At 65.8% G+C, this 114,902-nt stretch carries 101 protein-coding genes, 2 tRNA genes and 1 riboswitch (2 of these 104 only partly in view); of the genes, 31 read left to right on the top strand and 72 right to left on the bottom strand.

From position 1 onward, the window contains the following. A protein-coding gene (locus ACP150_RS07020; protein ID WP_424965856.1) for an ABC transporter ATP-binding protein crosses the window boundary here: on the bottom strand, positions 1–321 show its beginning. It extends 759 nt beyond the left edge of the window; the window shows 321 of its 1,080 coding nt (coding positions 1–321); the start codon lies at positions 319–321; its stop codon lies off the left edge, out of view. A gap of 246 nt (positions 322–567) precedes the next feature. Here ACP150_RS07020 and ACP150_RS07015 point away from each other — a divergent pair, with 246 nt between their 5' ends. Next, complete coding sequence (locus ACP150_RS07015) at positions 568–759, top strand: hypothetical protein (RefSeq protein ID WP_424965855.1); 192 nt, start codon at positions 568–570, stop codon at positions 757–759. A gap of 615 nt (positions 760–1,374) precedes the next feature. Here ACP150_RS07015 and ACP150_RS07010 read toward each other — a convergent pair. Continuing rightward, complete coding sequence (locus ACP150_RS07010; protein WP_424965854.1) at positions 1,375–2,331, bottom strand: ABC transporter permease; 957 nt, start codon at positions 2,329–2,331, stop codon at positions 1,375–1,377. A 1-nt stretch (position 2,332) separates the two neighbouring features. Next, positions 2,333–3,319 (bottom strand): ABC transporter permease, encoded by a 987-nt coding sequence (locus tag ACP150_RS07005; protein WP_424965853.1) that lies wholly within the window; start codon positions 3,317–3,319, stop codon positions 2,333–2,335. 239 nt (positions 3,320–3,558) lie between these two features. Between ACP150_RS07005 and ACP150_RS07000 the strand changes: the two genes are divergently transcribed. Next, entirely contained in the window at positions 3,559–4,407 is an 849-nt protein-coding gene (locus ACP150_RS07000; RefSeq protein WP_424965852.1) for a 2-keto-4-pentenoate hydratase, read from the top strand. A 90-nt stretch (positions 4,408–4,497) separates the two neighbouring features. After that, complete coding sequence (locus tag ACP150_RS06995; protein ID WP_424965851.1) at positions 4,498–4,878, top strand: DUF4870 family protein; 381 nt, start codon at positions 4,498–4,500, stop codon at positions 4,876–4,878. 61 nt (positions 4,879–4,939) lie between these two features. Here ACP150_RS06995 and ACP150_RS06990 read toward each other — a convergent pair whose 3' ends face one another. The 6 genes from ACP150_RS06990 to ACP150_RS06965 form a co-directional block, all read right to left on the bottom strand. Further along, the gene (locus ACP150_RS06990) at positions 4,940–5,362 is read right to left on the bottom strand and encodes a DUF4345 domain-containing protein (RefSeq protein ID WP_424965850.1); all 423 of its coding nucleotides are present in this window, start codon (positions 5,360–5,362) and stop codon (positions 4,940–4,942) included. Positions 5,363–5,607: 245 nt separating this feature from the next. Beyond that, entirely contained in the window at positions 5,608–7,173 is a 1,566-nt protein-coding gene (locus tag ACP150_RS06985; RefSeq protein ID WP_424965849.1) for an ABC transporter substrate-binding protein, read from the bottom strand. A gap of 136 nt (positions 7,174–7,309) precedes the next feature. After that, the gene (locus ACP150_RS06980) at positions 7,310–7,798 is read right to left on the bottom strand and encodes a cupin domain-containing protein (RefSeq protein ID WP_424965848.1); all 489 of its coding nucleotides are present in this window, start codon (positions 7,796–7,798) and stop codon (positions 7,310–7,312) included. Continuing rightward, positions 7,791–8,609, bottom strand: a complete 819-nt coding sequence (locus ACP150_RS06975; protein WP_424965847.1) for a helix-turn-helix transcriptional regulator — start codon at positions 8,607–8,609, stop codon at positions 7,791–7,793. The genes ACP150_RS06980 and ACP150_RS06975 overlap by 8 nt, the downstream gene beginning before the upstream one ends. A 177-nt stretch (positions 8,610–8,786) precedes the next feature. Beyond that, complete coding sequence (locus ACP150_RS06970) at positions 8,787–10,370, bottom strand: ABC transporter substrate-binding protein (RefSeq protein ID WP_424965846.1); 1,584 nt, start codon at positions 10,368–10,370, stop codon at positions 8,787–8,789. Positions 10,371–10,575: 205 nt separating this feature from the next. Further along, positions 10,576–12,186 carry a glutamate synthase-related protein gene (locus tag ACP150_RS06965; RefSeq protein ID WP_424965845.1) on the bottom strand — a complete coding sequence of 537 codons (1,611 nt, stop codon included), beginning with the start codon at positions 12,184–12,186 and terminating at the stop codon, positions 10,576–10,578. A gap of 478 nt (positions 12,187–12,664) precedes the next feature. Between ACP150_RS06965 and ACP150_RS06960 the strand changes: the two genes are divergently transcribed. Genes ACP150_RS06960 through ACP150_RS06950 form a run of 3 tightly spaced genes read left to right on the top strand, consistent with a single transcriptional unit; the run spans position 12,665 to position 16,742 of the window. Then, positions 12,665–14,431, top strand: coding sequence for a transcriptional regulator (locus tag ACP150_RS06960; protein WP_424965844.1), 1,767 nt, complete (start codon positions 12,665–12,667; stop codon positions 14,429–14,431). Between the two features lie 12 nt (positions 14,432–14,443). Then, positions 14,444–15,352: a phosphatase PAP2 family protein gene (locus ACP150_RS06955; protein WP_424965843.1), complete on the top strand. Its 909-nt coding sequence runs from the start codon at positions 14,444–14,446 to the stop codon at positions 15,350–15,352. A gap of 13 nt (positions 15,353–15,365) precedes the next feature. After that, positions 15,366–16,742 (top strand): S8/S53 family peptidase, encoded by a 1,377-nt coding sequence (locus ACP150_RS06950; protein ID WP_424965842.1) that lies wholly within the window; start codon positions 15,366–15,368, stop codon positions 16,740–16,742. 11 nt (positions 16,743–16,753) lie between these two features. Here the strand turns inward: ACP150_RS06950 and ACP150_RS06945 are convergent, their stop codons facing one another. The 4 genes from ACP150_RS06945 to ACP150_RS06930 all read right to left on the bottom strand — a co-directional run bounded on the left by ACP150_RS06945 (position 16,754) and on the right by ACP150_RS06930 (position 21,432). Then, entirely contained in the window at positions 16,754–17,635 is an 882-nt protein-coding gene (locus tag ACP150_RS06945; RefSeq protein WP_424965841.1) for an amidohydrolase family protein, read from the bottom strand. Positions 17,636–17,713: 78 nt separating this feature from the next. Then, the gene (locus ACP150_RS06940; RefSeq protein ID WP_424965840.1) at positions 17,714–18,397 is read right to left on the bottom strand and encodes an alpha/beta fold hydrolase; all 684 of its coding nucleotides are present in this window, start codon (positions 18,395–18,397) and stop codon (positions 17,714–17,716) included. 391 nt (positions 18,398–18,788) lie between these two features. Then, positions 18,789–20,972: a molybdopterin cofactor-binding domain-containing protein gene (locus ACP150_RS06935; protein WP_424965839.1), complete on the bottom strand. Its 2,184-nt coding sequence runs from the start codon at positions 20,970–20,972 to the stop codon at positions 18,789–18,791. A gap of 1 nt (position 20,973) precedes the next feature. Further along, positions 20,974–21,432 carry a (2Fe-2S)-binding protein gene (locus ACP150_RS06930; protein WP_424965838.1) on the bottom strand — a complete coding sequence of 153 codons (459 nt, stop codon included), beginning with the start codon at positions 21,430–21,432 and terminating at the stop codon, positions 20,974–20,976. 235 nt (positions 21,433–21,667) lie between these two features. Here ACP150_RS06930 and ACP150_RS06925 point away from each other — a divergent pair, with 235 nt between their 5' ends. From ACP150_RS06925 to ACP150_RS06900, 6 genes are read left to right on the top strand one after another with little or no spacing between them, the layout of a single operon-like run. Beyond that, positions 21,668–21,904 carry an Lrp/AsnC ligand binding domain-containing protein gene (locus tag ACP150_RS06925; RefSeq protein WP_424965837.1) on the top strand — a complete coding sequence of 79 codons (237 nt, stop codon included), beginning with the start codon at positions 21,668–21,670 and terminating at the stop codon, positions 21,902–21,904. A gap of 30 nt (positions 21,905–21,934) precedes the next feature. After that, positions 21,935–23,086 carry an ABC transporter substrate-binding protein gene (locus ACP150_RS06920; RefSeq protein WP_424965836.1) on the top strand — a complete coding sequence of 384 codons (1,152 nt, stop codon included), beginning with the start codon at positions 21,935–21,937 and terminating at the stop codon, positions 23,084–23,086. A 49-nt stretch (positions 23,087–23,135) separates the two neighbouring features. Then, positions 23,136–24,053 carry a branched-chain amino acid ABC transporter permease gene (locus ACP150_RS06915; RefSeq protein WP_424965835.1) on the top strand — a complete coding sequence of 306 codons (918 nt, stop codon included), beginning with the start codon at positions 23,136–23,138 and terminating at the stop codon, positions 24,051–24,053. 1 nt (position 24,054) lies between these two features. Further along, on the top strand, positions 24,055–25,029 hold the full coding sequence (locus ACP150_RS06910) for a branched-chain amino acid ABC transporter permease (protein WP_424965834.1): 975 nt from the start codon (positions 24,055–24,057) through the stop codon (positions 25,027–25,029). Continuing rightward, positions 25,026–25,772, top strand: coding sequence for an ABC transporter ATP-binding protein (locus ACP150_RS06905; RefSeq protein ID WP_424965833.1), 747 nt, complete (start codon positions 25,026–25,028; stop codon positions 25,770–25,772). Before ACP150_RS06910 ends, ACP150_RS06905 begins: the two co-directional genes overlap by 4 nt. Then, positions 25,769–26,464: an ABC transporter ATP-binding protein gene (locus ACP150_RS06900; protein ID WP_424965832.1), complete on the top strand. Its 696-nt coding sequence runs from the start codon at positions 25,769–25,771 to the stop codon at positions 26,462–26,464. The genes ACP150_RS06905 and ACP150_RS06900 overlap by 4 nt, the downstream gene beginning before the upstream one ends. Positions 26,465–26,700: 236 nt before the next feature. Here ACP150_RS06900 and ACP150_RS06895 read toward each other — a convergent pair whose 3' ends face one another. Genes ACP150_RS06895 through ACP150_RS06875 form a run of 5 tightly spaced genes read right to left on the bottom strand, consistent with a single transcriptional unit; the run spans position 26,701 to position 31,672 of the window. Then, on the bottom strand, positions 26,701–27,114 hold the full coding sequence (locus tag ACP150_RS06895) for a globin family protein (protein WP_424965831.1): 414 nt from the start codon (positions 27,112–27,114) through the stop codon (positions 26,701–26,703). A gap of 1 nt (position 27,115) precedes the next feature. Further along, on the bottom strand, positions 27,116–27,568 hold the full coding sequence (locus ACP150_RS06890) for a c-type cytochrome (RefSeq protein ID WP_424965830.1): 453 nt from the start codon (positions 27,566–27,568) through the stop codon (positions 27,116–27,118). Next, entirely contained in the window at positions 27,568–28,140 is a 573-nt protein-coding gene (locus tag ACP150_RS06885; protein ID WP_424965829.1) for a Tll0287-like domain-containing protein, read from the bottom strand. The genes ACP150_RS06890 and ACP150_RS06885 overlap by 1 nt, the downstream gene beginning before the upstream one ends. A gap of 52 nt (positions 28,141–28,192) precedes the next feature. After that, positions 28,193–29,692: a cytochrome c3 family protein gene (locus ACP150_RS06880; protein ID WP_424965827.1), complete on the bottom strand. Its 1,500-nt coding sequence runs from the start codon at positions 29,690–29,692 to the stop codon at positions 28,193–28,195. Between the two features lie 12 nt (positions 29,693–29,704). Continuing rightward, positions 29,705–31,672, bottom strand: coding sequence for an FAD-dependent oxidoreductase (locus ACP150_RS06875; protein WP_424965826.1), 1,968 nt, complete (start codon positions 31,670–31,672; stop codon positions 29,705–29,707). A 526-nt stretch (positions 31,673–32,198) separates the two neighbouring features. Between ACP150_RS06875 and ACP150_RS06870 the strand changes: the two genes are divergently transcribed. The 3 genes from ACP150_RS06870 to ACP150_RS06860 are packed head-to-tail and all read left to right on the top strand — an operon-like array spanning position 32,199 to position 38,844. Beyond that, positions 32,199–35,537, top strand: a complete 3,339-nt coding sequence (locus ACP150_RS06870) for a DUF2126 domain-containing protein (RefSeq protein WP_424965825.1) — start codon at positions 32,199–32,201, stop codon at positions 35,535–35,537. Continuing rightward, entirely contained in the window at positions 35,530–37,944 is a 2,415-nt protein-coding gene (locus ACP150_RS06865) for a circularly permuted type 2 ATP-grasp protein (protein WP_424965824.1), read from the top strand. The genes ACP150_RS06870 and ACP150_RS06865 overlap by 8 nt, the downstream gene beginning before the upstream one ends. 9 nt (positions 37,945–37,953) lie before the next feature. Beyond that, entirely contained in the window at positions 37,954–38,844 is an 891-nt protein-coding gene (locus ACP150_RS06860; protein ID WP_424965823.1) for a transglutaminase family protein, read from the top strand. A gap of 156 nt (positions 38,845–39,000) precedes the next feature. Here ACP150_RS06860 and ACP150_RS06855 read toward each other — a convergent pair whose 3' ends face one another. The 20 genes from ACP150_RS06855 to ACP150_RS06760 form a co-directional block, all read right to left on the bottom strand. After that, complete coding sequence (locus tag ACP150_RS06855; protein ID WP_424965822.1) at positions 39,001–39,198, bottom strand: hypothetical protein; 198 nt, start codon at positions 39,196–39,198, stop codon at positions 39,001–39,003. A gap of 120 nt (positions 39,199–39,318) precedes the next feature. Further along, positions 39,319–41,217 carry an acyl-CoA synthetase gene (locus ACP150_RS06850; protein WP_424965821.1) on the bottom strand — a complete coding sequence of 633 codons (1,899 nt, stop codon included), beginning with the start codon at positions 41,215–41,217 and terminating at the stop codon, positions 39,319–39,321. A gap of 177 nt (positions 41,218–41,394) precedes the next feature. Next, the gene (locus ACP150_RS06845) at positions 41,395–43,203 is read right to left on the bottom strand and encodes an ABC transporter transmembrane domain-containing protein (protein WP_424965820.1); all 1,809 of its coding nucleotides are present in this window, start codon (positions 43,201–43,203) and stop codon (positions 41,395–41,397) included. 207 nt (positions 43,204–43,410) lie between these two features. After that, a tRNA-Gly gene (locus ACP150_RS06840) sits at positions 43,411–43,484 on the bottom strand. A 97-nt stretch (positions 43,485–43,581) separates the two neighbouring features. After that, positions 43,582–44,592 carry a LacI family DNA-binding transcriptional regulator gene (locus ACP150_RS06835; RefSeq protein WP_424965819.1) on the bottom strand — a complete coding sequence of 337 codons (1,011 nt, stop codon included), beginning with the start codon at positions 44,590–44,592 and terminating at the stop codon, positions 43,582–43,584. A gap of 7 nt (positions 44,593–44,599) precedes the next feature. Beyond that, positions 44,600–45,766, bottom strand: coding sequence for a dihydrodipicolinate synthase family protein (locus tag ACP150_RS06830; protein ID WP_424965818.1), 1,167 nt, complete (start codon positions 45,764–45,766; stop codon positions 44,600–44,602). Positions 45,767–45,775: 9 nt separating this feature from the next. Continuing rightward, a complete protein-coding gene (locus ACP150_RS06825) occupies positions 45,776–46,084 on the bottom strand; it encodes a Dabb family protein (RefSeq protein ID WP_424965817.1) in 309 nt (102 codons plus the stop codon). Continuing rightward, positions 46,081–47,673, bottom strand: a complete 1,593-nt coding sequence (locus tag ACP150_RS06820; protein WP_424965816.1) for a GMC family oxidoreductase — start codon at positions 47,671–47,673, stop codon at positions 46,081–46,083. Before ACP150_RS06820 ends, ACP150_RS06825 begins: the two co-directional genes overlap by 4 nt. 9 nt (positions 47,674–47,682) lie before the next feature. Next, a complete protein-coding gene (locus tag ACP150_RS06815) occupies positions 47,683–48,441 on the bottom strand; it encodes a 3-ketoacyl-ACP reductase (RefSeq protein ID WP_424965815.1) in 759 nt (252 codons plus the stop codon). Then, a complete protein-coding gene (locus ACP150_RS06810) occupies positions 48,438–49,934 on the bottom strand; it encodes a GMC oxidoreductase (protein WP_424965813.1) in 1,497 nt (498 codons plus the stop codon). The genes ACP150_RS06815 and ACP150_RS06810 overlap by 4 nt, the downstream gene beginning before the upstream one ends. After that, complete coding sequence (locus tag ACP150_RS06805; protein ID WP_424965812.1) at positions 49,934–51,046, bottom strand: ABC transporter ATP-binding protein; 1,113 nt, start codon at positions 51,044–51,046, stop codon at positions 49,934–49,936. The genes ACP150_RS06810 and ACP150_RS06805 overlap by 1 nt, the downstream gene beginning before the upstream one ends. Positions 51,047–51,051: 5 nt before the next feature. Continuing rightward, positions 51,052–51,933 (bottom strand): carbohydrate ABC transporter permease, encoded by an 882-nt coding sequence (locus tag ACP150_RS06800; RefSeq protein WP_424965811.1) that lies wholly within the window; start codon positions 51,931–51,933, stop codon positions 51,052–51,054. After that, positions 51,933–52,826 (bottom strand): carbohydrate ABC transporter permease, encoded by an 894-nt coding sequence (locus tag ACP150_RS06795; RefSeq protein ID WP_424965810.1) that lies wholly within the window; start codon positions 52,824–52,826, stop codon positions 51,933–51,935. The genes ACP150_RS06800 and ACP150_RS06795 overlap by 1 nt, the downstream gene beginning before the upstream one ends. Before the next feature lie 91 nt (positions 52,827–52,917). Beyond that, positions 52,918–54,174: an ABC transporter substrate-binding protein gene (locus ACP150_RS06790; protein ID WP_424965809.1), complete on the bottom strand. Its 1,257-nt coding sequence runs from the start codon at positions 54,172–54,174 to the stop codon at positions 52,918–52,920. A gap of 40 nt (positions 54,175–54,214) precedes the next feature. Continuing rightward, entirely contained in the window at positions 54,215–55,735 is a 1,521-nt protein-coding gene (locus ACP150_RS06785; RefSeq protein WP_424965808.1) for an aldehyde dehydrogenase family protein, read from the bottom strand. 4 nt (positions 55,736–55,739) lie between these two features. Then, on the bottom strand, positions 55,740–56,507 hold the full coding sequence (locus ACP150_RS06780; RefSeq protein WP_424965807.1) for an enoyl-CoA hydratase/isomerase family protein: 768 nt from the start codon (positions 56,505–56,507) through the stop codon (positions 55,740–55,742). Continuing rightward, complete coding sequence (locus ACP150_RS06775; protein ID WP_424965806.1) at positions 56,504–58,075, bottom strand: acyl CoA:acetate/3-ketoacid CoA transferase; 1,572 nt, start codon at positions 58,073–58,075, stop codon at positions 56,504–56,506. The genes ACP150_RS06780 and ACP150_RS06775 overlap by 4 nt, the downstream gene beginning before the upstream one ends. Beyond that, a complete protein-coding gene (locus ACP150_RS06770; RefSeq protein WP_424965805.1) occupies positions 58,072–59,076 on the bottom strand; it encodes a Gfo/Idh/MocA family protein in 1,005 nt (334 codons plus the stop codon). Before ACP150_RS06770 ends, ACP150_RS06775 begins: the two co-directional genes overlap by 4 nt. 111 nt (positions 59,077–59,187) lie before the next feature. Beyond that, complete coding sequence (locus tag ACP150_RS06765) at positions 59,188–59,613, bottom strand: VOC family protein (RefSeq protein WP_424965804.1); 426 nt, start codon at positions 59,611–59,613, stop codon at positions 59,188–59,190. A 304-nt stretch (positions 59,614–59,917) separates the two neighbouring features. Then, complete coding sequence (locus ACP150_RS06760) at positions 59,918–60,484, bottom strand: TetR/AcrR family transcriptional regulator (RefSeq protein WP_424965803.1); 567 nt, start codon at positions 60,482–60,484, stop codon at positions 59,918–59,920. A 79-nt stretch (positions 60,485–60,563) separates the two neighbouring features. Between ACP150_RS06760 and ACP150_RS06755 the strand changes: the two genes are divergently transcribed. Beyond that, a complete protein-coding gene (locus ACP150_RS06755; protein ID WP_424965802.1) occupies positions 60,564–61,643 on the top strand; it encodes an enolase C-terminal domain-like protein in 1,080 nt (359 codons plus the stop codon). 53 nt (positions 61,644–61,696) lie between these two features. Here ACP150_RS06755 and ACP150_RS06750 read toward each other — a convergent pair. Further along, positions 61,697–61,783: transfer RNA gene (locus ACP150_RS06750), tRNA-Leu, on the bottom strand. Between the two features lie 159 nt (positions 61,784–61,942). On the opposite strand from ACP150_RS06750, the gene lipB reads away from it, so the two are divergent. The 5 genes from lipB to ACP150_RS06725 all read left to right on the top strand — a co-directional run bounded on the left by lipB (position 61,943) and on the right by ACP150_RS06725 (position 66,545). After that, positions 61,943–62,602, top strand: coding sequence for a lipoyl(octanoyl) transferase LipB (gene lipB / locus ACP150_RS06745; protein WP_424965801.1), 660 nt, complete (start codon positions 61,943–61,945; stop codon positions 62,600–62,602). A gap of 83 nt (positions 62,603–62,685) precedes the next feature. Continuing rightward, positions 62,686–63,225, top strand: coding sequence for a class I SAM-dependent methyltransferase (locus ACP150_RS06740; RefSeq protein WP_424965800.1), 540 nt, complete (start codon positions 62,686–62,688; stop codon positions 63,223–63,225). 360 nt (positions 63,226–63,585) lie between these two features. Next, the gene (gene ctaD, locus ACP150_RS06735; protein ID WP_424965799.1) at positions 63,586–65,262 is read left to right on the top strand and encodes a cytochrome c oxidase subunit I; all 1,677 of its coding nucleotides are present in this window, start codon (positions 63,586–63,588) and stop codon (positions 65,260–65,262) included. Positions 65,263–65,266: 4 nt separating this feature from the next. Next, the gene (locus tag ACP150_RS06730; protein ID WP_424965798.1) at positions 65,267–65,791 is read left to right on the top strand and encodes a DUF2244 domain-containing protein; all 525 of its coding nucleotides are present in this window, start codon (positions 65,267–65,269) and stop codon (positions 65,789–65,791) included. 76 nt (positions 65,792–65,867) lie between these two features. Beyond that, positions 65,868–66,545, top strand: coding sequence for a Crp/Fnr family transcriptional regulator (locus ACP150_RS06725; protein ID WP_424965797.1), 678 nt, complete (start codon positions 65,868–65,870; stop codon positions 66,543–66,545). Between the two features lie 539 nt (positions 66,546–67,084). Here the strand turns inward: ACP150_RS06725 and ACP150_RS06720 are convergent. Continuing rightward, positions 67,085–67,372 carry a TraR/DksA family transcriptional regulator gene (locus tag ACP150_RS06720; protein WP_424965796.1) on the bottom strand — a complete coding sequence of 96 codons (288 nt, stop codon included), beginning with the start codon at positions 67,370–67,372 and terminating at the stop codon, positions 67,085–67,087. Positions 67,373–67,443: 71 nt separating this feature from the next. Next, on the bottom strand, positions 67,444–67,905 hold the full coding sequence (locus tag ACP150_RS06715; protein ID WP_424965795.1) for a GatB/YqeY domain-containing protein: 462 nt from the start codon (positions 67,903–67,905) through the stop codon (positions 67,444–67,446). Between the two features lie 174 nt (positions 67,906–68,079). Between ACP150_RS06715 and carA the strand changes: the two genes are divergently transcribed. Then, on the top strand, positions 68,080–69,249 hold the full coding sequence (carA, locus tag ACP150_RS06710) for a glutamine-hydrolyzing carbamoyl-phosphate synthase small subunit (RefSeq protein WP_424965794.1): 1,170 nt from the start codon (positions 68,080–68,082) through the stop codon (positions 69,247–69,249). 108 nt (positions 69,250–69,357) lie between these two features. After that, entirely contained in the window at positions 69,358–71,271 is a 1,914-nt protein-coding gene (locus tag ACP150_RS06705) for a glycosyltransferase family 2 protein (RefSeq protein ID WP_424965793.1), read from the top strand. Here the strand turns inward: ACP150_RS06705 and ACP150_RS06700 are convergent. Then, complete coding sequence (locus ACP150_RS06700; protein ID WP_424965792.1) at positions 71,268–71,909, bottom strand: GntR family transcriptional regulator; 642 nt, start codon at positions 71,907–71,909, stop codon at positions 71,268–71,270. The two genes, ACP150_RS06705 and ACP150_RS06700, sit on opposite strands and share 4 nt — an antisense overlap. Positions 71,910–72,002: 93 nt before the next feature. Here ACP150_RS06700 and ACP150_RS06695 point away from each other — a divergent pair, with 93 nt between their 5' ends. The 3 genes from ACP150_RS06695 to ACP150_RS06685 all read left to right on the top strand — a co-directional run bounded on the left by ACP150_RS06695 (position 72,003) and on the right by ACP150_RS06685 (position 74,312). Continuing rightward, on the top strand, positions 72,003–72,650 hold the full coding sequence (locus ACP150_RS06695; RefSeq protein ID WP_424965791.1) for a pyrimidine 5'-nucleotidase: 648 nt from the start codon (positions 72,003–72,005) through the stop codon (positions 72,648–72,650). A gap of 137 nt (positions 72,651–72,787) precedes the next feature. Beyond that, positions 72,788–73,033 carry a hypothetical protein gene (locus ACP150_RS06690; protein WP_424965789.1) on the top strand — a complete coding sequence of 82 codons (246 nt, stop codon included), beginning with the start codon at positions 72,788–72,790 and terminating at the stop codon, positions 73,031–73,033. A gap of 79 nt (positions 73,034–73,112) precedes the next feature. Next, complete coding sequence (locus tag ACP150_RS06685; protein WP_424965788.1) at positions 73,113–74,312, top strand: UbiH/UbiF family hydroxylase; 1,200 nt, start codon at positions 73,113–73,115, stop codon at positions 74,310–74,312. Here ACP150_RS06685 and ACP150_RS06680 read toward each other — a convergent pair. The 4 genes from ACP150_RS06680 to ACP150_RS06665 all read right to left on the bottom strand — a co-directional run bounded on the left by ACP150_RS06680 (position 74,298) and on the right by ACP150_RS06665 (position 76,933). After that, the gene (locus tag ACP150_RS06680; RefSeq protein ID WP_424965787.1) at positions 74,298–75,443 is read right to left on the bottom strand and encodes an aminotransferase class V-fold PLP-dependent enzyme; all 1,146 of its coding nucleotides are present in this window, start codon (positions 75,441–75,443) and stop codon (positions 74,298–74,300) included. The genes ACP150_RS06685 and ACP150_RS06680 overlap by 15 nt on opposite strands. A 186-nt stretch (positions 75,444–75,629) precedes the next feature. Next, positions 75,630–76,004, bottom strand: a complete 375-nt coding sequence (locus tag ACP150_RS06675) for a cupin (protein WP_424965786.1) — start codon at positions 76,002–76,004, stop codon at positions 75,630–75,632. A 15-nt stretch (positions 76,005–76,019) separates the two neighbouring features. Next, positions 76,020–76,478, bottom strand: coding sequence for an Lrp/AsnC family transcriptional regulator (locus ACP150_RS06670; protein WP_424965785.1), 459 nt, complete (start codon positions 76,476–76,478; stop codon positions 76,020–76,022). Then, positions 76,475–76,933 (bottom strand): Lrp/AsnC family transcriptional regulator, encoded by a 459-nt coding sequence (locus ACP150_RS06665; RefSeq protein ID WP_424965784.1) that lies wholly within the window; start codon positions 76,931–76,933, stop codon positions 76,475–76,477. The genes ACP150_RS06670 and ACP150_RS06665 overlap by 4 nt, the downstream gene beginning before the upstream one ends. Positions 76,934–77,069: 136 nt before the next feature. Between ACP150_RS06665 and ilvC the strand changes: the two genes are divergently transcribed. Together ilvC and ACP150_RS06655 are read left to right on the top strand one after the other, a co-directional pair. Continuing rightward, positions 77,070–78,092, top strand: a complete 1,023-nt coding sequence (gene ilvC / locus ACP150_RS06660; RefSeq protein WP_424965783.1) for a ketol-acid reductoisomerase — start codon at positions 77,070–77,072, stop codon at positions 78,090–78,092. 101 nt (positions 78,093–78,193) lie between these two features. After that, a complete protein-coding gene (locus ACP150_RS06655) occupies positions 78,194–78,787 on the top strand; it encodes a hypothetical protein (protein WP_424965782.1) in 594 nt (197 codons plus the stop codon). A 67-nt stretch (positions 78,788–78,854) separates the two neighbouring features. Here the strand turns inward: ACP150_RS06655 and ACP150_RS06650 are convergent, their stop codons facing one another. From ACP150_RS06650 to ACP150_RS06610, 9 genes are all read right to left on the bottom strand, one after another. Next, on the bottom strand, positions 78,855–79,007 hold the full coding sequence (locus ACP150_RS06650; protein WP_424965781.1) for a hypothetical protein: 153 nt from the start codon (positions 79,005–79,007) through the stop codon (positions 78,855–78,857). 165 nt (positions 79,008–79,172) lie between these two features. Continuing rightward, a complete protein-coding gene (gene glmM, locus ACP150_RS06645; protein WP_424965780.1) occupies positions 79,173–80,516 on the bottom strand; it encodes a phosphoglucosamine mutase in 1,344 nt (447 codons plus the stop codon). Positions 80,517–80,532: 16 nt separating this feature from the next. Then, a complete protein-coding gene (gene folP, locus ACP150_RS06640) occupies positions 80,533–81,546 on the bottom strand; it encodes a dihydropteroate synthase (protein ID WP_424965779.1) in 1,014 nt (337 codons plus the stop codon). Beyond that, entirely contained in the window at positions 81,543–82,397 is an 855-nt protein-coding gene (locus ACP150_RS06635; protein WP_424965778.1) for a dihydroneopterin aldolase, read from the bottom strand. The genes folP and ACP150_RS06635 overlap by 4 nt, the downstream gene beginning before the upstream one ends. Before the next feature lie 89 nt (positions 82,398–82,486). Then, positions 82,487–83,179: a cell wall hydrolase gene (locus ACP150_RS06630; protein ID WP_424965777.1), complete on the bottom strand. Its 693-nt coding sequence runs from the start codon at positions 83,177–83,179 to the stop codon at positions 82,487–82,489. 220 nt (positions 83,180–83,399) lie between these two features. Continuing rightward, the gene (locus ACP150_RS06625; RefSeq protein ID WP_424965776.1) at positions 83,400–85,988 is read right to left on the bottom strand and encodes a putative PEP-binding protein; all 2,589 of its coding nucleotides are present in this window, start codon (positions 85,986–85,988) and stop codon (positions 83,400–83,402) included. Positions 85,989–86,166: 178 nt separating this feature from the next. Next, positions 86,167–88,233: a glycine--tRNA ligase subunit beta gene (glyS, locus tag ACP150_RS06620; protein WP_424965775.1), complete on the bottom strand. Its 2,067-nt coding sequence runs from the start codon at positions 88,231–88,233 to the stop codon at positions 86,167–86,169. 84 nt (positions 88,234–88,317) lie between these two features. Then, the gene (locus tag ACP150_RS06615; protein ID WP_424965774.1) at positions 88,318–88,839 is read right to left on the bottom strand and encodes a DUF6446 family protein; all 522 of its coding nucleotides are present in this window, start codon (positions 88,837–88,839) and stop codon (positions 88,318–88,320) included. Then, positions 88,836–89,768: a glycine--tRNA ligase subunit alpha gene (locus ACP150_RS06610; RefSeq protein ID WP_424965773.1), complete on the bottom strand. Its 933-nt coding sequence runs from the start codon at positions 89,766–89,768 to the stop codon at positions 88,836–88,838. Before ACP150_RS06610 ends, ACP150_RS06615 begins: the two co-directional genes overlap by 4 nt. Before the next feature lie 156 nt (positions 89,769–89,924). Here ACP150_RS06610 and ACP150_RS06605 point away from each other — a divergent pair, with 156 nt between their 5' ends. After that, positions 89,925–91,700 carry a serine protease gene (locus ACP150_RS06605; RefSeq protein ID WP_424965772.1) on the top strand — a complete coding sequence of 592 codons (1,776 nt, stop codon included), beginning with the start codon at positions 89,925–89,927 and terminating at the stop codon, positions 91,698–91,700. 6 nt (positions 91,701–91,706) lie between these two features. Here ACP150_RS06605 and ACP150_RS06600 read toward each other — a convergent pair whose 3' ends face one another. From ACP150_RS06600 to ACP150_RS06590, 3 genes are read right to left on the bottom strand one after another with little or no spacing between them, the layout of a single operon-like run. Beyond that, entirely contained in the window at positions 91,707–93,155 is a 1,449-nt protein-coding gene (locus tag ACP150_RS06600) for a TrkH family potassium uptake protein (RefSeq protein ID WP_424965771.1), read from the bottom strand. Between the two features lie 46 nt (positions 93,156–93,201). Then, positions 93,202–93,909, bottom strand: a complete 708-nt coding sequence (locus tag ACP150_RS06595; RefSeq protein WP_424965770.1) for a glutathione S-transferase N-terminal domain-containing protein — start codon at positions 93,907–93,909, stop codon at positions 93,202–93,204. A 30-nt stretch (positions 93,910–93,939) separates the two neighbouring features. Further along, a complete protein-coding gene (locus ACP150_RS06590) occupies positions 93,940–94,839 on the bottom strand; it encodes a hypothetical protein (RefSeq protein WP_424965769.1) in 900 nt (299 codons plus the stop codon). 127 nt (positions 94,840–94,966) lie between these two features. Continuing rightward, positions 94,967–95,043, top strand: a riboswitch (SAM riboswitch). Positions 95,044–95,111: 68 nt separating this feature from the next. On the opposite strand from ACP150_RS06590, the gene metZ reads away from it, so the two are divergent. Continuing rightward, entirely contained in the window at positions 95,112–96,290 is a 1,179-nt protein-coding gene (metZ, locus tag ACP150_RS06585) for an O-succinylhomoserine sulfhydrylase (protein ID WP_424965768.1), read from the top strand. Positions 96,291–96,462: 172 nt separating this feature from the next. Continuing rightward, complete coding sequence (gene folE2, locus ACP150_RS06580; RefSeq protein WP_424965767.1) at positions 96,463–97,566, top strand: GTP cyclohydrolase FolE2; 1,104 nt, start codon at positions 96,463–96,465, stop codon at positions 97,564–97,566. A gap of 54 nt (positions 97,567–97,620) precedes the next feature. On the opposite strand, the gene ACP150_RS06575 is transcribed toward folE2, so the two are convergent. The 14 genes from ACP150_RS06575 to goxB all read right to left on the bottom strand — a co-directional run. Then, the gene (locus tag ACP150_RS06575; RefSeq protein WP_424965766.1) at positions 97,621–99,309 is read right to left on the bottom strand and encodes a chloride channel protein; all 1,689 of its coding nucleotides are present in this window, start codon (positions 99,307–99,309) and stop codon (positions 97,621–97,623) included. Between the two features lie 185 nt (positions 99,310–99,494). Further along, positions 99,495–101,156, bottom strand: a complete 1,662-nt coding sequence (recN, locus tag ACP150_RS06570; RefSeq protein ID WP_424965765.1) for a DNA repair protein RecN — start codon at positions 101,154–101,156, stop codon at positions 99,495–99,497. Positions 101,157–101,256: 100 nt separating this feature from the next. After that, positions 101,257–102,096 carry an outer membrane protein assembly factor BamD gene (locus ACP150_RS06565; protein WP_424965764.1) on the bottom strand — a complete coding sequence of 280 codons (840 nt, stop codon included), beginning with the start codon at positions 102,094–102,096 and terminating at the stop codon, positions 101,257–101,259. 165 nt (positions 102,097–102,261) lie between these two features. Beyond that, the gene (gene lpxC / locus ACP150_RS06560; RefSeq protein ID WP_424965763.1) at positions 102,262–103,182 is read right to left on the bottom strand and encodes a UDP-3-O-acyl-N-acetylglucosamine deacetylase; all 921 of its coding nucleotides are present in this window, start codon (positions 103,180–103,182) and stop codon (positions 102,262–102,264) included. Between the two features lie 217 nt (positions 103,183–103,399). Further along, positions 103,400–105,010: a cell division protein FtsZ gene (gene ftsZ / locus ACP150_RS06555; protein WP_424965762.1), complete on the bottom strand. Its 1,611-nt coding sequence runs from the start codon at positions 105,008–105,010 to the stop codon at positions 103,400–103,402. A gap of 563 nt (positions 105,011–105,573) precedes the next feature. Continuing rightward, positions 105,574–106,908: a cell division protein FtsA gene (gene ftsA / locus ACP150_RS06550; RefSeq protein ID WP_424965761.1), complete on the bottom strand. Its 1,335-nt coding sequence runs from the start codon at positions 106,906–106,908 to the stop codon at positions 105,574–105,576. After that, positions 106,905–107,798, bottom strand: a complete 894-nt coding sequence (locus ACP150_RS06545) for a cell division protein FtsQ/DivIB (protein ID WP_424965760.1) — start codon at positions 107,796–107,798, stop codon at positions 106,905–106,907. Before ACP150_RS06545 ends, ftsA begins: the two co-directional genes overlap by 4 nt. Beyond that, positions 107,786–108,712 carry a D-alanine--D-alanine ligase gene (locus ACP150_RS06540; RefSeq protein WP_424965758.1) on the bottom strand — a complete coding sequence of 309 codons (927 nt, stop codon included), beginning with the start codon at positions 108,710–108,712 and terminating at the stop codon, positions 107,786–107,788. The genes ACP150_RS06545 and ACP150_RS06540 overlap by 13 nt, the downstream gene beginning before the upstream one ends. Positions 108,713–108,770: 58 nt before the next feature. Then, the gene (murB, locus tag ACP150_RS06535; protein WP_424965757.1) at positions 108,771–109,697 is read right to left on the bottom strand and encodes a UDP-N-acetylmuramate dehydrogenase; all 927 of its coding nucleotides are present in this window, start codon (positions 109,695–109,697) and stop codon (positions 108,771–108,773) included. Next, positions 109,694–109,960 (bottom strand): DUF2484 family protein, encoded by a 267-nt coding sequence (locus ACP150_RS06530; RefSeq protein ID WP_424965756.1) that lies wholly within the window; start codon positions 109,958–109,960, stop codon positions 109,694–109,696. Before ACP150_RS06530 ends, murB begins: the two co-directional genes overlap by 4 nt. A 58-nt stretch (positions 109,961–110,018) precedes the next feature. Next, positions 110,019–111,413, bottom strand: a complete 1,395-nt coding sequence (gene murC / locus ACP150_RS06525) for a UDP-N-acetylmuramate--L-alanine ligase (RefSeq protein WP_424966026.1) — start codon at positions 111,411–111,413, stop codon at positions 110,019–110,021. Between the two features lie 49 nt (positions 111,414–111,462). Then, positions 111,463–112,575: a UDP-N-acetylglucosamine--N-acetylmuramyl-(pentapeptide) pyrophosphoryl-undecaprenol N-acetylglucosamine transferase gene (locus tag ACP150_RS06520; protein WP_424965755.1), complete on the bottom strand. Its 1,113-nt coding sequence runs from the start codon at positions 112,573–112,575 to the stop codon at positions 111,463–111,465. Positions 112,576–112,578: 3 nt separating this feature from the next. Then, complete coding sequence (locus ACP150_RS06515; protein ID WP_424965753.1) at positions 112,579–113,745, bottom strand: peptidoglycan glycosyltransferase FtsW; 1,167 nt, start codon at positions 113,743–113,745, stop codon at positions 112,579–112,581. A gap of 135 nt (positions 113,746–113,880) precedes the next feature. Further along, positions 113,881–114,902, bottom strand: partial view of a glycine oxidase maturase GoxB gene (gene goxB, locus ACP150_RS06510; RefSeq protein ID WP_424965752.1) — the 3' portion only. It continues 61 nt past the right edge of the window; the window shows 1,022 of its 1,083 coding nt (coding positions 62–1,083); its start codon lies off the right edge, out of view; it ends in the stop codon at positions 113,881–113,883.

The raw sequence follows: 114,902 nt of genomic DNA, 5'->3' as shown, positions 1-114,902 counted from the left end.
AAGCGGGTTGAGCGAGGTCAGCGGGTCCTGAAAGACCATGCCGATATCCTTGCCGCGCACCCGGCGCAGGGCGTCGATGCCCAGCTGGTCGATGCGCTTGCCGTTGAGCCAGACCTCGCCGCTGGAGATATGGGCGGGCGGGTTCAGAAGGCCGATCACCGCGTTCCCGGCCATGGACTTGCCCGCCCCGGATTCGCCCACCACGCCGAGGATCTCCCCCGGGGCGATGTCGTAGGAGACGTTGTCCACGGGCCGCAGCACCGCGTAACGGGTCGGAATATCCACGGTCAGGTTGCGGATCGAGAGAACCGGTTCGGTCATTTGGGGCGACGGGCTCCTGTTTCGGGGGCGGGTCTGGCGGCGGCGGGGACCGCAAAGCGCCTCATTTCCGGGCAGAGGCGCCCAATTGGCGCCCCAGGGACAGCAGGGCCCGTTGCGCCTGCGGACGGATGCCGCAGCGCAGCATAAGCCATCCCGCAACGGCGGGTGTCCCGTGGCATAGTCCGTTCAAGCCGCCATGCGGGGGGACCGGCGCGCATCACAGAACCTGCCGAAGGAGTGCCCCTCATGTGCCTGTCGACCCAAGCCCTTGTCCTGTTCCTCAACCTGATTGGCTCGGATCTGGTGACCACCGATCCCGGACGGATCATCGTGGCCGCCGAGACCGGCGACGTGCACTGGGTGCTCACATCCGATGATGAATGGTGCACCATGGCGCCACAGCTCGACCGATTGGCGCGGTTCTCGCCCATCCACTGAGCGGTCATCGCTGCCTCGGGTTCAGGGGGCAAAAGGCCGTGCATACTAATAGCAATCATGCGCAGTTTTCCGCTTTGGTCGAAGCGCCCAACGCTTCGAGCATAACGTTTGTCGAATGATGGAAGTTATCTTTTTGGTTCGCGACCCCGTACTGCCACTTCACACCGTGAAACAGATTGCAACGGAGCCTGTAAGTGACGATCAGGCAAGCACTAAGCTTCTCGTGATCGTCAGCACTGTTCCCCAACCAAGATAGAACATCATTCGATCTGTCGTTCCGCCGAAATCTGAGATGGGTGAAGGCATTTGTAGGCTTATCGTCACACAAGTACCTGTTCTGCCAAAACTCATATGCAAGGAGCGTCCGTTTTTTTTCAAGAAGCTTCGAAGCTAGAGAAAACTTAATCAGTTGCGATGCGTTAACGCTCCTACAATCATCTAAGTCTAAGAAACTGGCTACTTTGCTTTCAAAAACTGTCCAAACCAACGCGAATTGGTTAAGTGCAGTTTTCTCGCTCGACGAGAGCTGTTTGTATGCTGGGTTCAAATACGCAAGAGCCGCGTCTATATCGACAGAAGTCGGTCCAGATAGTGTAGCAGCGTTCGCCAACTCGGTCATCGCAGCCTCGGGTTCAGGGCGTCGCGCAGCCAGTCGCCCAGCAGGTTCACGCTGAGCGCGAGCACCAGCAGCGTGATCGCCGGGAAGAACAGGATCCACCACTCGCCGGAGAACAGGAAGCCCTGCCCGATCCGGATCAGCGTACCAAGGCTTGGCTGGGTTGGCGGCGCACCGACCCCGAGGAAGCTGAGCGTCGCCTCGGCGATGATCGCGAGGGCCAGCGAAATCGTGGCAATGACCAGCACCGGCGAGAGCACATTGGGCAAGATATGGCGCAGCATGATCGCGCCGGATCCCCGACCGATCAGGCGCGCGGCCTGCACGTATTCCTTGTTCTTCTCGACCAGTGTCGCCCCACGCACGACCCGCGCGAACTGCACCCAGTCCGACAGGCCGATGGCCAGGATCAGCACCCAGATCGCCATTTGATCGCGGTATTCCACCGGGGTGATCCCCTTGGCGATCCCGAAGATCAGCATCGCGACGAGGATCGCCGGGAAGGTCAGCTGCACATCGGCCACGCGCATGATCAGCGTCTCGACCCAGCCGCCCACATAGCCCGCGATCAGTCCCAGCGTGACCCCCAGCACCATGGCGAACATCACCGCGGCGAAGCCCACGAAGAGCGAGATCCGCATCCCGTAGAGGATCGTCGAGAACACGTCCCGGCCCTGATCGTCAGTGCCCAGCCAGAACACATCGCCGGTAAAGGCATTGGGCTGCATCGGCTGCGAGAAGCCGTTCATCAGGTTCAGCGAGGCCGGGTTGAACGGGTCATAGGGCGCGATCAGCGGCGCGAAGACCGCCGAGAGCACCAGCACCACCACCAGCGTGAAGGAGATCAGCGCCACGGGCGAGCGGCGGAATTTCCACGCGAAATCCGACTGCCAGGCCACGGCGAGGCGCGAGGGCTCTTTCACCGGCACGGGCGTGTCATTGGGCATATCCGTCATCTCAATGTCCTCCGGACCCGGAGCGATCCACGCGCAGGCGCGGATCGATCGCGAAATAAAGCAGATCGACGATCAGGTTGATGCCCACGAACATCACCGAGATCAGCATCAGGTAGGCGGCCATCACCGGGATATCGACGAACTGGATCGCGTTGATGAAGAGGAGCCCGACACCGGGCCATTGGAACACGGTCTCGGTGATGATCGCGAAGGCGATAATCGAGCCAAGCTGCAGGCCGGTGACCGTGATCACCGGGACCAGCGTGTTCTTGAGCGCGTGGCGGAAATTCACCGCCTTTTCGGTCAGCCCGCGCGCCCGGGCAAAGCGGATATAGTCCTGTCGCAGCACTTCGAGCATCTCGGACCTGACCAGCCGCATGATCAGCGTCATCTGATACAGCCCCAGCGTAATCGCGGGCAATATCAGCGCCTTGAGGCCCGAAGCGGTGAGGAAGCCTGTGCTCCACCCGCCGAGATCGACGACCTCTCCGCGTCCGAAACTGGGCAGCCAGTTGAGCTCGACCGCGAAGACATAGATCAAGAGGATCCCGATCAGGAAGGTCGGCAGGGACACCCCGATCAGCGAGACCGACATCACCGCGCTCGCGGCCCAGCCGTCGCGGCGGATCGCGGTGAAGATCCCGAGGATGATGCCGAAGCCAATCGCCAGGATGCCCGAGACCAGCGCCAGTTCCAGCGTGGCCGGGGCGCGTTCCAGCAGGATCTCGGCCACCGGGCGCGACTGGCGATAGGAAATCCCCAGATCCCCCTGAAAGGCGCGGCTCAGAAAGCTCCAGTATTGCACGAGGAACGGGTCATCGAGCCCGAGCTGCGTGCGCAGACGCTCGATATCCTCCAGCGTGCGCTCCTGCCCCAGCAGGTTGTCGATCGGATCCCCGACGAAGCGGAACATCGAGAACGCGACCAGACCGACGATGAGCAGCACGACCAGCGACTGCACAACGCGGCGAATGATAAATGCGAGCATGCACCCTCCCCAAGCTGCTCTCCGTTGTCCCGCGCCGGGCGGTCATGGTCAAGGCCCGTCTCCTCGGCCGGGCACGCGCCGTCACGGCAAGCCGAAGGTGGCGCGGCCTGAGGCAAAAACCGTTGCCCCCTGCCCAAGCGAAAGGCATGGTCACAGCAACCGCCCGGTTTCGGGCGCGCAGAGACCGTGTGACAGCCGGGGCGCCCACCCATGCCCGGCCCATTTCAGGAGGAGATTTCATGAAACCCTGGACAGCTCTTGCCGCCATGGCCGCCTTCGCCCTGCCCTCGGCTGCGCTTGCGGCCTGCGCGACCGATGACGAGGTTGCCAGCTTCATTGCGGATTACATCGCCAAGACCCCGACCAAGGCGCTTGGCGTGGATGCCACCATGGAGGAGGCGTTCTGCACTCAGGCCAAGGTCGCCAAGGCGCTGGAGCCCCATTTGGGCCCGGTCGTGGGCTACAAGGCGGGCCTGACCAGCGACCGCGCCATGGAGGCCTTTGGCGTCTCCGAGCCGGTGGCGGGCGTTCTTTACCGCGACATGTTCCTCGAAGACGGCGCGACGGTGACCGGCCCCCACGGGGCGCGGCCCCTGTTCGAGGCGGATCTGATTCTGGTCGTCGGCAGTGCCGCGATCAACACCGCCGAGACCGGCGCGGATGTGATGGATGCCATCGCTTCGGTGCACGGGTTCATCGAGCTGCCGGACCTGATGTATGCCAAGGACGAGCCCCTGACAGGTGCCACGATCACCGCGGGCGGCGTCGGCGCGCGGGCGGGTGTGCTCGGCCCGGCGATCCCGTTCGAGGATGGCGGCGCGATGATCGACCTGCTGGCCGAGATGCAGGTGCGCGTCACCGATGCCGAGGGCACGGTCCTGTCCGAGGCGCCGGGTGCGGCGGTTCTGGGCAACCCGCTGCGATCGGTGATCTGGCTGCGCAGCACCGGCATCACCTTCAAGGAGGGGGACATGATCTCGGTGGGCTCCATCGGGCCGCTCATGCCGCCGGCCAAGGCCAAGGGCATGGCCAAGGTCGAGTATCTCGGCCTGCCGGGGAACCCCAGCCTGACGGTGAATTTCGAATAAATCCGCAGCGCCCCGCGCCACGCGGCGCCGCGCCGGGAACCATGGGACCCGTGCGGCGTTTGCGTTCACAAGAGAGACAAGGACTTCGCCATGACCGACCCGACCACGACACCGCCTCCCGCTCCGGCACCGGCCTCCAAGGATCCGCTCCTGCCGGTGAAGATCGTCTATGGTCTCTATGCGGTGGGGTATTTCGTGGGGCTCACAAGCCTCGCCGGGCTGATCTATGCCTATATCACCCGCGGATCCGACCCGGTGGCCGACAGCCATTTCACGTTCCAGATCCGGACCTTCTGGATCGGTCTGGGGCTCGCGATCGTGGCGGTGGCGCTTCTGGCCGTCGGGATCGGCTTTTTCGTCTGGCTCTTCCTCGTGGTCTGGGGTCTGACCCGCGTGATCTCGGGCTTCGTGCTGGCCAATGACGGCAGGCCGATCAGTGGCACGAAATACGCGGGGATCCTCGCCGTCTGAACCGGTCGGGATCGCATCCGCGCATCCGGGCGACACCGGCCCGCCGGGGCCGCCCGGGGCGTTACGATCCGGCCAGTCGCGGACCCTGGGGGTCCACCGAGGACCGCCACCCGAAGGCAAAGAGCAAAAGCCCGGCCAGCGCCAGCTCCACCGCGAGCGCGCCGAGAATGCTGGCCGAGGGCACCCCATCCACCAGAAGGCTGACACAGCGCCCGGCCGGAAAGCTCAGATAGACCGTCAGCGCGACCTTGAAAGCCAGCGGCGCATGGCGCGGGCGCATCATCCCGGCGAGCATGATGGCCCCGAAACTGGCGAGCCCGGCGCCGGGCGCGCGCAGCTCGCTCAGCCGGTTGGGGTTGTCATCGAGCGGGATACCGTAGCTGGCATAGAAGGCATGGGGCACAAGCAGGATGGACAGGCCGATGGCCAGTGCGGTGAAGCCGCTGAGACCGAGGGCGATTTTCTGAAGACGGGAGAGATGCATGGTGACGTTCCTTGGCTGAAGTTGATGGCCAAGGTTTAGGGATCATGGGGCTGCCGGGTCTTGACCCGCCATGCCAGCGTTTTGACCGGCGCGGCCAAAGGCTGGTCCGGCGCGATGGATCGGCCCGACCTGTCGGGGTGCGCCCGATGCCAGGCCTCGCCGCGGGAGGAGGCCCGCCCCCCGGGCAAAAGAAAACGGCGCAGTCCGGGACCGCGCCGTTTCACTCTGTCTCAGCCTGAGACGGCTCAGTTCATCGTCACCCAGCGAAGGATGAAGAAGTTGTCCGGGCGTTGGGTCAGGGTGACGGTGTCACGGGTGCCCCAGACCAGCGGCTGGACATAGAGAGGCACATAGGCCGCGTCGTCCTGCAGGATCTGCGTGACCTCGTCGAGCATGGCCTGCCGCGTCGTGTCGTCGATCTCGGACTGGATCATCGGCAGGAGCTCATCGACGCGCGCATTCGAGTATCCGCCGAAATTCCACGAGCCCAGCTTCTTTTCCGCATTCGGGGTCGAGGCGAGAAAGCGGATCGGGTGCTCTGCATCGAAGGTGCCCGGCGACCAGCCCAGCAGGTACATGTCGAAATCATCCTCGCGCAGGCGCGGCCAGTAGCCCCGCACGGGCATCGCCTCCAACTGGGCGGTGATGCCGACCTGTGCGAGCATGGAGGTGACCGCCTGACAGACGGCCTCGTCATTCAGGTAGCGGTCATTGGGGCATTTCAGGCCAAAGGAGAACCCGTCGGGATAACCGGCCTCGGTCAGAAGTGCGCGCGCGGCTTCCGGGTCATAGGCGGGCCGGGCGGCGAGGCTTTCGGAATAGCCGCGCATGGCGGGGCTCACGAGCTGGCTCGCGGGCTCGGCATTGCCGCGCATGATCGTCTGCAGGATCGCAGGCACGTTGATCGCGTGGGACACGGCTTGCCGGACGCGCAGATCGGTGAAGGGGTTTCCGGGATCGTCCGATTGCGAGTATTTCAGCGTCTCGGCCTCATGGGGGAAGCCCAGCATGATGACCCGCGCCTCGATCCCCTGGATGACCTGCACCCCCGCCTGCCCCGACAGGCGCGCCGCGTCCTGGATCGGGACCGGGTTGATCATGTCGATATCCCCCGACAGCAGCGCCGCCACCGCCGTGGCCGGGTTCTGGATCGGGGTGAACTCGGCGCGGGTGATGTTATGCTCCGCCTCGCCCCACCAGCCTGCGAAGGGTTCGAGCACGGTGCGCAGGCCCGGCTCGCGCGCGGTCACCCGGAAGGCGCCGGTGCCATTGGCGTTCAGGGTGGCGTAGTTCCCGGCTTCCTTATCCGGCAGGGCCGCGCCATTGGCCTCAGCCCAGCCGCTGTCGAGGATCATCCAGTTCGCGATGCTGTCGGGAAAGATCGGGTTCGGGGCCGAGGTCATGATGTCGACCGTGTAGTCATCGACCACCGTCACCCCAGAGACGGGCGCGAACCAGCTGCGGGTGTCGGAGGTCTCGTCCGAGGCGCGCTGATAGGAAAAGAGCACATCCTCGGCGGTGAAGGCCGCGCCATCATGGAAGGTCACGCCCTCGCGCAGGGTGAAGCGCCAGCCCTCGCCATCGCCGATCGGCTCCCAGCTGGTGGCGAGCGCAGGCTCTACGCTCATATCCTTGCCGCGCCGGACAAGCCCCTCATAGACGTTGTTGAGAAAGCCGAGAACCGGGGCGGAGTTCACCGCATGGGGGTCCATGGTCTGGGGATCGGTGGTCGAAGCCCAGCGGAACTCGTTGGCCGAAGCCGGAACCGCGACAAGCAGCGCCAGCGCGGTCGAGGTCAGCAATCGCGTCATGATCTGTCCTTTGTGGTATGTGCAGCAACCCGGGCAGCATGCCGCCAAAATGTCGCAGGGTCATCGCGAAAACGCGGCGATCACGGGGCTGTGATGCCGCGAATTTCCGCGTGACGGGGCGGCGAACGCGGGTCGGTCAGTCCTCGTAGGGCGTGCCGTTCTTGCGGGTGAAGATGTAAGTACCCTGCACCAGATGGGCCTCCAGATCATCGTCGGGATAGGTGCCGCTATCGCCCGGGCTGCGATCCCCGATCTCGAGGTACCGCACCGGCGTCGCGGTCTCGTTGACCAGATGATGGGCCACGCCCCCTGCGGGAAACCCGGCGCACATGCCCGGCGCGAGGCGGATCTCGCCCTGATCGGTTTTCAGGGTCGGATGGCCGCTGAGGATATAGATGAACTCATCCTGCGTCTTGTGCCGGTGGAGCAGCGCGGATTCCGCGCCCGGGGCCAGATCCGTGAGGTTCACGCCGAAATTCGTCAGGCCGAACGCATTGCCGAGCTGGCGTTTTACCCGGCCCGCGACCCGGGCGGCAAAGGGTGCGGGATAGCCCGATTTGGCAGCCCGGGCCGGGATCTCGGTGGCCAGTGCGGCGAGGGGTTTTGGGGCGGTGTCGTCACTCATGCGGGGTCTCCTTGGACGGATCTGAAAGCGGGCGCCGCACGGCGCCGGGGGAAAGGGCGAACCGGTCCTGAAACCGGCGGGCAAAGCGCGAGGCGGAGCGATAGCCCACCGCCTCGGCCACGGAGGCCACGGGCCAGCGCGTGGTCTGCAAGAGATGCAGCCCGCTGCCGAGACGCAAGTCACGCAGGATGTCCTGAAACGCGCAGCCTTCGGCGCGCAGGCGGCGGCGCAGGGTCGCCGGGCTGATCTGCAGGGCGCGCGCCAGGGTCTCGGCCGTCCAGGGCGCGGCGAGATCCGTGGCCAGATGCTGCCGCACCTGAGCTGCGAGACTGCGGGCGGGCGCCGGAGGCAGCCAGGCCCGCGCCAGTGCCATTTCCAGGGCGAGCGCCTCGCAGTGCAGCCCGGTGCGGGGATGCTCCGGATCCTGACTGAGCCCGGCGAGCGCCATACCAAACGCCTCGGCCGCGGCCCCCAGATCGAGGCAGGATTGCAGGGGATAGGGGGCGCGCGCGCCATCGCGCGGCAGGCGGGCATAGGCCGCCTCGAAGACCGCGCGGGGAAAGGCCAGCACCGTGGCCGCATAGGGCGCCTCACCAAGGGGCAGGTTTTCCACCAGCAGGGGTGTTTCCTCGGGCAAAAGGATCAGCGTTCCGGCCGTGGCCCGGGCGGTCAGGCCCGCCGCCGTCAGGCGCTTTTCGCCCGCCTCGACCCGGATCACCGCCGGCAGCGGACTGATCAGGCGATCGAACCGGGCGCGGCGGTATTGCCGGATGTGAAAGCCCGGCGCGGTATCCTGCATGGCATGGGTCATGGGCCGCAGCCTAGGCGCAGCCCCCCGCCCCGGCCAGAGAAAGCCTGCGCCCCCACGGATCAATTTGCGCCCGTTCCGATCATAGCTGCGGCAAAACCGGCCCATTTGCGCGGCTCGAAACGAAACATGCCGGACCCGAGGGCCCGGCATGGTCTGTCATTCCTCAGGTCAGAGGGATCAGTTCATGGTGAAATACTTGAACTTCGGATCATCCTCGGGAGACACGTTCGGATAGCCGACCGTGGTCTTGCCGCCCCAGTTCAGCACCTGGTGGTGGATCGGCAGGTAGAGCTGCTCTTCCTGCACCACGGACCAGATCTCGCCGATGGTTGCGTTCCGCTTGGCCAGATCGGTTTCGGAGGCGAGGCTGACGATCTTGGCATCCACATCCGCGTCGCTGAAGCCGGTGCCGTTCCAGGATCCCCGGTCGCCGCCGCGCGAATGCACGAGGAAGTTGAAGATATACTCGGAATCGTAGGTCGGCACGCCCCAGCCCAGCATGTAGAAATCCGTCTCGCCATTCTGGATCAGCGGGAAGTGCTGGGCCTTGGGCTTGGCGTCGAGGTTCACGGTGATGCCAATCTGACCCATCATGCCCACGGCGGCCTGACAGATCGCCTCATCGTTGATGTAGCGGTCATTCGGGCAGTCGAGCTGGATCGAGAAGCCATCGGCATAGCCCGCTTCTTCCATCAGAGCCTTGGCCGCATCGATATCGGTCATGGACGCGCCGTCCATTTCCTCGGTCCAGCCATTGACGAAGGGCGGTGCGATCATGCCTGCGGGCGCGGACTGGCCGCGCATCACCACCTGCTTGATGGCATCGCGGTTGATCGCCATGCTCATGGCCTTGCGCACGCGGGCATCGCCCAGCGGGTTGGCCCCTTCGACATTGTCGCGGGTGATGTCATCGGGTCCGGAATTCATGCCGAAGAAGATGACCCGGTTCTGCGCTGCCGTGCGCACTTCGAGGCCATCGGTCCCGCCGACACGCTCAAGATCCTGCACCGGCACGTCTTGGATGAAATCCACCTCGCCCGTCAGCAGGGCCGCCACGCGGGTCGCGGCGTTCTGGATCGGGGTATAGATGATCTCGGTCACGCCCAGCGGGAACTCGCCCGTGCCCCAGTAATCGCCATTCAGCGTGAGCACGGTGCGCACATCGGGCTCGCGGCTGGTCAGGACATAGGGTCCGGTGCCCATGGCGTTGGTGGCCGCAAAGGTGGTCTCGCCATTGGCGATGTCCTGCACCTTGGTCACGCCATTCGCCTCGGTCCAGCCCTTGTCCATGATGAACAGGTTGGTGAAGTTGTTCGGCAGGATCGGGTTCGGCCCGTCGGTCACGAACTCGACGGTCATGTCGTCGACCGCGCGCACCTCGGTGATCGAGGTCAGCAGTTCCTTCATCGCGGAGGTCTCGGATTTCGCCCGCTCGAAGGAGAAGACGACATCCTCGGCCGTGAAGGCGGAACCATCGTGGAAGGTCACGCCCTCGCGCAGCTTGAAGACCCAGACATTCGGGTCATCGGCCTTGGGGGCCCATTCCGTCGCGAGCGCGCCTTCGAACTGGCCGAAGTGATCGCGGATGATCAGCGGCTCGTAGATCTGATGGGCGAGCGTGTGGGTCGGGCCTTCGTTCTGAGCGTGCGGGTCAAGCGTGAGGCTGTCACCGGCGCGCGCCCAGTTGAGGGTTTCAGCGCTGGCGAGCAGCGGCGTCAGGACGAGCGCCGATGTGGCCAGCAGGAGGGTCGTTTTTTTCATGGATCGTATCTCCCAGTTATGGTTCGGCGGGTGTGGCAGAACGTGCCATCCGCCGCGCTGTCGGGTGTCCTCTTCGCGTGACCGCCTCGACAGGCGCCGGGAAAAAGAATGACGGGGCCGGAGCAGAACGCAAGGCCGAAATGCCCCGCCCCCGCGTCAAGCCCCGGCGCGGATCCGGGGCCTGATTGCAAATCGGGCTGTGGCGTCAGGCGATGCCGCCATAGGCCACACCGGTCAGATCGCGCATGTCCCGTTTCCAGGTGGTGAGGTCCTCGGCCGAGAAGCCCGAGAGGTGATCATGGCCGCAGGCGCGCGCCATGACCTGCATGAGCTCCACCGAGGCGTCGAAGAAATTGGCCAGCTGCTTTGCGGATTTCTCGACCACCAGCCGGTTGACCAGATGGGGTTTCTGGGTGGCGATCCCGACGGGGCAGTTATTCGTATGGCAGGCCCGCATGGCAAGGCAGCCGATGGCCTGCATGGCCGAGTTCGACACCGCCACCGCATCCGCGCCGAGCGCCAGCGCCTTGAGGAAATCCGCCGGTTTGCGCAGCCCGCCGGTGATCACGAGGCTGACATCGCCGCGCCCGAGCCGGTCCAGATGCCGCCGCGCCCGGGCGAGCGCGGGGATGGTCGGGACCGAGATGTTGTCGCGAAAGATAATCGGTGCGGCCCCGGTGCCGCCGCCACGCCCGTCGAGGATGATGTAATCCACCCCGACCTCGAGCGCGGCATCGATATCCTTCTCGATATGCTGCGCGCTCAGCTTGTAGCCGATGGGGATCCCCCCGGTCCGGTCGCGCACCTCGTCGGCAAAGGCCCGGATCTGCGCCGGCTCGGTCCAGTCGGGAAAGCGCGGCGGCGAGATCGCGTCCTGCCCCTCGTCGAGCCCGCGCACCTCGGCGATCTTGCCCTTGACCTTGGTGCCGGGCAGATGCCCTCCGGTGCCGGTCTTGGCGCCTTGGCCGCCCTTGAAATGAAAGGCCTGCACCTTGGCGAGCTTGTCCCAGTCGAACCCGAACCGGGCCGAGGCCAGCTCGTAGAAATAGCGCGAATTCGCGGCCTGCTCCTCGGGGAGCATCCCGCCCTCGCCCGAGCAGATGCCCGTCCCGGCCAGCTCGGCCCCGCGGGCAAGCGCGACCTTGGCAGGCTCCGACAGCGCGCCGAAGGACATGTCGGAAACAAAGAGCGGGATCTTGAGCCGCAGGGGCTTCTGGGCATTGGGTCCGATCAGCACATCCGTGCCCACCGGGTCATCATCGAGCAGGGGCGCACGGTGCAGCTGCGCTGTCAGGATCTGCAGGTCGTCCCACACCGGCAGCTCGTCCCGGGGCACGCCCATGGACGACACCACCCCGTGATGGCCCGTCTTGCTGAGCCCGTCCCGGGCATACTGCTGGATCAGCCCGTTATGGGGTTCTTCGGCGGTGCCGTGGGAGGTGTCCGCATAGAGCCCGAGATAGGCGTCCCGGTCGAAGGGCTGCGGGTTGGCCTGCGCCCAGTCGGCGATCTCATCGGCATCGACCCAGACCTCCCCCGCCTCGATCCAGGAAGAGAATTTCGGCAAGGCCTCTTCATTGGCATATTCCGACACGCCACTGTCGAGCCGGTAATCCCAGTAATGCACCCCGCAGATCAGGTTGTCGCCCTTCACAAAGCCATCGGACATCAGGGCCCCGCGATGCAGGCAGCGCCCATAGAAGACGGAGACCGTCTCGTCGAAGCGCACCACGACCAGATCGACCTCGCCCACCAGAGCGTAAGCCGGCGCGCGGTCTGCGAGCGCGTCGAGTTTGGCAACGGATGTTTTTTGCATTTTTTTCTCCTCCTGTTCTCACGGACACTGCCCCGGTTCGGCGCTTCGGCCAATGCCCGGCAGGCGCACATCCTCTGCGCGCGACCGCCATGGCGGCCTCGGCACGCAGCACAACATATTGGAAATAAAGGTTAACGCCCCTCTCCCGGCGCGGCCCGGGCCCCGTCAAAGCTGAGCTTCAGAATCACTAACAGTTCTCTAACGGTACGTGACGCAAGGTCAGCAGGCATCTGGACAGGATGCGGTTAACGCTGACAAGATGGGCTCCAAACCTTTGAACAAAAGCAATTTTTCAGTAGCTAATCTTTTCGATCAAGGGCACTGTTCCCGCCCGATACGTTTGAAGAACCAAAACCTGGAGCTCGACTTCGATGTGTCCAAACCCTGTTCAGATGCACCCTTCCCGGTGGAGACAGAGGGGCGGGTACATTCCCAAACCTTCCCTACCCCTCTGTTCACCCCGTCTCGGGGGCCCGAAGTGAGTGCGGAGCCCCAATCGGGGACTGCCCAGCTGGCCAAGCTCTACGTGCTTGGTCCGCTGGGCCTTTTCTCGGCGGGCGACCGGAACCTGACCCCTCGGGGGAAAAAGACACAAGGCCTGCTGGCGCTTCTGGCGCTGGCACCGCGCGGACAGCGCACCCGGGTCTGGCTGCGCGACAAGCTCTGGAGTGCCAGCGACGAACAGAAATCGGCGTCTTCCCTGCGCCAGACTGTGTTCGAGCTGCGCAAGGATCTGGGGCCGCTCGCCGATGAAATCCTCGACATCAACCGGATGTCCATCGGGCTGCGGCTCGACCGGATCTGGATCGACCATCACGTGGTCAGCGAGGACCCCACCGCCCTGCACAAGTTGGAGGTGAGCGAAGACACCGAACTGCTCGAAGGCATCGATGTTGCCGATGAGGAGTTCGAGGACTGGCTCCAGATGGAGCGCCAGATCTGGTACGACAAGGCGACCGAGATCCTCGAGGCGCATCCCCGCCCGGCCCTGAGCAAACCGACACCCGCCCAGACCCGTGGTCTGCTTGTGCCGACGCGCAGCACCGAGGATCTGTCGGAGAACCCCGAGCCGGGCACCTTCAGTGTCGGGTTCCTGCCGAATATCCAGCAGGGCTGCGATGCCAATACCCAGCATCTGGCGGATTACGTGCTGGAAGGGGTCGCCCGGAACCTGCGCGAGTTCGAGCCGGTCGCGGTGTTCGATTTCCGCGATCCGACCGTGCATTCCGACCAATTCACCCAGGCCTTCGAGACCGAGTACTACACCCGCGTGCGCACCATGCAGGTGCGCGACAGCCTGACCCTGACGTTTTTCCTCTATCGTTCCAGCCGGATGGCGCTGGAATGGTCCCAGTCGATTCAGACCTCCGCCGATCAGATCATGCAGAATTCCATGATGCTCGAGGGGTTCATCGCGCAGAATGTGGACCGTATGGCCAAGTCGATGTTCGAGGACCGGCTGCGGATGCTCGACAGCCGCGACGACTGGCCGCCCAAGGTCGGCTACACGGCGCTGAACCTGATGTTCAAGCTCGACGAGAATGCGCTGAGCAATTCCGAGACCATGCTGCTGCAGGGGGATGACGCCCATGATGCGGCCTCGGTCTATCCGGCGCTGCGGGCTTATCTGACGACCTTCAAGATCGGCGAGAATGTCGGGGTGCTGAACCGGGGCGAGCTGGATGATGCCCGGCTGGCCGCCGAGAGCGCGCTGGCCAACAACCCGTTCAACTCGATCTCGCTGGCCTGTATCGCCCATGTGCTGGGCTATGTGTTCCACGAGCATGATCTGGCGGGCGGGTTGCTAGAACAGGCGCTGAATCTGAACCAGTCCCAGCCCTTCGTCTGGGATCACTATGCGCTGCACAAGCTTTACACCGGCGAGTTCGAGGCCGCCTACCGCGCTGCCGAGCGCGGGGCGAGCCTGGGCAGTTTCAGCCCGATCAGCTATAGCTATGACACCACGCTCGCGATGGCGGCGACCATGGCCGGCGACCACCGCCGCGCGATCATGGCGGGCCAGCGGGCCTTGCGGAAACAGCCGCGCTTTGCGGCGGCCATGCGGTATCTTCTGTTGAACTATTCCAAGCTGGGCCGCGAGGCGGAAGCACAGGCGATCTATGGTCGTCTGCTCGATGTGGATCCCGAGTTCCACGATCCCGAAGTGCAAAAGGAGCGGTTCCGCTTCGCGCACAAGCAGGATGAAAGCTCGGTTTTGGGGATTTTGAAACGACTGACCACGTGAAGGGGACACGGTATGGAAGACCAGCCTGACAGCGACGATATTCTGCTGTCTCATACATTTTCGGTAACGGGCGTGGGCCTGAAACTGTCCGGCACCAGTGACGCGCAGGGGGATGGCGCGGTAGGGGATGCGGCCGGGCCCGGCGGTGCGTCGGGGTCCGTGATGGTGGCGCTGAACCGCAACCGGAACCGCAATCGGAACAGAAACCGCAATCGCAACAGGAACCGCAACCGTAACCGCAATCGGAACCGCAATCGCGGGCCGATGGAAGATGGCGGCGGGATGAGCATGCAGGAGCCCTGGCGCGAGCGCGAGGCACTGCACAAGATCATCGGCGAATGGATCAACCTGCCCCTGGCCCTGCCCCCCGATATGGAGCAGCTGCGCGCCGAGGCGGTCGACCTGTTGGAAAAGCAGGTGCTGTTGCATCGCCCCGAAGGCGGCCAGCGCCGCGAAGAGATCCTGCGCGAGGCGGAGTTCGAGCTGTCGGGCTATCTGCGCCCCTTGGGCATCGAGGGGGTCAGCGGCTATGACGCGACCGTCGGGCTGTTCATGACCGTGCTCGCGCTGACCGACGAGATCGGCTTGCGCTACAAGGCGCGGTTCAACACGCCCCGCCCGAACCAGGTCGAGCCCCGGCTGCGCCCGTTCCTGCCCTATCCGGGCCATGAGAGCCAGCCGTCCAACCACTCGTTCCAGTCCTTCTCGCTGGCCTTCGTATTCTCGCGCATGTTGCCCGAGCACCCGGCCAGCTCCGAGCTGTTCCGCTCGGCCCGCCGCATCGCGGAGAACCGGGAATGGGCCGGGGTGCATTACGCCTCGGATACCGAAGCGGGCTATCAACTGGCGCGGATGGTGACCCCGGTTCTGGAAAAAGTCTTGAAGAAACAGATGCTCGCCGCGGCATCCGAGTGGATGTGAGGGGGACCGGAGCATGACAACAGGACGTGAGAATTACCCCGAATACGACGCGCTGTGGCATCTGCAGTCCATGGGTGTGCGCACGGACAAGCATCGGCCCAATGGCTGGAAATACAAGCGCAGCGACCGCAAGCGCACCCGGGTGGCGATGATCGACACCTCGGTGGCGGTGGATCATCCGAACCTCGAACCGGCAATCAACAAGAAGCTGGCGCTGGATCTCTTCTCGGCCCCGCTGGGCAGCTTTGCCTATCGCAAACCCGATGAGAAGCTCGAGGATCTGTGCCTCAACACCCGCACCCGCGTGGCCGATGGCCTGCCCGGGATCACCGAGATCCTCGGCCGTCTGATCGACCGCACCAGCCATGGCAGTCTCGCCTGGCAGAACAACCTGCAGCCCTGCGTGGGTGCCGAGTTCTCGTCCCATGGCACGGCGATTGCCGGGCTGATCGGGGCCAAGCCCACCCGCGTGCAGGCCGTGGTGCCCGAGCCGAGCGACGAGATCACCTCGATCCCCCTGCCCTATGTGGGCGTGGATCCGTTCTGCGAGATCGTGCCGATCTCGACGAATTTCGACCCGGATCCCGAGGTCCTGATCGTGGCGTTCCTCTATGCGGAACTGATCGATGCGGATGTGGTGCTCTTGCCGCGCAACGTGCCGGACCCGGTGCGGACCGTGCCCGAAATCTTCACCCGCACCATCGATGGCGTCCCGCTGAGCGAGGCCACCGCCCCGGCAGCCACCACCCCCGAGGAGGCGCAGCTTTGGGCCGAACTGGCCGAACTGATCGTGAATATCTCGATGGCCCGGCCCGTGGTCTGCGCGGCAGGCAACGCCAATGAGGAGAACGGGATCTATCCCGCGAACCTCGCCACCGACCATAACGGGATCATCTCGGTCGGGGCCATGAATGCCAAGGGGGTCCTCGCGGGGTTCTCGGCCAGTCAGGGTCTGACGGTGATGGCGCCCTCGGGCGATGCCGAAGTGTTCGACCGCACGCAGGTGCGGCTCGACACGCGGCGCCATGACTATGATCCGGTCGGCGTGCCGGAGCCCAATGAGAACCACAAGTATTCCCATTACGACGTCATCTCGACGGATGTGCCGGGGATCTATGGCTATTCCGACAGCCCCTATCGCTCGCTCGAGCCGGAAACGGGTCTGCGCGAATTCGGTTCTTATTTCTGCAGCTTCGGCGGCACCTCGGCAGCGTCGGCTCTGGTGGCGGGCTATCTCAGCCTCGCGCGCAGCGCGGGCGAACTGGACGTGAAAGCCGATGGTCTGCAGGCCAAGGCCTGGCTGCTGGCCAATTGCGCCGAGGTGCAGGATGGCGACACCTGCTATCTCTACCCGGCCTGGGATGGCGATTACAGCTTCCCCGACGCCTGAGCTGAGCGGTCTCAGAACCCGTAAAGCGCCGCCGGCGTGTCCGTGAGGATGCGTCGGCGGTTCTCCGTCGAGGGGACCGCGTCGAGAAACGCATTGAGAAGATCGCCCGCATCGGGCTGGGCGGCATCGGCCAGCATCAGGTGCGGCCAGTCGCTGCCCCAGAGGCACCGATCCGGATTCGCCGCCACCAGCGCCGCAATCGCCGCCGCCGCCCCGTCATAGGGTGCGGAACACAGCCGGTAGGGCGCCGAAAGCTTCACATATGCCTGCCCCTCGGCCACCAGACGACAGAGCGTGGCAAATCCGGGCTCGGCCGGTCCCGCCGCGAGATCGGGCCAGCCGATATGGTCGAAGACCACCGGCACCCCGAGCCCGGGCACATCCGGCGCCAGTTCGATCATGTGTTTATGGGTGTTCATGAGCATCTGCACATGCAGGCCATGGGCCGCGAGCCGGGGCGCCATCTCGCGCACCCCCTCCCAGGACAGGATGCCGCCATGGACATAGTTCAGGCGCACGCCCACCACCCCGGCCTCGGCCAGCGCGGCCAGTTCGGCATCGGGCGCGCCGTCGCGCACCAGCCCGATCCCGCGCGCGCGCCCTCCCAAGGCCGCCACGGCGGCGCGCGTCACGGTGTTATCTCCGCCATAGAGGATGGAATGAACGATCACGACCCGCGCCATCTGCAGCGTGTCGAGATGGGTCTCCAGCCGGGCCACCCAGTCCTGCAGGGTCCCGGGGGCCGGATCCTCGACCCGCCCGTCCCAAAGCGGGATGTCATCGGCGACCATATGGACATGGGCATCGCAGGCCCCCTGCGGGATCGCGGCCTTGGGCGCGCGCGGGCGCGCCACCGGGGGCAAGGCGGCAGGCATCGGGTCGGGAGGGGTCATGGCATGATCTCTGCAAAGGCAAACGCGCCCCTGACTTGACCGGGGGAACAGCGGATTGTCCAGCCATCCGCGGCCGGGCTAGCCCTCGGCCAGAAAGGCCTGCACCGCGCCGTAAAAGGCCGTGGGCGCATCCTTGTGCAGCATATGCCCGGCCTCGAGCATGCGGTGCCGAGCCTCCGGCAGGCGTCGGGCCAGATCCATTGCCTGCTTATGGGTGCGCGGGTTGTTCCGCCCGGTCAGGATCAGCACCGGGCACCGGGTCCGCGCGACCAGATCGCGCCCGTCAAAGCCATGCGCTGCGGTCATCGCGTCGTTGAGCCCTTCGGGATCCATCCGGGCCACCTCGGTCAGATAGGCCTTTTTCGCCGCCCCCTTCTCGCCCATCGCCGCGAGCTTGGCCGTCCCCCGCGGTCCGAGCTTGGCCGTCAGCCAACTCGCAAAGCCCGCGCCCTTTCGGTCGATCCAGCGGCTCTGCATGCTGAAGGCGCTCTCGGCGAAGACGAGCCGGGTGATCCGCTCTGGCTGGGTCGCGGCCAGATGCAGACCGATCATCCCGCCCAGCGAATGCCCCACCAAGGCGCAGCGGGGCGGCAGCTGCGGCAGCAGCATCTCCGCAAAGCCCGCCACCGAGGCCTGCCGCGCGCGGGGCTGGCCCGCATGGCCCGGCAGGTTGAGGCAGAGGCCCTCGGCCCGCCCCTCCCATGTCTGGGAAGAGAGCCCCGCGCCATGGATCCAGACGGTGGGCGGCTGTGGGTCGGGCATCGGGCGGCTCCTGCATGAGATGGCGGCAGCGTGACGAGCGCCATGCCCGGGGTCAAGGCCGCCGGAGGGCGCGCCCGCAGTCGCAATGCGGCACGCGGAGGCGCCGCTGGCGCGGACCGTGGAGCAAGGCCCAAACGCCTGCAAAAGCCCCGCGCACATGGCCGGGCGTGCCATGGGAATGAGACATCCCGGCGTCCCCGGGGATCCTGATTTCGAGAAGGACGGCGGACCGGCCGGGGCGCGCGGCGAGGCTCCGACCCCGGGACCTTATGGCGCACGCGGCGGCGGTTGGTTCATCTGCGCAGGCTGCAGCCCTGACCAAAGGGCAGCGGGGGAAACGCAAACGGCCCCGTCGCAGGACGGGGCCGGTCGTGAGTGGTTGGCTTTGGGCTCAGGCGAGCCCGTGCTTGGAAAAGGGCAGTTCGGTAATACGCTGCCCGGTGGCGCGGGCCACCGCATTGGCCACAGCCGGACCAATGGGCGGGGTGCCAGGTTCGCCCACGCCCGTGGGCGCCTCCGACGAGGCGACGATATGGACGTCGACCACGGGCATGTCGGTGATGCGCAGGGGCATGTAGTCGGGGTAGTTGAACTGGTCGACTTCCCCGTCGGTCAGCGTCACCTCCTCGCGCAGGATCCCGGACAGACCGTAAGCCAGCCCGCCTTCGATCTGCGCGCGGATATTGTCGGGGTTCACGGCGATGCCGCAATCCACCGCGCAGGTGACCTTCTCGACCTTCACCGTGCCGTCCTCGCGCATGCGCACCTCGGCGATCTCGGCCACATAGCTGTTGAAGCTCTTGTGGACCGCGACGCCGCGATGCAGGCCCTCGGGCGCGGGGCTGTCCCAGCCGGCCTTCTCAGCGGCCAGACGGAGCACGCCCGCAAGGCGCGGATCATCGCCCAAATGCGCGAGACGGAAGGCCACCGGGTCCTGCCCCGCCGCCTCGGCGAGCTGGTCCATCATGGTCTCCATCACATAGGCCGAGTGGGTATGCCCGACCGAGCGCCACCAGAGCACCGGGATCCCGACGCTCGGGTGGTGCACATCCATGGCCATGTCCGGCAGGCTGTAGGTGGAATCCGCAGCCCCCTCGGTGCTGGAATGGTCCACGCCGTCCTTGACCAGGAAGCTTTCGAAGGGCGTGCCGATCATGATGCCCTGGCCGACGATGCGATGCTCCCAGCCCGAGATCTTGCCCTCGGCATCCACGCCCGCGCGGACCTTGTGCAGGGTCAGGGGACGATAATAGCCGCCCTTGATGTCATCCTCGCGGGAATAGACCAGCTTGATCGGCGCCGCGGAGCCGGTCTCGGCGAGCCATGCGGCCCCGATGCTCGCGGTTTCGGCCACCAGATGCCCGTCCGCCGTGGCGCGCCGCCCGAAAGAGCCGCCGCCCCACATGGTGTTGATCGCCACATTCTCGAACGGGATGCCGAGCACGGCGGCGGCCACATTGTGGTCGATCGTCTGGATCTGGCTGCCGCCCCAGAACGTCGCCGTCTCGCCGTCAAAGAGGACGGTCATGTTGAGCGGCTCCATGGGGGCATGGGCGAGATAGGGGAAATGGTAGCTCGCCTCGACCACCTGCGCGGCCCCGGCGAGCTTGCCTGCGGCATCGCCACGCGCGACGGCCGTGTTCCCTTGCGTGTCCAGCAGGGCGGAAAACTCCTCGGTGAGGGTGTCCGTGCTGCGGGTCTCGGCGGTGGACATGTCCCATTCGATGTCCAGCGCATCGCGCGCCATAATCGCGCGCCATGTGTTGTCGGCCACGACAACCACGCCCTGGGGGATGGTCAGAACGGCCGAAACACCCGGCATTGCCTTGGCCGCATCCGCATTCACCGAGGCCACGGTGGCCCCGAATTTCGGCGGACGCGCGGTCACGGCGATCAGGATCCCTTCGGGCTTGGCATCCATGCCGAACATGCCCACGGACCCTTGGGTCTTGAGCGGCAGTTCGACCCGGGCCATGTCCTTGCCGATCAACGTCCAATCCGCGGCAGATTTCAGGGACACGCTTTCAGGGACGGCCTGACGCCCCGCGGCCTCGGCCAGATCGCCGAAGCTCGCACTGTCATCGCCGCTGGTCACCTGACCCTTGGCGACCGAGATGGTCTCGGGCGCGACACCCCAGGCCTCGGCAGCCGCCGCCACGAGCATGGCGCGCGCAGCCGCCCCGGCCTCGCGGTATTGCATGAAGGAATTCGCCATGGCGGTCGAGCCACCCGTGCCCTGCACGCCGAAGGCGGTATTGACATAGACCTGCGGGTTCGAGGGTGCGAATTCCACCGCCACCTGACCCGGATCGGCGTCAAGCTCTTCGGCGACAAGCGTGGCGAGACCGGTCGCGGCCCCCTGCCCCTTGTCCAGATGCTTGATCAGCACGGTCACGGTGCCGTCGGGTGTGATATGCACGAAGGGTTGCGTGAAGCCGCCCTCGCCCATCGCCTGCGCCCCGCGCGGCAGGCTCGCGCCGATCAGCAGCCCGCCGATCGTGCCCGCAGACAGCTTCAGAAAGGTCCGGCGCGACGGGGCCGGAGCGGTCAGGGCCTGTTCCAGATAATGCAGCATCTCAGGCCTCCATGATTTCGGATGCACGGTGGATCGCCTTGCGGATCCGGGCATAGGTGGCACAGCGGCAGACATTGCCTTCCATGGCAAAATCGATGTCCTCGTCCGAGGGCTTCGGCGTTTCGGCCAAAAGGGCCGTGGCGGACATGATCTGGCCCGACTGGCAATAGCCGCATTGCGGCACCTGCATCTCGACCCAGGCGGCCTGGATCGCGGCGGCGGCCTTGGTGTCGACGCCTTCGATCGAGGTCACGTCGGCCCCTTCGAGATCGCCCACCGCGATCTGGCAGGACCGGGTCGGCACCCCGTCCACATGCACGGTGCAGGCCCCGCAGGAGGCCACCCCGCAGCCAAACTTCGTTCCCGTCATCTTGAGTTCGTCGCGCAACAGCCACAGCAGCGGCATGTCCTCTTCGACATCGACCGTGGTTGGCGCGCCATTAAGCGTAAAGCTGACCATCGAGACCTCCCCGTCATCGGATCTGTGGTGTTAGACGCTCTAACTTAACTCCGATTGGCGATTTGTTTAGCGCTATTTCCGCGCGCTGACGCACATTGGTTGTTTTCTCGAAACCGAGATGCGCGGGGGTTCAGAGAAAAATCGCGGTCAAAGGCATGATCCCTCTGGCCTTTCGGCGCAAAACCCGGTTCCGTTTGGCCCGTGCGTGATGCGCGTCAGCGATGGAGGGAAAGCGATGAATTGTGTGTTCGTTCAGATCAGGTGCCGACCGGGGACAGCCTATCGCGTGGCCGATGACATCACCCTGCGCGAGATCCATTCCGAGCTCTATTCCACCAGCGGCGAGTATGACCTGCTGCTGAAGCTCTACATCCCGCAGGACGCGGATGTGGGCCGGTTCATCAACGAGAACCTGCTGGATATCGACGGGATCGAACGCACGCTGACCACATTGACGTTCAAGGCGTTCTGAGAAACGCCGGACACCAACGGGAGAGACGAGATGACACTGAAAACAACGCTAGTCGCGGCACTTTTGGCCGCAACGACCGCGGGCATGGGCCTGGCCGAGGGCCATGGCGGCGCGGTCAAGGTCGGGATGATCACCACCCTGTCGGGCGGCGGCGCGGGCCTCGGGATCGATGTGCGCGACGGCTTCATGCTGGCCGTGAAGCAGGCGGGCAATGACAAGCTTGAGGTGGTGATCGAGGATGACCAGCGCAAGCCGGATATCGCGGTGCAGCTGGCCGACAAGATGATCCAGTCCGAAAAGGTCGACGTGCTGACGGGCATCATCTGGTCCAACCTCGCCATGGCGGTGGTCCCGGCGGCCACGGCGCAGGGCAAGTTCTACCTGTCGCCCAATGCGGGCCCCTCGGCGCTGGCCGGGCGCGGCTGCCACCCGAATTACTTCAACGTGGCCTGGCAGAATGACAACCTGCACGAGGCGGCAGGGGCCTATGCCAACGAGGCCGGGCTAATGAACTCCTTCATCCTCGCGCCGAATTACCCGGCGGGTCAGGATGCTCTGACGGGCTACAAGCGGTTCTACGAGGGCGATCTGGCTGGTGAGATCTATACCAAGCTGGGCCAGACCGACTACGCCGCCGAGATCGCGCAAATCCGCGCCTCGGGTGCCGATAGCGTGTTCTTCTTCCTGCCGGGTGGGATGGGGATTTCCTTTCTCAAGCAATACGCGGCCTCGGGTGTGGACCTGCCGGTTGTCGGCCCCGCCTTCAGCTTTGATCAGGGCATCCTGCAGGCCGTGGGCGATGCGGCGCTTGGCGTGAAGAACACCAGCCAGTGGAACAAGGATCTGGACAACCCCGCCAATGCCGCCTTTGTCGAGAGCTTCTCTGCCGAGTATGGCCGCCTGCCCTCGCTCTATGCGAGCCAGGGGTTTGACACGGCGAACCTGCTCCTGAGCGCGATGGCCAAGGCCGATGTAGCAGATGCGGATGCCTTCCGCGCGGCCCTGAAAGAGGCCGACTTCGCCTCCACCCGAGGCGATTTCGCCTTTGGCCCGAACCACCACCCGATCCAGGACATCTATATCCGCGAGGTCATTCAGGAGGGCGATGTCTTCACCAACAAGACCCTCGGCGCGGCCCTGACGGACCATGCGGATGCCTACGCGGCCGAGTGCAAGATGTGATCGGCGGCCCGGCCTGCGGGCCGGGTGCCCAATCGGGGTGGCCTAGACGGTGAGTGCGGTTCTGCTGATCGAGCAAGTGCTGAACGGCGTGCAATTCGGGATCATGCTGTTCCTGATGGCCGCCGGTCTGACGCTGATCTTCGGGGTCATGGGTCTGATCAATCTGGCCCATGGCTCGCTCTATATGGTGGGCGCGTTCGCAGCGGCGGCGGTAGCCGGGGCGACGGGGTCGTTCCTGCTGGGCCTCGCGGCAGCCCTTGCGGCGGCGGCAGCGGCAGGCGCGCTGATCGAGGTGACGGTAATCCGCAGGCTCTATGATCGCGACCATCTGGATCAGGTGCTGGCGACCTTCGCGCTGATCCTGATCTTTTCCGAGGGCACGCGCTGGATCTTCGGGTCCTTCCCGCTCTTTCTCGATGTCCCCGCCGCGCTGGCGGGGCCGGTCACCCTGCCCGGCGGGATCCAATACCCGGCTTACCGGCTGGCGATTATCGGTGTCGGGCTCGCCGTGGCGGTGGGGCTCTTCTGGTTGATCGGGCGGACGCGGATCGGCGTGCAGATCCGCGCGGGCGAGGCAGATCGCGAGATGATCGGCGCGCTCGGCGTGGACATCAACCGGCTCTATACGCTGGTCTTTGCCCTGGGCGCAGCCCTTGCCGGGCTTGCAGGCGCGCTGGTCGGCGCGATCCAGTCGGTGCAGGTCGGCATGGGAGAACCCGTGCTGATCCTCGCCTTCGTGGTGATCGTGATCGGTGGCATCGGCTCGATCAAGGGCGCGCTTGTGGGCGCGATCCTGCTGGGGCTGACGGACACGCTGGGCCGGACCCTACTGCCGGTGCTGCTGGGCACGGTGATGGAGCCTTCGGCCGCCACGAGTGTCGGCTCGGCCATCGCCTCCATGGCGATCTACATCTTGATGGCCTGCGTGTTGGTCCTGCGGCCCACGGGCCTCTACGGGCGGGCCTGAGATGACACGCGAGGGGATGCTGAACGCCGCCATCGCGGCGGGCCTGCTGGCGGTGCCGCTCTGGGCGCTTTGGGCCGATGAGCCCTTCACGATCACGCTGGCCACCCGGGTAGCCATCCTCGCGCTGGCGGGTGTGGGGCTGAACCTCGCGCTGGGGCTTGGCGGGCTGGTGAGCCTCGGACATGCGCTGTTCTTCGGGATCGGCGGCTACGCCATGGGCATTCTCGCCCATCACGCCCAGACCTATACCCCCCTGATGGAGGTGCCGTTCCTGATCGAGGGGACGAAATCCATGCCGGTGATCTGGCTGGTGGCCATGGTGACGAGCGCGCTCGCCGCTCTCGCCGTCGGAGCCCTGTCCCTGCGCACCTCGGGCGTCTATTTCATCATGATCACGCTCGCCTTCGGTCAGATGTTCTACTACTTCGCGATCTCCTGGCCGGCCTATGGCGGCGAGGACGGGCTGTCGATCTATGTGCGCAACGGGTTTCCCGGGCTGAACACGCTCGACCCGATCCAGTTCTTCGGGATCTGCTATGGGCTTTTGCTGTTGGCACTGTTCGTGAGCGCGCGGATCGCCGCCTCGCCCTTCGGGCTCGCCCTCAGCACCGCGCGCCAGAGCCCTGCAAGGGCCGAGACGCTGGGCTTTTCACCCTTCCGCCTGCGCTTGATCGCCTTCGTGATCTCGGGCGCGATCACCGGGCTCGCAGGGGCGCTCTTTGCCGATCTCAACCGCTTTGTCAGCCCGACCATGTTCAGTTGGCACACCTCGGGCGAGATCATGGTCTTCGTGATCCTCGGCGGGGTCGCGCGGCTGTTCGGGCCGGTGGCCGGTGCCGCGCTCTTCATCCTGCTCGAGCATTGGCTGGGCGGGCTCAGCGACTATTGGCACATCTATCTCGGCGCGCTCCTGCTGGGCGTGGTTCTGTTCGCCCGGGGCGGGTTGGTGGGCACGCTGGTGCGGGGGCGTTCATGAGTGTGCTGGCACTGGATGGGATCACCAAGCGCTTCGGCGCGCTGGTGGCGAGCGACGCGGTGACCCTCGATCTGCGCCCGGGTGAGATCCACGCGTTGATCGGCCCGAATGGCGCCGGCAAGTCGACGCTGATCGCGCAGATCGCCGGAGCATTGCGCCCCGATGCCGGGCGCGTGTGGCTCGCGGGCGAGGATGTCACCGCGCTCGACACGCCCGCGCGAGCGCGGCGCGGGCTGGGCCGAACGTTTCAGATCTCCGCATTGGCCATGGAGCATACGGCGCTGGAAAACGTCCTGCTCGGCGCGCAGGGGGCGCGGGGCGGGCGGCTGTCGCTCTGGCGCCCGATCCAGCGGGATGCCGGGCTGCGCGCCGTGGCCGAAGCGGCCTTGGAGCGGGTCGGTCTGAGCGATCAGGCCGGAACCATCACGGCGACCCTCTCCCACGGGCAACGACGCCAACTCGAGGTCGCGGTGGCCCTGACCCTGTCGCCCAAGCTGTTCCTGATGGATGAGCCCATGGCCGGGCTGGGGATCGAGGGGACGGCAGCGATGACCCGTCTGCTCGACGGGTTGCGCGCCGAAGCGCCGATCCTGCTGGTGGAGCATGACATGGACGCGGTTTTTGCGCTGGCGGACCGGATCTCGGTGCTGGTGGCGGGGGCGGTGATCGCCTCGGGGACACCGGACGAGATTCGCGCCGATCCGGCGGTGCGCCTCGCCTATCTCGGGGAGGAGGACCCATGAGCGCGCCCCTCGTCGAGATGCGCGGCGTGACCGCAGGCTATGGGGCGTCTCAGGCCCTGTTCGGAGTGGACCTGACCCTGCCGGAGGGCGGCGCGCTGGCGCTGATGGGCCGCAACGGTATGGGCAAGAGCACGACGCTGAAGACGCTTTGCGGTCTCCTGCCTCCCAGCGCGGGGCAGATCCGGTTTGCCGGGGTCGAGACGGCGGGCCTGCCGGCGCATCGCATCGCACGGCTCGGGCTTGGGCTCGTGCCCGAGGGACGCCGGTGCTTCGCCCCGCTGACCGTGATCGAGAACCTGATGGCGACGGCGCGGCCGGGCCCATGGGATCTGGACCGCGTCGCGGCCCTGTTCCCGCGCCTGGCCGAACGAGGGGATCAGCGGGCGGCGTCTCTGTCCGGGGGCGAGCAACAGATGCTCGCGATCGGCCGCGCCTTGATGACCAACCCGAGGCTCTTGGTGCTGGACGAGGCGACAGAGGGGCTCGCCCCGGTGGTGCGGCAGGAAATCTGGGCGGCCGTGGCCCAGCTCCGCGCCGAGGGCGGGCTGAGCCTGATCCTTGTGGACAAGTCCTTGCGCGAGTTGCGGCAGGTGGCAGATCAGGCGGTGATCCTCGCCCGGGGCAAGACCGTCTGGGCCGGAAAGATGGCCGGGCTGGATGCGGAGAGCGCCGCGCGCTGGCTCGGGGTCTAGTTTTGGCGACAAGGTCAGGATCGCGGGGGCCAGCCCCCGCACCCCCGGGATATTTCCGGACTTAAGTCTGGCAGACGGGTCGCGCTGGCCCCCTCGGGTAGAGCACGCTGACGGGTCGGGCGAGGAGCACCGGGGGCGACGCCGCCCCGGCGTCGGAGGGGGCGGGGCCCCCTCTGGCACGCAGTGCAGAGTGATATGCGCCGCAGGCGCGCCTTTGGATCACCGCCCGAAGAGGCTCAGGCGACGGCTTTTTGCGCGTCTTTCATCACGCTGGCCAGGGTGCCATAGGTCTCGGCCCAGGCCGCTTCGACCTCGGGCGTGAAGGCATCGCCCAACCCTTTTTCGAGCGTATAGAGCAGAGCCGCCCCCACGCTGTCATAATGGGCGTCGGTCACCTTGTAGCCCTGATGGCGTGCGCCGAGTTCCTGCACGGCGGGCACGATCGCTTCCAGATTGGTCAGCCCGTTCACCGCCACCCCCAGCATCTGCATCAGCTTTTTCTTCTGGTCGGTCATCACCTCGGGAAAGAGCGCCCGGGTTTCCGGTGCGATCTCGAAGAGCCGCGCATAGAAGATATCCGCGGCCGTCTCGGCAATCGGCGCCACGCTTTTGAAGCTGGTCTGGACCAGGTTTACTTGATCAGGTGTCATGTCAGTCCCTCGGGAAGTCAGGAGATTGGGTATAGGCCAGGGCGTCTTCCGCGCCTCCGCTGGCCCAGACCATAAAGGCGAGGGCGGCCGCGACCTGCCGGTCGGTCAGGTCCGGATTGCCGCCCCGCGCGGGCATTTCCGTGAATTTCGGACCCACGAACCCCTCGGTTGCGTGGATGAAAAGCTGCGGAAAGCCCTTGGCGATCCGCGGGGCCCAGGCCTCGGTCGAGGTCACCTTGGGCGCTCCGGTATATCGGTTGCCATTGTGGCAATTCACACAGGGCCCGCCCCAGACCTCGCGGCCCAGGGCCAGCACCGGATCGTCCGGGACCGGCAGCGCCTCCAGCGCCACCAGCCCCGGCAGACCCTCTGGCGATGCCACGCCCTCAGCCCCGGCCTGCGCGCTCAGCACAAGCGTGGTGCAGGCCACCACCCAGCATCGCCAGGCGCGCATCAATCGACCGGGATCCGGATGACCACGCCACCCATCACGTCGCCGCCCTCAAAGTCGGTGCGCGGGCTGTCCTTGTGCTCGTTATGGCAGGAGGAGCAGGCCTCGGCGACGGAGATATCCGGGTAAAACGCGGTGAAATAGGTGGTCCCGCCCAGCTCTTCCTCGCCGTAGAAATTCTCGCCCGGGTTATCCGCGATATACTGCAGACCTTCCTTCTCGAGATCGGTGGTCGGCGCGTTCTGCTTGTTGATGGGCCAGAGCGACAGCAGGGAGTAGGAGAACGCGTCGGTCTCTTCGGCGACCATCTCGGCGCCAAAGCGGAACATCTGCGCCGGCAGAACCAGGGCCTTGTCATCCATGAAATGCTCGGAGGCCTTGATCACGCCTTCTTTCACCGCGAGGCGGTTCACGATCATGCGGGTATAGACCGTGCGGTCCGAGCTCATCACGAGATGCAGCAGATCCGCGACCTGCTGATACTCCATATCCTCGGCCTGAGTGGCGGGCGCCACGACCGACAGACCGGCCGCAAGCAGGGCGGCGGCTTTGAACTTGCGCATTTTGGTATACATAGAGAGTGTCCTCATTTTCTACGGGAGGTGGGGTGAACGTGGAACAGCCGGGTCATTGGTTGGAGCCTTCGTCCGGTTGATCCACGCGACGGACCGCCCAATCGACACTTTCGATCGTGCGGGAAGGTTGGCCTGCGAAATTGCTCGCCACGAGATCCGGATCCGCCAGCGCATCGATGGCAAAGCGCAAGCCATGGCAATCCATGCAGATGGGCCGGATCATTTTCTCGTTCGGTCGCAGGGTGTCGTTCTGGTTGTGGTTGGAGACTACTCCCTTGGAGGTCTCCTCCTTGGGCATATGGCAGGTCGCACAGGTTACGCCGCTGCCCGGCGGCAGATCGCCTGCAAGCTCCGCCTGCCAGAGCTGGTGATGGGGGCTGCCCTCATAGGCCATGGAATGGTCATCCGCATGGCAGCTCGTGCAGCTTTCGACCTGCGCCTTCACCACATCGACCTTGTGCGGCCCGTGGCAGGTGGTGCAGGTCAGAGCCTGCCCCATGGCATCCGCATGGAGCGGCACGCGCGCCTCGGCCGTGCTCATGAGCGGCGGCGGCGTGGCGTCGTTGAGATAGGCGTCGAGCTGGGCCAGCAGCTCCTTGTCCGCCTTCCAGCCCACGTCCTTGGTGATGTGCTTGGCATTGCGCGGCTTGCCGAGTTCCGGATGGGAGCGGGTGCCATGACGGCCCAGACGGAAGGTCTTGGCCTCTGCCTTGTGGCAGCTTGAACAGATCTCCTGGGGGTCCGGGCTCTCGACCCAATTCGCAGCAATCTCCTCGGCGGTCTCGGATTTTGGCGCGTGGCAGGAGGCGCAGCCCACATCGGCGGCCGCATGGGCAGAGCCCGCCCAGTCATGGGCGATGGCCTCGTCCTGGGGATGGGGCGCAGGAGCGGGTGGCAGCGCCGCGAGATAGGTGCGGATTGCCTCCGCATCGGGTTTGGGACGCTGCCGCGCGGCGGCAGAGGCCGCATGGACCGGATCCTCGGCAATCCAGGGGCTATCCGCATGCTTGACGAGGAAATCCTCATAGAGCGCGCGGTTGTCATGATAATTGTGGCACCCCGCCGTGGCGCAGGTGTCAAAGGTCAGATCCGCGTGGCTCGCGCGGTTGACCCGCACATCCTGCTCCCCCTCGGAGTGGCACGCCACGCAGTAATCGCCCTGAATGGTGACCATACCGGTCAGCGTCACCTCGGGCAGGTGCTCGGAATGGCAGGTCGTGCAGAACCGCCCATCCACCTTGTCCCAGAATTGCGCCATGCGCGGCGGGGTGAATTTCTTCTTCGGATGGCTGTCATCGGAGGCTTTGAGCTCATCCTTGTGACAGGTCACGCAGGTCTTGTTGATGTCCTTGCGCACCTTGGTCGTGCTCGCGAAGGGTTTCGAGGTGTGGCAGGTCTCGCAGGCAATCTCGAGCTGATGGTGCACACCGGTGGTCTGTCCCGGCAGAAAGGCCGTGCGGTCGCCGGTCACGAAGATCCGCGCGCCGGCCACCCCGGCCAAGGCAAGGGTGCCAATGATCCAGAGGGTCCAGAGGAGTTGTGTACGGGTCATCGAACGGCCTCCTCAATACGCATAGACGGTCAGGACATGGACGAGGATCAGGACCGGCAGGGGCCAGATCGCAAGGATATGCAGCCAGGTGGGCAAGGCGCGCGCCGGCTTGCGCGCGGTGCCGATCCGGCGGGCGCGCAGGGCGTGATCCCCGCCCGTGGCCATGCCCGCCACAGCCCCCATCACCAGCGTTGCGGTGAAGGCGACAAAGAGCGCGAGATTGGTGTTCGCCCCGGGCCGCAGACCGGTATGTACGACCAGCGCAATCGCGGCGAGCAGCCCGATGCCGAGATGGATCACCCGCCACCAGTCATAGGCGCCCAGACGGTCCGTGATCCGCAGCCGCTTCCGCAGCCCGACCGCCATGGCCGCCACCGCGATGCCGAACAGGGTCCAACCCGTCCACTGCTTGACGATGGGATCGCGCCAGAGCCAGTCCCGCAGGGAGGCCGCATCAAAGCTTGTCGGGTACGGCACCCGCGGCAGCAACGCGAGCGCCAGCGCCAGAAGCGCCGCTAGAGACGAGAGCGCGATCAGCGCCTTGAAGAGCCGGACCGGCTTGGGCGGCCCGCCCGCATCTGCCAGCTCCTCCAGCTGCGGCACGCAACTGCCGCAGACCGTGCCCGCCCCCGTGGCGAGGCTCAGCGCAGGCGCGTCGCCTGCCCCGGCCGCTTGGCAGGCCCGCAGACGGCCCGCCGTCACACCGGTGCAGTTGCACACGGTCGCCTCCTCGGGCAGGTCCGCGACCCCGAGATCCTCATCGGGCCAAAGCTGACCCGTGGTGCGAAAGCGCCAGACTTGCCATGGATGGACCGGCATCTCGCTCTGCACCGCGTTCTGAACCCGGCTCGACTGGTCCCAGCCACCCACGGCCATGGCCCCTTTGAGCTTGCCGCGCGCGAGAAAGATCCGCCGGTATCCCTCCGGTCCGCGCCAGACATGGCTGCGCACATCCGGGCGCGCATCGAGCTGCTCGACCTCGCCTGCCGAGAACACTTCGGCCCCGATCACCTTGAGCTTGGTGGCCGGAGCCGTGCCCGAATAGCTGGCCGTCCCGCCGCTCAGGACGGCGGCGGCCACATCCGCCTGGGCATAGCCCGGCCCCACGAGGCCATAGACCTGCCCACGATGCTCGGCGCATTCGCCAATGGCATAGATGTCGGGATCCGCAGTCTGCATCGCATCATTGACGATGACGCCGCGCCCGACCGGCAGCCCCGCCGCCAGCGCGATCTGGGTATTGGCACGCACCCCGGTGCAGATGATTACCGTATCGGCCTCGATCTCGGTCCCGTTGGCCAGCGCGAGCCCCGTGACCTTGCCATTCTCGCCCGCGATGGATTTCACCGCCACTCCGGTGAAGACCTTGACGCCCAGCGCCTCGATGCTCTGGGCCAGAAGCGCGCCCGCCTCGGCATCGAGCTGGCGCGGCATCACCCGGCCCTCATGCTCGATCACGGTCACCTCGGCCTGCCGCTGGCGCATTCCGCGCGCGGCCTCGAGCCCGAGCAATCCGCCCCCGATGACCACCACCTTGCGCGCCGAAAAGCTGCGCGCCAGTAGGGCCGAGGCATCTGCCGCCGTCCGGAAGGTATAGACCCCGGTCAGATCCGCGCCGGGGATCGAGGGCACGAAGGCGCGCGACCCGGTGGCCAGCACCAGCTTGTCATAGGGCCAGACCCCGCCATCGGCAGTGCGGACCTGGCGCGCGTCGCGATCGATGGCCGTCACCGGCAGGCCCGTCAGGCAGGTCACACCCTCGGCGCCGCCCATCTGGGGCACCTCGATCTCGCCGAACTGGACATCGCCGGCCAAAAGCGGGGTCAGACGGACACGGTTATAGGGCTGATAGGGCTCCGCCGTCAGCAGGGTGACAGGCTGACCGCGCCGGGCGATCTCGTTGGCGGCGCGGACACCGACAGGGCCACCGCCCACCACCACCACGCCGGGGGGGGCAGGTTCAGAAACGGGGTCGCTCAAAAATCCGGGGTCGGACAAGGACAATGGGGAAATCCTCATGCAGCAGGAGAACCATCCTCACCGCGCAAACGGTGGGCGTGTGGCGCATCATTGCTGCCAGTCGAAACGGAACGTCCTTGCTCCGCATTGAGAGACGACTGTGTCTCGGGGTTGCCTCTGGCGTAGCATGGCTGCGCGGCGTTCAACCAAGGGATTAGCGGCACTGCGGCAGAATGCCGGGACGATGACCGCGAAATGACCGCTCTCTCCACGGGGCGCGCCCAAATTGAGCGCTGACGGCGTTTTGCCCGTGATTTCGGCCGATTCCGGGCCGGTTTTCGAGCATTTGCCCGAAATTCGGCAGGATCCGCCTCGCAAATCGCAATTTTTGCTGCTGCAGAAACCGGCAAACCCGGATCAGCCGTTTTCAGGCTGCCCCATTTGCCACCATCTGCGACCGCCTGCCCCGGGGGGATGGCGCAGTCTCTTGCAATACCGCACCCATGGGGTAGGACCGAAAGATCCCTGCACAGGTCGAGAATCCCCCATGTCCATTACCGCCAGCATCTATCATTTGACCCATTACCAGTATGACCGTCCGGTCACGCTTGGCCCGCAGATCATCCGCCTGCGCCCGGCACCGCACAGCCGGACCCGGGTGATCTCCCATGCGCTCAAGGTGTCGCCCGGCGGGCATTTCGTGAACCACCAGCAGGACCCCTATGGCAACTGGCTGGCGCGCTTCGTCTTTCCCGAGCCCGTGCGCGAGTTCAAGATCGAGGTCGATCTGGTCGCGGATATGAGTGTCTACAACCCGTTCGATTTCTTCGTCGAGGAAACCGCCGAGACATGGCCCTTTGACTATCCCGAGGATCTGGCGCCGGATCTGGTGATCTACAAGACGCCCGAACCGGTCGGACCGAAGCTGCGCGCCTATCTCGACGCCTTGCCGCGCGAGACCGAGCGGACCGTGGACTTCCTCGTGGGGCTGAACGCCAAGATCGCCAGCGATATCGGCTATGTCATCCGGATGGAGCCGGGGGTGCAGACCCCCGAAGAGACCCTGACCAGCGTCAAGGGCTCCTGCCGGGACAGCTCGTGGTTGCTGATCCAGATCCTGCGCAACCTCGGATTTGCGGCGCGGTTCTGCTCGGGCTACCTGATCCAGTTGAAACCGGACCTCAAGGCGCTGGACGGCCCCTCGGGCACGGATCACGACTTCACCGACCTGCATGCCTGGGCCGAGGTCTATCTGCCCGGGGCGGGCTGGATCGGGCTCGATCCCACAAGCGGGCTGCTGGCAGGCGAGAGCCATATTCCACTGGCGGCCACGCCGCATTATCGCAACGCCGCGCCCATTGCGGGCATGGCGAGCGCTGCGGATGTCACCTTCAATTTCGACATGCAGGTGACCCGCACCGCCGAGCATCCGCGTATCACCAAGCCGTTCTCCGATCAGGCCTGGGACGCGCTCAACGCGCTGGGGCACAAGGTCGATGAGAAACTGGCCGAGGGCGATGTGCGCCTGACCATGGGCGGCGAGCCGACCTTCGTGTCGATCGACGACTTCGAGAGCGCCGAGTGGAACACCGCCGCCGTGGGTCCCACCAAGCGCGCCCTGGCGGACGAGTTGATCCGCAAGCTGCGCGACCGGTTCGCGCCCGGGGGGTTCCTGCATTACGGCCAAGGCAAGTGGTATCCCGGCGAGACCTTGCCGCGCTGGACCTTCTCGCTCTACTGGCGGGGCGATGGCAAACCGCTCTGGTCGAACTCGGACCTGATCGCGCGCGAGGAGAGCGACGCGACCCCGGGTGCCGAGGACGCCGAAGCGCTGCTTGGCGCGATTGCCGCCGCCCTCGAGGTGCCCGAAGAGAACGTCACCCCGGCCTTCGAGGACCCAGCCGAATGGCTCGTGCGCGAAGCCAGGCTGCCGGAGAATGTCACGCCCGAGAATTCCAAGCTGAAAGACCCGGAGGAACGGCACCGCATCGCCCGGGTGTTCGAGCGCGGATTGACCACACCCTCGGGCTATGTCCTGCCCGTACAGCGCTGGCAGGCGAAATCCGGCGCGGGCTGGCATTCGGAGCGCTGGAGCCTGCGGCGTGGCCGGCTGTTCCTGACCCCCGGGGACAGCCCCGTGGGTTACCGCCTGCCCTTGGGCTCCTTGCCCCATGTGTCCCCTGCGGCCTATCCCTATACCTATCCGGCGGATCCCTTTGCCGAGAAATCCCCCCTGCCCGAGCCCGACCTCGTGGCCAAGGAGGCCGAGCGCCTGCGCGACCGGCGTGAACTGGCCCCGGCCCAGACCAGCGTCGCCGAAGCGGGGGAAGCCCAGACCGGGCAATACCTGACCGAGCTGGGCGGCCCGGTCCGCACCGCGATCAGCGTCGAGCCGCGCGATGGCAAGCTCTGCGTCTTCCTGCCCCCGGTCGAAAGCGCGGCGGACTACCTCGAACTTCTGGCCGCGACCGAGGCGGCGGCCACGGCGCTGGAGCAGCCGGTCCATATCGAGGGCTACGCGCCCCCGGGCGATGACCGGCTCAATGTGATCCGCGTGGCCCCGGACCCGGGCGTGATCGAGGTGAACATCCATCCGGCCCATAGCTGGGACGATTGCGTGGCGATCACCGAAGCCGTCTATGAAGAGGCGCGGCAATCCCGGCTCGGCGCGGACAAGTTCATGGTGGACGGACGTCACACCGGTACCGGCGGCGGCAACCACGTGGTGGTGGGCGGCGCCTCGACCGAGGACAGCCCCTTCCTGCGGCGGCCCGATCTGCTGAAATCGCTGATCCTGCAATGGAACCGGCATCCGAGCCTGAGCTATCTCTTCTCGGGCGTGTTTGTCGGCCCGACCTCGCAAGCCCCGCGCATCGACGAGGCCCGCCATGACGGGCTCTATGAGCTTGAGATCGCGCTGGCCAACATCCCCGATCCCAGCGCCGGGCAGGCCCCGCCCCCGTGGCTGGTGGACCGGCTGCTGCGCAACGCCCTGATCGACGTGACCGGCAACACCCACCGCTCGGAGATCTGCATCGACAAGCTCTACTCGCCGGACGGGCCCACGGGCCGTCTCGGGCTGGTGGAGTTCCGCGGCTTCGAGATGCCGCCCAACCCGCGCATGTCGCTGGCCCAGCAGGTGCTGATCCGCGCCCTGATCGCGCGGTTCTGGGACGCGCCGCTGTCGGGCAACCTGACGCGCTGGGGCACACAGCTCCATGATCGGTTCATGCTGCCCCATTTCCTGTGGGAGGACTTCACCGAGGTCTGCCGCGATCTGGCCGCCCACGGCCTGCCCGTCGATCCCGAATGGTTCAGGGCGCAGTCCGAGTTCCGCTTCCCGTTCTGCGGCGAGGTCACCTATGAGGGCATGGCGCTGGAGCTGCGTCAGGCGCTGGAGCCGTGGCATGTGCTGGGCGAGACCGGCGCGATCGGCGGGACCGTGCGCTACACCGACAGCTCGGTGGAGCGGATGCAGGTCAAGCTGAGCGGGGCGGATCCCAACCGCTATGTGGTGACCGCAAACGGGCGGCGGGTGCCCCTGCGCCCCACCGCCTCGCCCGAGGAAGCGGTGGCGGGCGTGCGGTTCAAGGCGTGGCAACCTGCCGAGTCCCTGCACCCGACCCTGCCTGTGCAGGCGCCCCTGACCTTCGACATCTTCGATACCTGGACCGGGCGCGCCCTGGGCGGGTGCCGGTACCACGTGGCCCATCCGGGCGGGCGCAACTACGACACCTTCCCGGTCAATGGCAACGAGGCCGAGGCGCGCCGCCTTGCCCGGTTCGAGGCCCATGGCCATAATGCCGGGACCAACGCCCCGATTGCGGAGACCCCGCACCCGGAATTCCCGATGACCCTGGATTTGAGACGGCCCCCGAATGTCTGACCCCCTGGCCGCGCCTGCGGACGATCCGATCGAGACGCAGGCGCTGCTGTCGGGATATACCCCTCAGCCCGGCGTCGCCGACGAGCTCTATGACAGCGCGGGCGAGATCCGCCCGGTCTGGCGCGCCTTCGTCCGCCATCTGGCGCGCCTGGACGAGAGCGGCATCGCCAACCGGTTCAATCGCGGCGAGCAATACCTGCGCGACGCGGGCGTCTTCTATCGCAAGTACGGGGCCGAGGCCGCGAGCGAGCGGGACTGGCCCCTGAGCCATATTCCCGTCCTGCTCAGCCAGGAGGAATGGACCCGGATCGCCTCCGGCCTGATCGAGCGTGCGGACCTGCTGGAGCGCGTGGTCGCGGATCTCTATGGCGAGAACCGTCTGCTCGCCGAGGGGCATCTGCCCGCCGAGCTGATCGCCCAGAACCCGGCCTGGTTGCGTCCGCTGGTCGGGGTCACGCCCTCCTCGGGGCACTTCCTGAACTTCATCGCCTTCGAGGTCGGGCGCGCGCCCTCGGGGCAATGGTGGGTGCTGGGGGATCGCACGGATGCGCCATCCGGCGCAGGCTTCGCGCTGGAAAACCGGATCGCCACCAGCCGGATCTTTCCGAATTTCTATGCCAAGGCGAATGTCCACCGCCTCGCCGGGTTCTTTCAGGCTTTTCGCGAAGGGCTGGTCGGCCATCGCCGGGACCGGGACGAGCCCATCGCCCTGCTGACGCCCGGGCAGATGAACGACGTCTATTTCGAGCATGCCTATCTCGCCCGCTATCTCGGGATGCTGCTGGTGGAGGGCGAGGACCTGACCGTGGATCAGGGCCGTCTCAAGGTCCGTTCCGTGGACGGGTTGCGGCCCATCTCGGTTCTATGGCGCAGGCTGGATGCCGAGTTTTGCGACCCGCTGGAGCTGAACGAGAGCTCGACACTGGGCACACCCGGCCTTGTGGATGTGGTCCGGCGCGGCGAGGTGGCGAGCGTCAATGCGCTCGGTGCTGGGGTGCTGGAGACCCGGGCGATGCTGGCCTTTTTGCCAAAGATCTCGCGCGCGCTCACCGGCGGGCCGCTGGCGCTGCCCAACATCGCCACATGGTGGTGCGGGCAGGAGGCCGAGCGCGCCCATGTTCTGGCCAACCGCGACCGGATGATGATCAGTTCGGCCTATGCCACGCGCCTGCCCTATGACGATCCGGGCGGCACCAGCGTCCCCGAAGACCTGCGCAGCGAGGGCGGTGACCGGGTTGCGGAACTTCTACAGACCAAGGGTCGCGACCTTGTGGGCCAGGAAATCGTCACCCTCTCGACCACGCCGGTCTGGGACGAGGGCCGCCTCGCACCGCGGCCGATGTCCCTGCGCGTCTTCCTCGCGCGCACGCCGACGGGCTGGCGGGTCATGCCCGGCGGCTACGCAAGGGTGGCCGCCCAGAACAACGCCTCGGCCATCGCGATGCAAGCGGGTGGCGCGGTCTCGGATGTCTGGATCGTCAGCGACGGTCCGGTCCCGAAACCAACCATGATCGCCACGCCCACTCCCGGCGTCAGCGGAGACGGGCACGCGGCCTCCCTGCCGAGCCGGGCAGCGGACAACCTCTACTGGCTGGGGCGCTACGTGGAGCGGGCCGAGGGCGCCATGCGCGCCTATCGTGCGTTTTTCGGGCTGCTCTCTGCCGGGGTCGTGGCCGAAGCCGAGTTGCCGACCTTCATCCTGTCGGATCTGCTCCGGGCGCGCAGCGCGGATCCAAAGGTGCTCGCCGCGCAGTTTCAGGAGCCGCTCGAAGCCGCGCTGGCCTGCGGTGCCCGGATCCGCGACCGGATCTCGGTAGACGGCCTGCTGGCACTGAAAGATGTCTCGAAAGCGGTGCAGAAACTCATCGAGGCGCCGATCCCCATCGAAGAGGCCGCCCCGGCCACGGGGATCCTGCTGCGCAAGCTGACCGGGTTTTCAGGTCTGGTGCATGAGAACATGTACCGCTCCACGGGCTGGCGGTTCATGAGCGCGGGCATGTCGATCGAACGGGCCAGCGCCATGTGCACGACGCTCGCCCGGATCGGCGATCCGGATGCGCCCGAGGGGGCGCTCGATCTCGCGCTCGAGCTGGGCGACAGCGTCATGGCCCATCGAGGACGTTTCATGAAACCCGCCACGCCCGAGAGCCTGACCCAGATCCTCGCCCTGGACAGCCTGAACCCGCGCTCGGTCCTGTATCATCTGGAACGGTTGAAACATCACATCGACGCCCTGCCCCGGACTCGGCAGGACGACACCCTGTCGCCCGTAGCGCGCTGCATGTTGCAGGCCCATACGGATCTCGCGGTGCAAAGCGCCGAGAGCCTCGACCCTGCGAGGCTGCGGGCCTTGCGGGCCCAGATCTGGACGCTCTCGGACCTTCTGTCCGAGACCTATATGCGCTGAGGGAACGGGATGCTCTATGACATCCGGCTGGAGCTCAGCCACAGCTATTCCGGGCGTGCCAGCGGGGCGCGGCACCTGACGCGGGTCGTGCCTGCGAACCTGCCCGGGCGACAGGTCGTGCGCACCAGCCTGCTGAGCTGCGCGCCGCTGGCCGATACGCGCCACGGGTTTCGCGACTTCTTCGGCAATGAGGCGACCGTGTTCTACCATGACCGGCCCCATGACGAGATGATCGTGACCATGCAGGCGCGTGTGCAATGCGACGCGCCCGAGGCCAAGCTGGACATGTCCCCCGACCGCGCTCGGCTGGCGCGCGAGATTGCCCAGGTCCCGGCCCTCGGACCCGCCGCGCCGCATCACTTTCTCGGCCCTTCGCCGCGGGTGCCCCTGCGCTCGGAGATCGCCCAATTCGCCCGCGAGATCGTGGCCGAAACCCGGGGCGGGGCGCTGCCGCAGATGCGGGCGCTCGGGCGGGCACTGCACCGTCAGATGAAGTTCGACGCCACCGCCACCACTGTCGAGACCCCGATGATCGAGGCCTTTGAGAAACGTCACGGGGTCTGTCAGGATTTCAGCCATATCCTGATCGCGGCCCTGCGCAGCCTCGGGATCCCGGCGCGCTATGTCTCGGGCTTCCTGCGCACCCTGCCGCCGCCGGGCAAACCGCGCCTGGAGGGGGCGGATGCCATGCATGCCTGGGTCAGCGCGTGGTGCGGCACGGATATGGGGTGGATCGAGTACGATCCGACCAATGACCTGTCCATCGAGACCGATCACGTGGTGGTGGCCTATGGCCGGGACTACTCGGATGTCTCGCCGATCAAGGGCGTGCTGCGCACGGCGGCAGTGGGTACGAGCGCGCAGGGTGTGGACATGATCCCGGTGGAAAACGCCGCCTGAGCAGGTCGCGGAAGCTAGGTCGGACTGGCACGGATCCGGCAGGTCGGGGAAAGCTCAGTCGATCAGGCCGACCAAGGAGGCTCGGGCGGACAGGGACAGTCCGGGCGGAGAGGGCTCATGCAGGGGGGCGCGGCGACCCGGGCAGAGCGAAACAGCTCAGCCCTGAAGCGGAAGCTCCCGGTCATCGGAGCCGTTGCGCCAGAGGCAGAAGGCTGCCACTGCGAAGCCACCGCCGAGACAGGCCGCGCCCGTTCCGGCATAGATCAGCAGGGCAACGAAAAGCGGGGCGCCGAGGACAAGGGACATGCCTGCGCTCAGAACGCCGAAAACCGTTCCTATGAGCGCGTAGATCATGCAGTCCTCCATCGGGTTGGTACAGATGAAGGGTAGCTTAGCGAATCTTACCAGAGTCTTAACGAAGGTTTACGGAAGGCACCTCGGGACCGCCGAAACGCCTTCAATTGTTCTGATCCGTCAGTCGACCCATTCCCATGGCCGGGTGAAGTTGCCCAGCGTATGGCCCAGCGCCTCGGCATCCACGTCACCGGTCTTGCGCAGCCGCGCGACCAGACCGCGTTTCTTGTCCTCGACCACCTCGGCCACCTCGGCGGCATGGCCCGCCTCGCTCAGGGCCTTGTCATAGACCAGACGGATGGCGCGCTTGCGCAGATCGGGCTTGAACACCTTGCCCACCGCGGTCTTGGGCAACTCCTCCAGAACCTCGATCCGCTTGGGATGGGCGGCACGCTCGGTCACGATCCCGGCGGCATGGGCCATAAGCTCCTCCGAGGTCGCCTCGGCTCCGCCCACCAGTTCCACATAGGCCACGGGCAACTCGCCCGCGTAGGAATCCGGCTGGCCGATCGCCCCGGCCATGGCCACGGCCGGATGCGCCATCAGCGCCTCTTCGATCACCGCGGGATCGATATTGTGGCCCGACCGGATGATCAGGTCCTTCGCCCGCCCGGTGATCCAGAGATAGCCCTCGTCATCGATCCGGCCCAGATCCCCTGTCCGCAGGTAGACCTTATCTGCATAGAGCCCGAGATTCTTGCCTGCCTCCGTATAGGTCGAGCCGTCATTGACGCCCGGATTGGCGATGCAGATCTCGCCCACCTCATCGGTGCTGCATTCATAGGTGATGCTGCCATCCTCCTCGCAATGGAGGATCCGCACATCCGTATGGGGCAGCGGAATGCCCACGGAGCCAACCTTCTGCACGCCATCGATCGGGTTGCAGGAGACAAGGCAGGTCGCCTCGGTCAGCCCGTAGCCCTCGGCAATGTTCACGCCCGTGGCTTTCTGGAACCTTGTATAAAGCTCCAGCGGCAGCGGCGCCGAGCCCGAGATCGCGATCCGCAGGGACGAGACATTCGCATCCACCGGGCGCTGCATCAGCGCCGAGAGCGCCGTGGGCACGGTGATCATGAAGGTCACGTCCCAACGCTCGATCAGCTTCCAGAAATTGTCGAACACACCCTCGCCGCGATAGCCCTGGGGCGTGGGGAAGACCACATGGCCGCCCGAGGTGAGCACGGACATCAGAACCGGATAGCAGGCAAAGACGTGAAACAGCGGCAGCGGGCAGATCAGCGTGTCGTCATGGGTAAAGAGCAGCTCGGAGCCGAGCCAGCCATTATAGAGCATCCCCGAATAGGTGTGCTGCGCCACCTTCGGCATGCCGGTGGTGCCACCGGTGTGGAAATAGGCCGCCACCCGGTCCTCGAAACTGTCCGGGAAGGTCAGACCATCAGCGGGCTGGCGGGCGATCTCGGTGTTGAAGTTCAGCACCGTCGCCCGGTGCGAGACCGGGTTCTTGGGCCGGAGCAGCCCGGCGATCCAGCTCTTGGGCGGGCTGAGATAGCGCAAGAGATCGATCTCGAGCACATGGGTCACGCCCGGCGCCATGGCGACGGCCTCGGCGGTCTTCTGGGCGACATCGGTCTTGAGGAAGGATTTCAGGGTCACGACGACCTTGGCCTTGGTCTCGTTCAGGATGGCCCCAATCTGCTCGGCTTCGAGCAGGGGATTGATCGGATTGACCACCCCGGCCACGGATCCGCCGAGATAGGCCCAGACCGTCTCGGAGGTGTTGGGCAGCACATAGGCGACCACGTCATTCTCACCCACGCCCAGCGCGCGGAACAGGTTCGCCGCCTGGGTCGCCTTGCCGTGCAGCTCGCGCCAGGTCAGGGTTTCGCCCGCATCCTTGGGGTCCGAGGTGAGCGTGAAGGTCACCGCCTTGCGGTCGCCATGGGCGTTCTTGGTCTTGGTCAGCAGCTCATAGATGGTCTGCGCGGGCTGCGCGGTGTCCCACGGATGTGCGGCCTCCAGATCGGCCTTGTCTGCAAGCGTCGAAATGGAAACTCCCATCGCGCCTTCCCCCCTGTTTTTCCCTGTCAGCCTGTTTTCTGCCCGCAACCGGGCGCTGATCCGGGATCCAGAGATACGCAAATGACAGAGTGACGCAACCCACCGCGCAACTTGGCAACGTTACGTCGAACCGCGCGCGCCGCGACGTCAACGGGCCCAATGGGCCGGAAACGGGGGCTATTCCGCGGCGAGCCCGGCCGTGAATTGCAGCCGCGCGAGCCGGGCATAGAGCCCGCCCTGCGCCACCAGCGCGTCATGGGTGCCCTCGGCCACGATCCGGCCCTCTTCGAAGACGAGGATACGGTCGGCCTTCTTCACCGTGGCCAGACGGTGGGCCACGATCAGGGTCGTGCGGCCTTCGGACAGCTGTTCCACCGCGCGCTGGACGGCCAGTTCGGATTCAGCGTCGAGCGCTGAAGTCGCCTCATCGAGCAGCAGCACCGGCGCATCCCGCAGGATCGCCCGGGCCAGCGCGATGCGCTGTTTCTGCCCACCCGACAGCATCACGCCGCGCTCGCCCACATAGCTGTCATAGCCTTCGGGCAGTCGGGTCAGGAACTCATCCGCCGCAGCGGCCTTGGCAGCGGCCTCCACCTCGGCGTCGCTGGCCCCGGGACGGCCAAAGCGGATATTGTCCCGCGCGCTGGCGGCAAAGATCACCGCATCCTGCGGCACGAAGGCCATCTTGCGACGGAAGGCGTCCCGCTCGGTCTCGCGCAGGTCGATCCCGTCAAGCTTCACCGTGCCTTCGGACGGATCGAAGAAGCGCAGCAGCAGTTGCAGGATCGTCGATTTGCCCGCGCCAGAGGGGCCCACGAGGGCCACGGTCTCGCCCGGTTGGATATCGATGTCGATCCCGTCAAGCACGGGCGTATCCGGCCGGGCCGGGTATCTGAAGCTCACCCCTTCGAACTGGATATGGCCGACGCATTCGCTGGGCAGCGGCTTGGGATCGGCGGGGTCCTCGACACTGTCCTTCATGGTCAAGAGCTCGACCAGACGCTCGGTCGCGCCTGCCGCGCGCTGCAGCTCGCTCCAGATCTCGGAGAGCGCACCGACCGAGCCCGCCACCATCACCGCATAGATCACGAATTGCACCAGACCCCCGGGCGTCATCAGCTCGTCGCGCACGTCCCGCGCGCCCATCCAGAGCACGCCGACAATGCCGGTGAAGATCAGGAAGATCACGATTACTGTCATCAGCGAGCGCACACCGATGCGGCGCTTGGCACTGTCGAAGGACGCCTCGGTCATCCGGTCGAACTCGGCGCGGCTCTCCTGCACATGAGTGAAGGCCTGCACGGTCTGCACCGACAAAAGCGCCTCGGAGGCATTGCCCGAGCTCGCCGCGATCCAGTCCTGGTTCGCGCGGCTCAGCTTGCGCAGCTTGCGGCCCAGCACGACGATGGGGACCAGCACCATGGGCACCAGCAACAGCACCAGCATCGTCAGCTTGCTGGAGGTCAGCAGCATCAGCACCATGCCCCCGAGCAGGATCAGGAAGTTCCGCAGCGCCACCGACACGGACGATGAGATTACCGACAGGATCAGCGTGGTGTCCGTGGTCAGACGGCTGAGCACTTCGCCGGTCATGACCTTCTCGAAAAAGGCCGGGCTCATCCCGAGGGTGCGGTCGAAGACAGCCTTGCGAATATCGGCCACCACACGCTCGCCCAGCCGGGTCACGAGGTAGTAGCGCAGGCCGGTGCCGATCGCGAGCAGGGCCGCCACGGCGATGGCCGCGCCGAAATACTGATCGAGGAGTGCCGTGTCCCGCGCATCGAACCCATCGACCACGCGACGCACCGCCATGGGCAGCAGCAGCGACAGAAACGCCGTCAGCACCAACGCCACGCCCGCCGCCGTCAACAGGCTGCGATAGGGCATGATGAAGGGAAACAGCGTCTTCAGCGCACTGATATTCTTGGATTTCGCGCGCTCTTCGGAAGCGGTATTGGGCGCGCTCGGCGCGGGTTGTCTGGCCATCGGCGGCAGCTCTCACACTGTGCGGAGCACGTGCGCGGCCCCACGCCCCGCTGCATGTCCCCCGAAGGTCACTCAAACGACAGCCTGCCCGAGGGGCGGATCCGCCGCACCGGCAGATCGGGGCTCCTGTCCCGGCTCCGCCAGCAGTCTCAGGTCTCGGCCGTGTGGCTGCCTCCGCTCAGAGACGGCCCGTCCGGCCGGGGTGCTTGGAGCGGGCGGCGGGAATCGAACCCGCGTCATTAGCTTGGAAGGCTAAGGTCTTACCACTACACAACGCCCGCGTAGCATGAAGGTCGTATGTCATCGGATTTGCGCGGTCAAGCACTTGCGGGTGCGCAAGATGTAGCACCATAGGCGCAGGCGCCCGGGTGGCCTGCGTCAGTCGCCCTGCCCGCTCGAGGCGCGGCGCACCAGCGCCACGGGCATCCGGGTGACCGGCGCCGGTGCGATGCCGGTCTTGATCCAGGACAGGGCGCTCTGGGCGGTGGTCCGGGCGAGCTCGGGGATGTTGCAGCTGACCGAGGTCAGCGCCGGAAAGCTGTCGCGGCAATCCTCGATATCGTCGATCCCGATCACCCGCAGCTCGCGCCCCACCCGGGGGCCATGTTCGGCGCAGCCCGCAAGCACCCCCAGCGCCACCAGATCGTTGAAGCACAACACCCCGTCGACCTGCGGCTGACGATCCCGCAGATCGCGCGCGACGGACTTGCCGAAGGCCCGCGTCGCCTGCCCGGTCAGGATGATCGGGTCGCGGCCATGCGCGTCCAGAACCTCCAGATAGCCGCTCATGCGTTCTTGGGTGACGGGCCGCCCTTCCAGCCCGCCGAGAAAGGCGATGTTGCGGCACCCGGCCTCGATCAGGTGACGGGTTGCGAGCGCGCTGCCACGCTGAAAATCCGGCGCGATGAAGGGGACCTCGGCGCAGGAGCCTTCGAGCTGCCGCAGAACCTGGATCGTCGGCGTGCCCGCAGCCTGTAGCGCCGCGAGGGTCTCGGCATGCTGGCCATAGGCCGGGGACAGGATCAGCCCCGAGACACCATGCTCGACCAGCGAGGCAATCATCCGGATCTGCAGGGCCGGGTCCTCATCGGTGTTGGCAATCACCGTGGCATAGCCCGCATCCGCCAGCTGCATCTGCAGCGAGGCCGCGAACTCGGTGAAGAACGGGTTGCGCAGATCGTTGATGACCAGCCCGATCAGCCCCGAAGAGGCCGAGCGCAGCGTCGCCGCCGAGCGGTTATAGACATAGCCGATCTCGCCCATGGCTTCGCGCACCCGGGCCCGGGTGCTGTCCTTGACCGTGTTGCTGCCCTGCAGGACGAGGCTGACCGTGGATTTCGACACGCCGGCCTGCTTGGCAACATCCAGGATGGTCGGTCGGCGGGCCATATGCTCCTCAGTGGTCGATCCCGTGGGTGGCCAGCAGGGTCTTCATCCGCGCCTCGGCCATATCTGGCTGTAACAGCAGATCGGCCTGATCGGCCAGCCGAAAGACCTGTGCATAATGGGTGATGTCGCGGCTGGACTGAAATCCTGCGGGCATGATGAAGTGGCTCTGCGACCCGTTCAGCCAGGCCAGAAAGGCGATCCCGGCCTTGTAGAACCGGGTCGGCGCCCTGAAGATCTCGCGGCTCAGGTGCACCGTCGGCGCAAAGAGCGCGTGATAGCGGTCCGTGTCGCCCTCGGCCAAAGCCTCCAGCGCCTGACTGGCGGCGGGGGCGATGGCCGCGAAGATCCCGAGCAACGCGTGGCTGTAATGCGCCCCATCCCCGGCGATCAGGTCCGCATAGTTGAAATCATCCCCGGTATAGAGCCGCACGCCCTCGGGCAGACGGGCCCGGAACGCCTCCTCATGGGCCTGATCGAGGAGGGAGATCTTGATCCCGTCCACCTGCCCCGGGTTCTCGGCGATCAGGTCGAGGACAAAGCAATTGGCCGCCTCCAGACCCGTGTGACCCCAATAGCCGGTCAGGGCCGGATCGAACATCTCGCCCAGCCAGTGGAGCACGACCGGCGCCTGCGCGCCATCGATCAACGCGCGGTAGACCTTGTGATAGTCGTCGGGCGTCGCCCCCATGGCCGGGAAGGCGCGGGACGCCATCAGGATCAGCTGCCCGCCTGCCGCCTCGATCGCCTCGGCCTGCTCCTGATAGGCTGCGAGGATCGCCTCGGGGCTGCCGAGATCGGCCATATCCTTGTGATCGGTCCCGGCCCCGCAGGCCACGCGTGGACGTAGCGGATGCGCCTTGGCTGCGACCATGGTTCGCTCGATCAGCTCCTTCGCCGTCAACCAGTCCACCCCCATGCCCCGCTGGGCCGTATCCATGGCCTCGGCCAACCTGAGCCCCTGATCCCAGAGGCCCGTGCGGAACCGCAAGGTCGCCTCCCAGTCCACGGCGGGACGGCCGTCCCACGGGTTGCGCTCACGCAGCGGGTCACTGACCACATGGGCGGCGGCAAAGGCGGTGCGCGTCAGGGGCACGCGGGGCGCGCGCGCCACCAGCGGCGTGGCCCGCATCCTGTAGGGCGCAAGCCCGCCCTCGGCAGTTGGCAGGGTCAGCATCGGCGCGCCTCACACATCGAGATCAAGCACGCAGAGCCCGTCGATCCCGCCCACGGCGTTCTCGACCAACTGCCCGCCCAGCGCCTGATGGTCGGGGTTCTCGGCATAGGCCTGCAGCGCCTCCCAGCTGTCGAAATCGATGACGAAGCCATGCATAAAGCCGCGCTCGATCTGCTCGGGGCTTTCCGAGCGTCCACCGGTAAACCCTCGGGCCCCTGGCAGCTGCTCGGTCAAGGCGGCGAGGCCACCATAGATCTCGGCGATCTTCGCCTCCGGGGTGCCGGGCTTGAACTTGGTAAGGACGATATGTCGGATCATTGCAGAAACCCCTGATCTTGCTTGATCATATCGGCAGCTTTCTCGCCGATCATGATCGTTGGTGCATTGGTGTTGGAGGAATTGACGCGCGGCATGACCGAGGCATCGGCCACGCGCAGCCCGTCGATCCCGCTGAAGCGCAGCCGCGGGTCGAGCACGGCCTCGGCATCGCTGCCCATCCGGCAGGTGCCCGCGCAATGGTGCGAGGTCTTGGAATGGGCGCAGATGAAATCGAAATACTCCGCATCCGTGCGCACGCCCGGCCCGGGCAACCGTTCGGCGAGGATGAAGGGCTTCAAGGCGTCTTGGGCAAGGATCTCCTGCACCAGCTTGAGGCCCCGGATCGACATCTCGCGATCATAAGGGTCCGACAGGTAATTCGGATTGATCAGCGGCATGTCGGCGGGATTGTCGCTTTGCAGCCGGACCGTCCCGCGCGAACGGGGCCGCAAATGACAGGCGTTCAGCGTGACACCGCCGTTGGGCATCGCCTCGACCCCCGCCTCGATCCCGGTGCCCAGGCCCAGATGCATCTGGATATCCGGCGAGCGCGCGTTTTCATCCGCGTACCAGAACCCGCCCGTCTCAAACAGGCTGGAGGCCACCGGCCCCTTGCGGGTGAACAGGTATTGCAGCCCCGCCAGCGCTGACAGATGCAGCTTGGCAAAGCGGTCATAGGTGTGCGGGCCGGTGACCTCGCAAATCGCGTAGAGATCCAGATGATCCTGCAGGTTCGCACCGACACCGGGCTGGTCGCAGACCACCTCGATCCCGAGGCCGCGCAGATCCTCGGCCGGACCGATCCCCGACAGCTGCAGCAGCCTCGGAGAGCCGATCGCCCCCGAGGACAGGATGACCTCGCGATCGGCGGTGATCCGGCTGCCATCGGCCATCTCCACCCCCGTGGCACGCCCGTTTGCGACGGTGATCCGGCGGACCTGCGACTGCATCCGGATCGTCAGGTTGGGCCGCCCCTTGGCCGGGCCGAGAAAGGCCATGGCCGCCGAAGACCGCCGGGCGTTGCGTTGGGTGAGCTGGTAATACCCGGCGCCCTCGGGCTTGGCCCCGTTCACATCTGTGGTCTTGGGGATCCCGACCTCGCCAGCCGCCGCGATGAACGCATCGCAGATCGGCAGGGGGGCTGCGGGCATGGATACGCCCAGCGGGCCGCCCTGCCCGTGAAACTCCCCCGAATAGGTATCGTTGTCTTCGGATTTCTTGAAGTAAGGCAGGACCTCGGCATAGCTCCAGCCGTCGCAGCCCATTTGCCGCCACTCGTCGTAATCCTGCGCCGAGCCGCGCGTGTAGATCTGCGCGTTGATGGCCGAGCCGCCGCCGATCACCTTGGCCTGCGTATAGGTGAACACCCGGTCCTGCATCGCCCCTTGCGGCGTGGTCGACCAGCCCCAGGAGCCGATGCCCTTGGTCATCTTCGCAAACCCGGCCGGCAGGTGGAAAAACGGATGGCGATCACCGCCCCCGGCCTCCAGCAGCAGCACCGAGGCCTCGGGGATCTCGCTCAGCCGCGCGGCCAGAACCGAGCCCGCCGAGCCGCCACCGATCACGATGAAGTCGTATCCTTCAGCCATTTTCAAGCCTCACAATCTGGCGATGGAGAGCCCGCCATCGACGGGAATGACCGCGCCGGTGGCAAAGGGCATCTGGCCGGTGACCAACGGCAGGACGACCCGGCCGATATCCTCGGGCTCTCCCCAGCGTCTGGCGGGGACGAGCCCGTTCTCGATCCGGGGGGTGTAGCTGTCCCGCGCCCCGACGGTCATCTCGGTGGCGATGATGCCCGGGCGCAGCTCGAACACCCCGATCCCCTCGGGCGCGAGACGCAGGGCAAAGAGCGTACTCGCCATCGAGGCCCCCGCCTTGGAGACGCAGTATTCCGCCCGTTCGACCGAGGCCATGGCGGCACTCACCGAGGTGATGAAGATGATCGCGCGATAGGGCGCCTGCGGCAGGGCGCACATCCGGCGGGCAACCTCCTGGGTCAGGAAGAAGCCGCCGCGCAGATTGACCGCCATCACCTGATCGAAACTCTCGGGCGCCATCTCCAGCATATCGCCACGGGCGGGCGCGCCCATCCCGGCATTGTTGACCAGCGTGGTGACCGGACCGAGATCCGCCTCGATGCGCGCCAGTAGCCCGGGCACCGCCGCTATGTCGCGGATGTCGTGCTGATAGTACCGCGCGTCTTGGCCCAGCGCAGCGAGGGCCGCCGCCACCGGGGCCGCGTCGGGCGCGGGCAGCGAGGCGATGGCGATCTTGAACCCCGCCGCCGCGAGCTCGGTTGCGATGGCGAGGCCGATGCCTTGCTGCCCGCCGGTGATCAGGGCGACGCCGGTCATGCCGCAAGCTCCGTCTCGGTGATGTGACGCCCGGCCCGCAGCGCCAGCGCGGCAATGGTCAGGGCCGGGTTCACCGCCGCCGAGGTCGGCAGGACCGACGCATCGGTGATGAAAAGGTTCCCGTGGTCGTGGCTGCGGCAGAACACATCCACAACGCTGGTGGCCGGATCCGCCCCCATCCGCGCCGTGCCGCATTGGTGCGACGGGGTGCGCCGGTCGAAAGGCTGGGACAGCACGATCGGAAAGCCCGCCGCGCGCAGCTTGGCCTTGAGGGTCGCGACCAGCTGCAGATGGGCCTCCCAATTCGAGCGCTGCCAATCGAGCCGGATCTGCCCGTCTTTCAGGGTCACACGGCTGTCGGGATTGGGCAGATCCTCGGACATCGCATAAAGGTCGACGCTGCGCGCCGCGACGGCTTGCGCGAGCCAGCCCGGCAGCTTTGAATTGGCGGCGAGGATCGGCCCGGTGATCTTGCCCAGAAGCTGGATATTGCCGAGGGGCAGCCCCCCCGCCCCATCGCCGTTATAATAGTCGTTGACCATGAGCGTCTTCTGATAGATCGCGCGGTTGCGGCGCAGGGGATGCAGGGCCAGCACAGCCGAGCAGTTGTGGTTCATGAAGTTGCGCCCCACCTGATCCGAGCGATTGGCAAGACCGGTCGGACGGGCTTCATCGGCCGAAGCCAGAAGAAGCGCCGCGCTCTGCACCGCCCCACAGGCGAGCCCGACAATCCGAGGCCGCAGCGTCTCGGCTTTCCCGTCAGCCTCATACTGCACCGCTGTGATCCGCCCCCCGGCGCCTGCCTCCAGACGCGTCACCCGGCAGCCGGTTCGCAGCTCCACATTCGGATGGGCCAGCGCCTGCGCGAGCCCGCAGCTTTCCGCATCCATCTTGCCGCCGCAGGTGTCGGGATAGCCATCCCAGGTGGTGTCCCCGGCCCCGCGCCACGTGTCCAGATCCACGCCCAGCGGCAGGCTGGCGGGGGTCAGGCCCACGCGCTGCAGCCGCGCGCGCAGATCCACGATCTCGGGCTCGTCGGGCACGGGCCCGTGGGGATAGGTCCCGGAATGGGGCGGCTCGGTCGGATCCTGCCCGAGGGCGCCGCGGACGCGGTACATCTCCTCGGCGGCCTGATAGTCGGGTTCCAGATCGCCGTAGACGAGCGGCCATCCGGGGGTCGATCCCCCGGGATGGGCGCGCGCCTCGAAATCCTCAGCCCGGTAGCGGATCAGCGCCGCGCCGTAGAACTTCGAGTTCCCGCCCACATAGTAGAAATTGCCCGGGTTGAAGGCGCGATCCTGCCCGTCGAGCCAGCTTTCGTCCGGGCGGAAATACCCCGTGCCGAAAATCGCCTCGGCATCCCGGTCCCGAGGCGAGGGCCGCAACCGCTCCCCCCGCTCCAGGATCAAGATCCGCCGCCCGGACGGCGCCAGCGCCGCCGCAAGGGTCGCGCCGCCCATGCCCGAGCCGATGATGACCACATCAGGTTGCATCAGGGCGCAATGCGGCTCTCGGTTTCGGGGTCAAAGGCCACCGCCTTTTCCATGTTCACCGCAAAGGTGAAATCGATCCCCGGCGCCACCTCGGCATCGGACCGCATCCGGGCGATCACGTCCCGCCCGCCGAGGTTCATGGACACAAAGGTGTCCGACCCCGCAGGCTCCGTCACCACGATCCGGTTGGTCAGCTGTGCGATATTCGACGATTTGCGATCCGCCGCATCCTCGTCGGTGATCGTCTCGGGCCGGATCCCGAGCAGGATCTCCTTGCCCGCCCAGGCTGCCATGTTGTCCTGGCTGAAAGGCAGCGCGCAATGGCTCCCGTCATGGAGCGCGACCTGCGCCACGGGCCTGCCATTCTCCAGCGCGACCCTGGCCGGGACCACATTCATGGCCGGCGAGCCCATGAAGGTCGCGACAAAGATATTCGCGGGCGTGTCGTAGATCTCCTGCGGGGTGCCAAGCTGTTGGACATAGCCGCCATTCATCACCGCGATCCGGGTCGAGAGGGTCATCGCCTCGATCTGGTCATGGGTCACATAGACGATCGTGGTGCCGAGCTTCTGGTGGAGCTTCTTGATCTCGGTGCGCATATCTACGCGCAGCTTCGCATCGAGGTTCGAGAGCGGCTCGTCAAAGAGGAACACATCCGGGTTCCGCACCAGCGCGCGCCCCATGGCCACCCGCTGCCGTTGCCCGCCCGAGAGGGCACCGGGCTTGCGGTCCAGAAGCTGCTCGATCTGCAGAAGCTTGGCCACATCGGTCATGGCCTTGTCGCGCTCCGCCTTGGGCACGCCATGCATCTCGAGCCCGAAGGTGATGTTCTTGCCCACGGTCATGTTCGGATAAAGCGCGTAGGACTGGAACACCATCGCGATATTGCGCTTGGACGGGTGGACGCCGTTCATCACCGCGTCCTTGATCCGGATCTCGCCGCTGGAGATTTCCTCCAGCCCCGCGATCATGTTCAGCAGGGTGGATTTCCCACAGCCCGACGGGCCGACGAGGACGAGGAACTCGCCCTCTTCCACTGAGATGTCGACCTTGTGCAGGACCTCGACGGCGCCATAGGACTTTGTGGTATTGTCGATATCGAGAAAGCCCATAACGGTTATCCTTTCACGGAGCCCGCCATCAGACCGCGCACGAAGTAGCGGCCCGCGACGATGTAGACGAGCAGGGTTGGGAGGGCGGCGAGGATCGCTCCGGCGAAGTGGACGTTGTATTCCTTCACGCCGGTCGAGGACTGCACGAGATTGTTGAGCGCGACCGTCATCGGTTGCGAATTGGCATCGGCAAATGATGCTCCGAACAGAAAGTCGTTCCAGATATTGGTGAACTGCCAGATGATCGAGACCACCGCGATGGGCCCGGAAGACGGCAACAGGATCCGCCAGAAGATCTGGAAGAACCCGGCCCCGTCGATCTGGGCCGCGCGCACCAGTTCGGTCGGGAAGACCGCGTAATAGTTGCGGAAATAGAGCGTTGTGAACCCGATCCCGTAGACCACATGCACCAGCGCCAGACCCCAGGTCGTGCCCGCCAGCCCCATCAGGCCGAGCATCCGCGCCATGGGGATCAGCACGATCTGGAAGGGGATGAAGCAGGCAAAGAGCATCAACCCAAACAGGATGGTATCCCCCCGGAACCGCCATTTCGTCAGGACATAGCCGTTGAGTGCGCCGAGGATGGTCGAGACGATCACCGCCGGGACGACCATCTTGATCGAGTTCCAGAAATAGGGCGACAGCCCCGTGGGATCGACGCCGATCTGCGCCGAGGACCAGGCCTTGGCCCAGGGCTCCAGGGTGAAGACCTGCGGCAGGTTCATCATTCCGCCGCCGGTGATCTCGTCGAGCGGCTTCACCGAGTTCACCAGCATCACGTAAAGCGGCAGCAGGTAGAACAGCGCAAAGAGCAGCAGCACAACGTAGATCAGGGTGCGCATGACGCGCCCGGTCCGGATGGCGGTATCTTGGCTTGCGACAGACATCACTTCTTCTCCCGCAATTCGGCATAGAGATAGGGGATCATGATCGCGGCGATCGTCATCAGCATGATGACCGCCGAGGCCGCGCCGATGCCCATCTGGTTCCGCGTGAATGTGTAGGAATACATGAAGGTGGCCGGCAGCTCGGTCGCCCGCCCCGGCCCGCCCCCCGTGAGCGCGATGACCAGATCAAAGGTCTTGATCGCCAGATGGCTCAGGATCACGAAGGCCGACAGGAACGCGGGGCGCAATTGCGGGATGATGATCCGGCGATAGAGGTTCCAGTTCGAGGCCCCGTCCATCTGTGCCGCCTTGAGGATCTCGTTATCGATCCCGCGCAGCCCGGCGAGGAACATCGCCATGACAAAGCCGCTGGTCTGCCAGACCGCCGCGAGCACGACCGTGTAGATCGCGAAGTCGCGGTTCTTGATCCAGTCGAACTTGAACGTCTCCCACCCCCAGGTGTGCATGACATTCTCAAGCCCGATCCCGGGATCGAGGAACCATTTCCACGCCGTCCCCGTCACGATGAAGCTCAGCGCCATGGGGTAGAGATAGATCGTTCGCAGCATCCCCTCGGCGCGGATCTTCTGGTCGAGAAAGATCGCGAGCCCCAGCCCGAGACAGGTGCAGATCCCGATATAGAGCGCCGCGAAGACCCCCATATTCTTGAGGGAAATCTCCCAGTGGCTCAGACGCCAGAGCTTGGAGTAGTTCTCCCAGCCGACCCAGCCATAGGAGGGCAGCAGGCGGCTGTCGGTGAAGGAAAGGTAGACCGAAAACAGGATGAACCCGTAGACAAAGACCAGGATCATCGCCAAGGACGGCGACAGGATCAGCTTGGGCAACCATACCTGTAGTCGCGTCTTGAAATCTGCGTTGGCGTGTACGGCCATCACACTCCCCCTCGGGTCAGGTTGTCGGGATTGGTGCCGCCAGGACGGCACAGGGATGGAGCGGCCCGTCGGGCCGCCCCACCGGGGAGGATCACTTCGCGATCGACACGGCGTCCACGAGTTCCGCCACAGCTTCTTCGCTGTCGAACTCGCCATTGAAATGCGCCGTCACCACGTCATAGACCGCGTTTTTCACCGAGGCCGGTGCCGCGTGGCCATGGGCCATGGAGCCAAAGAGGTTGCCCGAAGCCGCCGCGGCGGCGAGATCGGCCATCCCCTTCTTGCCGCAGGCGTCAAACGCCTCGTCCGAGACATCCGTGCGCGCCGGGACCGAGCCCTTGACCACGTTGAAGGCCGACTGGAAGGACGGCGACAGGATCGCCGAGGCCAGCGCGGCCTGCTCGTCAGAGACCTGACCGCCCTGATCGAACATCATGAACTGGTCGGCATTGAACGTGACCTGCTCGGCCGTGCCCGGGAAACGGAAGCACAGGAAGTCCTGATCCGGCACCTTGCCCGCGTTCAGGAACTCGCCCTTGGCCCAGTCGCCCATCATCTGGAAGCCCGCTTCGCCATTGATGACCATGGCCGTGGCCAGGTTCCAGTCGCGGCCCGAGAAGTTGTCATCCACATTGGCGCGGATCACGTCCATCCGCTCGAAGGCTTCCTGCATCTTGGCGCCGCCGAGCACATCCTCGTCGAGATCGATGAAGGCCGCCTGATAGCCGTCCGGACCGAGTACCGACATGGCCACGGCGTCAAAGACGGTCGCGTCCTGCCAGGCCTGACCCCCATGGGCGATGGGCGTGATGCCTGCCGCCTTCAGGGTCTCGAGCGCGGCGGTGAACTCTTCCCACGTGGTGGGAACCGCGATGCCATTGGCGTCGAGCACGGCCTTGTTGGCCCAGACCCAGTTGGTGGAATGCACATTCACCGGGGCCGAGACCCATTTGCCGTCGATCTTGGCGAACTCCTGCAGCGCGGCGGGCACCACATCGTCCCAGCCTTCCTTGGCGGCCACGGTGTTCAGATCCGCAAGCGAGCCCTGCTTGGCCCAGTCCACGATGTCAAAGCCGAGGCCCTGCACGGCGGTGGGCGCGTTGCCCGCGGTGACCCGGGCGCGCAGCACGGTCATCGCCTGCTCGCCGCCGCCGCCCGCGACCGGCATGTCGGTCCAGCCGATGCCCTGTCCCTCGAGATCGCCCTTCAGGACGTTCAGTGCCGCCGCTTCACCGCCCGAGGTCCACCAGTGCAACACCTCGACGCCTCCGTCCTGCGCAGAGGCGGCGCCCCCACTCATCATCAGGACAAGCGCAACAGCCGTGCTGGTCTTCTTGATCGAACGCATTTGGTATCCTCCCATTTTGCATTCTGGTTATGCCCACGCTTTATGCGTGTGTTGTGACCCAAGGTGCTCGGCTGCGCCCGATGCGCATCACCACCGATTTCACCTCGAGAAATTCCTCAAAGCCATAATGACCAATCTCGCGGCCTTGACCAGATTGTTTGACGCCCCCGAAGGCCAGCTCGGGGAAGCCATCCATCCAGGTATTGGTCCAGACCGTGCCAGCCTCGGCGCGCCGCGCAAACTCAAGGCAGGTATGGATATTCTCGCTCCAGATCCCGGCGGAGAGGCCATACTCGCTGTCATTGACCAGCGCGATCGCCTCATCCAGCGTTCGATAGGTCAGCACAGTCAGGACCGGGCCGAACACCTCCTCGCGGGCGATGGCCATATCCGGCGTCACACCGGTGACCACCGTGGGCTGGTAGAACTGCGGGCCCAGCCCCTCGACCCGCAGGGCTGCACCGCCGAGTGCAATCGTGGCTCCCGCATTGCGTGCATCGCGGACATAGCCGTCGATCTTGGCATTGTGCTCGGCGGTGACGATGGCACCGACCTGCGTCGTGGGATCCAGCGGGTCGCCGAACCGCACCTGTCGCGACAGCGCCACGACCCGGGCGACGAAGGCCTCGGCGATATCCTCATGCACAATGATCCGGCTGGAGGAATTGCAGCACTGGCCGACATTGAAATAGACCCCGAAGGTCACGGCATCGGCCGCACTGTCGAGATCCGCATCCGGGCAGATCACCTGCGGGTTCTTGCCGCCAAGCTCCAGCGCGACTTTCTTCAGCGTGCCCGAGGCCGCCTGGGTGATCAGCTTGCCCACGGCCGTGGAGCCGGTGAAGGTCACCATGTCCACATCCGCGTGGGAGGACATCAGGCTGCCCACCGGATCGCCATGACCCAGCACGATGTTGCAGACCCCTGCGGGCAGGCCCGCCTCGATCAGCAACTCGCCCATCATCACCGTCGATGAGGGTGTCATCTCGGACGGCTTGACCACGACCGTGCAGCCCGCCGCGAGGGCGAAGGGCAGCTTCTGGCTGAGGATCCAGAACGGGAAGTTCCAGGGGGTGATGATCGAGACCACCCCGATGGGCTCTTTCAGAACCACACCCAGCATGTCCTCGCCCAGCGTGTTGTGGCTGTCGCCATGGCTGCTGCGGGCGAGCGAGGCAGCGTAGCGCCACAGATCAGCCGCGCCCCCAACCTCACCCCGCGCCTGAGAGATCGGCTTGCCGCTTTCGAGCGTTTCCTGCACCGCGATCCGGTCCACATTGGCCTCGATCAGATCGGCCACGCGCAACAGAACCTCGGCCCGCGCCTTGCCGGAGATCCGGCTCCAGCTTCCGGCCTCGAACGCCCGGCGCGCGGCCGCAATCGCCGCCTCGGTTTCGGCCACACCCCCCAGAGCCGAGCGGCTCACCACCCGGTCATGGGAGGGCGCGCGCCGGTCAAACTGCGCCGCGCTGTCGACCCAGGCCCCGTCGATCAGGTGCCGTCCGGTGAAAACCGGCGGCAGGTCATAGGCGATGGCAGTGTTGATGGTCATGTCGTTCATGCGTTCAGAGCCCGTCAAATTGGGGGGAGCGTTTTTCAAGGAAGGCCGCGACGCCCTCGTCCCGGTCGGCACTGGCACCCGCGGCGGCACTGCCCAGCGCCTCGATGGCGGCGGCGCGGTCCTCGCCCACGGCTCCGTGGATCATCGCCTTGGCCAGCTCATTGGCCCGGGGCGAGACATCGGACAGCGCTGCGGCGACCTCATGCGCGGCGGCCAGCACGTCCTCGGCAATCGCGGCGGCAAAGCCCAGCGCCTCGGTGCGGGGTGCCGGGATACGCCGCCCGAACAGCGCCATTTCCTTGACCACCGGCTCCGGCAAGAGCCGGGTCAGGCGTTGGGTCCCGGACCAGCCGGGCACGATCCCGACCTTCGCCTCGGGCAGGGCCAGCGTCGCGCGCGGGGTCATCACCCGGATATCGCAGCAGGCCGCAAGCTCCAGCCCGCCGCCAAAGGCATGCCCGTTAAGCGCACCGATCACCGGCTTGCTGAGCCTTGCCAGCCGGTCAAAGACCCGGTGCCCGTCGCGCACCCAGTGGCGGGCGAACTCCGCCGGGCCGAGCGCACCCCATTCCGCGATATCGGCCCCGCAGCAGAACGCCTTCGGCCCCTCTCCGGTCAGGATCACCGCGCGAATGTCGGGCTGCCGTTCCAGCGCGTCGAGATGGGCGGCCAGATCTTGCAGCATGCCCGTGGTGAGCGCATTGAGTTTCGCGCCGTTTTCCAGCGTCAGCACGGCCGTCGCGTCGGTTGTGGTGCAGCTGACACCCGTCATAGGACCAGCCCCATGGGCGCATCGGCCAGCAGGGATTTCGGCATGAGCTTGGCGTTCTCGGCCACCTGCACCCGGCCTCCGGAGGCTCCGACGATATGCTCCTGCGGGTCGATCCCCGGCATGATCTCGGTCGCGAGCAGCCCATTCCCGGTCAGCTGGATCACGCAGCGCTCGGTGACATAGAGCACGTTCTGCCCCTGCTCGCGCGCGCGGCGGCCCGAGAAGGTCACATGCTCGACCTCATCCACCATCTTGGTGAAGCGTCCGGGCGCGGCGATCTCGATCCCGTCATCAGTCAGGTTGATCTTCGCCCCGGCCTCGAACCAGCCGGAGAAGACGATGTTCCGGGCCCGCGCCGTAATGTCGACAAAGCCGCCGCAGCCCGCCGTCAGATAGGGTTTCTTGCCCAGCTTCGAGACATTCACATTGCCCTCCACATCGACCTCGAGAAAGGAGAGGAACGACATGTCGAACCCGGCGCCCTGGAAGTAGATGAACTGCTGCGGCGAGGGCATGAAGGCATCGGCATTCGACGCGCAGCCAAAGGCGAAGCCTGTCAGCGGCACGCCCCCGACAGCGCCCTGTTCGATGGCCCAGGTGACCGCGTCCGGATGCCCCTCTTCCAAGAGAACACGCGGAACCATGGCGCTGATCCCGAAGCCGAGATTGGCGGTCATGCCCCGGCGCAGCTCCTGCGCGGCGCGGCGGGCGATGACCTTCTCGACCCCATGCTCGGCGCGGCTGAAACTGTCCCAGGGGCGCATGATCTCGCCCGAGATGGCCGGGTCATAGCCAGTCTCGGTGGTCTGCTTCTGGTCCGGATCGACCACGATGCAATCCACCAGATGCCCGGGCACGCGCACATCATGGGGGCGCAGGCTGCCATTGGCCGTGACGCGCTTGACCTGCGCGATGACAATGCCGCCATTGTTGCGCACGCAGATCGCCTGCTCGAGCCCGCCGAGATAGGCGCCTTCGTGTTCATAGGTGAGATTGCCCCGCTCATCGGCCGTGGTCGCACGGATCACGGCGACATTCGGCACGATATTGGGAAAGTGCAGCCAGGTCTCGCCGGCGAACTCCACCCGGTCGACAATCGGGGTCGCCGCACCGGTCTCGTTCATCGCGCAGCCTTGGAGGTTGGGGTCCACGAAGGTCTCCAGCCCGACCTTGGTCAGCACGCCGGGGCGATGGGCGGCAGCTTCGCGATGCATGTCGAACATGATGCCCGAGGGCACGTTATAGGCGGCGACCCGATCCTCGACGATCATCTTCCAGATTTCGGGCATCTCGACGCTGGACGGCCCCGAGGGGTAGGACCCCGCGAGCACGCGGCGCAGCAGCCCGTCCTTGGCCAGATGGTCCATCCCCTTGACGCCATAGACATCGCCGGCCGCAATCGGATGCAGCGAGGTGACCCCGCGCGGGTGCCCCTCGGCGTCGAACCGGGCTCCGATGGCTGCGAGCACCGCATCCGGGCAGCCCAGCGTCGAGGAGGAGGAGACCGAGATCACGGCCCCATCGGGGATCCGGGCCACGGCGTCGGCGGCGGGAAGGACCTTGCTCATGCGACCTCTCCGTACGCGACGGTGACCTTCTGGCCGCTCTGAGCGGCGGCGCGGACGGCCAATGCCACGGCGAGCGATTTGATCCCGTCCGACCCGTTGGCGGCCGGAGCGCCGCGCCCCGCCACGGCGGCATAGAAATCCGCAACCCCTTGCACATAGAGCGAGTGGTCGGAATAGGGCACCTCGCGCGTCCCGCTTGCCGTGCGCAGGGTGATCGTCCCCATGGGCATCTGGGTCATGACATCGCGGGCAAAGATCGAGCCCTCGGTGCCGTGGATCTCGAGCCCGCTGCCGGCGAAGGGATGGGTGAAGCTTTCATGGGACATCACCATGGCGCCCGAGGGCATGGTCCAGACGGACATGCAGCTGTCCTCGACCCCCTGCCCCATGCCAGAGCTTGCGAATTGCGCCACCACATCCACCGGGTCCTCGCCCAGCAGGAAGCGCGCCACATCCGCGTCATGAACGGTGATGTCCGGGATCACGCCGCCCCCGGCAGAGGCATCGTTGATCCGCCATCCCTGAAGGTTTTCCGGCAGATGCACCGCGTGGTGAATCCGCAGGGACAGCACATGCCCCACCGCACCATCATCGATCAGCGCACGCATGGCCCGGTGGGAGCCCGAGCAGCGCAGGTGATGATTGGTCGCAAAGACAACGCCCGCATCCCGGGCCGCCGCCACCATCTCATCCGCTTCGGCAAGGCTCAGCCCAAGGGGCTTTTCACAAAGCACATGCTTGCCCGCCGCGATGGCCGCCATGGCCTGCGCGTGGTGCTTTTCATTGGTCGAAGAGATGTAGACGCAGGCAGCCTCCGGATCGGCCAGCGCCTGGGACAGATCATCGGTGGCCTGCGTGATCCCGTGATCCGTGGCCCAGCCCTGCGCCCGGTCTGCATTGCCACTGACGACCCAGGTTACCGCGCCTGCGGGCTGTGCCCGGACTGCCGCGATCATGTGCTGAGAGGCGATGGTGCTTGCTCCGACAAAGATCCAGTTCATCTGCCCCTCCTCCCGAAAGTTTGGAACGTTCCATATTCGTTAGCCCCGTAGCTATTGGAACGATCCAAATTGCGCAAGCAAAAAATTCGCGACCATCCAAGATGAGGGGATTCAGGCCTGTGCGAGTTCGTAGAGCTCAATCGGCAGGCCGTCCGGATCCTTGAAAAACGTAAAGCGCGCCGCGGTCAGGGGGTCGATACGCACAGGCTCCACCGCCACGTTCTGGCCGGTCAGGCGCGCGATGGCCGCATCCATGTCCGCCACCTGGAACGCCAGATGCCGCAGGCCGCATGCCTCGGGCTGGTTGGGACGCGCGGGCGGCTCGGGGAAGGAAAAGAGTTCAAGCTGCCCGCCCCCGGGGATCTGCAGGTCCAGCTTCCAGGAGTGCCGCGCCGCACGATGGGTCTCGGCAATCACGGCCAAGCCCAGCACCTCGGTATAGAAGCGCTTGGAGCGCTCATAGTCACTGACGATCAGGGCGACGTGGTGAAAGCTTTCGAGCATGTCCGGGATCTCCATCAAGCGGCTGCGCGGCACGTGACAGATGTCGCGGCATGGCGACCCGATGGCAAGGGCTGTTACGCTGGCGGCTGAGGACAGCCCATGCCCAACCCCAATGCAGGCCCGCCTGCGTCCCGGCGCGCAGCAAGATCTGATCTGCCACCGCAATCGTGCAGCGGACCGCCGGGCAGTGCCTGAAACCCTCTCCGCTGCCGGGGACTTATCGCGGGATCTCAGGCAGCGCGCGGCCTGACAGCGAGATGGCGCGCGACGCCCCCCTGACGGAGTAAGGACACAGACAGCTGGTCTTCTCGCGCTAGGCAAACCCGCCGAAGCGGGCTCAGGCGTCGGTCAATCGCGGCACTTCGGACCGCAGGCGCATGATATAGCCCGGATCGCGGTGGATCAGGGTCAGCACCAGCGCCCCCTCGAGCAGGATGCAAAAGGTTTCGGCAGCGCGCGCGGGGCGCGCATGGTGCCGCGCAGCAAGCTCCGCCGCGATCCAATCCTGCACCGCGCGTTTATGCCGATCCGCCGCGGCCCGAACCGGATGGCCCGGCAGATCGCCCAGCTCCAGTGTCAAGCGCGTGAAGCCCGACCCGGTCCATCCCGAAGCCCCCGCCCAGTCCGCGAGTTTCACCAGCAGACCGTCGAGAAAGGCATGGGACGTCACGGCCTCCGGATCGGCCCACCCCCGGACCGTCTCGAGGGTCAGATCCGCCTGCCGGTCCATCACCGCGCCGATCAGGGCATCCTTGCTCGCGAAGTGGTTGTAGAGCGTCCGCTTGGTCACGCCCGCCTCTGACGCGATCTCATCCATGCTGACCCGAGAGTAGCCGCGCCGAAAGAACAGCCGGAACGCGGCCGTCAAAATCCGGTTGATCGTAGGGGCCGAGGAGCGGGGCATGGGGTTTCTATACCCAACAGTGAATGTATTCGCGAGGACAGCCGCGCTAGCCCTCGGCAGACGCCATCAGGAGATCCCCATGCCATCGCCCACCATCACCGCCATCCGAACCCGCGCTGTCCTTGCACCTTTGCCCCGGCCCATCACCACCGCTGTGGCGGCGATCGAGAAGGCGCCCTTGCTCTTGATCGATATCGAGACGCGCGAGGGGGTCGTGGGGCGCAGCTACCTGTTCACCTACACGCCGCTGGCACTGGCCCCGCTGAGCAGCCTGATCCGGAATGTCGGGGACAGCCTGATCGGCAAGACCGTGGATCCTTTGCCGCGCTTTGCCGAGTTGACCGGGATGTTCCGACTGCTGGGGCGGCAGGGGCTTGTTGCCATGGCGATGGCGGGTTTCGACATGGCGTTCTGGGATGCGCTCGGCAAATCCTGCAACCGCAGTGTTGCCGAGATGCTCGGCGCCGCACCGATGCCTTTGCCCTGTTATGACAGCCACGGGATCTTTGACGGGCAGCGCGACCGCGCGCTGCTGGAACAGTCGCTGCAGGAGGGGTTCCGCGCCGTGAAGTTCAAGATCGGTAACGGAACGGACGGTGACGACATCCGCGCCCTCACCGAGATCACCGAGATCGCGGGCCCGGAGGTAGACGTGATGGTGGACTACAACCAATCGCTGCGCACGCCCGAGGCGGTCCGGCGGATCCGCGCACTCGAAGACCGGTTCGACCTCGCCTGGATCGAGGAACCTTTGCCCGCCGAGGATTACGCCGGCTACCAGACCCTGCGCAGTGCGGTCCGCACGCCGCTGCAGGCTGGAGAGAACTGGTGGCTGCCCGAAGATGCCGCCCGGGCCATCGGGGCGCGGGTCTCGGACCATGCTATGCTGGACATCATGAAGATCGGTGGGGTCACCGGCTGGATGCGCGCCGCGCCTCTGGCGGACGCCGCGTCGATGCCTGTTTCCAGTCATATCTTCGTGGAAGCGAGCGCCCATGTCCTCGCCGCGACCCCCAATCGGCACCTGCTGGAATATCTCGATGTGGCCGGAGGGATCCTGGCCGCGCCCTATGAGATTACCCGGGGCACCCTCACGGCCAAGGGACCGGGACTGGGGATCGCGTGGGATGAGAAAGCCGTGACGCGGCACGCGGCATGATGGCAGCGGCGCTGTACGTGCCGCCTCGTCAATCATATGTCTCTTGGGGAGAATGGTGCGGTCGAGAAGACTCGAACTTCCACGGGTGTTACCCCACAGCGACCTCAACGCTGCGCGTCTACCAATTCCGCCACGACCGCACGCCTTGGAGAATGAGGCGCGGTTTAGCGGGACTGTTCGGCAATGCCAAGAGGGAAATACGCCCCCCTGCGCGGATTTTTCGCCCTCGTGGTGCCGCACGCTCTCTTGCTCAGCGCCGGGGATTGCGGCACGACGCATCAGAACCGCTGGAGGGGCCCATGGACTGGATCATTAGCGACGGCCTGGTGGACTACGAGACCGCTCTCGCCACCATGGAAGACCGCGTGAACGCGATTGCCGAAGGGCGCGCGCCCGAGATGGTCTGGCTCTTGGAGCATCCGCCGCTCTACACGGCGGGGACCAGCGCAAAGATCGAGGATCTGACCGATCCGGACCGCTTTCCGGTCTACGAGGCCAAGCGCGGTGGGCAATATACCTATCACGGCCCGGGCCAGCGGGTGGTCTATGTCATGCTCGATCTCGGCAAGCGCGGGCGCGATGTCCGCAAGTTCGTCTCGCAGATGGAGGCCTGGGTGATCGCGACCCTCGCCGAGTTCAATGTCACGGGCGAGCGGCGCGAGGGCCGCGTCGGCGTCTGGGTGCAGCGGCGGGACAAGCCGCTCACCGTCCTTGGCCAGCCCCCGGAAGACAAGGTCGCCGCCATCGGCGTGCGCCTGCGCAAATGGGTGAGCTTTCACGGGTTGTCGATCAATGTGGAACCGGATCTCTCCCATTTCTCGGGCATCGTGCCCTGCGGGATCTCCGAACACGGCGTGACGAGCCTCGTGGATCTCGGCCTGCCGGTCACCATGGATGATGTGGATGTCGCCTTGCGACATACCTTCGAGCAGCAGTTCGGACCGATCGCCGACGGTTGATCCGCCTGCGCCCGCCGATCCTGGTGTGGCCGCTTGACATCCCGGCGCGGTGCAGGCTCCGCTGCACCAAAGGAGCTTTGCCCGTGTCGCGATCCGAAGACCTCATCTCTGAGTACCGCAAGGTCCATGCGGGCAAGGTCTATGGCCAGACCTCCGAGCTGCTGACAGGGTATATCCTGCGACAGGTGGCGTTCCTGCCCCCGCCGCGCCGGATCTTCGACTACGGCTGCGGACAGGCGCGGACCGTGGATTGGCTCGCCAAGATCTTTGACGCCAAGGCCTATCGCTATGACCCGGGTCTGCCGGATCATGCGGAGCGTCCGGAGGTGACAGCGGATCTGGTGATCTGCACCGACGTGATGGAGCATATCCCGCTCGAAGATGTGGACCGGGTGCTGGCCGAGATCCGCAGCATCTCGCCCCATGCCTTCTTCAATATTTCCTGCGTGAAAGCCGCCGAGATCCTGCCCAATGGCGAGAACGCCCATTGCACCGTCCGCCCGGCGCGCTGGTGGGCGACGCGGCTGGGCGCGCATTTCGACATCGTGCGCAAGACCCGGTCGTTTACGCCGAATTCCGTCAGCCTCGTGACGTGGCCCCGCCCGGAGACCGCGGAGGCGTAGCACCCCGACAACGGCCCGGCTGTCGCCACCAGATATCGGCGCTCGCGCATGGTGGCATGCCACCCGCGTTTTGTGATCACAAATGTTGCCGTCCTGCGCTCCGGCGCCAACTGACTCGCAGCACACCGCATCCGGGACCGCCAGCACCCTCGACCAAAGTCGCGTCGCACACGCATAGAATGCGACCTTTGCGCCCAGATCGCCAAAAACATATGCGTTTTTTGTTGTATGTCATGGTCTACGCCATTGCCGCATTCGGGAGCGGCGGATAGAACGACCTGCAGGAAACATCGGGACAGATCCGTCTGAACGACCTTTCGGCCGGCCTCCCCCGCGACGAACGACAAACAGGAGCGCAGCATGGCAGATGCAGCCGTCCATGGCCACGGTCACGAAGATACCCGCGGGTTCTTCACCCGGTGGTTCATGTCGACAAACCACAAGGATATCGGGATCCTGTACATCCTGGTGGCCGGTCTTGCCGGGTTTATCTCGGTCGCCTTCACCGTTTACATGCGCATGGAGTTGATGAACCCCGGCGTGCAATTCATGTGCGCCGAAGGCGCGCGGCTGATCGCGGCAGGTGCCGGCGACGTATGTACCCCCAACGGGCATCTCTGGAACGTGCTGATTACCGGCCACGGCATCCTGATGATGTTCTTTGTGGTCATTCCGGCGCTCTTCGGCGGATTTGGCAACTATTTCATGCCCTTGCACATCGGTGCACCGGACATGGCCTTCCCGCGGCTGAACAACCTGTCTTTCTGGCTCTATGTGGCGGGCACTTCGCTTGCCGTGGCCTCGGTGCTGGCACCGGGCGGCAATGGCCAGACCGGATCGGGCGTGGGCTGGGTGCTCTACCCGCCGCTTTCGACCAATGAAGACGGCTTCTCCATGGATCTCGCGATCTTCGCGGTCCACGTTTCGGGCGCTTCGTCGATCCTTGGCGCAATCAACATCATCACCACCTTCCTGAACATGCGTGCCCCGGGCATGACCCTGTTCAAGGTACCGCTCTTTGCCTGGTCGATCTTCGTGACAGCCTGGCTGATCCTTCTGGCACTGCCGGTTCTGGCGGGTGCGATAACCATGCTGCTGACTGACCGGAACTTCGGGACGACCTTCTTCGACCCCTCCGGCGGCGGTGATCCGATCCTCTATCAGCACATCCTGTGGTTCTTCGGACACCCTGAAGTGTATATCGTGATCCTGCCGGCCTTCGGCATCGTCTCCCACGTGATCGGGACCTTCTCGCGCAAGCCGATCTTCGGCTACATGCCGATGGTCTGGGCCATGATCGCCATTGGCGGCCTCGGCTTCGTCGTCTGGGCGCACCACATGTACACGGTGGGGATGTCCCTGACGCAGCAGAGTTACTTCATGCTCGCGACCATGGTCATCGCCGTGCCGACCGGGGTGAAGATCTTCAGCTGGATCGCCACCATGTGGAAGGGCTCGCTGACCTTCGAGACACCGATGCTCTTTGCCATCGGGTTCCTGTTCCTGTTCACCGTGGGCGGTGTGACCGGCATCGTTCTGTCCCAGGCGGGCGTGGACCGGGCCTATCACGACACCTACTACGTGGTGGCACACTTCCACTACGTGATGTCTCTGGGTGCCGTCTTCGGGATCTTCGCCGGGATCTATTTCTGGATCGGCAAGATGTCGGGCCGTCAGTACCCGGAATGGGCGGGTAAGGTGCACTTCTGGACCTTCTTCGTGGGTGCCAACCTGACCTTCTTCCCGCAGCACTTCCTGGGCCGTCAGGGCATGCCGCGCCGCTATATCGACTACCCGGATGCCTTCGCGCTCTGGAACTACGTGTCGAGCTGGGGCGCCTTCCTGTCCTTCGCCTCCTTCCTCTTCTTCATCGGCGTGGTGTTCTACACGATCACCAAAGGCAAGCGCGTCGAGGAAGAGAACTACTGGAACGAGCACGCGGATACGCTGGAATGGACCCTGCCGAACCCGCCGCCTGAGCACACGTTCGAGCAGCTCCCGACCCGGGATATGTGGGACAAGCAGACCTCGCACTGACCATATGCCGCTTGAGTGGATTACACGAACACAGCAGGCTCCGGAGCAATCCGGGGCCTGTTTTCCCGTGGCAGAGCTCCATCTCTGGCCACACCGTTCCCTGACGGCCAAGGGGTTTGCCTGGTTCATCGGGATCACGGCCACGGCCCTGTCTCTGCCCCTGATCGCGGTGCTGGGGACGGCGGTGCTCTGGGGGCTCTTGCCGTTCATGCTCCTGGTGCTGGGCGGGGTGTGGTACGGCATCCGGCGCAATCAACGGGATCTGAGCCTGCATGAGGTGCTGGTGCTCGAAGAGGATCGGATCGCCCTGACCCGGCACAATCCGCGCCGCGACAACCAGCATTGGGAGGCCAATCCCTATTGGGTCGAGCTGCGGCTTCATCCGAAACAGGGGCCGGTCGAGAACTACCTGACCCTGCGCGGCAGTGATCGCGAGGTCGAGCTGGGCGCGTTCCTGTCGCCCGAAGAACGGCTCGACCTGCATGCGGAGCTGCAGGACCGCCTCAACCAGCTGCGCCGCATTCCCTAGCGCGCGCCGGCGGATGTCAGCCCGCGCGATCTGCGCGGGGCTTTCCCTCCCCCGGGTCAAACCCTACAGTCGAGCCATGCAAGCCAAGCCCCTCCCCCCTCTGCCCGATACCGGATTTCTCGCCGATACCTCTCCGGAGTTGCGGCAACTTCTCGAATCCCTCGCCCAGGAACGGGTCATGGAGGATGACGAGACCCTCTTCGAACAGGGGGATCCGGGGGATGCGCTCTTCGCCGTGGTCGAGGGAATCATCGAGATCAGCGTCCTGTCTCCGGATGGGCGCAAACTGGTACTCGACATCATGCGGCCCGGCGCGCTGCTGGGCGAGATCGCGCTGTTCGATCCGGGCGTGCGGACGGCGACCGCCATCGCGGTCGGGCCGACCCGGCTGCGGCGGTTGAAGAATGCCGACCTGATGAACGCGATTCGCAAATCGCCAGACATGGCCGTGGATCTGATTCATCTGGCCGGGCGCCGGATGCGAAGCATGAGCGCTCAGATCGAGGATCAGGCCTTTCTGCCCCTGTCGACCCGCCTTGCGCGCAAGCTGCTCTACCTCACCGAGGCCAATCCCGAGGGAGAGCTGTTCCTGTCTCAGGCCCAGCTGGCCGAGTTCGTCGGTGCGACCCGCGAGGCGGTCTCCAAGACCCTCGGCGAGTGGAAGCGGGCCCGCGTGATCGAGGCCAACCGGGGCGCCCTGCGCATCCTGGAACGCGGCGCCATGCGTGCGCTGGCCGAGCCGAACCAGCTCTGATCCCGATACGGAAACTTTTTTCGGTTTTTTCGGTGAATGTGAGCGAGTTCACATACCCCAGCCCCCCGAATCCCTAATGTCGGTCATGTGCTGAGCGGCAAATTTGATGGAAATAAACCTTCGGTTTTCCTGAAACGCCCGCCGGTACGAGACAGGTCCGTAATTTCGGGCCGACCAGTGCAGTGCGGAGTGATGGCCAATCTGCACCTTCGGCCCCTCGGGGTCGGAGCGACGTAGAGAGCGACCGGTTTTCGGTTTGGTTTAGGGTCATGTGTACTGCGCAAGCAGGGGGCCCGCCCGGTCGGTCTCAGTGTGAACGGTGCTTGAGTACTTCAGCGTGGCATTTGGACTTCGGTCCGGTGCCACGTCTGGAGCCCCTTGGAGAGAGTTTTTTAGTGACGACCTGCTGCGAGATCGCGCGTTGACCCTTTGCGCGCGATCTCGACGCAGCCTGCCTATGTGACTGCGCGTGTATCGCAACCCTGTGAAGTGACGAGTGACAGATCTGCGGGTGCCCGAGCGACCAGCTCAGGCACCCGTCAGGTCGTGCAATCCTTGCAGCGCGCACTGGTCGGATCAACGTCCAGACGGCCCGTCCCGATAAACGCCCCACAATCCACGCAATAGCCGAACTCACCGGTTTCCAGCCTATGCAACGCCGCCACGATCCGGGCGCGACGCCCGCGCCGCCGAACTTCCAGCGCGGCGGCCATGGCCTTCCCCTGCAGGGCGTCCATCCGGGACAGGCGTCCGATGCTTTGCTGATCCAGCGTGACCGGCTTGCGATCCGCGCTGCTCTGGTCCGAGACCTGATCAAGCTCCGCCATTTCCCGATCCAGCAGAGGGCGGTACTTGGCGTCCAGGGGGGGAGGTCGGGCGCGTCGGTCGTCGTCATCGGTCAGGCGCTCAGGCGTTCCTTCACCATCGGGCCGACGCGACCGAAATCCATCTGGCCGGTATAGCGCGACTTCAGCGCGCCGATGACCCGCCCCATGTCGCGGATCGACTCGGCCTTGAGCTCGGTGATCGCCGCCTGGATCGCGGTGTCGATCTCCGCCTCGTCCAACGGTGTCGGCAGGAACGCCTCGATCACCTCGATCTCCGCGAGTTCCTGTTCGGCCAGTTCCAGCCGCCCGGCCTCTTCGTAGGTCCGGGCTGTTTCCTGGCGCTGCTTGACCATTTTGCCAAGAATACCAAGGATGTCCGCCTCGGACACGCCATCGGCTTTGCCCTGCCCGCGCAGGGCGATATCCTTGTCCTTGATCGCGGCACTGATCAGCCGGAGGGTCGACAGCTTGGCCGCCTCCTTGCTCTTCATCGCGGATTTCAGCTCGGCAGAAATCTTGTCTCGCAGATCCATATCACCTGTTCCCGTGTGACGGTTCGAGCGCATAATCTAGGAGCTGACACCCCCCATGACAACCATCTTGGATTGCACGGTGTCGTGGGGTCGCGGCGGGCCCGATGGTTGCTTGACCCGCCTGCCCGCCGCCCTTAGGGTCCGCCAGATTTTGCCGCCTTCAAGGAGTCACCCATGTCCGCCCCCTCCGACACGCCGACCGCCTGCCTCGTTCTCGCAGATGGGACTGTCTTTTACGGGCGCGGGTTCGGGGCGACCGGCACGACCTCGGCCGAGCTCTGCTTCAATACCGCGATGACCGGGTATCAGGAGATCATGACCGATCCGTCCTATGCCGGACAGGTCGTGACCTTCACCTTCCCGCATATCGGTAATACCGGTGTCACAGCCGAGGATGACGAGACCGCGGATCCGGTGGCCGCAGGGATGGTCGTGAAATGGGATCCGACCGAGCCGTCGAACTGGCGCGCGCAGGGCGAGCTGACCGATTGGCTGGCGCGGACCGGGCGGATCGGGATCGGCGGTGTGGACACGCGGCGGCTGACCCGCCAGATCCGCCAGCAGGGGGCGCCCCATGTGGCGCTGGCCCATGACCCCGAGGGCAAGTTCGACCTCGAGGCGCTGGTGGCTCAGGCCCGGGGCTTTGCCGGGCTCGAAGGGGTGGATCTGGCCAAGGAAGTGACCTGCGCGCAATCCTATCTCTGGGATGAGAAACGCTGGGCCTGGCCCGAGGGCTACGCCCGGCGCGAGACCCCGGGTCACAAGGTGGTCGCCATCGATTACGGTGCCAAGCGCAACATCCTGCGCTGCCTCGCCTCGGCGGGTTGCGACGTGATGGTCATGCCCGCCAGCACCACCGCCGAAGAGGTTCTGGCCCAGAACCCCGCCGGTGTCTTTCTGTCCAACGGCCCGGGCGATCCGGCGGCCACGGGCGCCTATGCGGTGCCGATGATCCAGGGCGTGCTCGAACAGAGCGACCTGCCGGTTTTCGGGATCTGCCTCGGTCATCAGATGCTGGCACTGGCGCTTGGCGCACAAACGGTCAAGATGAACCACGGCCATCACGGGGCGAACCACCCGGTGAAGGATCTCGAGACCGGCAAGGTCGAGATAACCTCCATGAACCACGGCTTTACCGTGGACAGCCAGAGCTTGCCCGAGGGCGTGATGGAGACCCATCGCTCGCTCTTTGACGGCTCCAATTGCGGGATTCGGATGACCGACCGCCCGGTGTTTTCGGTGCAGTATCACCCCGAGGCGAGCCCCGGCCCGCAGGACAGCTACTACCTGTTCGAGCGCTTCGTTGCCGCGATCGAGGCGAAACAGGCCGTCTCTGCGGACTGAAACGGACCCCGGCTGGCCGAATGGGCCAGCCTTTGCGCCCTGTTTTTTACGGTTTCTTAACCCTGAACTCTCACTTTAGCTGGGCCGTCGTTCGGCTGAGTGAGTGTTATGTCCGTCGTGCCTCTCAAACCCGCTTTCGAGCCGGGGCCGATTTCCAATACGCCTGCGCGCCCCCGGCGCGCGGCCAAACCGCGTGCGCATCGCGACCTGCTGCTTGATCTGCTGGTGAGCCACGGACATATCTCGTCGGGCGAACGGGTGCAGGCCACCCATATGGCGCGGCTCCATGGCACCACACCACTCGAAGTGCTCGTGGCCGAAGGCTGGCTGAGCGATGAGGCGCTGATCTGGGCCCGCTGCACGCTCATGACCGCATCGCGCATCGTGCCGGACCGCAGCCCGGCGGACCCAGCCCTGGTCGACGACTTCGGGCTGCGTTGGTGCATCACACACGGGATCCTGCCCTGGCGGCGGCTCTCGGGGGCGACGGTCTTCATCACCGCCGCACCGGAAGAGTTCGAAACCCTGAAGGACAGCCTGCCGGCCTCTGCCGGGCGTCCGATCCTCGCCGTCGCGCCCATGCACGAAATCATCGAGGCCCTGCGCAGTGCCCATGCGGGCCGCCTCGTGGCCGAGGCCGAGAGCGCCGTGCCCTGGCGCTGGAGCTGCCGTGGCCTCAAACCGCCCCAGGCAGCCCTGTGGCTGCTGACCATGGCGCTGGGGGCGGCTTTTCTCATGCTGGTGCCTGGGCTGCTGGCAACCACTCTGGTCTGGATCACCCTCGGCACGCTGGCGATCACCATGGCGTTCAAGCTGGTTCTGACACTGGCCTGCCTGCTCGCCCGACCACCCCCACCTGCGGAGAGCGCGCCGCGGAACACCAGGACCCCCCTGCCGCGGATGACCGTCCTCGTGCCGCTCTTGCGGGAGTCCGAGGTCGCCGCCAAGCTTCTCAACAATCTGGATCGGTTGCGCTATCCGCGCGCCCTGCTCGAAGTGATCTTCGTGGTGGAGGCGGATGACGATGTGACCAAGAACGCTCTTTCGCAGCTCCACCTGCCACAGAGCTTCCGCATGCTCGAAGTGCCCGCCGGAACGGTGCAGACCAAGCCCCGCGCGCTGAACTTCGCGCTGCCCTTCTGCAAGGGCGAGGTGATCGGGATCTATGATGCCGAGGACCGGCCCGACCCGGACCAGCTGCTGAAGGTCGCGGAGGGGTTCCGCCATGCGGATCCGGAGGTCGCCTGCCTGCAAGGAAGGCTCGATTTCTTCAACACGCGCTACAACATCGTCGCGCGGTGCTTCACGGCGGAATATGCGGGCTGGTTCGGCCTGATGCTGCAAGGGCTGGACCGGCTGCGCCTGCCGATCCCGCTGGGCGGCACGACCCTCTTTCTGCGCCGCGCCGCGCTGGAACGAACCGGACCGTGGGACGCCCATAACGTCACCGAGGATGCGGATCTCGGCATGCGGTTCTATCGCTTTGGCTACCGCGTCCAGCTGATTGACACCGTCACGCAGGAAGAGGCCAATGTCCGGATCTGGCCCTGGATCAAGCAGCGCTCCCGCTGGATCAAAGGCTACATGGCCACCTATGTGGTCCATATGCGCGGGCCCGCGCAGCTCTGGCGCGATCTGGGTCCTGCAGGGTTTGCTGCCATGCAATGCCTGTTTCTCGGCTCGATCCTGGGGGCCCTGACCCTGCCCATATTGCTGACGATCTGGGCCGTGTCGCTGGGCGTGCCTGTCCCGGTCCTGCACAGCATGGCGATCCCCGAACCGGGCGTGCTCGGTCCCACCATGCTGGTGATCGAGGCGATCAACCTGCTGATCTGGGCCGTGGGCGTGCGCGCGCCGCGGCACCGGCACCTGATGCCCATGGTGCCGCTACTCCACATCTACTTTCTGATGTCCACGGTCGCCGCGCTCAAGGCCCTGATCGAACTGCTCCATGACCCGTTCTTCTGGGACAAGACCGACCACGGCGTGGCCGTGGCTGGCGAGACGGTCGAGCTGGACTAGAGGCTTTCGGCGTCGCTCTTGAGGCGGGTTTCAAAGGCGATGGAGATATGCGCCTTGAGCGCGGCATAGGCCGCATCCTCGTCCCGGTCGGCGATGGCGTTGATGATCGCGCGATGCTCCTCCAACGCCTCTTCGCCCCGGCCTTCGGCGGCCAGCGACGTGGTCGCCATCAGCGCCATGGAGCGGTAGACGAGGTCGAGCTGCTGGACGAGAAAGCGGTTATGGGAGGCCAGGTGGATCTGCTTGTGAAACCGCCGATTGGCCCGCGCCATCGCGGCCGCATCGCCAAGCAGGCTCGCATCCGCATCGACCATCTCGGCGAGCACCTTGATCTCTTCATGGGCCGCATGGCGTGCCGCCAGCCGCGCCGCCAGCCCCTCCAGCTCGCAGCGCACCACATAGAGCTCGGCCATCTGGCTGTGATCGAGGGAGGCCACGATCAGGCTCCGCCCGTCCCGCGCCAGCAGGGATTGCGTCTCGAGCCGTTGCAGCGCTTCCCGGATCGGAGTGCGCGACACGCCGAAGCGATCCGCCAGATCGCTTTCCACCAGACGATCGCCGGGCCGGTAGACCCCGACGTCAATCGCCTCGAGGATCAGGTCATAGGCGTCTTTCTGGGCCGGTTTGGGCTCTATCATCACGGTCTCCTCCGTGCGCAACCGTAGCCGCGCAGGCGCCGTGGGATCAAGACCACCATTGCCGCGCAAGACCGGAAAGCCTAGATATCCCGCATGGTTGCAGATCGCTTTGCCCATGTTGAGACATGGGTGTTTGACCTCGATAACACGCTCTACCCGCCGCATATGCGCCTCTTTGACCAGATCGAGACGCGGATGACGGCCTATGTGATGCGCGTGCTGGATGTGGCGGAGGCCGAGGCCGACCGGCTGCGCGCAGAGTATTGGGCGCGGTTCGGGACCACGCTCGCTGGGCTGATGGATGTCCATGACGTGGATCCGGCCCCGTACCTGACGGATGTCCACGATATCGACTTCTCGGTGCTGGAACCCGACCCCCATCTGGCGGCGCAGGTCCGCAGTCTCGGCGGGCGCAAGATCGTCTATACCAACGGCTCTGCGCCCTATGCCGAGCGGGTGTTGCAGCACCGGGGGCTGAGCGGGATCTTCGACGCGGTCTACGGGGTCGAGCATGCAGGGTTCCGCCCCAAGCCAGAGCGCGCGGCCTTCGAGACTGTCTTTGCCAAGGCCGGCGTGCAGCCGAACCGCGCCGCGATGTTCGAGGACGATACACGGAACCTGCAGGTGCCCCATGCGATGGGCATGCAGACCGTGCATGTCGCGCCGGATCCCGCCCCTGCGGATCACATTCACCATCACACGGATGATCTGGGCAGGTTCCTACAGGCGCTCGGCAATTAACCACCGGGCACCACTGGTAATCCGCGCATAAACACATATCTAACATGTGTCTTTTGCTGCACTGCGGCAAGACGCCGTCTCGCCTGCGCACGGCAGGTTTGCGATAGACGACCCACCTGACATTTCGGAGACCTGACATGACGACGATTTCGACCAATGCGCCGCTTTCGCCTGCCACGCCTGTAACCAAGACGGCAAAGAAAGCCTCGCGCTTTGACATCTCGGTTTCCAACGACGAATTCCAGGCCATTGGCCTTGCCCTGACCATCATCGCGCTCTGGGGCGGTGCCACGGCGATCTTCGGCTATGCCGGTCTGATCATCGGTGCGCTGACCATGGTCGCCGTGATGTACGCGGTGCTGATCACGATCAGCCGCGGCTGATCCCGCGCACGGGGACGAAATGCCGCTTGGCCCGCGGGGGAGACACGCCTAGGTGTATCCCAAACACGGAGGTCCGAGCATGCAGCCCACACGCACTGATATCCTGATTTCCGGCGGCGGCGTGGCAGGTTTGTCCGCCGCCGCCGCCTTTGGCACGGCCGGTTTTGACGTGGTGGTCGTGGACCCCGCGCCGCCCGTGACCGAGGGCGACGCGGCGGATGCGGATCTGCGCACGACCGCGTTCCTGCAACCTTCTCGCGATGTGCTGGCCCGCGCCGGGCTGTGGGAGCGTCTGGCCCCCTTCGCCGCACCGCTGCAGGTCATGCAGATCATCGATGCGGGCGGCCCCGAGCCCGTGGCCCGGGTGCAAAAGGCCTTCGATGCCGAGGATATCTCGGACGAGCCCTTCGGCTGGAACCTGCAGAACTGGCTCTTGCGCCGCGAGATGCTGGCCCGGCTGACCGAGCTGCCGAATGTGGAGTTTCGCGCGGGCATCGGCACGGCGGACGTGCTGACCCGGGCGACCGAGGCGCGCGTGCGGCTGACCGATGGCAGCATGGTCTCGGCGCAACTGCTGATCGCTGCGGATGGCCGCAACTCCCCGGTGCGCGAGGCACTCGGGATCGATGTCCAGACCACCCGCTACGGGCAGAAGGCCCTGGCCTTCGCCGTCACCCACCCCCTGCCCCATGACAGTGTCTCGACCGAGATCCACCGCTCGGGCGGGCCCTTCACCCTCGTGCCACTGCCGGATCTCGACGGCCAGCCGCGCTCGGCCATCGTCTGGATGGAACGCGGTCCCGAGGCCCAGCGCCTCGCCGCCCTGCCCGTGCCGGAGTTCGAGGCCGAGATGAACGCACGCTCCACCGGGTTGCTGGGGCATCTGACCCTCGTGTCGCGTCGCTCGGTCTGGCCGATCATCAGCCAGATCGCCGAGCGGTTCTCGGGCGAGCGCACCGCGTTGATGGCCGAGGCCGCCCATGTGGTGCCGCCGATCGGTGCTCAGGGTCTGAACATGTCGCTGGCAGATCTGCGGCTGCTTCTGGATCTGGCGGAGGCCAATCGCGACGCCCTCGGCAGCCCCGAGATGCTCGCCCAGTACCACCGCAAACGCTATCCGGATGTGCGCACGCGCATCGCCGGGATCGACATGCTGAACCGCGCTTCCATGGCCGCGGCGCAACCCTTGCGGGATGCGCGGGCACAGGGGCTCAAGGCGCTCTACGGCCTCGCCCCCGTGCGCAAATCGCTGATGCAGCTGGGCCTAGGCGTCCGCTAGGGGCGCAGTCGCCTTGTCGAGCACCTCGCGGAACCGCGCGACCGCGCTGTCCACGTCATAGAGCTTGTCGAGCCCGAAGAGCCCGATCCGAAATGTCCGGAACTCCGGAGGCTCGTCACATTGCAGCGGAACGCCCGCAGCGATCTGAGCCCCCTGGGCCGCGAATTTCGACCCGTTCTGCAGGGCCGGGTCATCGGTGTAGACCACCACCACGCCCGGCGCGCCATAGCCCTCGGCGGCCACCGACGGGAAGCCCCGCTCGGACAGGAGGCTGCGCACCTGGGTGCCCAGCGCCCATTGCGCCTCTTTCAGGCGTGAGAACCCGTAGTCACGGGTCTCCAGCATCGTGTCGCGGAAGGCGCGCAGGGCATCGGTCGGCATGGTCGCGTGATAGGCGTGCCCGCCGCCGAGATAGGCATCCATGATCGACACCCATTTCTTGAGATCGATGGCAAAGCTGTTGGATTGCGTCTCGGCCAGCCGCGCCACGGCCCGCTCGGACATCATCACGAGCCCGGCGCAGGGCGAGGCGGACCAGCCCTTTTGCGGGGCCGAGATCAGGACATCGACGCCCGTCGCTTTCATATCCACCCAAGCACAGCCCGAGGCGATACAGTCGAGCACCATCAGCGCGCCAACCTCATGGGCCGCTGCGGCGATTTGGGTGATATAGGCATCGGGCAGGATCACCCCCGCCGAGGTTTCCACGTGGGGGGCGAAGACCACATCGGGCTGGGTCTCGCGGATCCGGGTTACCACATCCTCGATCGGGGCCGGCGCAAAGGGCGCGGTGGCCCCATTGCCCACCTGCCGGGCCTTGATCACCGTCGTCTCGGAGGTGAAGCCCCCCGCCTCAAAGATCTGGCTCCAGCGATAGGAGAACCAGCCGTTCCGCACCACGAGCGCATGGGCATCGGTGGCGAACTGGCGGGCCACGGCCTCCATCCCGTAGGTGCCGCCGCCGGGCACGACGGCCACATGGTCGGCGTTATACACATCGCACAGCATCCCGTGGATGTCGCGCATCACCTCCTGAAACGTGGCGCTCATGGAATTGAGCGAACGGTCGGTGAACACCACCGAGTATTCCAACAGGCCGTCGGGATCGACAGTATCGAGCAAAGCGGTCATGGCAGTCTCCTCTCGGGCTCCGGCATGCAACGGGGCGCATCCGATGTCACGGGGAACTTAGAACAGACTTGGCGCCAAAGAACGGGTTTTTCCGTCGCAACCGCCACGCGCGACGCAGATCGGAAACATGGAGACGGATTTCATGACATTTGGCGGGCTGCGCAAGGGACGGCCCGCCGGGCCGGGTCACTCCGGTGTCGGGTGCTGGACGATCACGCATTCGAAGTCGTCCTCGCTGGTGACCCGCGTGTGATGGCCCTTGCCATGGGTGTCCGCCATGCGCCAGACATCGCCCGGTCCAATGTCGCGGGTCGTCCCGTCACTGGCGGTCACGCGCACGGAGCCGCGCAGGCAGATCAGCGACTGGATGACCGGGGTCGGATGGATCGGTTCGTCCCACCCCGCCCGCAGCCGCAGAAACAGCATGCCCGTGGCGGGCGCGGTCTCGGAGATTTCGATCGCTTCGGCGGGCGGGGCAAAGGTCTTTTCCGCGAGGGCGACGGCCACGTCCTTCCAATGGCTCTCGCCCGCCCCATCTGCGAAGAGGTCAAAGTATTTCATGCTGATTTCCCAAACCTAGCCAAGCGGGCCTGCCCGGCGTTCCTCGGACAAAAGCACATTTGCCTCGACCTCGCCAGCGCCCGGCAGGGTCATGATCCGCCGCCGCAAGACCCGCTCGAAATCCGAGATGTCGCGCGCCACCACGCGCAAGCGATAGTCATAGGCCCCGAGCACGTGTTGCACCACCTGCACCTCGGGAATGGCGGTCACCGCGCGCTCGAAATCCTCGACACTGACCCGGCCCTTGGTGGCCAGTTTCACGCCCAGAAACACGGTCACCCCGAACCCCAATGCCTCGGCATTCAGGCGCAGGCGGCGCCCCTTGAGAATGCCCGCATCCTCCAGCCGCTTGATACGGCGCCAGGTGGCGGGCTGGCTGAGCCCCAGCTTGCGGCCCAGCGCCCCGGCGGTCTGACGCGCGTCCTGGCCGAGGGCGCGCAGCAGTTTCCGATCAATCGGGTCCAGGTCGATCATACGGGCAGCGCCTCGTCGGTTTTGACATCCGAGATGAGCATCAGCTGCTCGATGTCGAGAATATGCGGCAGGTTGAGGATCCGGCTGCGATAGATCTCCTGGTAATGGGCCATATTCCGCGCCAGCACGTTGAGCCGGACATCCACCCGGCCCAGAAAGGTCTGGATCTCGGTGACCTCGGGCACCTCGCGGGCCGCGGCGAGAAAGATGTCGAAGGCGTTGCGCTCGGTCTTGTCCAGCGTGATGCGCAGGGCGACCTCCACCGCGAAACCCAGCGCCCGCCAGTCGATGATCGCCTCGACACCGGCAATGACGCCCGCCGCCTCCAAACGCTCCAGCCGCCGCCAGCAGGTCGCTTTGGGCAGCCCGACCAGCGCGGCCAGTTCCGCCGCGCTCGCCCCGGGCTGGGACTGAAAAAACCGCAAGAGGCGGCGATCCACATCATCAATTTGCATGATTGGATCAGTAATAGACATTTGCACGAATAGCAATTTCGCCAATGCGCGATTTTCTATGCGTGCCCTGCTCGCACCTCGGGCCAGAGCCCGTATGGTGCGCGGCGGAGAACATATAACAACGAGGACGTGAGACATGCGCGTTTACTATGATCGCGATTGCGATGTAAACCTGATCAAGGACAAGAAGGTCGCCATTCTGGGCTACGGCTCCCAGGGCCACGCCCACGCGCTGAACCTGCGTGACAGCGGTGCCAAGAACCTCGTCGTCGCCCTGCGCGAAGGCTCGGCCTCGGCCAAGAAAGCCGAAGGCGAAGGCCTGCAGGTGATGGGGATTGCCGAGGCCGCCGCATGGTGTGACGTGATCATGTTCACCATGCCCGATGAGCTTCAGGCCGAGACCTACAAGAAATACGTCCATGACAATATCCGCGAAGGCGCCGCGATTGCCTTTGCCCATGGTCTGAACGTGCATTTCGGCCTGATCGAGCCGAAGCCCGGCGTGGACGTGATCATGATGGCGCCCAAGGGCCCGGGTCACACCGTGCGCGGCGAATACACCAAGGGCGGCGGCGTGCCCTGCCTCGTGGCCGTGGACACCGACGCCACCGGTCGCGCGCTGGAAATCGGCCTGTCCTACTGCTCCGCCATCGGTGGCGGTCGTTCGGGCATCATCGAGACCAACTTCCGCGAAGAATGCGAAACCGACCTCTTTGGCGAGCAGGCCGTGCTCTGCGGTGGTCTGGTCGAGCTGATCCGCATGGGTTTCGAGACCCTGGTCGAGGCGGGCTACGCCCCCGAGATGGCCTATTTCGAATGCCTGCACGAAGTGAAGCTGATCGTGGACCTGATCTACGAAGGCGGCATCGCGAACATGAACTACTCGATCTCGAACACCGCCGAGTATGGCGAGTATGTCTCGGGTCCGCGCGTTCTGCCCTATGACGAGACCAAGGCCCGTATGAAAGCGGTTCTCACGGACATTCAGACCGGCAAATTCGTACGTGATTTCATGCAGGAAAACACCGTGGGCCAGCCCTTCTTCAAAGGCACGCGCCGTCTGAACGACGAGCACCAGATCGAAGAAGTCGGCAAGCAGCTGCGCGGCATGATGCCGTGGATCTCGGCCGGCAAACTGGTCGACCAGGAGAAGAACTGAGCCCCCTGTTTCGACTTTGTCACTGCGAAAGCTCCGGTTCTGCCGGGGCTTTCTCTTTTGTCGATAATCGTGATACAAATTAAGCATATTTGGAGATTCTCATGGTCCGCCTGCTTACTTTTGTGCTCACTGTGTGTTTTGCGACCGCATCCCACGCCGTTCCGCTGCGCCTCAACTATGATGTCGAGGCGCTGGATAACGGCCTTTTTGCCTATGATTTCGAGGTTCGAACCACGATTGAGGATGGCGACTTCCTGCCCGGAATGACCTTCAACTGGTTCGTGATCGGTGTTGGTGTGCTGGGCGCGGCATCGGCCTTTGCCGAAGGCGCGGATTTCTTTCACGACACGCCGGATGGCGCGCGCGCCGGGGTCTCCTCGGGCTTTGTGAACGGGCCGGAGCTTTGCTTCAACGGTAGCTGCATCACCCCGGGCTGGACACCGACCACCGTGGGCGAAAGCTTCAGCTTCAAGGGCATCTCCCAGTCGCTGGTCCAGGCCAGCGAGTTCGACTGGACCTTCCTGCACATGACGTCGCCCCTGGACGGGCAGACCACGCAGCAGTTGCAGATCATTGGCGGCGATGACCCGGATGACAACACGGCGCCTATTCCGCTGCCGGCACCGATCCTGCTCTTGGGGGCGAGTCTTGCCGGGCTGGCCGGCGCGTCGCGATTGCGCAAGCGCGCCGCCTGACAGCACCATACCTTCGCGACGAAAAAACCCGCCGAAATCGGCGGGTTTTGTGATTCAGGACAAGGTCCTAGCTGTCCGAGCTGGTCTCCTCAGCTTTGACCGGGGCGGGCTCCGGATCCGGCTCGGCCGCGTTTTTCATGGCCACCATGCCATCCTTCATGAACATGAAGACGGACAGTGCCAGCAAGGCCAGCAGCAGCACAATTCCAATAAAGTACATTCCTTAGCTCCCTTATACCCAGTTGCGAGGACGGCCAGCGGGCGCATTGGTCCCGAGATCCGCCTTTCCAAAATGTCGCAGGTTCAGGCAGTCGGTGCAAACACGAAGCCGAGAGCCGCGCTCAAAACCGCCGCGCTTGCCGGTTTTTTGAGCGCGTATACCGGATCACAGGGCGGCTTCGACCGCGCCCACGACGTCATCCACGACCTGTTCCAACAAGGTCTCATCCCGGCATTCGGCCATGACCCGCACCAGGGGCTCGGTTCCGGATTTCCGGATCAGAAGCCGCCCCGTCCCCTCCAGCGCGGTTTCCGCCTGACGGATCGCGGCCTTCACCGCGGCAGCCTGCAGCGGGTCCTGCCCGACCCCGTAGCGCACATTCTTCAGAAGCTGCGGGACCGGCGTGAAGCTCTGCTTGAGCTCTGAGGCCGAGCGCCCCTGCTGGACCATCTCGGCCAGGAATTGAAGACCCGCCATCAGCCCGTCGCCGGTGGTGCCGTAATCGGTCATGACGATGTGGCCCGATTGCTCACCACCAAGGTTCCAGCCGCCGCGCCGCATGGCCTCGACCACATAACGGTCCCCCACCGGCGTCCGCATCAGGCGCAGTCCCAGCGCCTCGAGATATTGCTCCAATCCGAGATTGGACATGACCGTGGCCACCAGCGTGTTGTCGCGCAGCATCCCCTGGGCGGCCCAGCGGGTCGCAAACAGCGCCATGATCTGATCGCCATCGGCCAGATCGCCGTTTTCATCGAGGATCATGACCCGGTCCGCGTCGCCGTCCAGACAGATCCCCACATCCGCCCCATGGGCGACCACCGCTTCCGCTGCCGAGCGCGGCGCGGTCGAGCCGCAATCGAGGTTGATGTTCCGGCCATTGGGCGACACGCCCACCGGGATCACCGTCGCGCCCAGTTCCCACAGAACCGCCGGAGCCGCCTTGTAAGCCGCGCCATTGGCGCAATCGATCACCACCTTCAGCCCATCGAGCCGGAGATGGGCGGGAAAGGTCCGCTTGGCCCGCTCGATATAGCGCCCGAGCCCATCATCGATGCGCTTGGCCCGGCCGATATTCTTGGCCTGGGCCGGAATGACCTCGCCGCTCAGGATCTCTTCGATCTGGGTCTCGGCCTCATCGCTGAGCTTGTAGCCATCGGGGCCAAAGAACTTGATCCCGTTATCATCCGCCGGGTTATGGCTGGCCGAGATCATCACGCCCACATCCGCCCGCATGGATTGCGTCAGCAGGGCCACCGCCGGGGTCGGGATCGGCCCGAGCAGCAGCACATTCATCCCGGTCGAGGTGAAGCCCGCGGTCAGCGCGGTCTCGAACATATAGCCAGAGAGCCGCGTGTCCTTGCCGATCACCACCCGGTGCGCCGCCGACTGATCCCGCCGGAAATAGCGCCCCGCCGCCGCCCCGAGACGCAGGGCGAACTCCGCCGTCATCGGTGCGGTATTGGCGGTGCCACGCACGCCGTCGGTGCCGAAGAATTTCCGTGCCATCAGAGCCCCTGCCCGTTCAACCTGTCTCCACCCGCGTCAGCGGATGCCAGAGCGCAAGCGCCTGGTGCGTTTCCTTTACATCATGAACGCGCAGGATCTGAACCCCTTGCGCAACCCCGTGCAGCGCCACGGCAAGGGATCCGGCCACACGGTCCCGCGCTTGGGCGGTTGCGGACAGTGTCCCGATGAACCGCTTGCGCGACGCGCCCAGCAGAATTGCGCAGCCCAGCCCGTGAAACAGGCTGAGCCCGCGCAGCAGGGCAAGGTTATGCTCCAGCGTTTTGCCGAACCCGATGCCCGGATCCACGAGCAGGTCCGCCCGCGCGATCCCGGCTGCCTCGGCACGGTCCACATGAGCCTCCAGCGCGTCATAGACGTCAAAGAGCACATCCTCGTAGCGGGGATCGTCCTGCATCGTCTCAGGCGCGCCCTGGGCATGCATCAGGCAGGCCGGCAGACCGAGACGGCGGGTCGTCTCGGCCATGGTCGGGTCGAACCCGAAGGCGGACACGTCATTGATCAGGGTCGCGCCGGCGCTTGCTGCGGCCTCGGCCACAGCCGCCTTGCGCGTGTCGATCGAAATCGGCGCCGTCACCCCTCGCGCCCGCAGATCCGCAATGACCGGCGCGGTGCGCGAAATCTCGTCGGCGATGGCCACTTCCTTTGCGCCGGGCCGGGTGCTTTCCCCTCCGATATCAAGGAGATCCGCGCCATCGGCCAGCATCTGCTCGGCTTGCGCCCGCGCCGCCGCCGGGGCATCGAACAGCCCGCCATCGGAGAAACTGTCCGGGGTGGTGTTAAGAATGCCCATAATCTGCGGCACGTCCATGGACAGCCCGGAAATGCTGGTTCGCGGGGTGCATAGGCGCGTCCGCACCGCCTCCGGAAGCTCCGCCGCCGCGAGCTGGGTCGCGCTGCCGCCACGGTGCAGCACCTCGACCCGGTCAAACCAGACCCAGCCACCGGCAAGTTGCAGCGCGTCGGCACCAGGGGCCAGCGTGGGGATCGGACGGTAGTAGGGACGGCTCATGGGGCTTCGGGCGTCACCAATTCGCGGGCATCCAGCCGCGCGGCCAGCCATTCGGCGATGCCACGCGCATCCGCCGCCTCGGGCACGGGCCCGTCCGTAGCGTCGAGCAGCATCTTGCCCGGGGCCCAGACCGTCATCTGCCCCTGCCGCAGGGCCCAGTCGATCTCGGTCCGGCTGTCCACCACCACGCAGCGCGGGTCGCGCGCCGCGAGGATCCAGGCATTCTGTTCAATCGCCAGCAGGTCGATCCGCCGCTGCGCCGCAGGGTGGCTGGCCTGCGGGCGCGCACCGGGCGCAGGCCCGACACAGAGCACCACGGGCGCATCGCCTTGCTCCAGCCTGTCGAGGTGCTGCGCCAGCGTCGTCGCCTCGATCATCTCGTCAGAAAACAGCACGATCCTCGGCTGAGGCACCGGGTCGCTGACCCGCTGGGCATCCTCGGGCGTGCGGACGATCTCGACACCCAGCGCATAGGGCCCTCGATCCAGCTTCTCGATCCGCACAAAGGCCCGCGCGGCCTTGGGGTCCGACAGGATGCGGTCTGCCACACGCTCGGCCAGGGTTTCCAGCAGGTTCAGGCGTTCCTCGGCCAGCGAGGCATGGATCGCTTCGGTGATCGTGTCATAGGACAGCACGCGGTCCACATCGTCACCCAGCGTCTCGGCGGCCATGCGCACCTCGACCACGACGTTGAAGCGGACCTTCTGGCGCGTGCCCCGCTCGGCCTGAAACGCGCCGATCTCGACCTCCAGCGTGTAATCCCGCAGGGAGATCCGGTCACGTCCATCCTCCGCGAGATGCGTCGCGCGGATCTCGGGATGCGCAAAGGCGCGCCGTGTTTCGTCATTCATAGAAAGGGCGTCCTCAAGCGCTCGGGGTCTGCCGGATGCTAGCACAGGCAGATCCGCTTGGGACAGACGGAACGCGTCCAATCAGAGGGTCAGCGCGACGCAGTCCGGTTCGGATAGAACTGACGATAGAAGCGGTGCACACCGATTTCGGCGGTCTTGATATAGGTCTTGGACCAGCTCGGACGCACGGCCGTCGTATGATAATGCGTCGCGCCATCGGTCAGGGACCGCTCGGCGGTCTCGAGGCTGAGCTTTGCAACCTTGCCCACGCTGTCCCAGGCGCGCGGCTCCGAGATCCGCTCCGGATGGCCGTCACAGGTATAGGTGAACTGGCACTGGTACTTGCGGCCCGTGCCCTGATTGATCACGCCGCAGACCGAGTTCGGATACCGCGCCGATTCCACCCGGTTCAGGATGACTTCGGCCACGGCGAACTGCCCCTTGATGCTCTCACCCCGTGCCTCGAAATAGAGCGCCTCGGTCAGGCATTGCCAGGCTTCGCCACCCTCGGCCTTGGGCTGGGAATTGATCCATTCGCGGCTGTATTTCCGCTCTGCCGGCATGGGGCTGACCTCAACCGGTGCTGCCAGCTCCTCGAGCCGCGTCGGCGCCAGGGCAGACAGGCCACCCTCCTCGGCACCGAGCAGGCCGCGCAGCTCCAGATCGAGGGTCGCGGTCTGCGCGTTGGAGGTCGAGACGGTGACATCCGCAGACGCCATGCCAGTGCACATCACGACGAGACCCGTCGCAACGAGCTGTTTCACATCCAAAAAGCGCTTCATACCCAACCTCATCCGCAGCGCCGCAACACTCCGGGAGCAGACCCACAATGCACGGTATCGTTAACAGAGAGCCCCTCTCATGCGCTTTGCAGGTGCAGAAAACCTTCGCGCATGCAGCATGAGCCCGCTGACGAACGGTTTGTTAAGAGATCAGGACAGCAGCGTCCACCCCAGCGTCATGCGGCATGGACAACGTCGGCGGTTCTTTGCCTTTTTTGCATCACCCGCCGCTGCGCAGGACTCTGCCCAAAATGTTGAATCGCCGTGGCTTTTTCTCGGCAGGAACCTCGGTCAGGGCGAGGTGGGCAGCCGCCATGCGCGCAACGGGTACCCGAAACGGTGAGCAGGAAACATAGTTAAAGCCCGCTTTTCGGCAAAAATCGATCGAATCGGGATCGCCCCCGTGTTCGCCGCAAATCGACAGGGTCAAATCAGATCTGACGGAGCGGCCCCGCCCGGCGGCAAGGTTAAGCAATTCGCCCACGCCATCGGCATCCAGCGTATGAAATGGGTCTTCGGAGAACACGCCCTGCTGCACATAGGTGCCCATGAAGCGGCCCGCATCGTCGCGGCTCAGGCCGTAGGTCATCTGGGTCAGGTCGTTGGTGCCGAAGGACAGGAAATCTGCGATCTCGGCGATCTCTCCGGCCTTGAGCGCGGCGCGCGGCGTCTCGACCATGACGCCCAGCCGGTAGCCAAATCGCGTGCCCCGCTCGGTCCGCACCGCCGCCGCCACCGCGTCGATATTCGACTTGATCAGCTCGACCTCGCGCCGGGCCGAGACCAGTGGCAGCATGATCTCCGGCGTGATGATCGCCCCTTTGAGGCTGACATCCGCCGTCGCCTCGAAAATCGCCCTCGCCTGCATGGCATAGATCTCGGGGATCGCGATGCCGAGCCGCACGCCGCGCATGCCCAGCATCGGGTTGTACTCGCTCAGCGCATCGATCCGCTGGGTCACGGTCGAGACCGGCAGATCCAGCGCCTCGGCCAGGTTCCAGATCCCGTCGCGGGAGGTGGGCAGAAACTCGTGCAGGGGCGGATCGAAGAGCCGGATCGTCACAGGCTTGCCGCGCATGATCTCGAAGAGGTGGACGAAATCCTCGCGCTGCATGGGCAGAAGACGCTCCAGCGCCGCCCCCCGCGCCTCGGCCGTATCGGCAAAGATCATCTCATGCATGACCGTCAGGCGATCTTCGTCGAAGAACATGTGCTCGGTCCGGCAGAGGCCGATCCCCTCGGCGTCAAAGCGTCGGGCGACCTCGGCATCGGCGGGCGTATCCGCATTGGCCCGGATGCCGATATCCCGGGCCTGGTCGGCCCAGGCCATGAGCGTGCGGAAGGACCCGTCGAGCGATGGCTCCATCAGGCGCGGCGCCCCGGCCAGACAGGTCCCTGCCGTGCCATCAAGGGTCACCGTATCGCCCTCGGCAAAGACCCGGCCATCCGCAGAGGTCAGCTTTTTTTCCTTGGCATCCAAGGTGATATCGCGCGTGCCCACCACGCAGGGCTTGCCCAGCCCCCGGGCGATCACCGCCGCATGGCTCGTCATCCCGCCGCGCTCGGTCAGCACGCCCACGGCGGCATGCATGCCGCGGATATCCTCGGGCGAGGTCTCGGTGCGCACCAGAATGCAGGGCACTTCCTGGGCCTCGCAGGCCTGTGCGGCAGGTGCGGAAAAGACCAGCTGCCCCGTCGCCGCGCCGGGGCTCGCCGCCATGCCCTTGGCGATCACGTCCCGCGCCGCATCGAGCGCCACCTGACGGTGCAGCAGCTCCGGCAGGGCGCGCGGCTCGATCCGCAGCAGCGCGTCTTCCTTGCTGATCACCCCGCTCTCGGCGAGCGCCACGGCGATCCGGACCGCCGCGCGCGAGCTGCGCGGCACCTTGACCGCGTCCAGCACGCTCAGCCGCCCGGTATCGAGGGTGAACTCGATCTGCATCTCCTCGCGCAGCCCGTTGCGCAGGATATCGCTGAGCGATTGCAGCTCGGCAAATGCCTCGGGGCAGGCCTCCTCGAGCGAATGTCCGCGATGGTCGCGCGACAGGTACATCGCTTCCTTGCGGCGGGCGAGCGCGTCGCGGCCCTGGGACTGGCTGAGATAGCGCCCGGTGATCTGCGGATGCCCGGTTTCGGAGCTGACGAACTGGATCACGCCCGAGCCGCTCTCGGGCGCGCCGAGCCCGAGCGCCATGCGCTGCACCACCAGCCCGAGCCCGGCCTCCACCGGGGCGCCCTTGGCCTGCCGCAGAAGCCGGGCCGAGGTTCCTTCCCAGGCCCGCGCCATGGATTTCAGAACGGCGGCGAGCTGGTCCGCGGGGCTTTGGGGAAAGGGCTCCTCCATCTCGTCTTCATAGGCCGCCAGCGCCTCGGTCAGCGCATCGCGCGTGGGCTCGGTCGGGCCGAAAAACTCGGGATCGAGCCGCGCCACCTCGACCGCAAAGGACTGGATGAAGCGCAGATAGATCGCCCGCGCCGCCTCGGACCCGATGGTTTCGGACAGGCTGAGCAGCATGGCGTCGTTCATTCCGATATCGAGCACCGTGGACGGACCGCCCCATTCCTGCAGCTCGGGGCTCGGACGCACAGAGACCAGCGGATCCGCGCCGAAGCTCGACAGCAGGGCGGACATGTCGAACATCTGCCCCGCCGCAATCGCGCGCACGGTCTCAAAACTCAGGGCCACGGTATGGGGCACCGGCATGTCGAGACGGATCAGCCGCTGGACACATTTCGCGCGCTGGCCGTGGGTTTCAGCCGATAGCGCAACAGTCCGGGTGATCTCGGTAAATGGCGCGCTCTTCTGCACCGCAGCGTCCTCCTGTTAGCGCTACGATAGACAGCGTGGTTGCATTTGCAACTACCCGAAAGTGGGCATGTCAGCGCGGCCCGGTGGGGTCAGACCCGGCGTCGGCACCCCGTCGGACAGGTGTCGGACATCTGTCGGGCAAGTGTCGGGCACGGTCGCGCGGTGCGGTAAGGGCGGCTTAACCCTCGATCCGGGTCAGATCGGCCACCGCGCCGCAGGTCGTGCGGATCCGGCTCAGCAGGTTGAGGCGGTTCCGGCGCAGGATGGCATTCTCGTCATTGACCTGCACAGCGTCGAAAAACGCATCCACCGGTCCGCGCAACCCGGCCATGGCACTCATGGCAGCGGCGAAATCCTCGGCCTCGAGCGCTGGGGTGATCGCCGCCTCAGCCACATCCAGCGCCGCAAAGAGCGCCTTTTCCTCGGCGCTCTCAGCGAATTTCGGATCCGCGCCATAGGAATATTCGACCCCGTCTGCGTCTTCGGCCTGGGTCAGGATGTTGTTGGCCCGCTTGAAGCCCTGGAGCAGGTTCTCGCCATCCTCGGTCTTGAGCACCTCGGACAGCGCCCGCGCCCGCATGACCACGAGCAGCAGATCGTCATTGCCCGGCATGGCCAAACAGGCGTCGATCACGTCATGGCGGATGCCCTCATCCCGCAGGAAGACCTTGAGGCGGTCGTGGAAGAAGGAGAGGAGGTCGCCAGCGCTTTCAGCCCCATGAGCCTTCGCCCCGGATGCAAACACTGCATTGAGCGGCAGGCGCAGCCCATTCTCCAGCACGATCCGGATCACACCCAATGCTGCGCGGCGCAGCGCAAAAGGGTCTTTGGAGCCGGTGGGTTTTTCGTCGATGGCCCAGAATCCGGTCAGCGTGTCGAGCTTGTCGGCGAGCGCGACGGCCACGCTGAGCGGCGCGGTGGGGACCGCGTCCGAGGGGCCGAGGGGCTGGTAATGCTCTTCGGCGACGGCAGCGACTTCTGCCGGGTGGCCTGCGGCCTCGGCATAATACCGGCCCATCAGACCCTGAAGCTCGGGAAACTCATAGACCATTTCGGAGCTGAGATCGGCTTTGGCGAGCCCGGCGGCGGTACGCGCGGCTTCCGCGTCCGCCCCAACCTGGGGCGCGAGCTCTGCGGCAAGATCCGCAATCCGGGCGATCCGCGCCTCCTGACTGCCGAGCTTGTTGTGGAACGTCACGGCGCCCAGCGCGTCGCGCCAAGTCTGCATGCCAGACTTGGCCACCCGCAGGTCATTCTCCCAGAAGAACTTCGCATCCGAGAGGCGCGCGGACAGAACCTTGCGGTTTCCGGCCAGGATCATGGCCCCGTCATCGGCGGTCTCGTTATTGGCCACTGTTACAAATCGAACAATTTTCCCCGTTTTCGGATCCCGAACCGAGAAAAACTTTTGATGTTCTTTCATTGAGGTCTGCAGCACCTCTGGCGGCAGCTCGAGGAAGTCTTCGCCGATCTCCCCCATCAGAACCACGGGCCATTCGACCAGCCCGGCCACCTCGGCCAGCAATCCCTTGTCCTCGACCACCTCAAGCCCCGAGGCAAAGGCCTGATTTGTGGCATCAGCCCAGATGTGGTCGGCCCGCTCGGCGGGATCGAGGATCACCTTGGCCCGGCGCAGCTTGGTCTCGTAGTCGTCAAACCCGGTCACCTTGATCTCGCCCGGCGCGAGGAAGCGGTGCCCCTCGGTCACGTCGCCCGCCACGATCCCGTCCACGCTCAGGGGGACGATCTCGCTCCCCTCTTCGTCGCGCAGCACGCAGAGGATGCGGTGCAGCGGACGCACCCAGCGCAGGGAGCCCGCGCCCCAGCGCATGGATTTCGGCCAGGGGAAGTTGCGGATCGTCGCCTCGAGCACCTCGGCAATGATCTCGGCCGCGGGACGGCCCGGCTTTTCGATCACGGCAAACAGGACGTCGCCCTTGGGCGTCTCGCGGGTCTCGAGATCCTCAAGCGCGAGCCCCGTGGATCGCAAAAACCCCGCCACGGCCTTCTCGGGCGCATCGGCGCGGGGGCCTTTACGTTCCTCGCGGACGGGCGCGGAGGCGCCCAGCATATCCGACACCACCAGTGTCAGGCGGCGCGGCGTGGCAAAGGCCCGCGCCCCGGCATAGGTCAGACCCGCCTCGACCAGGCCATCCGTCACCCGCTTGCGCAGGTCCTCAGCCGCCTTCGCTTGCATGCGGGCGGGGATTTCTTCGGAAAAAAGCTCGATCAGGAGGTCCGGCATAGGTCTCGTCCAAGGCTGTTCGGGGCGGGTTTAGCGGCCCGCGTGATAAGGGTCCAGTTCGAACCCCGGAAGGTCGGGCTGCGGTTAGTCGCGGGTCGGGCAGGCATCGCCCACGGGCGTGCCGTCATAGGTCTTTTCACCGCAATCGTTGATCTGGTGCCAGGCATAGGCCCGGCCATCCTCGGTCACGGCCACGATGCGGTCGACACCGAAATCGATGTTCTTCTCGCCCATGAAGGCAATCGCCGTGCCATCGCGGAGCTGTTCGCCCAGTGCCTCGGCGTCGAAACAGTCGAACCAGCCCGGCGCGACCAGCGGCTCGGCATCATCGTAGATCTCGTAGCTCTCGGTCAGCAGGGCGAGGCTTTCGGGCGTGCGGAAACAGGCGCGGAAGCGCAGCGGACTGGAGGATCCGTCGATCGCCTCTATCCCTTCGGCCAGCATTGCCTCGGGCGCGTCCTGCCCCCCGAGAGGGGTGAGCCGGATCGTCACCTGCTCGGCATCGACCTGTTCATAATAGGCGTAGACTTGGGTGTAATAGACCACCGCCCCGAAGATGAGTGCAAAGCCCACGAGCGCTCCTGCGACCAGCTTGCCGCCGTTCATGACGCGGCGGCGGCGGGCGTCCAGCCCCCGGCCTCGGTTTCGACAAAGGCATCGGCACAGGCCTTGGCCAGCGCGCGCACCCGGCCGATATAGGCCTGCCGCTCGGTGACCGAGATCACCCCGCGCGCATCGAGCAGGTTGAACAGGTGGCTGGCCTTGATGCACTGGTCATAGGCCGGGTGCACCATCACGATCCGCTTGCCGGTCTTGGGGTCGTCATAGGCCGCGTTCAGGGCCGCGGCGCATTCGGCTTCGGCCTCTTCAAAGTGCTTGAGCAGCACCGAGGTATCCGCCTGATCGAAATTCCAGCGCGAATACTCGGCCTCGGTCTGGCGGAAGACATCGCCATAGGTCAGCGGGATCGCCGCATCCGGGTCGTTGAAGGGCATGTCCATCACGTGATCCACGCCCAGAATATAGATCGCCAGACGCTCGAGCCCGTAGGTCAGCTCGCCCGAGACCGGGCGGCAGTCATGGCCGCCGACCTGCTGGAAATAGGTGAACTGGCTGACTTCCATCCCGTCGCACCAGACCTCCCAGCCGAGGCCCCAGGCGCCCAGCGTCGGGCTTTCCCAGTCATCCTCGACAAAGCGGATGTCATGCAGGGAGGCGTCGATCCCGATCGCTTCGAGCGAGCCGAGATAGAGCGCCTGCAGGTCGGGCGGACTCGGTTTGATGATCACCTGATACTGATAGTAATGCTGCAGCCGGTTCGGGTTCTCGCCATAGCGCCCATCGGTGGGACGGCGCGAGGGCTGCACATAGGCCGCTGACCAGGCCCGGTCGCCCAGCGCGCGCAGGGTGGTGGCCGGGTGAAAGGTGCCGGCGCCGACCTCCATGTCATAGGGTTGCAGCACCGCGCAGCCTTTGGCCGCCCAGTAGTTTTGCAACCGCAGAATGATCTCCTGAAACGAGCGGGGGGTGTCCATGGGATGTGCCTTTGATCTCAACCGCGTTCTCAATAGGCAACAGCCCGGGCAGGGTCAACGCGGCCTGCCCCAGTTCCGCGTGCATCATTTACCAGAAATGCGTAGGTCTATCGCCACTATGTGGGCAATCGAAGCAAAATGAAGAGATACAGCGCGATGCGAACAGGTCTGGTGATAGCGGTCCTCGCGGCCATGTGGATGAGCCTTCTGCCGGGGCGGGCCCTCGCGCAGGAGCAGGTCTGGATCCAGATCGAGGCGCGACCGACCCTCAGCGCCGCCGAGGACCGGGCCCGTGCCTATGCGGGACGTCTGAACGATGTGGCCGGATACCGGTTGCAATCGGGCTGGTACGCGATCGCGCTGGGACCTTACGGCCCCGATGAGGCCGCAGCGGCGCTGAGCCGCTTGCGCGCGCTTGGCGATGTGCCGAATGACAGCTTTATCGCCGATGGCCGCCGGTATCGCGATGCCTTCTGGCCCCAGGGACAGTTGGGTCAGCGGGCGACGACCGATCCGCTCCGGGCGCTGGAGCAGCGGGGCGCGGGCATTCCCGGCGAGGCCCCGGTTGCCCCGGTTCTGACCGTGACGCCGTCTGCACCGCCCCCGGCGGATGAAACCCCGGCCCAGGCCCGGGCCAGCGAGCGGGCGCTCGACCGTCCGGCGCGGGAGCGCCTGCAGGAGGCGATGCAGTGGTTCGGACACTACACGGCGGCGATTGACGGTGCGTTCGGACCCGGCACGCGCCGCGCCATGTCCGCCTATCAAACCGCCCTGGGTGACGCGGTCACGGGCATCCTTACCAGCGCCCAGCGCGCGCGCCTGCTGGCCGATTGGCAGGCGGATCTGAACACGCTCGGCATGGCCCCGGTGGTCAGTGCCGAGACCGGGATCGCGCTCGACATGCCGCTGGGCATGGTGCGGTTCGACCGGCTGGAGCCGCCCTTTGCCCATTACGAGGGCGACGGCGCGCGCAAGGCCCTGCTGATCAGTCAGGAGGGCAGCCCCGCAGGGCTCGCCGGGCTTTACGAGATCATGCAGACGCTGGAAGTGATTCCGCGCGAGGGCGCGCGGTCGCGCGGCGAGCGGTCCTTCGAGATCCGCGGGGCGAATGCCGAGATCGCTTCCTACACCTATGCAGCGCTGGAGGATGGCGCGATCAAGGGCTTCACCCTGGTCTGGCCGCTCGAAGATGCCCGGCTGATGGAGCGCGCCGCCCAGATGATGCGCAGCAGCTTCACCGCACGGGAGGGCATCGTGCTCGACCCCGCCGCCGGGGATCCGGAGGCCGAACAGCGGATCGACCTGCTCTCCGGGCTCGAAATCCGGCAGCCTTTGCGCGCAGTTTCGGGCTTTTTCATCACCGCCGCGGGCGATGTCCTGACCACGGATACGGCCCTGCGCGCCTGCGGGCGGGTCACTATCGGTGACGAGATCGAGGCGGATATCCGGCTGGCCGATGCGGGGCTGGGCCTTGCGGTCCTGTCGCCGCGCGAGCGGGTTGCCCCGATGAGCGTCGCGCGGTTCCGCGATGGCGAGGCCAGACTGCAATCCGAGATCGCGGTGTCGGGCTATTCCTATGCGGGCCTTCTGGGCGCGCCGACCCTGAGCTTTGGCACGGTTGCCGATCTGCGCGGGTTGCAGGGCGAGGCCGAGCTCGACCGGCTGGCCGTGGAGGTCGCGCCGGGTGATGCGGGCGGGCCGGTTCTGGACACGCGGGGCGATGTGCTGGGCCTGTTGCTGCCGCGTCCCGAGGCGGGCAGCCGGGTCCTGCCGGGGGATGTTCATTTCGCCACGGATGCAGCCGCCATTGCCGGCTGGCTCGGAGAGGCGGGCGTGGAGATCGCGCTGGGGGATGCGGGCCCGTCCCTGCCGCCGGAGCGTTTGGCGATGCTGGCGGGCAACCTGACGGTGCTCGTCTCCTGCTGGGAATAGGCCCGCTTAGGCGCGCCAGAACCGCACGGTAAAGAGCGCAAAGACCACCATCAGCTCGAGCCGTCCGATCAGCATGGCGGCCGAGAGGATCCATTTCGCGCTGTCATTCAGCCCGGCGAAATTGCCCGCCGGGCCGATCTCATCCCCGAGACCGGGGCCGATATTGCCCAGGGCCGTGGCCGCGCCGGAGACCGAGGTCACGAAATCGAGCCCGGTCAGCGCCAGCAGCACCGACAGGATGCCCAGCGACACGGTGAACATCACGAAAAACGCCATCACCGAGGAGAGCACATCCTCGGAGACCGGCTTGCCCCCGTAGCGCGGGGTGAAGATGCCGTTGGGCGAGTGGATCCGCCGGATCTGGGCGAGGATCGAGGCAAAGAGCAGCTGATAGCGGAAGATCTTGATCGAACAGGCGGTCGAGCCCGCGCAGCCGCCGATCAGCCCGGCAAAGAACAGCACCACGACCGGGAAGGTCCCCCAGAGCATGTAATCCGTGCTGGCATAGCCCGTGCCGGTGAGGATCGAGACCGTGTTGAAGGTCGCCTCGCGAAAGCTCGTCTCGCTGGGCTGGTCGATCATGGTCATCTTCCACGCCGCGATCAGCAGCACGACCGTGGTGACCGTCATGAAAAACGCCCGGACCTGCACGTCCTGCAGGATTGGGCGGGCGGTGCCGCTGAGCATCTGGACATAGCGGACAAAGGGCAGTGCCGCGAGCAGCATGAAGATCACGGCGGCGTATTCCATGGCGCCGGAAAACGCGCCGAAGCTGGCGTCGGAATTGGCAAAGCCCCCGGTCGCGACGGTGGTCATGGCGTGGATCACCGCATCGAACCCCGTCATGCCCAGCACCAGATAGGTCAGCGCGCAGGCCCCCGTCAGCCCGAGATAGATCACCGAGATCCGGCTCGCGATCTGGGTGGCGCGGGGCAGGATCTTGCCAATCGTGTCAAAGCCTTCGGAGCGGAAGATCTGCATCCCGCCGATCCGCAGTTCGGGCAGGAACACCATGGCCACGACGATGATCCCGATCCCGCCGAACCACTGCATCAGGCCGCGCCAGAGCAGGAGCCCCGGCGGCAGGCTCTCGAGCCCGGAAAACACCGTGGAGCCCGTGGTGGTCAGGCCCGACATCGCCTCGAAGAACGCGTCCACATAGCGTGCCTCGGTCGCGCCGAAGACAAAGGGCAGCGCGGCGAAGATCGGCAGGGCGAGCCAGACGCCCGTGGTCAAAAGGAAAGTCTGCTGGATATTGAGCCGCTCGCCCACGCCGTTGGAACAGGCAATGGCGATGAGCCCGCCGCACAGCGCCGAGATGATCGCGGACTCCAGGAAGGCTGGCCAATGGTCGTTCCCCGCCAGCAGGTCGGCCGCCATGGGCAAGAGCATCGACGCCCCCAGCACCGCCACCAGCAGGCCGATCACATATCCAACGGGGCGCAGATCAAACATGGGGCGCAGGCTTGGCCGGGCGCGGGCGCACTGTCAACGGCTTCGCTCAGCACTTGGTCTTGAAGAGCGCGGCGTGGCTGTCCTTTTCCTTGCGGAAATCGGCCCGTTTCTCGGCATGAAGCGCCCGGCCCGCCTGCACGCCGGGGCGCGCGCCCACGGTCTCGAGCCAGCGGGCAAGGTGGGGCTTGTCTTCCAGCGTCTGCTGCTGACCTTCCCAGAGCGACGCCCAGCCCCAGGCCGCCATGTCGGCAATCGAATAGAAGTCGCCCGCGAGGTATTCGTGCTTGGCCAATTGCCGGTCCATCACCCCGTAAAGCCGCCCGGTCTCGGCCCGGTAGCGGTCCTTGGCATAGGGCAGGTCATTGGGCGGCTCCATCGCCGGGGCGTATTTCAGGAAGTGGTGCGCCTGTCCGGCCATGGGGCCGAGCCCGCCCATCTGCCACATGAGCCACTGGTCCACGGCGATGCGATCCCGTTCGGTCGGGCCGCCGAACTGCCCGGTCTTGCGCGCCAGATATTGCAGGATCGCCCCGGATTCAAAGATCGAGATGGGCGCGCCATCGGGGCCATCCGGATCAACGATCGCGGGCATCCGGTTGTTCGGCGCGATGGCGAGGAAGTCGGGCTTGAACTGGTCCCCTGCCCCGATATTGACCAGATGGGTCTCGTAAGGCAGGCCCATTTCCTCGAGACAGATCGACACTTTCCAGCCGTTTGGCGTGGGCCAGAAATAGAGATCGATGGGCTGGATCATGGCGCGGGGCTCCTTGGATGCTCCGCCTGACTATGGCGAGGGCGGGGGCCCGCTGGCAAGGGGGCGCGGCGGAGCGAGCTCGCGCAGGGCGCGCGGCCCCCGTTCGGTCAGCAGCGCGGAATAAAGATCCATCGCCCCATCGCGGAGATAAGCGCTCCAGTGACAGACCCGGTGGTGGCGCGGGGCCACCGCGTGGCCCAGGGCGGCGAGATTGGCGAGCTCCGCATCGGAATCGAGGGTCAGAGACACCCAGCGTTCCGCCTCGGGCGGGCGCCGCCCGAGGGCCGGGCCCGCCTGCGGATGGCGGCGCAGGGCCTCCTCCAGCAGCCGGTCAAAGAGCCAGTTCTCCGTCGGGCTAATCTGCAGCACTTCGACCCCCTGCGCCCCGGGACATCCCAGCACGGTCTCGGCATGATCCGCCAGATCCGCCGGTGCCAGCAGGATCACCCGCCGGATCATCGCGGCCGGCAGCCGCGCCATGGCCGCAAGCACCACCCGCGCGCCAAGGGAATGGGCCATGGCATGGATCGGACGGTCCGGGAATTGCCGGTTCAGCCGTGCGATCAGCGCCGCAAGTCGGGCCCCGACCTGTTCCGCGGCCCCAAAGGCCTCGGCAAAGCGTCCGCGCGCGTCCCAACCCACGGGCAGGCAGAGCCCGGGATCCGTTTCCGCGTCCCGAAACCCCAGCGCCATGGGCCAGGAGCCCTTGCGCCGGGGCAGGCTCTGGGCACAGGGCATGGTGGCATAAAGGCTGTCATGGGGATTGCTCGGGCCCCGCAGCGGGGAATAGCGATACCCGTGCAGCAGCAGGACAATCGGCGCGGTGCCGTCGCCGCGGGCGGCGGCCCTGCCCAGCGCGGCGTTCAGGCTTCGCCCGCTTTGGGCCGGGCGGATGTCCTCAGGGGTCACGGTCAGGTTGAGAACGGGCATGGGGCTCCCTCTCTCTTCATACACAAGATGTTGTGGACGGCGGATAGTCTGAGACTACGAACCCGGCGTGAAACTTTCGTTAGACTTCCGTGACGGTGCTTGACCGGCACACGCAACGCCCCTACACCCGCGACACCGTGGTGATTTGTTGCCGGATTGCAGGCCACGTAAAACAAGCTGCTAAAAGGACGCGGATCCCCCCGAGCCCGTCCGGCTGCGGGGGTTTTTCGTGCCCGGATTTGGACCGCCCGGCGCGACAGGAGACGACGACAATGACAGAACGCAGCACCCGGACGAAACTGGTGCATAGTGGCACCCGGCGCAGCCAGTATGGCGAGGTGGCCGAGGCGATCTACCTCACCCAGGGCTTCGTATACGACACGGCCGAGGCCGCCGAGGCCCGGTTCATCGAGGCCGGTGAGGACGAATTCATCTATGCCCGCTACGGCAACCCGACCGTGCGGATGTTCGAGGACCGCATCGCCGCGGTCGAGGGCACCGAGGACGCCTTTGCCACGGCCAGCGGCATGGCGGCGGTGAACGGGGCGCTGACCTCGATGCTGCGGGCGGGCGATCACGTGGTCTCGGCGCGCGCGCTGTTCGGCTCCTGTCTCTATATCCTCGAGGACATCCTGAGCCGCTACGGCGTCGAGGTGACCTTTGTCGATGGCACCGATTTGGCGGCCTGGGAGGCCGCGATCCGGCCCGAGACCAAGGCCGTGTTCTTCGAGACGATCTCGAACCCGACCCTCGAGGTGATCGACATCGCCGCCGTGGCCGAACTGGCCCAAGCGGTGGGCGCGCTGGTGATCGTGGACAACGTGTTTGCCACGCCGATCTTCAGCCGCGCGGTGGATCTGGGGGCGGATGTGGTGGTCTATTCCGCGACCAAGCATATCGACGGTCAGGGCCGCTGCCTGGGCGGGGTGATCTGCGGCACCAAGCAATTCGTGCGCAAGGTGGCAGAGCCCTATCTCAAGCATACGGGCGGCTCGCTGAGCCCGTTCAACGCCTGGGTCATGCTCAAGGGGATGGAGACGCTCGACCTGCGCGTCCGGGCCCAGGCCGAGACCGCCACAAGGCTGGCCCAAGAGCTTGAGGGGCACGCGGCCCTGTCGCAGGTACTCTTCCCGCATCTGCCGAGCCATCCGCAGCACGCGCTGGCCAAGGCGCAGATGGCGGCGGGCGGGACGGTTCTGGCCCTCGACATCGCCGGGGGCAAGGAGGCCGCGTTCCGGTTCCTGAATGCGTTGGAGATCGTGACCATCTCGAACAATCTCGGGGATGCGAAGTCCATCGCGACCCATCCGGCGACCACCACCCACCAGCGTCTGACACCCGAGCAGCGCGCGGAACTTGGCATCTCGGACGGATTGATCCGCCTGTCCGTCGGTCTCGAGGATGCCGGGGATCTGGCCGGGGATATTCTGAGCGCTCTGGCCGCGGTCTAGGACCGGCAGAAAACCCCGCCGGGTGCGTTTCGCGATCTTTGAAAGATTTCAGAGATTTATGTGATCCGCCCCCGGACCTGCTGCGTATCCTTATCAAAGAGATGCTGGAAAACAGGTGTCTGGCCCCCATGTTATGACGGGCCGTGACTTGGGATGCGAAGGGGCTGCCCACATGAATATTCATACACCGGAACTTGACAGACTGCCGAACCGTGACGAGGCCGCCTATGCGCTGGCCACGTTGCGCGCCTGGGCCGAAAGGGCCTCGGCGGCGGAGATCGAGACCCTCGATCCCTCGGTCGCGCGTCTGTTGCCCGGTGATCCTGCGGATTACCCGGCGCTGGCCCGGGCCTATCCCGAGGATTTCGCGGTCGACGCCGCCTACAAGGACAGCCTGCCTGATCTGCAGAACGGGCCCTCCAGCCTGATCCGCGGGGCAAAGGCCCAGATCCAGCATGTCGGGATTTCCAACTTCCGGTTGCCGATTAAGTTCCACACGCGGGACAATGGCGACCTGACCCTGGAAACCAGCGTGACCGGATCCGTCAGCCTGGAGGCCGAGAAGAAGGGCATCAACATGTCCCGGATCATGCGGACCTTCTACAAGCAGGCGGACCAGACCTTCAGCTTTGACGTGATCGAGCGGACGCTGGATGCCTACAAGACCGACCTCGAAAGCTTCGATGCGCGGATCCAGATGCGGTTCAGCTTCCCCATGCAGGTCGAGAGCCTGCGTTCGGGCCTGTCGGGGTATCAGTATTACGACATCGCGCTCGAAGTGGTGGATGTGAACGGCACGCGGCGCAAGTTCATGCATCTCGACTATGTGTACTCGTCGACCTGCCCCTGCTCGCTCGAGCTGTCGGAACATGCTCGTCAGTTCCGTGGGCAGCTCGCCACGCCCCATTCCCAGCGCTCGGTCGCGCGGATCTCGGTCGAGCTGACCTGCGAGGCCTGCGACTGCCTGTGGTTCGAGGATCTGGTCGAGCTTTGCCGCGACGCGATCCCGACCGAGACCCAGGTGATGGTCAAGCGCGAGGACGAGCAGGCCTTTGCCGAACTGAACGCCGCCAACCCGATCTTTGTCGAGGATGCGGCGCGCAGCTTCTGCCAGGCGCTGCAGCGCGATGACCGGATCGGGGATTTCCGCGTGGTGGCCAGCCATCAGGAAAGCCTGCACAGCCATGACGCCGTGAGCGTGCTGACCGAGGGCCCGACCTTCGCCAGCGACAGCCTCGACCCGCGGCTTTTCCAAACTCTGTTCCACGTGGGGTGACCGCCGCCCCATCGGCGCAGAGGCCAAAGGCGCGTCCTCCGGGGCGCGCCTTTTCTACGAGTGCTCTTCGGCGGCGGTTTCGGCTAGGGCCCGGTTCAGCGCCTTGAGCGCATCCACCTGAAAGAGTGCCCCCAGAAGTTGGGGCGGTGTGTCCTCGCCGCCGAGGCTGACCACGGGGATGTAGTCGTGATTGGCCCGGTCAAAGACCGGCATCGCGGTTTCGAGACTGGCATTGCCGTCGAAATAGACCCCCTCCCCGATCAGATCCCAGCAGGTCGCCTCCTCGGCGGCGCGAGGATGGCCCATGGGGCGCATGATCTTGAGGATCCGCACGGTGCTGAGCAGATAGGCCTGCGGCCCGGCGGCCAGATGGACATCGCGGCGCTCGAGCTGGGTGAGAAAGAAGGACCGGTCCACCATCCGGCTGGCCAGCGCCGTGGAGAGCGACACCGCCACCATCACCGCAAGGCCCGTCTGCCAGTCGCCGGTCAGCTCGAACACGATCAGCGTCGTCGAGATCGGCGCGCCCAGGACAGCGGCGGCCACGGCCCCCATTCCCGCCAGCGCATAGAGCACTTCGGAGCCCGAGACATCCGGGAAGACGCTGGTGGCGATCATCCCGAAGGCCAGTCCGGTCAGCGCCCCGACCATCAGCGAGGGCGAGAAGATCCCGCCCCCCATGCGCCCGGCCATGGTGATGGCCACGGCAATGACCTTGAGGATGGCAAAGACGATCGCCTCATGGAGCAGAAGCTGCCCGGTCAGGGCGTTGGTCGTCGTCTCGTAGCCGACGCCGATGATATGCGGAAACCAGATGGCGAGACCGCCCAGCAGGAGCCCCGCGCAGGCCGGGCGCAGGTAGCGCGGCAGCCCCGTGCGGGCCTGCAGGTAATTGCCCAGATCCTCGGTCCAGAAAACGGATTTCATCAGAATCACCGCGATGACCCCCGAGACGAGTCCCAGAAGAAGGAAGGCCGGAAGCTCGATATAGAACGCCAGCGCGGTGGCGTCCGGCAGGGAGAACTCGGTGACATCGCCAAACTCGAGCCGGTTGATCACCGTGCCAGCGACCGAGGCGATGACGATGGGGGCAAAGGCGTGGACAGCGAAATGGCGCAGCACCACCTCGAGCGCGAAGAGCGCGCCGGCGATCGGGGCGTTGAACGAGGCCGAGACGGCGGCGGCCACCGCGCAGCCCAGCAGGTCGCGTCCGGTGATCCCGTCGGCATGGATCCGGTTGCTGACCCAGCTCGAGATCACGGCAGCCAGGTGGACGACCGGCCCCTCCCGCCCGGTGGAGCCCCCGGTCGACAGCGTGATCCAGGAGGCCAGGGCCGAGGCGAGGCCCGCCCGCTTTTCGACCCGGCCCTCATGGAGGGCCGCACCCTCGATCACATCCGCCACCGAGCGCACGCGCCCGTCATTGGTGAAAACATGAAGCAGAATGCCCACCGCAAGGCCGCCGAGGGTCGGCACGATCACCAGCCAGTACCAGGGCAGCCCGTCCGCATGGGCCAACAGGGCGCGCACATCCTCATGGCCGTACATCAGGGTCTGGAGCCAGATGATCCCCTTGCGAAAGAGCAGCGCCACGAAGCCTGCGGCGATCCCCACGGCGAGGGCGATGAACCAGAACTGGATCTGGCTCGGCCCCTGGCGGCGCACGGTCGCAACCATGCGGTGCCAGCTGCTGCGCAGCGCAGCGCGTTGCTGGGCGAAGAAACCTTGGGGCGGGTTCGACATGAGGCGCGGGCCACCGTCCTTGCGACGGGCAGGAGAAACGACGCCCTCACGCTACGCCGTCGCGCGCGCGAGACCAAGGGCGCGCCCTGTCGCGCCGGGCAAGGGTGATCAATGTTTCGGAGCCGCAACGTTCCGTGTCGGGTATGGCGGGCGACCGGGTGGTTTGCGGGGGGGGTAGGGTTGGTTCAGGCAGCCTTGAGCAAGGCGCGGGCAGCGGCGCGGGCCGCCTCGGTGACCACATCGCCGGAGATCATCCGCGCGATCTCGTCCACCCGGTCCGTCCGGGCCAGCGGGATCACCCGGGACAGGGTCGTGTCCGCCTCGACGGTTTTCTCGACGCGCCAGTGATGCGCGCCGAGTGCTGCGACCTGCGGGGAATGGGTCACCACGAGGACCTGACCCTCTGCGGCGAGGGATTGCAGCCGTCGGCCCACCGCATCGGCGGTGGCGCCGCCCACGCCCCGGTCGATCTCATCGAAGATCAGCGTGAGCTCCCGAGCCTCGGCGGTCAGGCAGACCTTGAGCGCCAGAAGGAACCGCGAGAGCTCCCCCCCGGAGGCGATTTTGTTCAGCGGGCCCGCGGGCGCGCCCGGATTGGTCGCAACCCGGAAGGTCACCTGATCGGTTCCGTCCGGCCCGGCGGTGCCCTCGGACAGGGCGGTGGTGAAGACGGCTCGCTCCATCTTGAGGGGGGCGAGCTCGTCCGCCATGGCGCCATCGAGGCGCATGGCGGCCGCAGCGCGGGACGCGCTGAGCGCTGCAGCGGCAGCGTCATAGGCGTGATCAGCCGTGCGCACCGCTTCCTGCAGATCGCCCAGCCGGTCTGCCCCGGCATCCAGCGCCGCGAGACGGTCCCGCAGGGTTTCGGCGAAACCGCCCAGCGCGTCCGGGGCGACGCTGTGCTTGCGGGCGAGGCCTCGCAACGCAAAGAGCCGTTCTTCTGTGCGTTCCAGCTCCAGCGGGTCGATGCCCAGCCCGTCCAGTGCCCGTTCGGTTGCGTCCGAAGCCTCCCCCAGCTCGACCATGGCCCGCGAGAGTGCGGCCAGCGCATCATCCAGCGCACCCTCTGCCTCCGCCGCTGCGCCATCAAGCCAGCGGGTCGCATCGGTCACCAGGCTCTCGGCACCGCCATCGGGGGCGGCAAGCGCCTGCAATGCGCGCGCCACATCCGAGCGGATCTTGTCGGCGGCCTGCATCCGGCGGCGCGCCGTGTCGAGCACCGCGTCCTCGCCGGGCTGAGGATCGAGTGCGTCAAGCTCGGCCACCGCATGTCGAAGAAACTCCTCATCGGCCGCGATCGCCGCCACCTCGGCCTCGGCCTCGCGCAGGGTACGGCGGGCGGCGGCGCGGGCGCGCCAGGCCCGGGCGACATCGGCCAGCAAGGTCTCGTGCCCTGCGAAATCATCGAGCAACGCCTTGTGGCCCGCCGGGTCCAGCAGACCGCGATCATCCTGCTGCCCGTGAAGCTCGACCAGCACGTCCGACAGCGCCCGCAGCACCGCCCCGGAACAGGCCCGGTCATTGACATAGGCGGATTTACGACCCTCCGGCGTGTTCACCCGGCGCAGGATCAACTCGCCCTCCGGATCCGGGAAACCCGCCTCGGCCAGAACCGCGAAGGCAGGATGATCCGGGGGCAGCTCGAAGAGGGCCGTCACCTCGCCCTGGGTCGCGCCCTGCCGGACAAGATCCGCCCGCCCGCGCCATCCCAGCACGAAACCCAGCGCATCCAGCAGGATGGATTTGCCCGCGCCCGTCTCGCCGGTGAGCACGTTCAGCCCGCTGCGGAACTCCAGCACCAGATGGTCGATGATGAGGATGTCGCGAATGTCGAGGCGCGCCAGCATACCCTGTCCTTGTGTCCGCACAGCGCGGTCCCTCAAGATGTGCCGTGTTTTGCCCGCTGCTGCAAGGCTCCGCGGCCCGCCACAGGCCTCGGATCCGGGCTCAGAGCCAGGTGCCGCGCAGCATCTGCCGATAGATCGTGCTGAGCCAGCCCGTACCCTCGGCATCCGGCGACAATCCGCGCGAGGTCAGGAGTGCGAAGCTGTCCTCGTACCAATCCGTGGACTGGTAATTGAAGCCGAGAATCGCACCCGCCGTCTGGGCCTCATCCTGAAGCCCGAGGGAGAGATAGGCCTCGACCAGCCGGAACAGGGCTTCGGGCGTGTGGGTCGTGGTTTGGAAATCCTCAACCACCACGCGGAACCGGTTGATTGCCGCCGCGTAATGGCCGCGCTTGAGGTAGTAGCGCCCGATCTCCATCTCCTTGGCGGCGAGATGGTTGAAGGCGAGATCAAATTTCAGGATCGCCGATTTCGCGTAGCTGCTGTCGGGATAGATCTCGATCACAGCGCGCAGGGCCTGCAGCGCCTGAAAGGTCAGCCCCTGATCGCGCCCGACCTCGTCGATCTGGTCATAATAGCTCAGCGCCAGCAGATACTGGGCATAGGCCGCGTCCTCATCCGCCGGATAGAAGTCGAGATAGCGCTGCGCGGCGGCGCGGCTGCTCTCGTATTCGCGGTTCCGGTGATAGGTGAAGGCCTGCATGATGAGCGCGCGCTTGGCGAACTCGGAATAGGGATAGAGCCGCTCAACCTCGCCGAAATAGCGGGCGGCCTCCTCGAGATTGTCGGCGGCAAGCTCGAACTCGGCCCGGTTGAAGATCGCGTCGGGAGGCGATTCCTCGAGCGCCGGAAACTCCGGCTGTTGTTGCCCGCAGGAAGCCAGTGCCAGAGCACAGGCCCCCGCCAGCAGTGGAATTCGCAATCTGCCCCAGCGTGTCATCGCGACCCCGGCTCACCTTCACACATACGCGCCCGAAAGGCGGCGTTCGAGCGGTGTTTAGCACGTTTGGCGGAAGTTAAAAACGGAAGTTGCAGAGACATGCTGTCCGGCAAGAAAACGGGGCGGCCAATGTGGCGCACCCCTGTGATGGTGGTCACGCCGGTGTCAGGCGACGAGACGCAGATCGGTGCGGTGCAGGCCCGACCCCGGCAGGCGGGCGGCCATCTTGGCACTGCAGGTTTCAACCACATAGTTGGTCGGATCCGCAAAGAGCGCCCGCAGCAGAGTGTTGGTCATGGTGTGACCCGCCCGCTCTCCGGTGTAGCGGCCAAAGATCGGCGCACCGGCCAGCGCGAGGTCGCCCACAGCGTCGAGCATCTTGTGCCGCACGGCTTCGTCATGATGGCGGAAGCCACCCGGGCTGAGCACTTCGGCCCCGTCCACGACGACGGCGTTGTGCAGCGTGCCACCAAGGGCCAGACCCGCCGCGTGCATCGCATCCACATCCGCCTGACGGCAGAAGGTGCGGCTGTCACACAGCTCGCGCACGAAGGCCCCATTGGCCATGGAAAGCCCCTTGGACTGATCGCCGATCGCGGTGTCCTCGAAATCGATGTGGAAGCGCAGCTCGAAGCCCGGCGCGGGATCGAGGCGCGCCGTGACGGCACCGTCCCGCACTTCGACGGCCTTCATCACGCGCAGGATACGGCTCGGGACGTGCAGGTCGCGAATACCGGCGGCGAGAAAGCCACTCACGAATTCAGCGGAGCTGCCGTCGAGGATCGGAACCTCGGGACCGTCGAGCTCGATCAGGGCGTTGTGCACGCCGCAGCCGGCCAGCGCGGCCATCACATGTTCGATGGTCGAGACGGTCATGCCCGCCTCATTGCGCAGCTTGGTGCAGAGCGGGGTGCGGTCGACCTGATCCCAGCGGGCGGCGACCATGTTGTCGGAGCCCACCCAGTCCGTCCGCTTGAACCAGATGCCGTAATCTGCGGATGCGGGATGCACGATCATGCGCACGGGTTTGCCGCCATGCAGGCCAACCCCGTCGAATGTCACTTTGTATTTCAGCGTTTTCTGCATCTCTACACCTCGCATGCCCACCTCTGGCGGTCGGCTTAGGTGTATTAAGGGCTGGTTCAGCACTATCTCAACTCAATCTTTGCAACGGGGTGAAACATTGGAATTTCGCAGTGGCAGAAATCCGCCCAACCTTGACACAGCGCGAGGGAACCCGTTGTTCCAAAACGAGAAAAGGCCGCCCGAAGGCGGCCTTTCGATGTTTCGAACGTGACTGAAATCAGTTGGCCTGGCGGCGCAGAAAGGCGGGAATTTCGACTTTTTCCTGCTCCGGGTCGACGGGTTGCGGCGCTTCACGCTGCGTCACCGGGCGGGCCTGAGGCGCGGCTGCTGCCGGGCCTTCGCCTGCCTGACCGGTCATGCGATTGATCAGGGAGTTGATCCCGAACCCGCGGCGCTCGCCATGTTCACCGGCCTCCGGCGCGGGCCGCGCCGGGGCAGCGCCCACGTTTTTCGTGGAGTTCACAGCCGTCCGGAGCCGCGCAAGCGTCTCGGGCGTCGGCGTGCCGGGCTTGCGCGGTTGCGGGGCCACATACTCGGCGGCAGGGGCCGTCGCCTCAAACCCGTTCGGGTCATAGGCATCGGGCTGCGCACGGAAGGTCTCGACCTGACGGGTTTCGAGACCGGCGAAGAGATCCTCTTCGGCCGGCGCCTCCTGCGCGGCTTCGGCGGCAGGCTCGAATGCGGCCGGGCTCTCGTCCGCCGCGTCGTCAATCACCAGCTCCACCGGCTCGGGCGCTGCAGCCACCTCGGGCTGATAGACCGGGGCGGGCTCGGGCTCGGCCACGGGCGCTGCCACGGCGGCAGGCGGGGTCAGGGGCTCGGCCATACGGCGGCGCGGGGTCGGAACATCGTGCTGGACATCAAGCGCGTCGATGCCGGTTGCCACGACGGAGACGCGCATCGCCCCTTCCATGGAAGTATCCAAGGTCGAACCGACGATGATATTCGCTTCCGGATCGACTTCCTCGCGGATCCGGTTCGCCGCCTCGTCCAGCTCGAACAGCGTGAGGTCGTAGCCGCCGGTGATGTTGATGAGAACGCCCTTGGCGCCGCGCAAGCTGATCTCGTCCAGAAGCGGGTTGGCAATCGCCTTCTCGGCGGCCTGGGTGGCGCGGTCTTCGCCGGTCGCCTCGCCCGTGCCCATCATCGCTTTGCCCATCTCGTCCATGACAGCGCGGACATCCGCGAAATCGAGGTTGATCAGGCCCGGCTGAACCATCAGGTCCGTCACGCCCTTCACGCCCTGATAGAGCACGTCATCAGCCATGGAGAACGCCTCGGTGAAGGTCGTTTTCTCATTGGCGAGGCGGAACAGGTTCTGGTTCGGAATGATGATCAGCGTGTCGACGACCTTTTGCAGGATCTCGACACCCTCTTCCGCCTGGCGCATCCGCTTGGCGCCTTCGAACTGGAAGGGTTTGGTCACAACACCCACGGTCAGAACGCCGAGCTCGCGCGCGGCTTGCGCGATGATCGGGGCCGCGCCGGTGCCGGTGCCGCCGCCCATGCCTGCGGTGATGAAGCACATGTGCGCGCCCGCGAGGTGATCGACGATCTCCTCGATGCTCTCTTCGGCGGCCGATGCGCCCACGGAGGGCCGCGCGCCTGCGCCCAGCCCTTCGGTCACTTTCGCGCCGATCTGGATTTTGGCCGGGGCCGTGGAGCCCTGGAGCGCCTGGCTGTCAGTGTTGGCCACGACAAACTCGACGCCGTCGAGCTGCTTGTCGATCATGTTGTCCACGGCGTTGCCGCCTGCACCGCCGACACCGAAGACGGTGATGCGGGGTTTCAGCTCGGAATGCTCGGGGATCGTGAGGTTCAAGGTCATTAAAGAGGTCCGCCTGCGTTGTTTTTGCCGCTTATTTAAGGGCGCGTTAACCCTGCTCACGGCTCTATTAACCCAAGATTGTACCCTCTGGAGGAGCCCACGTCACCCGAAAACTGCGCCTGAGACGCGAAATATGGGCGTATTCCCGCCAATTCTTAACCCATCTTGCCCGAACCCCCAAATCTGGGGTGTTTGGTCAAAAGCATGCCTATCCCGGAGCCGGACAAAACGGTTCCGTGGGCGTCGCGCGGGCGACAGGGCTTGCGATATAGAGGGCGACTGCTCTGCCTCTCTCGGGCCCTTTTGGGCCTCTTACGCCACAATATCGCAGCCCAAGCGGCAGGTCACGCGTTTCTTGCGCGGAGATGCCCGTCGGAGGGGGCGTGTCGAAGCGGTCCGTCGCACGGCCCTATTGCAATTATAAAGGCCGATGGATGGTGCATTGAAGGCATAGTCAGCGCGCAGATCATTGCGCGTCCCATTCACCAAGATTCAATTTGGAATAAACCAATCGGGCCCAGCACAATTCCGGCGCATTCGGAAACGAATAGCGCCGGGATCGCCTACCAGTTGTCGCGCACCCAGCGCACCGCGCGTTTGATCGAACGCGCCGGGTAACGGTCATGGGTCATCTCGAAATCCCACCACTCATCCTGCGGATGGGCGGCGTGCAGGCAAAGCCCGACCACCGAGGCGAATTCCGGGCCGCAGGTGCTCTGCGGCAGGCCGCGCACCCGAAGCGGCCGCCCGACCCGCACTTGCGGGCCGAGGATCTTGGCCGCGAGCCCGTCGAGCCCCTGCAACTGGCTGCCTCCGCCGGTCAGCACGATCTGCTGGCTCGGCAATTGCTCGAACCCGGCGGCGACGAGACGATCGCGGACATCCTCAAGGATCTCTTCGACACGGGGCCGGATGATCCCGATCAGTTCCGAGCGGCTGACGGTGCGGCGGTCATGCTCCCAATCGCCGGTCTCGCCGGTGATCTCGATCTGCTCGCGGTCGTCCATGCCGGTAGCCAGCACCCCACCATAGAGGGTCTTGAGCCGTTCGGCGAAGCTGTGAGAGATCGAGAGCCCCTTGGAGATGTCCGAGGTGATATGCTCACCGCCCAACCGCACGCTATCGGCGTAGATCATGTGTTTCTTGAGAAAGATCGACACGCCCGTGCTGCCGGCCCCGAGATCGATGCAGGCCGCGCCCAGTTCGCGCTCATCCTCAACCAGCGCCGAAACGCCCGAGACATAGGAGGAGGAGGCGAGCCCCGCCAGCTCCAGATCGCAGCGCTTCACCGCATAGAGCAGGTTCTGGATCGCCGCCTGTTCGACGGTCAGGACATGCATATCCGCCACAAGCCGGTTGCCGATCTGCCCGCGTGGGTCGTTCAGGCCTGAGCGATGGTCGAGCGCGAAATTCACCGGCTGGGCGTGCAGAACCTCTCGCGTGTCACCGAATTCCGGCAGGTTCGAGCGCGCCAGCACCTGGGCGATGTCCTGCTCAGAGACCGCCTCGCCTGCGATCTCGACCTGCCCGGAGACGCCATAGGACCGCGGCTCGGCGCCCGAGAAGCTGGCGATCACGTGATCCACCCGAACCTGCGCCATCTTCTGTGCGCCCTGCAGGGCGGTGCGGATCGCCCGCTCGGCTTCGACCATCCCGTCGATCTCGCCGAACCGGATACCGCGCGACCGGGTGTGGGACGCACCGATCACACGGAACCGCGACTGGCCCGCCATGGTGCCGACACCGTCGCTCTCGCTGTCGGGTTCGGGGCCGTCGAATTTCAGCACCAGACAGGCGACCTTCCAGGTGCCGATATCGAGCACTGCGACGACGCCCCGCTGCATCGCCACCTGCCGCATGTTTCGCATGGCACGTTGCGCTGAATACAGGTCTCTCATTGGTCGCTCCTGATGGTAGACAGGCCGCGGATGTCCCAGAGGGCATCGAGCGCGTCGGGATTGAGGCGGATGGTCGGACGGTCCGGCAGGCGCATATCCACCGCCGAAATGTCCCGGTCAAAAAGCTCTTGGGCGGCGTCGAGCGCCATGACCCGGGCCAGCGCCAGCTCGGCCCCGGTTTCGGGCAGCAGGATCCGCTGGTCCTCGGTCAGGACCACGTCCCAGCGGCGTGCGCCCATGCGTTGCAGCCCGATCACCCGGCCTTCCAGCTCGTCGGCCATGGCCAGGAGGCGTAGCGCCTCGGGGACGGCGCGATCGCCGCCCTCCCCCGCCACGAGCGGCAGGGCCGCATGGGCAGCGCGGGACTCGATCGGGCCCACGCGGTGGCCTTCCGCATCGAGGATTTCGAGGGTCTGGCGGGTTTGCCAGACCACCGCCGGCGTGCGTTCGACGATATCCACGGCGAGGATCCCGGCGGACTGGATCGACAGATCCACATCCGCCACCGCATCCAGCCCCAGCACCACATCGCGCATCGCGTCGAGATCGAGCGCGAATGAGGTGATCGGAAAATCGATCGGGACGACCTCGTGGATATCCTCGATCAGCTCTTCCGAGGCACCGGTAATCGCCATGGCCGCAACCATGAATTCCGGACGGTTCTCGATCGAGGTGCGGATCGCGAGCACTTCGGCCATCAGGTCCTCGCGCAAGGTCTCATTGCGCATGAGCCAGCCGGCGCCAAAGGCGATCAGGAACGCGGGGATCCCCACGCGCAGGATCGAATGAAACAGCGGCGTCAGCAGCAGGCGCTGCACCCGGTAGGCCAGCCGCGAGGGTGCGGGGTCCGGCCGATCAATCCTGGCGCGGCGTCGGATCAGCGATCGCATGAGGCATCCTCCAGGATCCAGCGGCAAAAGGCTCCGAAATCGAGGCCCGCATGCTGGGCCTGTTCCGGAGTAAGAGAGGTGGGCGTCATGCCCGGCTGGGTGTTGGTCTCGAGCAGGGCCAGCCCATCAAGGCTGCGCCGGGGGTCCCAGCGGAAATCCGTCCGCGACACGCCGCGACAGCCCAGCACGCGATGGGCGGTTTCCGCATGGGACATGCAGGCGTCATAGACATCGCGCGGCAGATCCGCGGGCAGCACATGGTGCGAGCCGCCGGGGACGTATTTCGCGTCGTAATCATACCAGCCATCGGTGACGATATCGGTGACGCAGAGCGCGCGGTCGCCCTGCACGGTCACGGTCAGCTCGCGCCCGGGAATGAACGCCTCGACCATCAGTATGTCGGGCATGGCGTCGGGCAAGTCCGGGGGCGTCTCGTCCCCCTCCTCGACCAGCAGGACGCCGACCGAAGAGCCCTCGTTAAAGGGCTTGATCACATAAGGCGGCGGCATCACATGGCCCGCTGCGATCTCGGCCTTGGAATAGAGCCCACTCGTGGCGATGGGCAATCCGGCCACCGCATAGGCCGCCTTGGAGCGTTCCTTGTCCATGGCCAGCGCCGAGGCGAGCACGCCCGAATGGGTATAGGGGATCCGCAACCATTCCAGCAGGCCCTGCACGCAGCCATCCTCGCCCCAACGACCATGGAGCGCATTGAAGACCACATCGGGTGTCAGGGATTTCAGGTCGGCAACAAGGTCGGGCCCGGCATCCAGCTCGGTCACGTCGAAGCCTTCGCTTCGCAAGGCAGACGCGCATTCGCGACCCGAGACGAGGGAAACCTCGCGCTCGGCCGATGGGCCACCCATCAGCATCACGACCTTGGGCGATGTCCTGCTCGACACGTCCCGCCTCATATATTTTCGAAACTCTTGCGGTTTCGTAGCTGCTCAGACCCCTGCCCTTTTGAATGGGCTATTTTTCGGGGTGGCTCCGCCCGGAGGTTCCGATGCGGATCACCTCCCAGTGTAGCGAATGGCCGGTGGCTTGGAAAACCTTTTTTCGCACTTCTTCGCCGAGGGATTCGAGCTCGGCCGCCGTCGCCGTTCCGGTATTCACCAGAAAGTTCGGGTGCTTGGGCGACATCTGCGCCCCGCCGCGCATGGCTCCGCGCAGGCCAGCGGCATCGATCACGGCCCAGGCCTTGGCCTCATGGGTGTCATCCGCCCGCCCGGTGGAGCTGAAGCCCGCCGGATTGCGAAAGGTGGATCCGGCGGTGCGGTCCTTGGTGGGCTGGGTCGCGTCGCGCTTGGCGAGCTGTTCGGTCATCCGCGCCTCGAGCGTTGCCGGATCGCCTGGCGCGCCCTCCAGAGTTACGGCGGTAATGACGGCCCCCGCTGGCAGATCGCTCTGCCGATAGCGGAAGTTCAGATCCTCGGGCGCGAGGCGCAGGGTCTCGCCCCCTCGCGTGATTAGCTCAACCTCGCGGACCACATCGGCCATGTAGCTGCCATAGCAGCCCGCATTCATCGCGACGGCCCCGCCGATACTGCCCGGGATCGTGCGCAGAAAGGTCAGGTCGACCCCAGCCGTGGCGGCCTTGCGCGCCACATGAGCGTCCAGCGCCGCGGCCCCGGCGCGCACTGTGGTGCCGTCGATCTCGATCCCGTTGAACCCGCGCCCCAGCCGGATCACCGTCGCCCGGATCCCGCCATCGCGCACGATCAGGTTCGACCCGACCCCCATGACGAAGATTTCGCGCGCGGGATCGGCGCGCAGGAAGGCGGCCAGATCCTCGGCATCCGCGGGCTGATAGAGCGCATCCGCTGGCCCGCCCACGCGCAGCCATGTCAGATCGGCCAGGGTACGGTTCTCGGTCAGAGTGCCCCGCAATTCGGTCATTTCGGATCTCCTGTCACGCGGGCGCGCAGCCAGCGGATCGCAAAGCGCACCGGCCAGCGCAGGACCGAGGCCGCCGCGACCAGCGCCGCCAGCGCGTACCAGCCCCCCAGATCCACCCAGATATAGCCCAGAAGCGGGACCAGCAGCGCCATCAGGCCGTAGGCGCCCGGCCAGTGATACCGCCCGGGCATCATGGCAATCACCGTGGCGGTCACGATCCAGACGCAGAACAGCGTCAGTGACAAAGGGAAATCGGTGGGCACAGCAGGTCTCCGCGAACGGCCCTGTTAGGCCATCAAACCGGGCGCGGGGGCAAGCCCCTCAGCTCATGCGTTTGGGCAGGCTGTGCGCCCAGGCCGAGATTGTACCCGCCCCGAGGCAGACCACGATGTCCCCCGGCTTGGCCTCGGCCCGCACCAGCGCCTCGAGCGCGTCCTCATTGGGCACCGCCACCGCGTGTCGATGGCCATGGGCAACCAGCCCTGCCACCAGATCATCGCGCGACGCGCCCTCGATCGGGTCCTCACCGGCCGAGAACACCTCGGAGATGCCGACCACATCCGCCTCGTTGAAGCAGGTGCAGAACTCCTCAAAGAGGCTCGCGAGCCGCGAATAGCGGTGCGGCTGATGCACGGCGATAACGCGCCCTTCGCTGGCCTGCCGCGCGGCCTTGAGCACGGCGGCGATCTCCACCGGGTGGTGGCCGTAATCGTCGATGATGGTGACCCCGTCGATCTCGGCGACCTTGGTGAAGCGGCGATTGACACCGGCAAACCCGGCCAGCGCGGCGCGGATCTCGTCGATCTTCATGCCCAGATGCCGGGCCACGGCCACGGCGGCCAGCGCGTTGGAGACGTTGTGATCCCCGGGCATGGGCAGAGTGCAGCCCGAGATGACCTGCCCCTCATTGCGCAGCAGGATGTCGAAATGCGCCACGCCGGATTTGTAGGTCAGGTTGACCGCCCGCACATCCGCCTGGGTGTTGAAGCCAAAGGTCATGACCCGGCGATCGGTGATCCGCCCCACCAGCGCCTGCACCTCCGGATGGTCGGTGCAGCAGACGGCGAGCCCATAGAAGGGAATGTTCGATACGAATTCGTGAAACCCGTCCTTGAGCCGCTCAAAGCTGCCCCAATGTTCCATATGTTCAGGGTCGATATTCGTCACAACGGCGATGGTGGCCGGCAAACGGTTGAACGTGCCGTCGGATTCGTCGGCCTCGACCACCATCCATTCGCCTGCGCCCGCCCGCGCGTTGGAATCGTAGGCATGGATGATCCCGCCATTGATCACGGTGGGATCAATCCCGCCCTTGTCGAGCAGGGTGGCCACCATGGTGGTGGTCGTCGTCTTGCCATGGGTCCCGGCGATCGCGATATTCGACTTGAGCCGCATCAGCTCGGCCAGCATCTCGGCCCGGCGCACCACTGGCAGGCCGCGCGCGCGCGCCGTCTCTAACTCGGGATTGCCCGGCTTGATCGCCGAAGAGATCACGACGACCTCCGCATCCTCGAGGTTCTCGGCCACCTGCCCGATGAAGATCCGCGCGCCCAGACGTTCCAGCCGGTCGGTGATCTTGGACGGCTTCAGGTCCGAGCCCTGCACTGTGTAGCCATGGGTCAGCAGCACTTCGGCAATGCCGGACATGCCAATGCCGCCAATCCCGGTGAAATGAATGGCCCCAAGCTGGGTCGGAAGTTTCGTGGCGGCGTTCATAACAAAACTGTCTTTCATCGGTCCTTGGGTCTCTGGCGGTTTCGGGTGCTCAGGCGGCAACCTGGGCGGGCGGCGCGGCGAGGTGGTCGACAAGGTCCACCAGGCGTTCGGTGGCGTCCGGATGCCCCACACCCAGCGCGGCATGGGCCATCTGCACCGCGCCGTCGGGATTGTCGAGGATCAGGGAAATTTGGTCGGCAAGTGTTGCCGGATCGAGCTTGCTCTCGGGGATCAGGATCGCGGCCCCTGCCTCGACCAACCCGCGCGCATTGGCTGTCTGGTGATCCGCGGCAGCAGCCGCAAAGGGCACGAGGATCGACGGGCGGCCGATCACCGTCAGGTCCGCCACCGTGGACGCGCCCGAGCGCGAGACGACAAGCTGCGCCTCGGACATGCGGGTCGGCACATCATTGAAAAAGGTCTTCACCTCGGCCTTGATCCCGGCCGTGGTATAGGCCGCGACCACCCGGTCGAGGTCTTCGGCCCGGGCCTGATGGGCGACGCGGATCCGGTCGCGCAAGGCAGCTGGCAGATGTGCGACCGCCTCGGGCAGCACATCGGACAGGATCCGCGCCCCCTGACTGCCGCCCAGCACCAGAAGGCTCAGCGGCCAGTCCCCGGGCGGGATATAGGGGGCGCCAGCGCGTTCGAGGATCGCGCCGCGGACGGGGTTGCCCGTGGGCTGACCCTCCACCCCCTCGGGCAGGTCCGTGGGCCAGGTGCCGCAGGCCACCGCATCGACGCGCTTGGCAAAGAGCTCGTTCACCCGGCCCAGCACTCCGTTTTGTTCATGGATCATCCGAGGCAGGCGCAGCAGGGTCGCCGCCGCCATGGCCGGGATCGCCGGATAGCCGCCGAAGCCGACCACCATTGCAGGCCGATCGCGGAGCATATCGGCCAGCGCCGAGACCACACCACCCGCGATCCGCAGGGGTACCATCGCCTTGGCGAGCACGCCGCCCCGCGCGAAGGTGGCCGAGGATTTCTCGACAATCTCGACCACATGGGGAAAGCCACCGGTATAGCGGGCGCCACGCGCATCCGTGACCAGCTTCACCCGCCAGCCCTTGCGCAGCATCGCCTCGGCCAGCGCCTGAGCCGGGAACATATGCCCGCCCGTGCCGCCTGCCGCTATCACCAAAAGGGGTGCCCCCGGTCCCATCGCCTATCGTCCTCGCTTGATCAGAATGTCCTCGATCTGCCCTTGGGGACGGCTCCGGGTAAAGGCCAAAAGGAAGCCCAGCGCGATCCCCGTCGCGATGAGCGACGATCCGCCATAGCTGACAAGGGGCAAGGTCATCCCCTTGGCCGGCAGCATCCGCACGGCCACGCCCATATTGATGATCGCCTGTGCGGCAAAGAGCAGGGTCAGGCCGGTGCCTGCCAGACGCGCAAAGGGATCCCGCTCGCGCATCAGCCGCCAGAGGCTGCGCAGCACCACGGTGGCATAGAGCGCGATGATCACCATCACCAGAAGGACGCCATATTCCTCGGCGGCGACCGCGATGATGAAATCCGTATGGGCATCGGGCAGCACCCATTTCACCTGCCCCTCGCCCACGCCGACGCCAAAGAACCCGCCTTCGCGGATCGCGTTGGTCGCGTAGCCAAGCTGGGTCGTGGGGTCGAGATCCGAGGACAGGAACCCGTCGATCCGACGCTGGAAATGCTCTGACAGGTTGTAGGCGGCGATCCCGCCCAGACCGACCGCGGCTACGAGGGACACAACCAGCACCATGGAGGCCCCGGCCACGAAATACATGGAGGCCCAGCCAAAGAGGATCAGGCAGGCCTGCCCGAAATCCGGCTGGATCACCAGCAGGCCGACCACGGCCAGCGTGATTCCGAGTGACAGGCTGCGCCCCGGCGGGCCATTGATCTCTTGCGCGGCGGCGAGCAGCCAGGCCGAGAGGATGATGAATCCGGGCTTGAGAAATTCCGACGGCTGCACGCTGGCAAAGCCCAGCGAATACCAACGCGTGGCCCCTTTGCCGAAATCCGTTCCGAAAAGCGGCAGGAAGGCCAGCGCGATAAAGGCCCCCAGAAACAGCAGGGTGCCCATGCGCCGGATCTGTTTCGGATCGCAAAGCGACAGAAGCAGCATGACGCTGAGCGCCGCGCCACCAAAGATCATCTGACGTTGAACATAGTGAAAGGGCGGCAGGCCGTTGCGCGTGGCCAGGGGCGGCGAGGCCGCCAATCCGAGCAAGAGCCCGATCGCGAAAAGCCCCAGGATCGCCAGCAATGCGCCTTTGTCCACGGTCCGCCACCACCGCGGGAGAATGGGTTCCCGCGCGCTGGGCCGGACGGTGCCGTACACCATCTCAGTCATCGAAACTACCGCCTATGCCTCAGTCGAAACGCCCGTTTTCCGGGTCTGTGGCAAAGCGTACACGATGCGACCTCGCAAAGCCAGACATTGCGAATTTGTCTCAAACTGTCGCGAGGCCATGCCGAGGGTGTCGGCTCAGGCGGTTTCGGCCTCGGGGCTGGCTGGCATGTCGGCATGGCGCCGTGCCCAGAAGGGGCTGTCAGGCCAGCGGGCTTCGCGGGCATAGACCTCGCGGCGGGCCCTGAGATAGTCCTGCACGCCATTGGCCACGCTTTCGGCATAGGTCTGCATCGCGGCCCGGTCCTGCGCGATGAAGGCTTCCGCAGCCTGAATGGCAGTCCAGAGCGCGGTGGTCATGCCATGGGAGGACAGCGGATCGAAGGCCGCCGCGGCATCCCCGATGGCCACCCAGCCTTCGCCGATGGCCGGGGCGATCCATGTGCTGTTCGTCGCGATCCGCCGCACCGGACCGCAATGCGCGAACCCGTATCCCGCGAGATAGGCCCCGATGGCTCTGGTCTGCCGCGCCTGCGAAGCCAGCGCCGCGTTCTCGAAGGCGGGCAGGTCCGTATCGGTGTAGAAATTGACCACCGCCCGACCATCCGCCAGCGCCGAGAGATACCACCAGCCCCGGGCCTCGGCCTCGATCAGGGTGACCGGGCGTGGTGGCGTGGTGCCGGATCGCGAGAAGACCGCGTATTGGCACCCGAGCCGGTCCGCCGCAAAGCGTGGTGCGCAGCGCGCCGCCACCAGCGCCTTGCGCCCGGTCGCATCAAACACAAACCCGGCGCGGATCTCGCCCGCCTCTGTCTCGAGCTGCCAGTGACGGCCCGCGACGCGCAGTGCCGTGACATTCTGGTCGATGCGCTTTGCCCCAGCGGCCAGCGCCTGCGCGGTCAGCGCGTCCTCGAACGCGCCACGATCCAGCACGATGGGCGGGCCGTCCAGATGCAGGATCGCATCCCGGGCGATCAGTGTCTCACTGCCCCAAGCGGAATAGGTGCTGTGGGCGAGCCGGTGTACCTCGGCCCGCAGGAGCGCGTCCGAGCCCAGCGCCTTGAGCAGCGGGATCGCCGCTGCGCTCAGATGCTCGCCGGGCTTGAAGTCCTCGGCCCGCCGCGGTGCGATCCAGATCGGGCAGATCCCGGCCTGCGCCA

The organism is Dinoroseobacter sp. S375 (assembly GCF_049800775.1).
In the GTDB taxonomy this organism is placed as follows: domain Bacteria; phylum Pseudomonadota; class Alphaproteobacteria; order Rhodobacterales; family Rhodobacteraceae; genus Dinoroseobacter.
Note: the sequence above shows the minus strand (reverse complement) of the source record. Positions and strands in the feature narration are given on the sequence as shown.

Coding starts and splice junctions, on each gene's coding strand:
- ACP150_RS06990 (WP_424965850.1), bottom strand. CDS start 5,362: ATGCATCTCTCCCGTCTTCAGAAAATCGCCCTCGGTCTCAGCGGCTTC.
- ACP150_RS06965 (WP_424965845.1), bottom strand. CDS start 12,186: ATGCAAAAAACATCCGTTGCCAAACTCGACGCGCTCGCAGACCGCGCG.
- ACP150_RS06930 (WP_424965838.1), bottom strand. CDS start 21,432: ATGGTCAGCTTTACGCTTAATGGCGCGCCAACCACGGTCGATGTCGAA.
- ACP150_RS06865 (WP_424965824.1), top strand. CDS start 35,530: ATGTCTGACCCCCTGGCCGCGCCTGCGGACGATCCGATCGAGACGCAG.
- ACP150_RS06705 (WP_424965793.1), top strand. CDS start 69,358: ATGTCCGTCGTGCCTCTCAAACCCGCTTTCGAGCCGGGGCCGATTTCC.
- ACP150_RS06800 (WP_424965811.1), bottom strand. CDS start 51,933: ATGTCTGTCGCAAGCCAAGATACCGCCATCCGGACCGGGCGCGTCATG.
- ACP150_RS06905 (WP_424965833.1), top strand. CDS start 25,026: ATGAGTGTGCTGGCACTGGATGGGATCACCAAGCGCTTCGGCGCGCTG.
- ACP150_RS06810 (WP_424965813.1), bottom strand. CDS start 49,934: ATGCAACCTGATGTGGTCATCATCGGCTCGGGCATGGGCGGCGCGACC.
- ACP150_RS07005 (WP_424965853.1), bottom strand. CDS start 3,319: ATGCTCGCATTTATCATTCGCCGCGTTGTGCAGTCGCTGGTCGTGCTG.
- ACP150_RS06910 (WP_424965834.1), top strand. CDS start 24,055: ATGACACGCGAGGGGATGCTGAACGCCGCCATCGCGGCGGGCCTGCTG.
- ACP150_RS06700 (WP_424965792.1), bottom strand. CDS start 71,909: ATGATAGAGCCCAAACCGGCCCAGAAAGACGCCTATGACCTGATCCTC.
- ACP150_RS06725 (WP_424965797.1), top strand. CDS start 65,868: ATGCAAGCCAAGCCCCTCCCCCCTCTGCCCGATACCGGATTTCTCGCC.
- ACP150_RS06590 (WP_424965769.1), bottom strand. CDS start 94,839: ATGCCCGTTCTCAACCTGACCGTGACCCCTGAGGACATCCGCCCGGCC.
- ACP150_RS06845 (WP_424965820.1), bottom strand. CDS start 43,203: ATGGCCAGACAACCCGCGCCGAGCGCGCCCAATACCGCTTCCGAAGAG.
- ACP150_RS06595 (WP_424965770.1), bottom strand. CDS start 93,909: ATGATCCAGCCCATCGATCTCTATTTCTGGCCCACGCCAAACGGCTGG.
- ACP150_RS06540 (WP_424965758.1), bottom strand. CDS start 108,712: ATGAGGCGGGACGTGTCGAGCAGGACATCGCCCAAGGTCGTGATGCTG.
- ACP150_RS06715 (WP_424965795.1), bottom strand. CDS start 67,905: ATGGATCTGCGAGACAAGATTTCTGCCGAGCTGAAATCCGCGATGAAG.
- ACP150_RS06565 (WP_424965764.1), bottom strand. CDS start 102,096: ATGACACGCTGGGGCAGATTGCGAATTCCACTGCTGGCGGGGGCCTGT.
- ACP150_RS06790 (WP_424965809.1), bottom strand. CDS start 54,174: ATGCGTTCGATCAAGAAGACCAGCACGGCTGTTGCGCTTGTCCTGATG.
- ACP150_RS06605 (WP_424965772.1), top strand. CDS start 89,925: ATGCGAACAGGTCTGGTGATAGCGGTCCTCGCGGCCATGTGGATGAGC.
- ftsA (WP_424965761.1), bottom strand. CDS start 106,908: ATGAGAGACCTGTATTCAGCGCAACGTGCCATGCGAAACATGCGGCAG.
- glyS (WP_424965775.1), bottom strand. CDS start 88,233: ATGCCGGACCTCCTGATCGAGCTTTTTTCCGAAGAAATCCCCGCCCGC.
- ACP150_RS07010 (WP_424965854.1), bottom strand. CDS start 2,331: ATGACGGATATGCCCAATGACACGCCCGTGCCGGTGAAAGAGCCCTCG.
- ACP150_RS06770 (WP_424965805.1), bottom strand. CDS start 59,076: ATGAACTGGATCTTTGTCGGAGCAAGCACCATCGCCTCTCAGCACATG.
- ACP150_RS06975 (WP_424965847.1), bottom strand. CDS start 8,609: ATGACCCATGCCATGCAGGATACCGCGCCGGGCTTTCACATCCGGCAA.
- ACP150_RS06650 (WP_424965781.1), bottom strand. CDS start 79,007: ATGTACTTTATTGGAATTGTGCTGCTGCTGGCCTTGCTGGCACTGTCC.
- ACP150_RS06935 (WP_424965839.1), bottom strand. CDS start 20,972: ATGCTGCATTATCTGGAACAGGCCCTGACCGCTCCGGCCCCGTCGCGC.
- ACP150_RS06980 (WP_424965848.1), bottom strand. CDS start 7,798: ATGAGTGACGACACCGCCCCAAAACCCCTCGCCGCACTGGCCACCGAG.
- ACP150_RS06600 (WP_424965771.1), bottom strand. CDS start 93,155: ATGTTTGATCTGCGCCCCGTTGGATATGTGATCGGCCTGCTGGTGGCG.
- ACP150_RS06520 (WP_424965755.1), bottom strand. CDS start 112,575: ATGGGACCGGGGGCACCCCTTTTGGTGATAGCGGCAGGCGGCACGGGC.
- ACP150_RS06835 (WP_424965819.1), bottom strand. CDS start 44,592: ATGGCCCGCCGACCGACCATCCTGGATGTTGCCAAGCAGGCCGGCGTG.
- lipB (WP_424965801.1), top strand. CDS start 61,943: ATGGACTGGATCATTAGCGACGGCCTGGTGGACTACGAGACCGCTCTC.
- ACP150_RS06575 (WP_424965766.1), bottom strand. CDS start 99,309: ATGTCGAACCCGCCCCAAGGTTTCTTCGCCCAGCAACGCGCTGCGCTG.
- ACP150_RS06925 (WP_424965837.1), top strand. CDS start 21,668: ATGAATTGTGTGTTCGTTCAGATCAGGTGCCGACCGGGGACAGCCTAT.
- ACP150_RS06665 (WP_424965784.1), bottom strand. CDS start 76,933: ATGCAAATTGATGATGTGGATCGCCGCCTCTTGCGGTTTTTTCAGTCC.
- ACP150_RS06680 (WP_424965787.1), bottom strand. CDS start 75,443: ATGACCGCTTTGCTCGATACTGTCGATCCCGACGGCCTGTTGGAATAC.
- ACP150_RS06775 (WP_424965806.1), bottom strand. CDS start 58,075: ATGAGCAAGGTCCTTCCCGCCGCCGACGCCGTGGCCCGGATCCCCGAT.
- ACP150_RS06900 (WP_424965832.1), top strand. CDS start 25,769: ATGAGCGCGCCCCTCGTCGAGATGCGCGGCGTGACCGCAGGCTATGGG.
- ACP150_RS06545 (WP_424965760.1), bottom strand. CDS start 107,798: ATGCGATCGCTGATCCGACGCCGCGCCAGGATTGATCGGCCGGACCCC.
- ACP150_RS06675 (WP_424965786.1), bottom strand. CDS start 76,004: ATGAAATACTTTGACCTCTTCGCAGATGGGGCGGGCGAGAGCCATTGG.
- ACP150_RS06945 (WP_424965841.1), bottom strand. CDS start 17,635: ATGACCCCTCCCGACCCGATGCCTGCCGCCTTGCCCCCGGTGGCGCGC.
- ACP150_RS06830 (WP_424965818.1), bottom strand. CDS start 45,766: ATGCTGACCCTGCCAACTGCCGAGGGCGGGCTTGCGCCCTACAGGATG.
- ACP150_RS06970 (WP_424965846.1), bottom strand. CDS start 10,370: ATGAAAAAAACGACCCTCCTGCTGGCCACATCGGCGCTCGTCCTGACG.
- ACP150_RS06920 (WP_424965836.1), top strand. CDS start 21,935: ATGACACTGAAAACAACGCTAGTCGCGGCACTTTTGGCCGCAACGACC.
- ACP150_RS06695 (WP_424965791.1), top strand. CDS start 72,003: ATGGTTGCAGATCGCTTTGCCCATGTTGAGACATGGGTGTTTGACCTC.
- ctaD (WP_424965799.1), top strand. CDS start 63,586: ATGGCAGATGCAGCCGTCCATGGCCACGGTCACGAAGATACCCGCGGG.
- ACP150_RS06755 (WP_424965802.1), top strand. CDS start 60,564: ATGCCATCGCCCACCATCACCGCCATCCGAACCCGCGCTGTCCTTGCA.
- ACP150_RS06780 (WP_424965807.1), bottom strand. CDS start 56,507: ATGACGGGTGTCAGCTGCACCACAACCGACGCGACGGCCGTGCTGACG.
- ACP150_RS06785 (WP_424965808.1), bottom strand. CDS start 55,735: ATGAACGACATGACCATCAACACTGCCATCGCCTATGACCTGCCGCCG.
- metZ (WP_424965768.1), top strand. CDS start 95,112: ATGACAGAACGCAGCACCCGGACGAAACTGGTGCATAGTGGCACCCGG.
- ACP150_RS06860 (WP_424965823.1), top strand. CDS start 37,954: ATGCTCTATGACATCCGGCTGGAGCTCAGCCACAGCTATTCCGGGCGT.
- ACP150_RS06670 (WP_424965785.1), bottom strand. CDS start 76,478: ATGATCGACCTGGACCCGATTGATCGGAAACTGCTGCGCGCCCTCGGC.
- ilvC (WP_424965783.1), top strand. CDS start 77,070: ATGCGCGTTTACTATGATCGCGATTGCGATGTAAACCTGATCAAGGAC.
- lpxC (WP_424965763.1), bottom strand. CDS start 103,182: ATGCAGAAAACGCTGAAATACAAAGTGACATTCGACGGGGTTGGCCTG.
- ACP150_RS06730 (WP_424965798.1), top strand. CDS start 65,267: ATGCCGCTTGAGTGGATTACACGAACACAGCAGGCTCCGGAGCAATCC.
- ACP150_RS07000 (WP_424965852.1), top strand. CDS start 3,559: ATGAAACCCTGGACAGCTCTTGCCGCCATGGCCGCCTTCGCCCTGCCC.
- ACP150_RS06895 (WP_424965831.1), bottom strand. CDS start 27,114: ATGACACCTGATCAAGTAAACCTGGTCCAGACCAGCTTCAAAAGCGTG.
- ACP150_RS06880 (WP_424965827.1), bottom strand. CDS start 29,692: ATGACCCGTACACAACTCCTCTGGACCCTCTGGATCATTGGCACCCTT.
- folP (WP_424965779.1), bottom strand. CDS start 81,546: ATGAGCCGTCCCTACTACCGTCCGATCCCCACGCTGGCCCCTGGTGCC.
- murB (WP_424965757.1), bottom strand. CDS start 109,697: ATGACCGAATTGCGGGGCACTCTGACCGAGAACCGTACCCTGGCCGAT.
- glmM (WP_424965780.1), bottom strand. CDS start 80,516: ATGGCACGGAAATTCTTCGGCACCGACGGCGTGCGTGGCACCGCCAAT.
- ACP150_RS06615 (WP_424965774.1), bottom strand. CDS start 88,839: ATGAACGGCGGCAAGCTGGTCGCAGGAGCGCTCGTGGGCTTTGCACTC.
- ACP150_RS06820 (WP_424965816.1), bottom strand. CDS start 47,673: ATGGCTGAAGGATACGACTTCATCGTGATCGGTGGCGGCTCGGCGGGC.
- ACP150_RS06760 (WP_424965803.1), bottom strand. CDS start 60,484: ATGCCCCGCTCCTCGGCCCCTACGATCAACCGGATTTTGACGGCCGCG.
- ACP150_RS06995 (WP_424965851.1), top strand. CDS start 4,498: ATGACCGACCCGACCACGACACCGCCTCCCGCTCCGGCACCGGCCTCC.
- ACP150_RS06870 (WP_424965825.1), top strand. CDS start 32,199: ATGTCCATTACCGCCAGCATCTATCATTTGACCCATTACCAGTATGAC.
- ACP150_RS06850 (WP_424965821.1), bottom strand. CDS start 41,217: ATGGGAGTTTCCATTTCGACGCTTGCAGACAAGGCCGATCTGGAGGCC.
- ACP150_RS06855 (WP_424965822.1), bottom strand. CDS start 39,198: ATGATCTACGCGCTCATAGGAACGGTTTTCGGCGTTCTGAGCGCAGGC.
- ACP150_RS06950 (WP_424965842.1), top strand. CDS start 15,366: ATGACAACAGGACGTGAGAATTACCCCGAATACGACGCGCTGTGGCAT.
- ACP150_RS06815 (WP_424965815.1), bottom strand. CDS start 48,441: ATGACCGGCGTCGCCCTGATCACCGGCGGGCAGCAAGGCATCGGCCTC.
- ACP150_RS06515 (WP_424965753.1), bottom strand. CDS start 113,745: ATGACTGAGATGGTGTACGGCACCGTCCGGCCCAGCGCGCGGGAACCC.
- ACP150_RS06635 (WP_424965778.1), bottom strand. CDS start 82,397: ATGAATGACGAAACACGGCGCGCCTTTGCGCATCCCGAGATCCGCGCG.
- ACP150_RS06795 (WP_424965810.1), bottom strand. CDS start 52,826: ATGGCCGTACACGCCAACGCAGATTTCAAGACGCGACTACAGGTATGG.
- ACP150_RS07015 (WP_424965855.1), top strand. CDS start 568: ATGTGCCTGTCGACCCAAGCCCTTGTCCTGTTCCTCAACCTGATTGGC.
- ACP150_RS06955 (WP_424965843.1), top strand. CDS start 14,444: ATGGAAGACCAGCCTGACAGCGACGATATTCTGCTGTCTCATACATTT.
- ACP150_RS06655 (WP_424965782.1), top strand. CDS start 78,194: ATGGTCCGCCTGCTTACTTTTGTGCTCACTGTGTGTTTTGCGACCGCA.
- ACP150_RS06940 (WP_424965840.1), bottom strand. CDS start 18,397: ATGCCCGACCCACAGCCGCCCACCGTCTGGATCCATGGCGCGGGGCTC.
- murC (WP_424966026.1), bottom strand. CDS start 111,413: ATGAACGCCGCCACGAAACTTCCGACCCAGCTTGGGGCCATTCATTTC.
- ACP150_RS06690 (WP_424965789.1), top strand. CDS start 72,788: ATGACGACGATTTCGACCAATGCGCCGCTTTCGCCTGCCACGCCTGTA.
- ACP150_RS06685 (WP_424965788.1), top strand. CDS start 73,113: ATGCAGCCCACACGCACTGATATCCTGATTTCCGGCGGCGGCGTGGCA.
- ftsZ (WP_424965762.1), bottom strand. CDS start 105,010: ATGACCTTGAACCTCACGATCCCCGAGCATTCCGAGCTGAAACCCCGC.
- recN (WP_424965765.1), bottom strand. CDS start 101,156: ATGCTGGCGCGCCTCGACATTCGCGACATCCTCATCATCGACCATCTG.
- ACP150_RS06610 (WP_424965773.1), bottom strand. CDS start 89,768: ATGGACACCCCCCGCTCGTTTCAGGAGATCATTCTGCGGTTGCAAAAC.
- folE2 (WP_424965767.1), top strand. CDS start 96,463: ATGAATATTCATACACCGGAACTTGACAGACTGCCGAACCGTGACGAG.
- ACP150_RS06825 (WP_424965817.1), bottom strand. CDS start 46,084: ATGATCCGACATATCGTCCTTACCAAGTTCAAGCCCGGCACCCCGGAG.
- carA (WP_424965794.1), top strand. CDS start 68,080: ATGTCCGCCCCCTCCGACACGCCGACCGCCTGCCTCGTTCTCGCAGAT.
- ACP150_RS06885 (WP_424965829.1), bottom strand. CDS start 28,140: ATGTATACCAAAATGCGCAAGTTCAAAGCCGCCGCCCTGCTTGCGGCC.
- ACP150_RS06720 (WP_424965796.1), bottom strand. CDS start 67,372: ATGGCGGAGCTTGATCAGGTCTCGGACCAGAGCAGCGCGGATCGCAAG.
- ACP150_RS06630 (WP_424965777.1), bottom strand. CDS start 83,179: ATGAAGCGCTTTTTGGATGTGAAACAGCTCGTTGCGACGGGTCTCGTC.
- ACP150_RS06985 (WP_424965849.1), bottom strand. CDS start 7,173: ATGACGCGATTGCTGACCTCGACCGCGCTGGCGCTGCTTGTCGCGGTT.
- ACP150_RS06805 (WP_424965812.1), bottom strand. CDS start 51,046: ATGGGCTTTCTCGATATCGACAATACCACAAAGTCCTATGGCGCCGTC.
- ACP150_RS06890 (WP_424965830.1), bottom strand. CDS start 27,568: ATGCGCGCCTGGCGATGCTGGGTGGTGGCCTGCACCACGCTTGTGCTG.